Origin of the sequence: Psychrobacter sp. AOP7-C1-14, assembly GCF_052376135.1 — a bacterium.
Taxonomy (GTDB): Bacteria; Pseudomonadota; Gammaproteobacteria; order Pseudomonadales; family Moraxellaceae; genus Psychrobacter.
The window spans coordinates 1-115,343 of record NZ_JBQSVH010000005.1 but is presented as its reverse complement, the minus strand read 5'-3'; the positions used below and the strand labels follow the sequence as shown (position 1 = coordinate 115,343).

At 41.9% G+C, this 115,343-nt stretch carries 100 protein-coding genes and 1 tRNA gene; 53 read left to right on the top strand and 48 right to left on the bottom strand.

Translation table 11 applies throughout. The annotated features are described in order from the left end of the window. The first annotated feature begins 164 nt into the window (after positions 1–164). Positions 165–1,469 (top strand): MFS transporter, encoded by a 1,305-nt coding sequence (locus ACT3QN_RS05855; RefSeq protein ID WP_444521654.1) that lies wholly within the window; start codon positions 165–167, stop codon positions 1,467–1,469. A 131-nt stretch (positions 1,470–1,600) separates the two neighbouring features. Then, positions 1,601–2,584: a tRNA dihydrouridine(20/20a) synthase DusA gene (dusA, locus tag ACT3QN_RS05850; protein WP_444521655.1), complete on the top strand. Its 984-nt coding sequence runs from the start codon at positions 1,601–1,603 to the stop codon at positions 2,582–2,584. 80 nt (positions 2,585–2,664) lie between these two features. On the opposite strand, the gene ACT3QN_RS05845 is transcribed toward dusA, so the two are convergent. The 4 genes from ACT3QN_RS05845 to ACT3QN_RS05830 all read right to left on the bottom strand — a co-directional run bounded on the left by ACT3QN_RS05845 (position 2,665) and on the right by ACT3QN_RS05830 (position 8,889). Then, the gene (locus ACT3QN_RS05845; RefSeq protein WP_444523057.1) at positions 2,665–3,453 is read right to left on the bottom strand and encodes a lysostaphin resistance A-like protein; all 789 of its coding nucleotides are present in this window, start codon (positions 3,451–3,453) and stop codon (positions 2,665–2,667) included. Between the two features lie 68 nt (positions 3,454–3,521). Next, a complete protein-coding gene (locus tag ACT3QN_RS05840) occupies positions 3,522–4,412 on the bottom strand; it encodes an alpha/beta fold hydrolase (protein ID WP_444523058.1) in 891 nt (296 codons plus the stop codon). Between the two features lie 282 nt (positions 4,413–4,694). Continuing rightward, positions 4,695–5,747 (bottom strand): signal peptide peptidase SppA, encoded by a 1,053-nt coding sequence (sppA, locus tag ACT3QN_RS05835; RefSeq protein ID WP_444523059.1) that lies wholly within the window; start codon positions 5,745–5,747, stop codon positions 4,695–4,697. Between the two features lie 208 nt (positions 5,748–5,955). Beyond that, entirely contained in the window at positions 5,956–8,889 is a 2,934-nt protein-coding gene (locus tag ACT3QN_RS05830) for a ComEC/Rec2 family competence protein (RefSeq protein WP_444523060.1), read from the bottom strand. Between the two features lie 245 nt (positions 8,890–9,134). Here ACT3QN_RS05830 and ACT3QN_RS05825 point away from each other — a divergent pair, with 245 nt between their 5' ends. Beyond that, positions 9,135–9,710, top strand: a complete 576-nt coding sequence (locus tag ACT3QN_RS05825; protein WP_444523061.1) for a DUF2062 domain-containing protein — start codon at positions 9,135–9,137, stop codon at positions 9,708–9,710. Positions 9,711–9,763: 53 nt separating this feature from the next. Here ACT3QN_RS05825 and ACT3QN_RS05820 read toward each other — a convergent pair whose 3' ends face one another. The 3 genes from ACT3QN_RS05820 to ACT3QN_RS05810 are packed head-to-tail and all read right to left on the bottom strand — an operon-like array spanning position 9,764 to position 12,062. Then, a complete protein-coding gene (locus ACT3QN_RS05820; RefSeq protein WP_444523062.1) occupies positions 9,764–10,069 on the bottom strand; it encodes a hypothetical protein in 306 nt (101 codons plus the stop codon). A gap of 19 nt (positions 10,070–10,088) precedes the next feature. After that, complete coding sequence (lolD, locus tag ACT3QN_RS05815) at positions 10,089–10,769, bottom strand: lipoprotein-releasing ABC transporter ATP-binding protein LolD (RefSeq protein ID WP_444521662.1); 681 nt, start codon at positions 10,767–10,769, stop codon at positions 10,089–10,091. A gap of 57 nt (positions 10,770–10,826) precedes the next feature. After that, positions 10,827–12,062: a lipoprotein-releasing ABC transporter permease subunit gene (locus ACT3QN_RS05810; protein WP_444521663.1), complete on the bottom strand. Its 1,236-nt coding sequence runs from the start codon at positions 12,060–12,062 to the stop codon at positions 10,827–10,829. Between the two features lie 444 nt (positions 12,063–12,506). On the opposite strand from ACT3QN_RS05810, the gene ACT3QN_RS05805 reads away from it, so the two are divergent. Beyond that, positions 12,507–13,481, top strand: coding sequence for a hypothetical protein (locus tag ACT3QN_RS05805; RefSeq protein WP_444523063.1), 975 nt, complete (start codon positions 12,507–12,509; stop codon positions 13,479–13,481). Between the two features lie 147 nt (positions 13,482–13,628). Here the strand turns inward: ACT3QN_RS05805 and ACT3QN_RS05800 are convergent, their stop codons facing one another. Next, a complete protein-coding gene (locus ACT3QN_RS05800; RefSeq protein WP_444521665.1) occupies positions 13,629–14,018 on the bottom strand; it encodes an SCP-2 sterol transfer family protein in 390 nt (129 codons plus the stop codon). Positions 14,019–14,897: 879 nt separating this feature from the next. On the opposite strand from ACT3QN_RS05800, the gene ccoN reads away from it, so the two are divergent. From ccoN to ACT3QN_RS05770, 6 genes are all read left to right on the top strand, one after another. Further along, positions 14,898–16,379 (top strand): cytochrome-c oxidase, cbb3-type subunit I, encoded by a 1,482-nt coding sequence (ccoN, locus tag ACT3QN_RS05795; RefSeq protein ID WP_058024766.1) that lies wholly within the window; start codon positions 14,898–14,900, stop codon positions 16,377–16,379. A 9-nt stretch (positions 16,380–16,388) separates the two neighbouring features. Further along, positions 16,389–17,027: a cytochrome-c oxidase, cbb3-type subunit II gene (gene ccoO, locus ACT3QN_RS05790; RefSeq protein WP_444521666.1), complete on the top strand. Its 639-nt coding sequence runs from the start codon at positions 16,389–16,391 to the stop codon at positions 17,025–17,027. Next, positions 17,027–17,206 (top strand): CcoQ/FixQ family Cbb3-type cytochrome c oxidase assembly chaperone, encoded by a 180-nt coding sequence (locus tag ACT3QN_RS05785; RefSeq protein ID WP_057760804.1) that lies wholly within the window; start codon positions 17,027–17,029, stop codon positions 17,204–17,206. Before ccoO ends, ACT3QN_RS05785 begins: the two co-directional genes overlap by 1 nt. Beyond that, positions 17,206–18,339, top strand: a complete 1,134-nt coding sequence (gene ccoP / locus ACT3QN_RS05780; protein ID WP_444523081.1) for a cytochrome-c oxidase, cbb3-type subunit III — start codon at positions 17,206–17,208, stop codon at positions 18,337–18,339. Before ACT3QN_RS05785 ends, ccoP begins: the two co-directional genes overlap by 1 nt. A 527-nt stretch (positions 18,340–18,866) precedes the next feature. Further along, positions 18,867–20,276 carry a cytochrome c oxidase accessory protein CcoG gene (gene ccoG / locus ACT3QN_RS05775; protein WP_444523064.1) on the top strand — a complete coding sequence of 470 codons (1,410 nt, stop codon included), beginning with the start codon at positions 18,867–18,869 and terminating at the stop codon, positions 20,274–20,276. 218 nt (positions 20,277–20,494) lie between these two features. Then, positions 20,495–21,076 (top strand): FixH family protein, encoded by a 582-nt coding sequence (locus ACT3QN_RS05770; RefSeq protein WP_444523065.1) that lies wholly within the window; start codon positions 20,495–20,497, stop codon positions 21,074–21,076. A 108-nt stretch (positions 21,077–21,184) separates the two neighbouring features. Here the strand turns inward: ACT3QN_RS05770 and ttcA are convergent, their stop codons facing one another. Then, a complete protein-coding gene (ttcA, locus tag ACT3QN_RS05765; protein WP_444523082.1) occupies positions 21,185–22,207 on the bottom strand; it encodes a tRNA 2-thiocytidine(32) synthetase TtcA in 1,023 nt (340 codons plus the stop codon). 434 nt (positions 22,208–22,641) lie between these two features. On the opposite strand from ttcA, the gene queC reads away from it, so the two are divergent. The 13 genes from queC to ACT3QN_RS05700 all read left to right on the top strand — a co-directional run bounded on the left by queC (position 22,642) and on the right by ACT3QN_RS05700 (position 37,959). After that, entirely contained in the window at positions 22,642–23,418 is a 777-nt protein-coding gene (gene queC / locus ACT3QN_RS05760; RefSeq protein ID WP_444521669.1) for a 7-cyano-7-deazaguanine synthase QueC, read from the top strand. Between the two features lie 341 nt (positions 23,419–23,759). Continuing rightward, complete coding sequence (locus ACT3QN_RS05755) at positions 23,760–24,089, top strand: hypothetical protein (RefSeq protein WP_444521670.1); 330 nt, start codon at positions 23,760–23,762, stop codon at positions 24,087–24,089. A gap of 175 nt (positions 24,090–24,264) precedes the next feature. Beyond that, on the top strand, positions 24,265–24,762 hold the full coding sequence (locus ACT3QN_RS05750) for a peroxiredoxin (RefSeq protein WP_444521336.1): 498 nt from the start codon (positions 24,265–24,267) through the stop codon (positions 24,760–24,762). A gap of 114 nt (positions 24,763–24,876) precedes the next feature. Beyond that, the gene (locus ACT3QN_RS05745; protein ID WP_444523066.1) at positions 24,877–26,397 is read left to right on the top strand and encodes a dihydrolipoyl dehydrogenase; all 1,521 of its coding nucleotides are present in this window, start codon (positions 24,877–24,879) and stop codon (positions 26,395–26,397) included. A 160-nt stretch (positions 26,398–26,557) separates the two neighbouring features. Next, complete coding sequence (locus ACT3QN_RS05740; protein WP_444523067.1) at positions 26,558–27,742, top strand: mechanosensitive ion channel family protein; 1,185 nt, start codon at positions 26,558–26,560, stop codon at positions 27,740–27,742. 150 nt (positions 27,743–27,892) lie between these two features. Then, a complete protein-coding gene (gene rlmKL / locus ACT3QN_RS05735; RefSeq protein WP_444529088.1) occupies positions 27,893–30,199 on the top strand; it encodes a bifunctional 23S rRNA (guanine(2069)-N(7))-methyltransferase RlmK/23S rRNA (guanine(2445)-N(2))-methyltransferase RlmL in 2,307 nt (768 codons plus the stop codon). Positions 30,200–30,464: 265 nt separating this feature from the next. After that, entirely contained in the window at positions 30,465–31,040 is a 576-nt protein-coding gene (locus tag ACT3QN_RS05730) for a TerD family protein (RefSeq protein ID WP_057760825.1), read from the top strand. A 227-nt stretch (positions 31,041–31,267) separates the two neighbouring features. Next, on the top strand, positions 31,268–32,335 hold the full coding sequence (locus ACT3QN_RS05725; RefSeq protein ID WP_444521332.1) for a DUF475 domain-containing protein: 1,068 nt from the start codon (positions 31,268–31,270) through the stop codon (positions 32,333–32,335). A 254-nt stretch (positions 32,336–32,589) separates the two neighbouring features. Then, a complete protein-coding gene (locus tag ACT3QN_RS05720; RefSeq protein WP_444523069.1) occupies positions 32,590–33,510 on the top strand; it encodes a glutaminase in 921 nt (306 codons plus the stop codon). Positions 33,511–33,979: 469 nt separating this feature from the next. Then, positions 33,980–34,555 carry a TerD family protein gene (locus tag ACT3QN_RS05715; RefSeq protein WP_444523070.1) on the top strand — a complete coding sequence of 192 codons (576 nt, stop codon included), beginning with the start codon at positions 33,980–33,982 and terminating at the stop codon, positions 34,553–34,555. Between the two features lie 221 nt (positions 34,556–34,776). Beyond that, positions 34,777–35,529 (top strand): TIGR00266 family protein, encoded by a 753-nt coding sequence (locus ACT3QN_RS05710; RefSeq protein ID WP_444523071.1) that lies wholly within the window; start codon positions 34,777–34,779, stop codon positions 35,527–35,529. A gap of 33 nt (positions 35,530–35,562) precedes the next feature. Then, on the top strand, positions 35,563–36,171 hold the full coding sequence (locus ACT3QN_RS05705) for a TerD family protein (protein ID WP_444523072.1): 609 nt from the start codon (positions 35,563–35,565) through the stop codon (positions 36,169–36,171). A 354-nt stretch (positions 36,172–36,525) separates the two neighbouring features. Next, positions 36,526–37,959 (top strand): YfcC family protein, encoded by a 1,434-nt coding sequence (locus ACT3QN_RS05700; protein ID WP_444523073.1) that lies wholly within the window; start codon positions 36,526–36,528, stop codon positions 37,957–37,959. Positions 37,960–38,024: 65 nt separating this feature from the next. Here the strand turns inward: ACT3QN_RS05700 and ACT3QN_RS05695 are convergent, their stop codons facing one another. The 3 genes from ACT3QN_RS05695 to ACT3QN_RS05685 all read right to left on the bottom strand — a co-directional run bounded on the left by ACT3QN_RS05695 (position 38,025) and on the right by ACT3QN_RS05685 (position 41,903). Further along, on the bottom strand, positions 38,025–38,762 hold the full coding sequence (locus tag ACT3QN_RS05695; protein WP_444529087.1) for a LytR/AlgR family response regulator transcription factor: 738 nt from the start codon (positions 38,760–38,762) through the stop codon (positions 38,025–38,027). Between the two features lie 12 nt (positions 38,763–38,774). Next, entirely contained in the window at positions 38,775–40,523 is a 1,749-nt protein-coding gene (locus tag ACT3QN_RS05690; RefSeq protein ID WP_444529089.1) for a LytS/YhcK type 5TM receptor domain-containing protein, read from the bottom strand. A gap of 123 nt (positions 40,524–40,646) precedes the next feature. Next, positions 40,647–41,903 (bottom strand): TerD family protein, encoded by a 1,257-nt coding sequence (locus tag ACT3QN_RS05685; RefSeq protein WP_444523083.1) that lies wholly within the window; start codon positions 41,901–41,903, stop codon positions 40,647–40,649. 287 nt (positions 41,904–42,190) lie between these two features. On the opposite strand from ACT3QN_RS05685, the gene ACT3QN_RS05680 reads away from it, so the two are divergent. After that, positions 42,191–43,330 carry an ATP-grasp domain-containing protein gene (locus ACT3QN_RS05680; RefSeq protein ID WP_444523077.1) on the top strand — a complete coding sequence of 380 codons (1,140 nt, stop codon included), beginning with the start codon at positions 42,191–42,193 and terminating at the stop codon, positions 43,328–43,330. Between the two features lie 129 nt (positions 43,331–43,459). Here the strand turns inward: ACT3QN_RS05680 and ACT3QN_RS05675 are convergent, their stop codons facing one another. Together ACT3QN_RS05675 and ACT3QN_RS05670 are read right to left on the bottom strand one after the other, a co-directional pair. After that, on the bottom strand, positions 43,460–44,200 hold the full coding sequence (locus tag ACT3QN_RS05675; protein ID WP_444523078.1) for an MHYT domain-containing protein: 741 nt from the start codon (positions 44,198–44,200) through the stop codon (positions 43,460–43,462). Between the two features lie 124 nt (positions 44,201–44,324). Continuing rightward, positions 44,325–45,032 carry a hypothetical protein gene (locus ACT3QN_RS05670; RefSeq protein ID WP_444523079.1) on the bottom strand — a complete coding sequence of 236 codons (708 nt, stop codon included), beginning with the start codon at positions 45,030–45,032 and terminating at the stop codon, positions 44,325–44,327. A gap of 711 nt (positions 45,033–45,743) precedes the next feature. Here ACT3QN_RS05670 and ACT3QN_RS05665 point away from each other — a divergent pair. The 5 genes from ACT3QN_RS05665 (at position 45,744) to ACT3QN_RS05645 (ending at position 51,565) form a co-directional block, all read left to right on the top strand. Further along, on the top strand, positions 45,744–46,970 hold the full coding sequence (locus ACT3QN_RS05665; RefSeq protein ID WP_444523246.1) for a S1 family peptidase: 1,227 nt from the start codon (positions 45,744–45,746) through the stop codon (positions 46,968–46,970). A gap of 42 nt (positions 46,971–47,012) precedes the next feature. Further along, complete coding sequence (locus ACT3QN_RS05660; protein ID WP_444523245.1) at positions 47,013–48,314, top strand: phosphoribosyltransferase domain-containing protein; 1,302 nt, start codon at positions 47,013–47,015, stop codon at positions 48,312–48,314. A 42-nt stretch (positions 48,315–48,356) separates the two neighbouring features. After that, positions 48,357–49,169 carry an HAD hydrolase family protein gene (locus ACT3QN_RS05655; protein ID WP_444521323.1) on the top strand — a complete coding sequence of 271 codons (813 nt, stop codon included), beginning with the start codon at positions 48,357–48,359 and terminating at the stop codon, positions 49,167–49,169. A gap of 98 nt (positions 49,170–49,267) precedes the next feature. After that, on the top strand, positions 49,268–50,434 hold the full coding sequence (locus tag ACT3QN_RS05650; RefSeq protein WP_444523244.1) for a cysteine protease StiP domain-containing protein: 1,167 nt from the start codon (positions 49,268–49,270) through the stop codon (positions 50,432–50,434). Between the two features lie 66 nt (positions 50,435–50,500). Next, positions 50,501–51,565: an HpcH/HpaI aldolase/citrate lyase family protein gene (locus ACT3QN_RS05645; protein ID WP_444523243.1), complete on the top strand. Its 1,065-nt coding sequence runs from the start codon at positions 50,501–50,503 to the stop codon at positions 51,563–51,565. Between the two features lie 153 nt (positions 51,566–51,718). On the opposite strand, the gene ACT3QN_RS05640 is transcribed toward ACT3QN_RS05645, so the two are convergent. Then, positions 51,719–52,531 (bottom strand): alpha/beta fold hydrolase, encoded by an 813-nt coding sequence (locus tag ACT3QN_RS05640; protein ID WP_444523242.1) that lies wholly within the window; start codon positions 52,529–52,531, stop codon positions 51,719–51,721. Between the two features lie 338 nt (positions 52,532–52,869). Here ACT3QN_RS05640 and ACT3QN_RS05635 point away from each other — a divergent pair, with 338 nt between their 5' ends. After that, on the top strand, positions 52,870–53,667 hold the full coding sequence (locus ACT3QN_RS05635; protein WP_444523241.1) for an enoyl-CoA hydratase/isomerase family protein: 798 nt from the start codon (positions 52,870–52,872) through the stop codon (positions 53,665–53,667). 115 nt (positions 53,668–53,782) lie between these two features. Here the strand turns inward: ACT3QN_RS05635 and ACT3QN_RS05630 are convergent, their stop codons facing one another. From ACT3QN_RS05630 to acnB, 3 genes are all read right to left on the bottom strand, one after another. Then, positions 53,783–54,223 (bottom strand): PACE efflux transporter, encoded by a 441-nt coding sequence (locus tag ACT3QN_RS05630; RefSeq protein WP_444523240.1) that lies wholly within the window; start codon positions 54,221–54,223, stop codon positions 53,783–53,785. Positions 54,224–54,417: 194 nt separating this feature from the next. Next, positions 54,418–54,861, bottom strand: a complete 444-nt coding sequence (locus ACT3QN_RS05625) for a DUF805 domain-containing protein (protein WP_444523239.1) — start codon at positions 54,859–54,861, stop codon at positions 54,418–54,420. A gap of 324 nt (positions 54,862–55,185) precedes the next feature. Then, complete coding sequence (gene acnB, locus ACT3QN_RS05620; RefSeq protein WP_444521316.1) at positions 55,186–57,789, bottom strand: bifunctional aconitate hydratase 2/2-methylisocitrate dehydratase; 2,604 nt, start codon at positions 57,787–57,789, stop codon at positions 55,186–55,188. Between the two features lie 387 nt (positions 57,790–58,176). On the opposite strand from acnB, the gene ACT3QN_RS05615 reads away from it, so the two are divergent. Beyond that, entirely contained in the window at positions 58,177–58,587 is a 411-nt protein-coding gene (locus ACT3QN_RS05615; RefSeq protein ID WP_444523238.1) for a carboxymuconolactone decarboxylase family protein, read from the top strand. 165 nt (positions 58,588–58,752) lie between these two features. Beyond that, positions 58,753–59,796 carry a lipoyl synthase gene (lipA, locus tag ACT3QN_RS05610; RefSeq protein ID WP_444523237.1) on the top strand — a complete coding sequence of 348 codons (1,044 nt, stop codon included), beginning with the start codon at positions 58,753–58,755 and terminating at the stop codon, positions 59,794–59,796. 167 nt (positions 59,797–59,963) lie between these two features. On the opposite strand, the gene ACT3QN_RS05605 is transcribed toward lipA, so the two are convergent. From ACT3QN_RS05605 to ACT3QN_RS05595, 3 genes are read right to left on the bottom strand one after another with little or no spacing between them, the layout of a single operon-like run. After that, positions 59,964–62,000, bottom strand: a complete 2,037-nt coding sequence (locus ACT3QN_RS05605) for a TRAP transporter permease (RefSeq protein ID WP_444523236.1) — start codon at positions 61,998–62,000, stop codon at positions 59,964–59,966. After that, positions 61,972–62,535, bottom strand: a complete 564-nt coding sequence (locus ACT3QN_RS05600; protein WP_444521312.1) for a DUF1850 domain-containing protein — start codon at positions 62,533–62,535, stop codon at positions 61,972–61,974. Before ACT3QN_RS05600 ends, ACT3QN_RS05605 begins: the two co-directional genes overlap by 29 nt. After that, the gene (locus ACT3QN_RS05595) at positions 62,513–63,529 is read right to left on the bottom strand and encodes a TAXI family TRAP transporter solute-binding subunit (RefSeq protein ID WP_444523235.1); all 1,017 of its coding nucleotides are present in this window, start codon (positions 63,527–63,529) and stop codon (positions 62,513–62,515) included. The genes ACT3QN_RS05600 and ACT3QN_RS05595 overlap by 23 nt, the downstream gene beginning before the upstream one ends. A 466-nt stretch (positions 63,530–63,995) precedes the next feature. Between ACT3QN_RS05595 and mtnP the strand changes: the two genes are divergently transcribed. Further along, the gene (gene mtnP / locus ACT3QN_RS05590) at positions 63,996–64,889 is read left to right on the top strand and encodes an S-methyl-5'-thioadenosine phosphorylase (protein ID WP_444523234.1); all 894 of its coding nucleotides are present in this window, start codon (positions 63,996–63,998) and stop codon (positions 64,887–64,889) included. Positions 64,890–65,050: 161 nt separating this feature from the next. On the opposite strand, the gene ACT3QN_RS05585 is transcribed toward mtnP, so the two are convergent. The 6 genes from ACT3QN_RS05585 to ACT3QN_RS05560 all read right to left on the bottom strand — a co-directional run bounded on the left by ACT3QN_RS05585 (position 65,051) and on the right by ACT3QN_RS05560 (position 71,015). Continuing rightward, positions 65,051–66,094, bottom strand: coding sequence for a methyltransferase domain-containing protein (locus tag ACT3QN_RS05585; RefSeq protein ID WP_444523233.1), 1,044 nt, complete (start codon positions 66,092–66,094; stop codon positions 65,051–65,053). Positions 66,095–66,195: 101 nt separating this feature from the next. Then, positions 66,196–66,858, bottom strand: coding sequence for a TIGR04282 family arsenosugar biosynthesis glycosyltransferase (locus tag ACT3QN_RS05580; RefSeq protein ID WP_444523232.1), 663 nt, complete (start codon positions 66,856–66,858; stop codon positions 66,196–66,198). An 81-nt stretch (positions 66,859–66,939) separates the two neighbouring features. After that, complete coding sequence (locus ACT3QN_RS05575; RefSeq protein WP_444523231.1) at positions 66,940–67,662, bottom strand: TIGR04283 family arsenosugar biosynthesis glycosyltransferase; 723 nt, start codon at positions 67,660–67,662, stop codon at positions 66,940–66,942. A 31-nt stretch (positions 67,663–67,693) separates the two neighbouring features. Continuing rightward, positions 67,694–68,515: a DUF547 domain-containing protein gene (locus ACT3QN_RS05570; RefSeq protein WP_444523230.1), complete on the bottom strand. Its 822-nt coding sequence runs from the start codon at positions 68,513–68,515 to the stop codon at positions 67,694–67,696. A 78-nt stretch (positions 68,516–68,593) separates the two neighbouring features. Continuing rightward, on the bottom strand, positions 68,594–69,583 hold the full coding sequence (gene arsS, locus ACT3QN_RS05565) for an arsenosugar biosynthesis radical SAM (seleno)protein ArsS (RefSeq protein ID WP_444523229.1): 990 nt from the start codon (positions 69,581–69,583) through the stop codon (positions 68,594–68,596). Positions 69,584–69,815: 232 nt separating this feature from the next. Beyond that, positions 69,816–71,015 carry an FAD-dependent oxidoreductase gene (locus ACT3QN_RS05560; RefSeq protein WP_444523228.1) on the bottom strand — a complete coding sequence of 400 codons (1,200 nt, stop codon included), beginning with the start codon at positions 71,013–71,015 and terminating at the stop codon, positions 69,816–69,818. Positions 71,016–71,377: 362 nt separating this feature from the next. Between ACT3QN_RS05560 and ACT3QN_RS05555 the strand changes: the two genes are divergently transcribed. The 6 genes from ACT3QN_RS05555 to ACT3QN_RS05530 all read left to right on the top strand — a co-directional run bounded on the left by ACT3QN_RS05555 (position 71,378) and on the right by ACT3QN_RS05530 (position 76,028). Beyond that, complete coding sequence (locus ACT3QN_RS05555; protein WP_444523227.1) at positions 71,378–72,334, top strand: alpha/beta fold hydrolase; 957 nt, start codon at positions 71,378–71,380, stop codon at positions 72,332–72,334. A gap of 225 nt (positions 72,335–72,559) precedes the next feature. Next, positions 72,560–73,381 carry a 2,3,4,5-tetrahydropyridine-2,6-dicarboxylate N-succinyltransferase gene (gene dapD, locus ACT3QN_RS05550; RefSeq protein ID WP_444523226.1) on the top strand — a complete coding sequence of 274 codons (822 nt, stop codon included), beginning with the start codon at positions 72,560–72,562 and terminating at the stop codon, positions 73,379–73,381. 226 nt (positions 73,382–73,607) lie between these two features. Then, a complete protein-coding gene (gene queE / locus ACT3QN_RS05545; RefSeq protein WP_444523225.1) occupies positions 73,608–74,339 on the top strand; it encodes a 7-carboxy-7-deazaguanine synthase QueE in 732 nt (243 codons plus the stop codon). Between the two features lie 173 nt (positions 74,340–74,512). Continuing rightward, the gene (locus tag ACT3QN_RS05540) at positions 74,513–74,608 is read left to right on the top strand and encodes a hypothetical protein (RefSeq protein WP_444523224.1); all 96 of its coding nucleotides are present in this window, start codon (positions 74,513–74,515) and stop codon (positions 74,606–74,608) included. Between the two features lie 47 nt (positions 74,609–74,655). Further along, on the top strand, positions 74,656–75,291 hold the full coding sequence (locus tag ACT3QN_RS05535; protein WP_444523223.1) for a trimeric intracellular cation channel family protein: 636 nt from the start codon (positions 74,656–74,658) through the stop codon (positions 75,289–75,291). Between the two features lie 71 nt (positions 75,292–75,362). Next, entirely contained in the window at positions 75,363–76,028 is a 666-nt protein-coding gene (locus ACT3QN_RS05530) for a trimeric intracellular cation channel family protein (protein WP_444523222.1), read from the top strand. Positions 76,029–76,114: 86 nt separating this feature from the next. On the opposite strand, the gene recJ is transcribed toward ACT3QN_RS05530, so the two are convergent. Further along, entirely contained in the window at positions 76,115–77,944 is a 1,830-nt protein-coding gene (gene recJ, locus ACT3QN_RS05525; RefSeq protein ID WP_444523221.1) for a single-stranded-DNA-specific exonuclease RecJ, read from the bottom strand. A 317-nt stretch (positions 77,945–78,261) separates the two neighbouring features. Here recJ and ACT3QN_RS05520 point away from each other — a divergent pair, with 317 nt between their 5' ends. Further along, complete coding sequence (locus tag ACT3QN_RS05520; protein WP_444523220.1) at positions 78,262–78,777, top strand: hypothetical protein; 516 nt, start codon at positions 78,262–78,264, stop codon at positions 78,775–78,777. 184 nt (positions 78,778–78,961) lie between these two features. Further along, positions 78,962–79,351, top strand: coding sequence for a hypothetical protein (locus tag ACT3QN_RS05515; protein WP_444523219.1), 390 nt, complete (start codon positions 78,962–78,964; stop codon positions 79,349–79,351). Between the two features lie 101 nt (positions 79,352–79,452). Here ACT3QN_RS05515 and ACT3QN_RS05510 read toward each other — a convergent pair whose 3' ends face one another. The 3 genes from ACT3QN_RS05510 to uvrB form a co-directional block, all read right to left on the bottom strand. Next, entirely contained in the window at positions 79,453–79,830 is a 378-nt protein-coding gene (locus ACT3QN_RS05510; protein WP_444523218.1) for a hypothetical protein, read from the bottom strand. Between the two features lie 298 nt (positions 79,831–80,128). Then, positions 80,129–81,181, bottom strand: coding sequence for a pyridoxal phosphate-dependent aminotransferase (locus ACT3QN_RS05505; RefSeq protein ID WP_444523217.1), 1,053 nt, complete (start codon positions 81,179–81,181; stop codon positions 80,129–80,131). A 296-nt stretch (positions 81,182–81,477) separates the two neighbouring features. Then, positions 81,478–83,589 (bottom strand): excinuclease ABC subunit UvrB, encoded by a 2,112-nt coding sequence (gene uvrB / locus ACT3QN_RS05500; RefSeq protein WP_444523216.1) that lies wholly within the window; start codon positions 83,587–83,589, stop codon positions 81,478–81,480. Positions 83,590–84,058: 469 nt separating this feature from the next. On the opposite strand from uvrB, the gene dps reads away from it, so the two are divergent. Then, positions 84,059–84,541, top strand: coding sequence for a DNA starvation/stationary phase protection protein Dps (dps, locus tag ACT3QN_RS05495; RefSeq protein ID WP_444521291.1), 483 nt, complete (start codon positions 84,059–84,061; stop codon positions 84,539–84,541). A gap of 127 nt (positions 84,542–84,668) precedes the next feature. Here dps and ACT3QN_RS05490 read toward each other — a convergent pair whose 3' ends face one another. The 5 genes from ACT3QN_RS05490 to ACT3QN_RS05470 all read right to left on the bottom strand — a co-directional run bounded on the left by ACT3QN_RS05490 (position 84,669) and on the right by ACT3QN_RS05470 (position 88,696). Further along, complete coding sequence (locus ACT3QN_RS05490; RefSeq protein WP_444523215.1) at positions 84,669–85,247, bottom strand: DUF2059 domain-containing protein; 579 nt, start codon at positions 85,245–85,247, stop codon at positions 84,669–84,671. A gap of 130 nt (positions 85,248–85,377) precedes the next feature. Further along, positions 85,378–86,478: a cation diffusion facilitator family transporter gene (locus ACT3QN_RS05485; RefSeq protein ID WP_444523214.1), complete on the bottom strand. Its 1,101-nt coding sequence runs from the start codon at positions 86,476–86,478 to the stop codon at positions 85,378–85,380. A gap of 177 nt (positions 86,479–86,655) precedes the next feature. Further along, positions 86,656–87,216 (bottom strand): acyl-CoA thioesterase, encoded by a 561-nt coding sequence (locus ACT3QN_RS05480; protein WP_444523213.1) that lies wholly within the window; start codon positions 87,214–87,216, stop codon positions 86,656–86,658. 139 nt (positions 87,217–87,355) lie between these two features. Next, positions 87,356–87,766, bottom strand: a complete 411-nt coding sequence (locus ACT3QN_RS05475; RefSeq protein ID WP_057760908.1) for a DUF2177 family protein — start codon at positions 87,764–87,766, stop codon at positions 87,356–87,358. A 39-nt stretch (positions 87,767–87,805) separates the two neighbouring features. Next, positions 87,806–88,696 (bottom strand): LysR family transcriptional regulator, encoded by an 891-nt coding sequence (locus ACT3QN_RS05470; protein ID WP_444523212.1) that lies wholly within the window; start codon positions 88,694–88,696, stop codon positions 87,806–87,808. Between the two features lie 105 nt (positions 88,697–88,801). On the opposite strand from ACT3QN_RS05470, the gene ACT3QN_RS05465 reads away from it, so the two are divergent. Continuing rightward, complete coding sequence (locus ACT3QN_RS05465) at positions 88,802–89,974, top strand: MFS transporter (protein ID WP_444523211.1); 1,173 nt, start codon at positions 88,802–88,804, stop codon at positions 89,972–89,974. 119 nt (positions 89,975–90,093) lie between these two features. Here ACT3QN_RS05465 and ACT3QN_RS05460 read toward each other — a convergent pair whose 3' ends face one another. The 4 genes from ACT3QN_RS05460 to ACT3QN_RS05445 all read right to left on the bottom strand — a co-directional run bounded on the left by ACT3QN_RS05460 (position 90,094) and on the right by ACT3QN_RS05445 (position 95,283). Next, positions 90,094–91,548 carry a class I SAM-dependent methyltransferase gene (locus ACT3QN_RS05460; protein WP_444523210.1) on the bottom strand — a complete coding sequence of 485 codons (1,455 nt, stop codon included), beginning with the start codon at positions 91,546–91,548 and terminating at the stop codon, positions 90,094–90,096. Between the two features lie 133 nt (positions 91,549–91,681). Further along, complete coding sequence (locus tag ACT3QN_RS05455) at positions 91,682–92,692, bottom strand: DUF1365 domain-containing protein (RefSeq protein WP_444523209.1); 1,011 nt, start codon at positions 92,690–92,692, stop codon at positions 91,682–91,684. Between the two features lie 84 nt (positions 92,693–92,776). After that, positions 92,777–94,483 carry an NAD(P)/FAD-dependent oxidoreductase gene (locus tag ACT3QN_RS05450; protein ID WP_444523208.1) on the bottom strand — a complete coding sequence of 569 codons (1,707 nt, stop codon included), beginning with the start codon at positions 94,481–94,483 and terminating at the stop codon, positions 92,777–92,779. A 62-nt stretch (positions 94,484–94,545) separates the two neighbouring features. Next, entirely contained in the window at positions 94,546–95,283 is a 738-nt protein-coding gene (locus tag ACT3QN_RS05445) for an SDR family NAD(P)-dependent oxidoreductase (protein WP_444523207.1), read from the bottom strand. 490 nt (positions 95,284–95,773) lie between these two features. Here ACT3QN_RS05445 and ACT3QN_RS05440 point away from each other — a divergent pair, with 490 nt between their 5' ends. Then, on the top strand, positions 95,774–96,976 hold the full coding sequence (locus ACT3QN_RS05440) for a pyridoxal phosphate-dependent aminotransferase (RefSeq protein WP_444523206.1): 1,203 nt from the start codon (positions 95,774–95,776) through the stop codon (positions 96,974–96,976). Between the two features lie 256 nt (positions 96,977–97,232). Further along, positions 97,233–97,308: transfer RNA gene (locus ACT3QN_RS05435), tRNA-Asn, on the top strand. Positions 97,309–97,544: 236 nt separating this feature from the next. Here ACT3QN_RS05435 and ACT3QN_RS05430 read toward each other — a convergent pair. The 5 genes from ACT3QN_RS05430 to ACT3QN_RS05410 form a co-directional block, all read right to left on the bottom strand. Further along, positions 97,545–98,852 carry an arsenic transporter gene (locus ACT3QN_RS05430; RefSeq protein ID WP_444523205.1) on the bottom strand — a complete coding sequence of 436 codons (1,308 nt, stop codon included), beginning with the start codon at positions 98,850–98,852 and terminating at the stop codon, positions 97,545–97,547. 67 nt (positions 98,853–98,919) lie between these two features. Then, on the bottom strand, positions 98,920–99,693 hold the full coding sequence (gene arsH, locus ACT3QN_RS05425; RefSeq protein ID WP_444523204.1) for an arsenical resistance protein ArsH: 774 nt from the start codon (positions 99,691–99,693) through the stop codon (positions 98,920–98,922). Continuing rightward, on the bottom strand, positions 99,680–100,087 hold the full coding sequence (gene arsC / locus ACT3QN_RS05420) for an arsenate reductase (glutaredoxin) (protein ID WP_444523203.1): 408 nt from the start codon (positions 100,085–100,087) through the stop codon (positions 99,680–99,682). The genes arsH and arsC overlap by 14 nt, the downstream gene beginning before the upstream one ends. Positions 100,088–100,131: 44 nt before the next feature. After that, positions 100,132–100,494 carry an ArsR/SmtB family transcription factor gene (locus tag ACT3QN_RS05415; RefSeq protein ID WP_444523202.1) on the bottom strand — a complete coding sequence of 121 codons (363 nt, stop codon included), beginning with the start codon at positions 100,492–100,494 and terminating at the stop codon, positions 100,132–100,134. A gap of 172 nt (positions 100,495–100,666) precedes the next feature. Then, a complete protein-coding gene (locus ACT3QN_RS05410; RefSeq protein ID WP_444523201.1) occupies positions 100,667–101,428 on the bottom strand; it encodes a hypothetical protein in 762 nt (253 codons plus the stop codon). Between the two features lie 380 nt (positions 101,429–101,808). On the opposite strand from ACT3QN_RS05410, the gene ACT3QN_RS05405 reads away from it, so the two are divergent. Next, entirely contained in the window at positions 101,809–103,158 is a 1,350-nt protein-coding gene (locus ACT3QN_RS05405; protein ID WP_444523200.1) for an MBL fold metallo-hydrolase, read from the top strand. 704 nt (positions 103,159–103,862) lie between these two features. Here the strand turns inward: ACT3QN_RS05405 and ACT3QN_RS05400 are convergent. Continuing rightward, positions 103,863–104,123 (bottom strand): hypothetical protein, encoded by a 261-nt coding sequence (locus ACT3QN_RS05400; RefSeq protein WP_444519405.1) that lies wholly within the window; start codon positions 104,121–104,123, stop codon positions 103,863–103,865. Positions 104,124–104,304: 181 nt separating this feature from the next. Between ACT3QN_RS05400 and kdpF the strand changes: the two genes are divergently transcribed. The 7 genes from kdpF to ACT3QN_RS05365 all read left to right on the top strand — a co-directional run bounded on the left by kdpF (position 104,305) and on the right by ACT3QN_RS05365 (position 113,210). Further along, positions 104,305–104,385, top strand: a complete 81-nt coding sequence (gene kdpF / locus ACT3QN_RS05395; RefSeq protein WP_084674193.1) for a K(+)-transporting ATPase subunit F — start codon at positions 104,305–104,307, stop codon at positions 104,383–104,385. Further along, positions 104,385–106,097 carry a potassium-transporting ATPase subunit KdpA gene (gene kdpA, locus ACT3QN_RS05390; RefSeq protein WP_444523199.1) on the top strand — a complete coding sequence of 571 codons (1,713 nt, stop codon included), beginning with the start codon at positions 104,385–104,387 and terminating at the stop codon, positions 106,095–106,097. The genes kdpF and kdpA overlap by 1 nt, the downstream gene beginning before the upstream one ends. Positions 106,098–106,191: 94 nt before the next feature. Further along, positions 106,192–108,330, top strand: coding sequence for a potassium-transporting ATPase subunit KdpB (gene kdpB / locus ACT3QN_RS05385; protein ID WP_444523198.1), 2,139 nt, complete (start codon positions 106,192–106,194; stop codon positions 108,328–108,330). A gap of 21 nt (positions 108,331–108,351) precedes the next feature. Beyond that, positions 108,352–109,026 carry a potassium-transporting ATPase subunit KdpC gene (gene kdpC / locus ACT3QN_RS05380; protein ID WP_198411590.1) on the top strand — a complete coding sequence of 225 codons (675 nt, stop codon included), beginning with the start codon at positions 108,352–108,354 and terminating at the stop codon, positions 109,024–109,026. Positions 109,027–109,110: 84 nt separating this feature from the next. Further along, a complete protein-coding gene (locus ACT3QN_RS05375) occupies positions 109,111–111,861 on the top strand; it encodes a DUF4118 domain-containing protein (RefSeq protein WP_100749149.1) in 2,751 nt (916 codons plus the stop codon). Between the two features lie 43 nt (positions 111,862–111,904). Then, positions 111,905–112,591, top strand: a complete 687-nt coding sequence (locus ACT3QN_RS05370) for a response regulator (protein ID WP_020442997.1) — start codon at positions 111,905–111,907, stop codon at positions 112,589–112,591. A gap of 76 nt (positions 112,592–112,667) precedes the next feature. Then, entirely contained in the window at positions 112,668–113,210 is a 543-nt protein-coding gene (locus tag ACT3QN_RS05365; RefSeq protein ID WP_444523247.1) for a DUF3124 domain-containing protein, read from the top strand. A gap of 230 nt (positions 113,211–113,440) precedes the next feature. Here ACT3QN_RS05365 and ACT3QN_RS05360 read toward each other — a convergent pair whose 3' ends face one another. Both ACT3QN_RS05360 and ACT3QN_RS05355 read right to left on the bottom strand, forming a co-directional pair. After that, positions 113,441–114,088, bottom strand: a complete 648-nt coding sequence (locus ACT3QN_RS05360; RefSeq protein WP_100749151.1) for a hypothetical protein — start codon at positions 114,086–114,088, stop codon at positions 113,441–113,443. A gap of 1 nt (position 114,089) precedes the next feature. Continuing rightward, the coding region (locus ACT3QN_RS05355) for a hypothetical protein (protein WP_444529086.1) at positions 114,090–115,343 on the bottom strand (1,254 nt) is incomplete at its 5' end.

The window sequence follows — 115,343 nt, the reverse complement described above, 5'->3', positions numbered from 1 at the left end:
TTAAGTAAGCAAAGTACCACTCAAAGAACTTTATTTAAAACACACAACCTATTGTTTCGGCAAATCATTTTTTATATATCTTGATTTGCCGTTTTTACCATGGGCGGTTATCCAAATGATGATCGTCCTAATAACCGTTTTACTCTGTGGATATGTGATTTATTATGCCGTCTCGTTCTCAATACGCCTTGATGTCTACTAAAGACAGAAACACAGTGATGTTCATTAGCCTCATCAGCGCTGTGATATTTTTCGATTTTTTGATTTATTTGTACATCTCAGATATTGTGACAGCAGCAATTTTTCCTGCTAATGCTGACCCTAGAGTTGCTAAGCTGCAAGGGATGGGGCTTTTTGTCATTGGTTATTTAGCACGTCCAATTGGAGGCATTCTCTTTGGTCGTTATGGCGACATAAAAGGTAGAAAACCAGTTTTATTGCTAAGTATAATAGTCACCGCATGCAGTCTTCTAGCCATGGCATTTTTACCAACTTATGCACAATGGGGTATCGTTGCCCCTGTTTTGTTCATTTTATTAAGAATAATACAGGGAATGGCATACGGACTCTATGTTCCCTTATCTTGGGTGTTTGTAGCGGAGCATGTGCCCAGGCAGTATCTATCAGTAGCCTGTAGCTATGTTACTGCCAGCTTCTTTGTCGGCGTATTGTTTTCAAATACATTTTTTATGTGGCTCTCTAGTTTTATGACGACAGCTGAGTTAACTGAATATGGATGGCGTTTGCCATTTTTAGTTGCTGCTGTACTAAGTGCTTTGCCATTATTAGTGTGGCGGATGGTTGGAGAGACGCCTTTTTTCTTGGCACTCGTAAAACCGAAGACGGGCAAAAATTCAGGCAAACCGCTGACCCTACTTTTTAAACACTGTAAACATTCAATCTTCATTGGTATGGTTTTGACACTAGTCATCTCTAGCATTTCTACGGTTATCGTTTTACTATTACCAGATTTAATAGAGATCAACTTCTCATTGGACAGCGATATATTCGGATTTTCTCATAGCTTGGCTATCATATTTATAATTTTTGGCTGTATATTTTATGGGATGATTTCTAATCATGAGAATTTTGGTAAAGTGTTGGTAATCGGTTCTATTTTGCTGATTGCCCAAATGCTGGCGTTCTTTTATCATCTGCAAGCAGGTGGTGACTACATCCTGATTATGTATGCAATTTTAGGCTTCTGTGCTGGCGTGATTGGTATGGTTCCTGCTATCTTGATAGAGCTTTTCCCGACCAATGTACGTCTCACCGGCGTCGCTTTTTGCAATAATGTCACACAGGGTATTATTGGCGTTTTGATACCTTTTGGTCTTGGTTACGCTACAACTTTAATAAGCTTCTCGCCAGCACTGTACATTGCCTTCATTGGCTTTATCGGTATTATCATGGGGCTTTATTTTTATAATTTACCTGAATTGAAAAAGATTGATCATGTTATTTTATAGGTAAATGATCAATTACCGCTTCGCATAATGCTTGAAGCGCTTGAAACTCTTGAAAATAAGGTGCAATGGTATGTCTCATCCATTGCACCTTCTCCATCTATTTAAGACACAAATATTAAGGCTTAACCACCATGGTTGATATGACCAACAAACGTCTCTCAGTTGCGCCGATGATCGATTGGACTACCACAGATTATCGCTATTTTGCGCGGCTGTTTAATCCGCACACCTATCTATATACAGAAATGATCAGTACTGGTGCATTGATACATGGCAATCGAGCACGGCATTTGCGCTTTGATACGCTTGAGCATCCTCTTGTATTGCAGCTGGGTGGTGCAGATATCAATGAGATGACGCAGTGCGCGGAGTTTGCTCAGCAGTATGGCTACGACGAAGTCAATATTAATGTCGGTTGCCCTTCAGATCGCGTACAGCACAACAAGATAGGTGCTTGTTTGATGGCTGAGCCTAAAATCGTTGCTGACTTAGTCAAGCATATGCAAGCCGCAGTCGATATTCCAGTGACGGTCAAACATCGTATTGGTATTGATGACTTTGATAGTTACGAGTTTATGGTAGATTTTGTGCAGACAGTCGCAGCGGCAGGCTGTACCCGCTTTATCGTACATGCGCGTACGGCATGGTTGCAAGGGCTCAGCCCTAAGCAGAACCGCGAGATACCACCGCTACGTTATGATGATGTGTACCGTCTAAAGCAGGACTTTCCTGAATTAGATATCGAAATCAATGGCGGTATCGATACAATTGAAGATATAAAAATGCACTTGCAGCACATCGATGGCGTTATGATTGGTCGGGCGTTTTATCACAACCCATATCTATTAGCAGAAGCCAATAGCTTATGGAGAGAGGCAAACCCTGAGACGATACCAAAGCGCTCGGAGATTTTAGCGCAGCTTTACCCATATCTCGAAGAACAAATTGGAAAAGGCGAAGCGTTGCCGACGATGACACGGCATTATTTAGGACTATTCCAAGGCTTGATGGGCGCACGTAAATGGCGCCAAGCATTAAGCGGTAAACCTCATTTGACAATCGATGATATTAAACGAGCTGCTGATGAAGTGTTATCGCTAAATCCTGATGCGTAATTCTGATACATAGCCAAATTTGGTATCTGACTGGCTCGATAGCATTTACATGCCAGCCGTCGTTATGACTAGCATCTCATCTATGCGACTTGCGCAATATACTGCCACATCGCTGCGCCATTATTAACAACGTGTAGCACGATTGGCAGTAATAGCGAGCCTGACTTGATACGGGCATAGCAAAATATCAATGCCAATACCATGATGGTACTAATCTCATAGATACCATACTGCACATGAATAACAGCAAATATCAAACTTGTCACAATGCTGGCGACAATCGCACCATAGTTTTCTGAATATGATGGTGCTGTAAACTGTTCCGCGATAGCAGACCACAGTATACCGCGAAAGACCATCTCTTCATAAATAGGTGCGACGACGACCATTGCAAAGATTAATAGCCAAACCGAACTGACTGACTGATAGAGCGGATCAACGAACACCAACGGCGCCATATCAAGTACATACGTCAGCGATTGACTGGCAATCATAAATATCAGCAGTAACCCAAGCATTCCTATACCCACCGATAGTGAGAACGGCTTTAAGGCTAGATATTGACGCAGACTACCACCTTTCAAACGAATGATAAGTACGCTAATTGCCATCAGCAATACACTTCCGATGAGTATAGACAGGCTCACTACTGTTCCGTCATTACTACCAAAAAAGAATATCCGCCCTATCGATGTTTTTTCATCGGCAGGTAACACCAGCTTGCCAGCGATATGAATACCTATCAACTGACTGATAAAAAATGCAAGTACCATCCCTACGGTTAGCACGAATGTACCCACGCGTGAAAATAGCGGCATAGGCTTAGGTGAAGCGGTTGCCCCAGATGGAGCAATTACGTTTTTTGGCATAAAGGTATCACTTAAAAATGCTCTGGCATCTTATATCTATTACAAACATGACTAATGATATGTTGCGTTTATTTGGACAATTGCTGCTTAATCAATCCTAAAACCTGCGTTGAGACAGACTCTGGATGCTCGAGCGGGAACATATGTCCTCCTTCATGAGTTTCGTAAGGAATACCCAGGCGTGACTTTATCTGCTGCGGAAAACGACGTTTTAAAAAGATACTGTCTTGACCAATGACTAAAGTCACAGGCACTTTAGGGCCACGATTCGGTGCAAGCCAATACCAAGACGGATTGGTACGGAACACAGCGACCTCATTGGCTTTAGGGATAGCTAATGTCACTTTGCCATCCGCACGCTCATGTAAGCCGTGATCGATATATCCTTGAAAGCTACGCTCATCAAAGTTTTTGAAAAACCCTTTATGTCGCATTTTTTCGTACGCGTCGTCGCGACTATCCCACACATCGCGGCGATGTTTAGACACACCAGCTGGTGATAGTTTGTCCATTAGACGATTATTCATCAGCGGTAATCTGTCTGCTGTTTTTGCCAAATGCCATAACAAGCTGACTTTACCATAAATCCAAGGTGGATCCATAAGCACCGCTTGTGCAAATAGCTCAGGCTGACGATACGTGGCCTGCAGCGTACACATAGCCCCAAGCGAATGCCCCACCCCTACTACCTGTGCGACGCCATGCTTTTCACAGGAGTTTTCCACGCTATCAATGATTTGCTGCGTCAGACTACGCCAATGATCATCCACTGGATAATCCGGCGTATCACCCAACATCGCAATATACTCAATCGTAAAAAACTCTGATAAGCCTTCGAAAAATGGCTCATATACAGCGCTTGGCATTCCATTAGCATGAGCAAAATGCAGTACAGGTTTATTGGTTATTTTAGAGACAGGTAGTGCAGTGAAGGACTGCAAATTTATTTCATCACTCATGACAGACTCTCGTGGGATCGTTTATGTTATATATTATTTTTAATGATTGAACCTTTTGCCATTATTAAAATCAATAACATCAAAACTAACCTCTTCAAAACCAACCATGTTTATATGGCAAATTTGACGACTGTGTTTGATGGTTATAGATGTATAGCCAATTTAATCAGACTAACACACAGACCAAGGTTTTTTTATTTGGTATTGCATACAATTAAGGCTGAGCACAATTATATGCTCAGCCTTAACAATCATACACATTATATTTAAAACATAAAACGCTTAACGCATCTGCCCAGTGTTGCTTTCTTGTGGTAATACATCAAGACTAACGCTAGAGCCGATACCTGCACCTAACTTCACTGCAAAACGATCCATAAACATTTGGAACGGATCAGCTGGACTATAGCTAATGATGGTATCAAGGTCTAGTTGTTTACTCAGACTTGTAATACTACCTGTTTCGTCTGCCAAACCTAGTTCAATAGACTGCTCACCTGTCCAGAATAACCCTGAAAACAGTTTGTTTTGCTCAGGATTTTTCAGACGATCGCCGCGACCTTCTTTGACAGCATTGATGAAATGCTTATGCGTATTGGCAAGCACCCCTTCAACGTGCTTTTCTTCGTAGTCAGTCAACGGACGTGACAAGCTTAAGATATCTTTATACTCACCAGCCGTAATTGTACGATCTTCTACGCCAACTTTATCCATCAAGCCTTCAACATTATAGCTTGGCATGATGACCCCAATAGAGCCAACCAAACTTGAAGGATTGACATAAATTTCATCCGCGGCAGACGCAATATAATAAGCACCTGAAGCACCGATATCACCAATGACAGCGTAAAGCTTTTTGTCGGGATACTCTTGGCGTAAGTCCATCATGGTCTGCCAAATCTCATCAGACTGTACTGGTGAACCGCCAGGTGAGTTGATATCTAATGCTACTGCTTTTGAGTTGCTGTTTGCAAAAGCATCTCTCAACGCTTCATTAACATCGTACGCATTCGCCACATCATTATTACTGATGACGCCTTGAAGCTCAACCACTGCCAAATGCGGATCGCTAGTATCGACTGCATCCATACCTGTTGGCGCACTGCTACAACCACGACCAAGGGTCAAAAATATCAATAGGATATAACCAAAGGTCAGTAGTTTAAAAAAGATACTCCAGCGACGGGCGCGGCGCTGCTCAACCACACTCGCTAACAATGTGTTTTCTAGCACCTTCCACTCTTGTCCACTTGGCGGGCTTGGTTGCTGCAGTTGCGTTGGCTGATTTGCCGAGTTATCAGGACGTTTGTTAGGGTCTGGTGGCCAGTTGGGCATATAACTTCCTAAGTTAGAAACAATCTAAAACAATAAAATAAGGTTATCGAGAAATACAGTTATCACAGTGGTGTATACCTGATGCTTTCTCACAGTACCAGTGACCTGTATTAATAGGCTGCTAAGTATGGTGGTATTTCAATAATGGTTCAATAGTATAACTGTGAAATATCACTATATTGTAACGCTGATAATATAAGCCTTACTTTTAAGGGTTAGCAGTTCCGGCATTGCGAATGCTATCAATGTTGTCTAGCAATAATGCCAACCCTAAAGGTTTATTGTCATAGGTTATAACTTCGTCGACTCTCTGACTACTTATAACGTCAGCTGTAATTTGCGAGGTACTATGACCAATCCACCTTGTATTTTTGAATAGTATGTCCTCATGTTTCGATTCGGCTGAACATAGTAATGACCACAGTTGCCAAACGCGTTGATGAGTATCAGTATTTAAAACCAAACGTGACTGGGAGGACTCCAACTGTTTGCCAGTTAACTGATTGGTGGCTATTTGCGCTTGCGAATTAACAGGTAACGAGTTTAGTGGATCTGCTGCATTGTATCTTAGAACTCGTATAGGCAAGTTAGTATCAAGAGCAATCGTACAATCCCAAACGCTGGCATCACCTATCACGCTCCAACCAGTGATGGCCTGTACTGACAACTCATCGTTAGTCGACTGCCATATTTTGCCTTGCTCGCAACGTTGGGCACTGATAGTAGGCGTATCTTCAGATTGTCTGATTGTTTTATGGGCTTGCTGAAATGTAGACCAGCGATCAGAGCGCCCTGCTTGCCAATATTGGCTAATAGGCAATTGCTCGTTTAATTGTGCAACGGTCATCGGCAGTAATTCAGAAGCTTTAGTATCGGTAGCAATATTCTTATTGTTAGGAGTTAACGTATCAGTCAGGCCGACACTGCTACTCTGTACGACAATGCTCTCTAATTCTTTGACAGATAAACTACCCATTTGTTGCTTTAAATTTTCAGATAACTTGTCTGCTGTCAGGCTGCTCGGCATCGTTCGTGTAGAGGCTGGTCTATGATCAGCTAAGAACAACCAATTGGTACTGTCTTCATTGACGGTAGGATATTTTAGCAATGCTGCCGTTATATACGAATCACCTGTCGGTAAAATATATAGAATCGGTACCGTTACGAATGACTGCTGATTGGCGTATACCGTCATCATCAGCAACGTTAATGGTGGCAACGTTAACCAACGACTGAGCAAACCTCGTTGCAACAACCAAGGCAATGCGCTTAGCAAAGCCATCGATAGTATCGCTATATTAACTGGTGTATAGAGCCACGCATCCGATAGCGCTGGCAATGACGTCAGCCAACTCATCAGATCGTGTAGATGACGGACAATCGTACTAATAATAATCCAAAGAATATCAGCGATACTCGGCACCAAAAGGTAACACAGCCCTGCTAATAAATTGAGCGGTACAATCACCCAGCCAAATAGACCAATGGCAAATAAATTGATAAAAAGCCCCCATAGCGATGCCTTGCCAAATAAAAGCAACGTAATAGGGAGTAATGTCAAAAACAGCCAAAACTGTAGTTTAAATACACGTTTGACCATTTGCCAAATACGGCTAGATAGTGCACTACTAATATGAGTATGCGGCTTACCATCGTATATAGTCGTAGCAGCAGTAGTTTGGTGCTCATACGACTTATCGTCATACTTGAGCAGTAGCGCCACTGCGATAAAAGACAGCCAGTATCCCGCCTGCCATAATACATACAGGTCACGCCAAGCCATCAATACAGCCAGTGCCAATAGAACGCGCATCGTACTGATAGGCAGCAATGTTAATCTGACAAATCCAATCGCTAATAACATCCAAGCCGTACGAGCAGCAGGCACGTCAAAACCAGTAAATAACGCATAAACAAAAGCGGCGCCAATCATTACCCACCAGCGCACTTGCCAGCGCGGAATGCGACGATAAATCGCTGAATAGTTACGATCAAATAGCAGTACAACTATACCTGCTAGCACAATCGCTAAAAATAGTACGTGTGTGCCTGAAATAGCGAGCAAGTGCGAAATGCCCGCCAGTTGATATAAGTCTTTCGTATCACGATTAATCAAGCTGCGATCACCCGTGAGCAGACTTAATGTAACGGCTTTTGCTTGTTGCTCTGCTGTCGTATGCGCTGACCAGTCTTGATAGAAATGCTTTCGTAATCGCCAACGCCCTTGATCAATATGAGTACGAAAGCGCTGAAGATACGAATCAGAACCTAGAGACTGCTTGGAATATTTTTTATCGTTGATTTCGTTGCTATTTGCCAATGTAGGGCTAACGGCCAAAATACTTGCAACACCATCAATATGCCGACCTCGTAACCAACGATAACTGTCAAAACCAGTAGGATTGTTTAATGCTTGCTCAGAAGTAGCCAACGGCGCTAGTGCAAGACTCATGAATATTTCATCACCGGGCTGCAAATCGTTTAAGGGTGAAAGCTGGTTATCATTTGTAGACGTTCTTGGATAGGCGCTAAGTAAGATTCGGTGTTCGTTAGCTTTAATACTAACTTCATTGGAACTAACATCGTAATCTCTGCTTAGGCTATTTTTATTCACATCTAAGTAGTCGGATGTTTTAATTGCTAATTCTATCGGCGTTAGCTCAGCGACTAACGGAGCGATATTCGTTATCACCGCTACTTGTCTATAACCGCTATCTGTAGCGGCATCATAAACACTGTCACTCAACCCTTCGATACGCACGAGTGCTTGTACTCGTATCGGTGCAGTTATTTCAGTGGTTTCTGCTTGTTGATGAGTAACCAAAGCTTGCAGTGCGCTGCCTATCACTAATGCAGCCGTTAGCAAAGCTAAGACTAAATATCTAATAATACGGAAAGGAAATTTGTTACAACGAAATGTACCATTAGAGGTATTTTTATCAGCGTTGTGGCGGCCTATCGAGGGTATGCTGAATTGAGTAGACGCAATCAGAATCGTGGCAAAAGCAATAAGTACCAAAGACAGACTGGTCGTACTAACCATACCTAGCAAAGATAGGTCAGTTGGCAAACTCACATTATCTGAGGCTGCCAATACACCCATCATAACTATAATTATGAGGCTACCAATTAACCAGTACACCAGCACTCCTTGCTTGATGACTTACATATTATTCTACCAGATATGGTTACTTACCATAGCAAATGACACGTGATGCAATAGCATTTATATTTATATTACCCTATACTGAAGCAACGTATTAAGTGGTAACTATCTGACACCACCATTCTGTGTGTTCTAACCTTTATCCTACTCACCATATATTACTCTATACCAGTTTCTCAACACTATTGAGTAGACTGTAGTTAACGATTAAAGGCGATCCTGTGCCCCAAAAACGTCTAAAAGACCTACTTCCTACACCAGAGAAAATCTTAGAAAGTCGTACTTTAAAGCTGTTCGCACCGCACTTGGCTGATCCAAGGTTATGGCATTTCAATCGACACAGCCTAAATAAGGCCGTCTATATCGGTGTACTAAGTGCATTTTTTCCGTTGCCAGGACAGATGTTACTGGCACTCATTGGCTCGCTTATTTTTCGCGCTAATGTTCCTATGGCACTCGGTTTAACATGGATTACTAATCCAGTCACTAGCTTGCCCATCTTTTATGCTGGCTACTATATCGGTGCAAAGATTATTGATGCGCCCATGATTAGCTTGCGTTTTATCGGTAGAATGATTGCTGATTTTAGCTTATGGGCATTATCCAACGGTGCCAATCCGTTTATTACTTATCGTGGTACAGTATCGCTTGCTGCATTCTGTATAGGGCTAACCATTTTGGCCGTTGTCACCAGTCTTATTTGTGGCTTGGCATTTAAGGCCATTTGGCGTTACAAGACCGTGACGAGCTGGCAGAAGCGACAGCCAAAGACTTCTGACAAATCTGAGAAATTCTAAATTCAACTAATTTCACTACTCTGCTATAACGCTTACATTTTAGCCAGTACAGCTCATTCTTTTTTACTACTCTCTATAGCATTTAAGACTTTGTCAGTGAAATTGCTATCCATCGGCACGATCTCAATGACTTCATCATTTTTACAGAGTGTATAACGCTTGCCTGCCGCGCTGTCTTGGACTTTCAGGTCATAATCCACCCCAGCCAAAGTGATGGCATCAAACACAGGTGTTAGCAACTCGGTTTGCGCCTGTCTATCAAGCGTTTCAAACAAAGTTGGATCGATGTAAGGCTTTAATGGCTCGTCACCCTCTTCTGCACTGCCAAAAGCCGCAATTGGGTTGTCATCTTCACTCATTTTACGCATCCTTATAAAATCAATACTGTTCCCAATGTCCATTGCGTAGCAACAGCTGACGGTCAGCAAGCGCTGCTAAATTGCGATCATGCGTCACCATAAGTAGCGCCGTTTGCAGGGTGCTTTGTAGCTCTGACAATAGGCCAAAGACGCTTTGGGCATTGTCGTAGTCCAAGTTACCTGTTGGCTCATCCGCCAAGATAAGCGACGGCTTAGTGACTAGCGCGCGTGCAATCGCTACACGTTGACGCTCACCACCTGATAGCTCACCGGGTCTATGCATCAAACGATGCTCGAGGCCAACATTTTCTAAAATCTCAACCGCTTGCTTACGAGCATCGGTCGTTGATACTTTTGGACGCATCAGTAGCGGCATGGCTACGTTTTCTATTGCAGTAAATTCTGCCAATAGATGGTGAAACTGATAAATAAAGCCCAAATGCTTGTTACGCATTGCCCCGCGCTCAGTTTCATTCATGCTATTTAATAACTGACCATGCAACCAAACCTCACCACTGGTTGGCGTATCTAGACCGCCCAGCAAATGTAGCAGCGTACTTTTACCCGAACCACTGGTTCCAACGATAGCGATGCGCTCACCCGCATGAACAGTTAGATCAAGACCAGTCAATACTTGCGTACTGACCGCGCCTTCATCATATATCTTGTTGATATTGGTCGCCTCTAAAATGGCAGACATAGCGCTTCCTTTATTTTATTTATTTCGATATTTATTTCAACATTTAGGCGTTTGGGATTACTCATAGCGTAGTGTTTGAGCAGGCTGAATCTTAGCCGCTCTGCGCGCTGGATAAATCGTTGCCAAAAAGCTCAGTACAAATGAGGCACCTGTGATTAATAGCACGTCTAACAAACGTAACTGCGATGGCAAGTAATTGACAAAATACGCATCAAATAGGTTCAAACCAAAGGCTTGATTAATAAAACCTAAAATATCGCTAACCGTAAGCGCAAATATCACACCCAATATCGTACCGGCGATAGTACCAATCACACCGATGACCACACCCTGTACCATAAAGACTTGAGTAATCAAACGAGGAGACGCACCAAAGGTTTTCAGAATTGCGATGTCCGCTTTTTTATCGGTAACCAACATGACTAGGCTTGAGACAATATTAAAAGCGGCAACCAAGATAATCAAAAATAGTAATAGACCGACCATCGCTTTTTCCATTTGAATTGCACCAAATAGATTGCCGTGAGTCTGTGTCCAATCATTTGGATATAATCTCTCAGGTGCTATAGCAGCCGCTTTTTCCGAAGCTATTGGCGCAGTAAAGATATCATTAAGCTTCATGCGTACGCCCTGCGCTCCTTCTGGCAAACGCAGTAATTTTGCCGCATCTCCCATCGGAATAAACGCCATGAGGCTGTCGACTTCTGGGCTGATCGTAAAAATACCTGTCAAAGTAAAACGCTTAAATCGCGGTATCACACCTGCTGGGGATGGTGACGCCTCTGGCAATACGAGCGTCACTTTATCCCCTATTTGCAGACCCAAAGACTGCACCATCTCTTCGCCCAAGACGATACTGAAGTCACCACTTTGCAGGGTATCAATGCTACCTTCAATCATGTGCTCATTAATGATGGAGACATTTTTTTCGTATTCAGGCTCGACGCCTGTCACCATGATACCTGCAACCTGACCGTTTGAAGTCAGCATCCCTTGCAGTTGGATAAAAGGTGCCACAGCAGCCACTTCTGGGTCTTCTTTAATCTCATCGGCTAGCTGTTCCCAATCACCAATGATTTCTGATGAGACTACCGTAGCCTGCGGTACCATCCCCAAAATACGGGTTTTCAATTCACGGTCAAAACCATTCATGACTGATAGCACCGTAATCAATACGGCAACCCCAAGCGTCAGTCCAATCATCGATATGAGTGATATAAAGGAGATAAAGCCATTACTACGTTCTGCTCGGGTATATCGTAAGCCGATAAATAACGCTAAAGGACGAAACATATTCAAACTCTTTATCTTATCTACGTGCGACTTTATATAGGTTGCATAACGAGCAGCAGTAAATGCATCATACAGTTACCACTACTCACATATAAATCAAACACAAAAACAGGGTGTCAGACGAGCCAATAACAGCTGTCAAAAGGGAGCTAGTTTGACACAAACTAGCTGATATGTGCCAGTCATTAGCAACAACAGAGAGTATTTTTTACCAAAAAACTGGGTTTTGTTATTATTTTTTATAGGGGGCTTGCTATTAACTGTACCAATACCTATATATTATATGCTAAAGACAATTGTCATTAACCCCTCATTGAGGTTTATCCACTATTTACTGATAATATCGCTGACCGTCATAAACCAATCATTTAAAATATTGGATGGCATATAAGCAAATACAGTACTAGATAAAAACCTCACGCTGACTTAATTTTGAGTATTTTCATGACCATAAACTATCAATACAAAAACATTCAATCTCCTACCAAGATCACGTTGACCGATGAGCAGTCTGCAGGTCACGCTGATCACTGGCGTATTCTGACCGATGATATGAGTCACGATGTGCCTGAATGGCTACAAAAGATGATCGAAGTCGCTGCAATGCCCAAAGGCCTGAACAATAACGTTAGCGCAAAAGACAGCTGTTTACTTCTATCAGAAGATCAGCCTTGTCATATCAATCAAGTGCTCGCGATGAAAGATGGCAAGCCTGAATGCTTTATTAATGCCTACCCTTGTGTCGATAGTCCTTATGGATTGAACTGTAAAATTGAGCGTGTCATTGCCAATGACAACTCGCATGATGCTGTTTTACGTTTACGTACCACTGATGGCAGTATCATTTATGCGTTTGATCAACTCTATACAACCAACCGTCATTTGTATCAACGCGATACTTCTTACTATGTGAACTTTAGTGCTTGGGCGCATGAAATTAAGCCAAGCGAACAAAACGAAGTCATCATGGTCGAAGACCAAGAGTCTATCCGTTATCACCGTGCCTTTAACGACATCGTGGCGGCAAATGACGGAAAAATCCCTGATGACCTGCAAGAGCAAATCAGTGAATGGAAACCTGAAACCAAAGAGCAAATGGCACCTGTTGAGATTAACTTAGGCCATATGTGCGCTTATTTGTTTGGCGATACGCTAGGACAAGAAGATGAAGCTTGGTGTCAGGGTCAAGTACTTGGCAAACAAGAAACCGTGTTTAATGGTAAATCTATCATATTGTTTGATGTGGTAACGCTACGTGAACAAGATGCAGATCCTTTCGTAGTGCGTATTGGTGCGCTCAATACTGCTGAAACTAACAGTATTAAAGTACATGACTACGTTCAAGCAAACGTATGGCTACAAGCAGCAATATACAAAGAAAATCAATCAAATACGACGCAGCAATCAAAAGCCAGCTAAATGGTTCGAAAGATTTTCTACAGCTTTTTATGCTAGTTCTGATTTTATCACTCAATAAAAAAGCCCCTAATATGAATTAGGGGCTTTTTTATATCTTATGAACTCTTATAGTTAAAAACGTAACGTAAAAGTCGTATGAATATGCGATTAAGCCATTGTCGTCATTGACTTAATGCGAGTGTATAGCTCTTTTTGCTCTGCGCTTGGACGGGCAGTCTGTACTGCCATTAACTGTGACATATCGCCCTCAACACGGATTTTACCACTCATGAACGCACCCATGATTTGATTGGTATCAAAATCAGTAATGATAGACTGTAGAATATCACGGTCTAATAGCAGTGTCGTCGTTGCATTATCGTTTAAGCCGCGATGCAGTAAACCGTTTGCAAAGTTGGCTTCGATATTTTTATCAGCTTCAGCCACTTTCAGATTAACGACCATATTTGCCAGTACTGGCGGTAAGTTTAATTCACCTGCTTCGCTACCCATTGTTTCTACTTGCTCAAACCATTCGTCTGTCAAAAAAACTGCCATACTATATTATCCTTAATTGATACTCTGTCAGACCAATACTATTCAATATACAATTAGCCTGACGGTTAAAATTATTAAAATGTAGAATTATTAAAATGATTGCTATCAATAGATCTATGCAACACATAGCCATTAATGACGTTCAACCTCATTATAAATGGCGACTTGATAAGAAGTAAAACCTATTTACTAGCCCAGCAATGTTATTGTTACAAAACTTCTTTGCAGGCCTGCGCTTATGTCTAGAGACCTTTTCCCCTATTGAATTAAAGTGAGCATCTAGAATAGTGACAAAATTGTGTATAAAATAGAGGAGTCGCATAGCAATAATAAGTTGCTCGCTAACATTTATACCAAAGAGTTTGTATTTTGGCACACAGTTCTGATGATATTTAATTAGGATTGCGTTACAATACCCTTAAACAGAGTCGGGAGTTTTAACCAAACATTACATAATCGTGTTTTTTGTCAGCCGCCGCTAGCATACATCTATGGTCAATGCGTTTTAATAGCCCTATAGATATGGGTATCTATCTTCATTAGTACAGGTTTTTTTGTAATAATTAAGATACATATTTAGCCTTATAAGATGTTTGATGCTGAAAACGGCGCGTCTTATTTACCTTGATGACCTATTAACAATCCTACTATCGATTGACCTTAAGCAAGGTGCATGAAGTGCCTATTTCTATTTATTAGTATCAACTGATAGATAACAAAGGTTTAAATTGATAATTAATGACATCATTGCGTTAAGTAAGTCAAAAAACAACATGCGTTGGCGCTAGTATAAATATGAATTTGAGAGTATTTATGGTGCAGACAGCATAGATTGTTGGTTAATTCTGTTGATAATTCGGGCTGTAAAGGAATCATCCAATGAGTTTACAAAACACAGCAGTCGCCCCAGTTGACCGTGAGTATGAAATTACTGTCGTAAGATTCTTTACGATCATGGCTGTCGTTTGGGGCATCGTCGGCATGAGTCTTGGTGTGTTCATTGCTTCACAGTTAGCATGGCCAGCACTCAACTTTGACATTCCATGGCTGACCTTTAGTCGTTTAAGACCACTGCATACCAATGCGGTGATTTTTGCGTTCGGTGGCTCTGCCCTGTTCGCAACGTCTTACTACATCGTTCAGCGTACCTGTAAAACGCGTTTATTTGCGCCATACTTAGCTTGGTTTACCTTTTGGGGTTGGCAGGCGGTTATTGTATCCGCCGTTATTACCCTTCCTTTAGGTTTAACCTCAACAAAAGAATACGCTGAGCTTGAGTGGCCTATCGATATCTTAATTGCCTTGGTATGGATCTCTTATGCCATTGTATTTTTTGGTACGCTCATTAAACGTAAAACCTCACATATTTATGTAGCTAACTGGTTCTTTGCCGCCTTCATCATTACGATTGCACTACTACACATCGTAAACAGCATGGCGATTCCTGTTAGTGCGTTCAAATCTTATTCGCTATTTGGCGGTGCAACTGATGCGATGGTGCAGTGGTGGTACGGGCATAACGCGGTAGGTTTTTACTTAACGGCAGCTTTCCTTGGAATGATGTATTACTTCGTTCCTGTACAGATTGGCCGTCCTATCTATTCTTATCGTTTATCTATCGTTCACTTTTGGGCATTAATTGCTTCATACATGTGGGCTGGTGGTCACCATTTGCATTATTCAGCGCTTCCTGATTGGACGCAGTCTCTTGCGATGGTCTTCTCAATCATCCTATTCGCACCATCTTGGGGTGGTATGATTAACGGTGTACTAACGCTATCAGGTAGTTGGGATAAGCTACGTACTGATCCGATCATTCGCTTTATGATTGTGGCATTGTCGTTCTACGCAATGTCAACGTTCGAAGGCCCAATGATGTCTATCAAGACAGTGAATGCGCTATCGCATAACACTGACTGGACAGTTGGTCACGTACACTCAGGCGCACTAGGCTGGGTTGGTATGATTACGATTGGTTCGCTATACGTACTGTTACCACGTATTTACAACAAACCAAAGATGTACTCTATTAGCTTAATCACCACGCATTTCTGGCTAGCGACTGCAGGAACGATTTTCTATATCGTCTCTATGTGGATCTCAGGTATTGGCCAAGGCATGATGTGGCTGGCTACTAACCCAGACGGTACTTTGGTATATAGCTTCGTTGATACTGTTGAATTCTCGCATTTCCCATATATTGGTCGTGCATTTGGTGGCTTCTTATATGTATCGGGTATGTTTGTAATGGCTTATAACTGCTATAAAACACTTAAAATGCCAGAAGGTAAGCCTGTAGATGTCGCTGATCCAACGGATCATGAACCTAGTGTCGAAAAACCTTCGACAGCTAACGTATAAGGAGCGATCATGGCTGGTTCACCGCATGAAATTATTGAAAAAAATACAGGCTTGTTAGTCATTGGTATTGTAATTGCTATTAGTTTTGCAACGCTAGTTGAAATCGTACCATTGATCTATGATAACAAGGGTCCTGAAGAAGGCGGCGTGAATGCGCCCCTTCCTGCCATGGAGCCTTGGACAGCGCTTGAATTTGAAGGACGTGATATTTATATTCGTGAAGGATGTCACGTTTGTCATACTCAAATGGTTCGCCCACTACGTGCAGAAGTTGAACGTTATGGACCATATTCACGTGCCGCTGAGTCAACGTGGGATCATCCATTCTTATGGGGATCGAAACGTACTGGACCAGATTTAGCACGTGTTGGTGGCCGTTATTCTGAAGACTGGCAAAAGCAGCATTTGATTGCGCCACGTTCACTAGTGCCTGAGTCAGTGATGCCAGGTTTCCCTTGGTTGGCTACTAACGAAGTAGATGGCGAAAACGTTCAAACTAAAATGCGTCTATTCCGCGATCGCTTCGGTGTTCCTTATACTGAAGAAGACATTGAAGGTGCTCCTGATGCAGTGCTTGGTGCTACTGAGCTTGACGCTTTGGTCGCCTATCTACAGCAGTTAGGCACCGCAATGGAAGGACAGCGCTAATGGGTATTGGTGAATTACAAACAATTGCGACCGTTTCTGCCTTTATTGCCTTCGTAGGCGTTGCATGGTGGGCGTATTCGCCAAAAAACAAAAAACGCTTCGAAGAAGATGCACAACTTGCGCTTGATGACGAGGATATAAAGTCTCTGTCTGAAGAGCAGCGCAATAAGGATAAATGATGACATTTTTTTGGAGTTCTTGGATCACGCTAATCAGTTTCGGTTGCTGGCTTTTTATTCTTGGCGTTCTGCTGTTTGTACTAAAATACAAACCAGACGTTGAGGAAGACGGTACCACTGGTCATGAATATGATGGTATCCGAGAATACGACAAGCCGCTTCCTAAATGGTGGTTGGTGATATTTTTTGGCTCGATCGTTTGGGGTGTCGCGTACTGGGTATTCTTTCCAGCTATGTTCCCCAAACACTGGGAAGGTATCGCCACCGTAGAAGTTGACGGTGAGACTGTACCGTGGACCTCTAAAAACGAGTTGTTTAGTGAGCTTGAAAGCAATAACAAAGTATTTACAGATAACTTTGAAAAAAGTATTCTGGTAAAAGCAGATGCTGCAGGCGCGACGACGACTTTGGCAACATTAAACGAGTTGCAAGCAACTATGCGTCGTAGCGAAAATCCACCAGCAGATTTGCAGGCTCAAATCGACGAAAAAGTAATAGAACTTGCTCCTTACGTCGAAAAACTGTCTGAAAACCCAAATGCCTTAAAAGTTGGTAGCCGTTTGTTCTTACAGAACTGTTCTGTATGTCATGGCTCTAACGCCAAAGGTGCACCCGGTTACCCTAACCTAACTGATAATGATTGGTTATATGGCGGCGAAGCTGGCAATATTCTGACCACGCTGCACAATGGGCGTATCGGTGGTATGGCAGCATGGCGTGATCAAATTGGTGAAGATGGTGTTCGTGCCGTTGCTGAGTATGTTTTAGCTATATCTGGCAATCAAAATGACTATGAGCTTGATCAAACTAAAGTTGCTCAAGGTAAAGTTATTTTCAATGAACCGACCAACTGTGTTCTTTGTCATGGTCCTGATGCCAAAGGTATGATTTCAGCAGGTGCGCCAAACTTAACTGATAATATTTGGCTGTATGGTGGTGATCGCGAGACTATTCGTGAGACGCTACGTTATGGTCGTGCTGGTGTTATGCCTCAGTGGGAAACTAAGCTAGGTAATGAGCGCATTATGCTGCTTGCCGCTTACATCTACTCACTATCAGATAAAACAAGCGCAACGCCTGTTACTGCTGCAGCTACTCAACCTGTAGTAACTGAAGAAGCAATTGCTAACTAAAACGCTGCTCCTGCACTGAATATGGACGAGATTTAATCAAGGGAGAACTGTTATTGCAGTTCTCCTTTTTGCATATAATGGTATTGATTTTCATTTAGAAATGATAATGATGAGCGGATATAAATAACTAGAAATTGTGCTCATGTATTTATTGCTTTTTAGGATTATCAACCCATTATTAGGAAGGAGAATGTTAAAATAGCTATTTTTTAAAATAGTCTATTGGTCATGGCTTTATATAGCTATAACTCAATCATACAAAGCGATAGTCAATTTCACATAACTTAGATACAGGCGTGTTTAGTCTACTGCTTATAGTACCTTTATGACGTGGCGTTGTATCGAAATTGTGTTGAACCGACTATATTTACAATCGATCATTTGGTAAGCAGATTAGAAGGTTTCCTATCGAATTTTCTATCCGCTATTTACTGACATTGATAACATCACACACTCATATACCTCGACACTAGAGGTGTTTGTTCATCATGCCAGCAGACTGATTCTTTTTTTAAAGAGGCACGTTTATGTCAGCACAAAAACCCAATAAAATCCCTGTACAACAAGTCGATCTTGATGCAACCAAGCATCGTGTGCACCCGAGGTTCGTCACAGGTTTTTATCAAAATATTCGCGTCATCACGATGTATGCTCTTTTGGCGGCTTTTTTACTTCTGCCATGGCTGCGCTATAATGATAGACAAGCAATATGGTTTGATGTGCCATCGCAGCATTATTATATTTTTGGCATGACGTTTTTGACGCAAGACTTTTATTTCATTGCAGCTTTTGCCATTATCGCCGCATTTACGCTGTTCATGGTGACAGTATATGCAGGGCGCGTTTGGTGTGGTTACGCCTGTCCTCAAACGATATGGACGCATCTGTATCAATATGTCGAAAAATGGGTGATTGGTGATCGTAATAAGCGTAACAAGTTTGATAAAGCACCGTTAAGTGCGAGCAAAATATTCAAACGCACACTTATCTATTCAATTTGGTTTTTGCTTTCTGTAATTACAGCGGCGACCTTTGTTAGTTATGTGGCAGGAACAGATTCTCTATATCATAGTTGGCAGTCCATAGGCGTGATTCCTTTCCCTGACTGGCCAACATGGATCTGGGTCTCGATGTTTATCTTTACCTTTGCTACCTATGCCAATGCAGGCTACATGCGTGAGCAGATGTGTGTACAGATTTGTCCTTATGGTCGCTTTCAAAGTGTGATGTTTGATAAAGATACATTGATCGTATCCTATGATTATGAGCGTGGCGAACCGCGTGGTGCACGTAAAAAAGGTACAAATCCAGAACATTTAGGCGACTGCATTGAATGTACGATGTGTGTACAGGTTTGCCCTACTGGTATCGATATTCGAGATGGCCTACAAGTTGCCTGTATTCAATGTGCGGCTTGTATCGATGCCTGTAATGATATAATGGACAAGGTTGGCTATCCGCGTGGCTTGATTCGGTATACGACCGAGCGTCAGCTAGCAGAAAAAGAACCGAGCCGCGTACTGCGTCCACGACTGTTTGCATACTTAACACTATTGGCCGTACTATGTGGCGGCGTCATATATGCGTTGACCGATCGTGTACCATTAGAAATTGATATCCGCCGCGATCGTAATCAGCTGTCTTCTATCAATAATCAAGGTATGATCGAAAACAGCTATATCGTTAAGCTAACCAACAAGACACAAGATGCTCATACCTATAAGATAACGCTTGCACCGCAAGATGGGTTGAGTTTAGAACTTCGTTTTAATGATGTACCATTAGAAGCGGGTGAAAGCTTTGATATGCCAGTTAGTATTTATGGTGATCCTGATGTGATAGAATTTGGCCAAACGCCTATAACGCTAAATGTGAACAGCGAAAATGGTGAGTACAAGGTAAGTAAACAAAATATCTTTACGACTCAAGGTCAGTAAACGACTAAAACACCCGTAATTTAACTTCATGTATGTCATTCGGTAGTCTATAGCTAGTGCCACTAATCAAGTAGCTAATTGCTCTAACTAAAGGCTATCGAATAAATGTTTTACCATTAAACTGGTAGCGTTTAGCCGCCAAATTATCCGTTGATGCCATTTATAGATGTCTAGTTAATAGATATTTATTGAATACGTATCTGATGCATAGGTATTTTATGTCTACTCCAACACCGAACTTTAAACATCAAGATACGCAACCATGGTATAAAAACTACATGGTCGTTATCTTTGTGATTGGCATGCCAGCTGCAGTCGTCATTGCTTGTATTTGGTTTGTTTATTACTCCTACCAGATCCGTGATAGCGTGGTACGTGACGATTGGTATATGGATGGTAAGACGCTCTATCATGATGTGTCTCGTGACAAGCTCACCTATGACTTAGACTTACATGGACAAATGCAATTTGCAGAAAATGGCGATATTGTATTCTATCTTAACTATCCTGAGCAGAGCCTCCAGTCAGGCAAGCTGCTAAATGGCACACCGCTCACCTATCCCGATACGTTAGAGCTTTCTATTTCTCACGCAACAGATATCAAAAAAGACCGCGACGTTGTACTTAAGCATGTTAAGGATAATAAATACAGTGCGCAAGTTGATATTGATCCTGTAAAAGCTAAGTACTATCTACAGGTTAGCAATGATGGTAAAGATGACTGGCGCATGCAAGATGTTGCAAAACTGCCTCGCTCAGAAGTCAGCTTTGACCCACTACCAGTTTTTGCTAAGAGTTAACGCTATCAATAATATGTAGACATAAAAAACCAGCCACTCATAAAAGATTGGCTGGTTTTCTTATGCTATTTAATAAAATTTATTCAACACACCCTAATTCACAAACTACTAAATTACTGGGTTAATCGTTGGGATTTTTTGGTATTTTCGCTCTTTTTGCTCAGTTTCATCCGCCTCTACTGAATAAGACTTGTCACTAGCAAACTTAGGATTAAACGTTTGCGTCTTTGGTGTTACAGGTAAACCAATCTCAGCAAGACTATCCGTCTGCCCAGCTTGGATATTATCACCCTCAAATAAACGCTCATCATTATCACGGTCAAGGCTGAGCGTTTCAAAATCAAACAGCTCGCGATCAGCCAACTGTGATGGCGCTACGTTTTGCATTGCCTTAAAAATAGACGCTAAACGCTGCGGGTGAGCATCATCCCATTCACGCAGCATATCGTTGATGATAGCGCGTTGTAGATTGGTTTGGCTGCCACACAAGTTACAAGGAATAATTGGAAATTCCTTTAATTTAGCGTACTCAATAATGTCTTTTTCTTCAACATACGCCAATGGACGAATCAGCATGTTTTGCTTATCATCGCTCAATAGCTTGGGCGGCATTGATTTGAGCGCACCACCATGAAATAGATTCAAAAAGAACGTCGCAAGCATATCATCACGATGATGACCAAGGGCGATCTTAGTTGCGCCTATTTGTTTAGCAAAGCCATATAGTGAGCCGCGGCGCAGACGTGAGCAAGCCGAGCAGTAAGTTTTACCTTCTGGTACTACGCTTTTGACGATGCTATACGTGTCTTTTTCTAAAATATAGTGCGCGATTCCCTGCTCGTTTAGATACGCAGGTAAGATATCTTCTGGATATCCTGGCTGCTTTTGGTCAAGATTGACCGCAACGATATCAAAATGAATTGGCGCAATGCGTTTTAATAATAATAGAATATCAAGTAAGGTATAGCTGTCTTTACCGCCCGAAACACAAACCATTACCACATCACCATCTTCGATCATATTAAAATCGCGGATTGCCCAAGAAACTTGGCGACGTAGCTTTTTTTGTAGTTTACGAAAGTACGCTGATTCGGTAGGTGACTGCGCATTAGTATCCTGCTCGTCAATCATGTCCTCATCACTGCCATTTTCAGAGACGTCGTCGTACTCTTTACTATTAGTATCGATGTCTAAGGCCTGACTATTAAAGCTCATTGCGTCAGATGCATCATCAGCTCGAGAAGGAGTATTTGGCGTAAATAAGGTTGCTGCGGTCATAAGTTACTCAATATCTTTATAAGGGTGATTTTACTATAAAGCGATTTGCGATAAATATTTAAAGACATTGTCAGCGGTGTTATATGACCAATGCTTTAAAAGCTGCGATTATAACAAATATTGCTAACAGATTGAAAAGATGGCAGTAATACGGACTTTATTTTATGACGGTACTATTTAGATTGGCTTGGGCAGCTTAGTGACGCGTGATTGGTCGCTTCATGGTTCTGTAATAGACGTATTTTTGCTAAAATAGCCGTTTTCGTAAACCAATAATAGACAACACTATGACTAACGTTACTTTGCAAAATACCTCCGATCAAGTATCAGATGCTGACTTAGCAGCTCTTACCAAAAGCCAAAATGCGGTTGTCCTTTTATCAGGCGGTCTCGATTCGGTGACTTGCTTATATTGGGCAAAATCACGCTATGCATCAGTGACAGCCGTTAGCTTTGACTATGGTCAACGTCATAATAGTGAACTTGTCGCCGCAAAGACCATCGCTGATACAGCAGGCGTCAATCATAGAATCATCGATATTGATATCGCACAACTGGGCGGCTCATCACTAACAGATCACAGTATGATCGTGCCAGATGGGGATTCAGATAAATTCCCTAGCAAAAAACGCGATGAAATTGATAACGATGCTATCCCCAATACTTATGTGCCTGCGCGTAATACTATCTTTTTATCGTACGCGTTAGCAGTTGCCGAAGTCGCTGATGCCAATCATATCGTCATCGGTGTCAGCTCAGTTGACTATTCTGGTTATCCTGATTGTCGCCCAGAGTATATAGCTGCCTTTGAACATATGGCCAACCTTGCGACAAAAGCAGGCGTTACTGGCCATCGTTTATCGATTCAAACACCATTACAGCAATTGTCAAAAGCACAAACGATTGAGCTTGGCCTATCATTAGGTGTCGATTACGGGCAGACAATTTCTTGTTATCGCGCAGATGCCGATGGCCTTGCTTGCGGTGTTTGTGACAGCTGCGCATTACGTCGTCAGGGCTTTGCCCAAGCTGGCGTAACCGATCCTACTCACTACCAGTCTTAATTAATTTAGGTCAATCCTATACAAACTGGATACGCTATCAAGCGCGCTTAAACTAGTTACGATACTTTTACTTGCCTTCCTTGTATCCAGATTATATTGAGCAAACTACACACTAACGTTAAATATTGCATTCAGCGATGTTGTCCGTGAACATTTGCGCAACATTCGCTTGCATTAACACAGCATGTCGTTCTTGTATTTTAATCGACATACTTGCTATCGTATGGACGATTGTATCTATCAAACGATGTATATAACAATATTAGTTACTCATATATTAATGAGTTGACTTTGCATTGAACAAAATACACAAAATTGACGCCACCTGTAAGAGGACATCTATGAAGTTGTTGCCAGTATTACCCCTAGCCTTAGCTGCCTTATTTGCCATGCCACAAGCCAACGCCGCCGACATTAAGCAACAAAATATCAACTCATGTGTCGATGGCGCAGTCAAATACAAGGTCGCTGACAAAAGCAACGCGACCAAACTGTGCAACTGTACTATTGACGTACGTAGCAACATGACCATCGGTCAGATGTGGGAAATAGAAAGCTACGCACAAGATAAAAAGGATCCATCTGGTCTGCCTTATGTGAAGGCAATGCAAAAAGATCTGCAACAGTGTACTGTTGGTCTAGATTTAAAGAAGCCACAAAAACCTGCTTAACTTTTAATCGTTTGATATACAAAAGACTGGCCATTGCCAGTCTTTTTTGTTGCCAATGAATGGACAAAGTGTAAAACTGATTATTTATTTCTACTAATCTGCTTATAATAAGAACACTATAAATAGAACCTTGATTAAGCCAATACACACAACTAAAACTAATAAGGATTTTACAATGGCCAAGCCAACGACAGAAACCATTCACCTACCTGATTTCCCAGTAACTATCGTACGCAAGCTTGCGGGTAATTTCATTCATGATGAAATCAATTTAAAAGAAATGGTCGCTAATACCGATAAAGGCCTTATTCTGTATTTTTACCCCAAAGACAACACGCCAGGCTGTACCACACAGGCAACAGAATTTACCTCGCATCTTCATGACTTTGACGAATTAGGCTACGACATTATCGGCGTCTCTCGTGATAGCGTCGAATCTCATGAAAAGTTTATCGACAAATATGACCTGCAAATTCCACTTATCAGTGATACTGATGAAAAGTTATGCCAGTATTTTGACGTTATCAAAGAAAAAAATATGTATGGCAAAGTCACGCTAGGCCTTGTACGTTCAGCATTTGTATTCAATAAAGACAGCGAATTAACTCATGCGCAGCGTAATCTACGTGCCAAAGACTATACCAGTCGTTTACTGACTATATTAGCGCCGTAATTATTGGTTCTATCATTGAATCAGTATCCGTCATAATTATAAAAACTGAATAAAAAATATAAGCTAAAAATTCAGTCTATTACTGAATATAACTTTCCCCTATTAGAGAATAATATGAATAAAAAAACTGGCACTACCACTGACGATATGTCAAAAGAAGTCACGCGCAAAGTATCCGTCGCCATTATTGGCGCTGGTACCGCAGGACAAAATGCTTTTCGCCAAGCAAGTAAAATCAAAGACGACGTGGTCATTATAAACGAAGGGTTTTGGACCACTACCTGTATTGCCGTTGGGTGTATGCCTAGTAAGCTGCTAATTGCAGCTGCTGACCGTGCACACGATACCAATCATTCTGCTGAATTTGGTATTCATGCAACGGCACAAATAGATGGCAAACAAGTAATGAAGCGTGTACGTGATGAACGCAGTCATTTTGCCAGCTATATAAAGAAACAAGTGGACAGCTGGCCTGATCATAAGAAAATTGATGGTCGTGCTCATATCAATGAACAAGGTTTAATCAAGGTCAACGATGAGCTGATTGCCGCTGAGCAAATCATTGTCGCCACAGGTAGCTCGCCGTTTATCCCCGATGGATGGGCAGAAAAGCTTGGTGATACCATGCTTACTTCTGACAGTGTCTTTGAGCTTGAAGACTTGCCAAAAACTATGGCTGTCGTCGGTGCTGGTGCCATTGGTCTAGAGCTTGCGCAAGCGTTTACGCGTTTAGGTGTAGAAGTCACACTGTTAAACCGCGTTAAACAAGTCGCTGGTCTACAAGACGACGATATCAATCATAAGGCGATCGATTGCTTAAGTCGTGAATTGACCATGCATTTGGGAAGTAAAATCACTGATGTTGGTACAAAATCTACTGCAAACGATACCTCTGAAAGTAATGGAAGCAATAAAAATACCACTGCATTTATCGAATATGAAGATAGCACTGGCAAGTCTCAACAATGGCAAGGTGAATACGTATTAGTTGCTACTGGTCGTCGCAACAATATTGAGCAGCTAGGTGTTGAAAACTTAGGCGTTAAGCTAGATGATAAGAACCGTCCGAAGGACTTGAGTAAAAAAACAGGTCAGATTGGCGACTTAAACGTCTATATCGTTGGTGATGCCAATGCCAATATTCCACTATTACATGTAGCCAGTGATGAGGGCTATAGTGCAGGCAGCATGGTTTGTGAAAATACAGAAGGGGCTTATATCCGCCCACCTGCCCCACCTTTTTCTATCGTCTTTTGCTCACCACAAATTGTTAATATCGGTATGTCTCTACCAGAGATTCAAGAAGACTCAGAGTTGGAGTTTGTCATCGGTAGCGTAAGCTTTGACAATCAAGGGCGTAGTCGTGTGATGGGAGTTAATTGTGGTCTGCTACACATCTATGGCTGCAAAAAAACAGATAAGATTCTAGGTGCTAGCATGGTCGGCCCTGATGCCGAGTATATTGGACACATACTTGCTACTGCTATTACTAATGACTTAAGCATCAAAGCCTTGCTAGACACGCCTTTTTACCATCCAACGATATTAGAGGGACTACGCACAGCACTACGCGATGTTCAATATAAAATGGAGATCCCTTTCCAGTCTCAAGACGCACAAGAAGACAACTTTTAACGGTTTATATTTTTTAGCCCAATAAAACTTTTGGAATTTAACTCTCTAGACTGAATCATTGCTTATATCACGTGTGATTGTATGGTCAGCTTGATATAATTTGTAGACAGCTATTTCATGTATAACGTTTTTTATAATCGCAACCTGCATGGACGAAACAATGCCAATTGCTAGTATTACTGACTTCTTCAAAGAAATTGTTCATGACTTACATACTAGTCTTTACCTTGCTCTTGGCGGCTCTATAGATGAGGACTCACTTAATTGGTCCTCACAAGCAGCAGAACTGGTCAGCACTGGCATCAAAATCCTAATACTGCTTGCGGTATTGGGATTTTTTTATTGGTTGGCCAATTATATTCTTAGGCAGAGCCGAGCCAAAATTCGATTGAATGAACGCCGTACTAAGATTGCCCGTTCAGTCTTACGCTATATATGGATTGTCGCAAGCCTAATCGCTATCATGAGTCAGATAAACTTTGAACCAGAAACCATTAAAGCCACCGCGAAGGCAAGCACTTGGGCCGGTATCTATTACGTACTTTGGGCATCATCAGGACAGATCATTCACAGAGTCTTACAGCACTATGGCCTCAACGCTTCAATAGAGCAGTTGCTTAAGAACATCTTATCCGTACTGCTGTTGGTACTTGGACTTGCCAGCGTTATGGCGCAATTTGGCTTTGATATTGTGTCGTTGGTTGCCGGTTTAGGCATTGTTGGTTTGGCAGTGGGTTTCGCCGCTCAGTCTACTCTCGCTAATTTCATCGCTGGTATTACTATTTTACTTGAGCAGTCCTTTCAAGTTGGTGATTGGATTCATATCAATGACACTGAGGGACGCGTGGTACTTATCGCGCTGCGGACTACTCATATCCTTACTCGTGACAATATTACGGTTATCATTCCAAACTCTAACGTTGCCTCCTCTGAAGTGATTAACCTGACTTCTAAAAACTTTATACGTTTTGATATTCGCGTACGTATCGCATTTGAGGACGACATTGAGACAGCTCGCCAAGAAATATTACAGGTGCTGAGCGATACCGATGTAGTGCTCAATCGGCCTGAAACCTCAGCGACTGTCGCAGAAATTGGCGAGTATGGGGTGTTTTTTATCGTACGTTTTTGGGTCAAGCCAGCAGCCGTTGCGCGTATGCCAAAGATTAAAGAGGGCCTAAAAGAAGGTATCAAGGTTGCCTTTGATGCTGCAAATATCTCTACCCCTTATCCTCATATGCGCTTGCTTATGCCAAAAGACATTGACTATCCTATTGCCACTAAGCCTTTTGCAACCACCACTCAAATTCTCCCAGAGAAACTACCACGGACCAAGGATGAGTAGACAATTTATTCTTATGCATATGGCTATCACATCTTCAAATCTTAAACATGACCACTTTGAACTATCCTACCGTGAATTATGGTAAAATTGCTGGTTACACCGATTATCTTATTATTTGCTTTTTTGTCAATTTAGCCCACAGGTACCCGTATGACCGAACAAACCGCGCCCACATCTCTAGCAGCAGCTTCACCAGAGTTGTCGCTTGATCTTATTATTACCTGTGCCGATGGGCTTGAAGCACCACTGCAAACTGAGCTAACCAGTTTTGGCATTGACAGCGAAATCAAAAGTACTGGCCGTCTAACCGTAACTGGCGGCTTACGTGAGCTATATACTATCTGCCTTTGGTCACGAGTAGCCTCACGAGTACTGATGCTGATTAAACGCAAAAATATCAACGCAGAATACGACGTTGCAGAGCAGCTATATGGCTTGGCGAAATCGGTCAATTGGACTGAGCAATTTAGCCTAGAGCAAACCTTTGCTATTCGTCTGTCTGTTGATAAGCGTGTCGCCGTCAGTCAGCAGTTTGCCATGCTACGTATCAAAGATGCGATTGCCGATACGTTCAACGAAGTTTACGACAGCCGTCCTAACGTCGATAGTAAAAACCCAGACTTCTCTGTTTTTGCAACCATCAATGACAAGCAAGCCGAGCTATATTTAGATTTATCAGGTACCAGTTTGCATCGCCGTGGTTACCGTGTGGCTATGACAGAAGCGCCGCTAAAAGAAAATTTAGCAGCAGCCCTACTCTATAGCGCTGGTTGGCATAAGAAAAACGAAGCCGGTGACGCGCCATTCTACAATGCGTTAATTGACCCAATGTGTGGTTCTGGTACATTCCTTATCGAAGCGCTACTCATGCATTGCGACTATGCCGTGGGTATCGACAAAGCTGCCAATCAATTTGGTTTTTATCAATGGCAGCATCATGACGATACGCTATGGCAAGAGATGATCGATGATGCCCAAACGCGTTTCCGCGAAGCATTAGAGATTGCTAATGAGCAGCCTGATACGTTGCCACTTATGTTAGGGTTTGATGCTGATAGTGGTGCGGTTCTTGCGACAGAAAAAAATTTAATTGCAGCAGGTCTACAAGACATTTTACCGCTACTCGATATCGAGCGTCGTGCACTTGACCAGCTCAGCAATGTGCTCAAGCCATTAGTTAATGATGGTCGACTGAGCAATCCTTTGGTCATCACTAACCCACCTTATGGTGAGCGTTTGGGTGATGAAGAAATGATTAAGCCGTTGTACCAAGCGATTGGGCTTATCTTGCAAGACAGCTTTGCTGGTAGCGGTATTGATCCAATGCTTGGTATCTTGGCTGCCAATGTCGAACAAGTGGATATCTTACCGATTAAAGAGCCAAAAACGTTACGCTGTCATAATGGTGCCATCACTGTTTATTTCCGCTATGGAACACTTATCGCGGGACAAACGGGCAATCTTGTCAGTCGTTTCGAAAAGCGTGAGATTGAAGTAGAAGAAGGACAGGACTTTGTCAATCGCTTGCAAAAAAATCTTGCTAAGCTTAAAAAATTGGCTAAAAAAGATAATGTCAGTAATATACGTGTCTATGATGCTGATTTGCCAGACTTCAAAGTCGCGATCGATTTATACGGTGACTATGCTCATGTGCAAGAATATGCGCCACCAAAGACAATACCGCCTGAGACTGCAAAAAAACGCTTTAACTTGGCATTAATGGGTATTCGCGAAGTCTTTGATATTAACCGTGAACAGGTCTTTATCAAAACGCGTGCCCGTCAGTCTGGTAACGATCAATACAGCAAGCAAAACACCACGGAAAAACGCGGCAAGTTTCATGTAGCACGCGAAGATGGTGCGTATACCTATGTCAACTTTACAGATTATTTAGATACTGGCCTGTTTATCGATCACCGTAATATGCGTGCTCGTATCAAAGCCAACAGTCGCGATAAAGCAGTACTTAACCTGTTCGCTTATACTTGTACCGCAAGCTTGCATGCAGCACTCGCTGGTGCGAAAAAAGTGACTAGCGTTGATTTGTCACAGAACTATCTAGACTGGGGCAAGCAAAACTTTGTCTTAAACGGTTTAGACGTTAGTCGCAACAAATACCAATTCGTTGCTGCTGATATTTTTGAATGGATTAAAGACAATACTGAGCAGTTCGATGTTATCTTTATTGATCCACCGACCTTCTCAAACTCTAAGAAATTCCAAGGTACCTTTGATGTGCAACGTGATCATGCTGCACTGATTAACCGTGCAATGAACCGTCTCACCTCTGATGGCGTCCTGTATTTTTCTAATAACTTTACTCGTTTTGAGCTAGATGAGCAGTTGACTCAGCGTTATGACATCGTTGATATTACTCAAAAAACCATTGGTTTTGATTTCAATATCAAGAAGCCAATTCATCAAAGCTTTGAGATTCGTCATCGTCAAAGTCTATAACTCAAGATATGAGACTTAAAGTCCATAAACAGGATTTATATATATAAGACTACATATTTATAGTGGTAGTCTACGTACCTGAAAATTCTGTTTTTTGCCAAATGTATATGAAATACAATAATGACCCAATCAGCTTTGATTGGGTCATTTTTTGTTGTTATGATAGAGCGTTACTAGGCGATGGATTTGCGCAGTTGTTGTGCAAGCATCGCCTTTTTTCGATAATTTTATAAAACCACTAATTTCTAATAAGAAGGATAAAACCATGGCTTTATCACTTAATAAAGGCGGTAATTTATCGCTAACAAAAACTGACCCAAATTTGACCAAGCTACTTATCGGTCTTGGTTGGGATGAGCGTGCCACCTCTGGGGCTGAGTTCGATCTCGATGCCAGCGTGTTCTTACTAAATGGTGCAGGTAAAGTGCGCGGCGATCATGACTTTATCTTCTATAATCAGCTAAAGTCTGACAATGGCGCTGTTGAACATACTGGTGACAACCGTACTGGCGAAGGCGACGGTGATGATGAAGTTATCAAAGTAAACCTAACTCAAGTACCTGCTGACGTGGATAAAGTAGTCGTGACCGTTACTATTCATGACGCTGCTGCTCGTAGTCAGAACTTTGGTCAGGTCGCCAACGCCTTTATCCGCGTTGTTAACGAAGAGACTGGCACCGAAGTCGTACGTTTTGATCTAGCAGAAGATTACTCTGTTGAGACAGCGATGGTGTTTGGCGAAGTATATCGTCACAACGGCGAATGGAAATTCCGTGCTGTTGGTCAAGGCTATTCAGGCGGCTTGCAAGCTATGTGTCAGCAATACGGTGTTGATATCTAACACCATTATTCACTGGTACTTAGTCTATTATTAGTCACCGTAATCATGTCCAAAATAGCAAACCGCCATCGTTGCAAATAGTCACAATTTTTAATGGCCAAATGACTAGTAATGCTTTACGTTTCGTTTAAAATTATGCATAAAAAGTGGTTAGTCATAACCACTTTTTTGCGGTTCATGCCTATACTAGGTAGACCTTAGCTTTACGCAACCAGACAGGATGTGTCATGAGACATTTTTATTTAGACTTTATCTTCACAGCGATTGCTTTGGCAATAGCAGCATGGTGGGGATATTCACATGGCGGTATGGGCGGCTTGATAGCCACTCTTTCTATTACCGCTATTTTGGCCGTTATGGAGATTTCATTATCTTTTGATAATGCGGTGGTCAATGCTTCAGTCCTTAAGGGCTGGGACGAATTTTGGAAAAAGATATTTTTAACCGTTGGTATTCTAATCGCTGTATTCGGTATGCGCTTGGTTTTCCCTATTGTCATCGTCGCCGTTACTGCTGACCTTGGCATGATGCAAGTAATCGATTTAGCATTGAATAACCCTCAAGAGTACTCAGCAAGACTGATGGCTCACCATGCAGAAATTTCAGCATTTGGTGGTATCTTCTTACTCTTAGTATTCTTGAACTTTATTTTTGATGACAAAGACGTACATTGGTTCAGCTGGCTTGAAAGCCGTTTAGCCAAGCTAGGCAAAGTCGATGCTATGAGCGTATTTGTCGCACTTATTGTGTTGATGATTGCGGTGTCATGGGCCAATGATAATCAAGCAAGCGCTGTCTTAATCGCTGGTGTTTGGGGTATCTTAGTTTACCTTGGCGTACAGGTCGTATCTGGCATGCTTGAGGGCGATCTTGAAGAAGACCTAGAAAACGAAGAAAACGGTTCGGGCGCTGCGGCGACCAGTGCCATCATGAAAGGCGGTATCATTGGTTTCTTATACCTAGAAGTTTTAGATGCCTCATTCAGTTTTGATGGTGTGATTGGCGCATTTGCCATTACCAACGACGTGATTGTTATCATGCTAGGTCTTGCGATTGGTGCGATGTTCGTACGTTCTATGACTATCTTCTTAGTAGACAAAGGCACGCTTGACGAGTTCATCTATCTTGAGCATGGCGCACATTATGCAATCGGCGCGTTGGCATTGATTATGCTATTGTCAGTGAAGTTCCATGTACCAGAGATTATCACTGGTCTGATTGGTATTGCCTTTATTGGTTGGGCGCTGCTAGCATCACTTCAGCATCGTAAGGCTGAGAAAGCAAGCCTAAACTAAGGTATGTTCTCAGTATAATACCGTCTGTATCTAGCTATACATCTAAGCAGGCCATACCACAAAGTATGGCCTGCTTTTTTGTCATACTGTTTTTGCCATACGACTAGGGCGCGTTGAGATACTCAAATATCAGAATATTCAATAATTGAGATAATCAATGATTAAAATGGCGCTTATTCCGTTACTATTGTCCTATCTTCAATTAAAATCCTTGACCTTAAACTACCTCATAAAAATAAGACCATACAATCAATATGCAAAAAATTCTTGATGATATTGCCGCAGAAATGGCAAGAGAAACTGACCGTGGAAAAGTGGCAGATTATATTCCGCAATTGGCCCATATCGATCCTAATCAGTTCGGTATTGCCGTAGCGACTCCAGATGGACAAATGTATGCAGCAGGTGATGCAAGCACACTCTTCTCCATCCAAAGTATCTCCAAGGTATTTACTTTGACCATTGGTCTTGGCAAGCTAGGCGACACGCTTTGGACACACGTCGGGCGTGAGCCATCTGGTGATCCTTTTAATTCAATTGTGATGCTCGAACATGAGACTGGCCGACCACGTAACCCATTTATCAATGCCGGTGCCATTGCCGTGGTGGATGCTATTATGATGGGGCATGAACCCAAAGAAACACTGGGTGAGATTCTTCAATTTGTTCATCTCATTGCAGACGACGAAACCATTCGCTTTGATCACAAAGTCGCGGCTTCTGAAATGGCGCACAAAGATCGAAACGCTTCTCTGGCGCACTTTATGAAATCCTTTGGTCGTTTAAAACACGATGTAGATAATGTATTAGGTACGTATTTTCATCAATGTTCAATTGAAATGAATTGCCAACAGTTAGCCAGTGCTGGTCTTTATCTGGTGTCTAACGGAGTTGATAAGCACTCAGGAATACGTGTCATCAATGAAAACCGAGCACGCCGTATTAACTCGCTTATGATGATGTGTGGTCATTACGATGGTTCTGGCGAATTCGCTTATCGCGTGGGCTTACCAGGTAAAAGCGGGGTTGGTGGCGGTATTTTAACCATAGCACCTGGTAAAGGTTCTATCGCTGTTTGGTCACCAGGGCTTGATCATGTAGGCAACTCTAAGCTTGGGCTAAAAGCGCTAGAGCGTTTCGTACAAAAAACAGGCTGGTCAGTTTTTGCAGAATAAGAGCTATATATACATTTGTACAAATAGGCTCTTAATATCATGCCATGCTCATACTCTTTTATACTAGCTACGAAGCATATATAAGCCATAAGTTGATTTAATCTAAGCGCGTATAGCAAGTCGGTACTTTTTTAATCGCTTATTTTATTTAAAGTACCCTCGCGTCAAAACCCTCTTGTATGAAACATTACTTTTCATAACAATATCTTAACGACTATTGCTAAGTTGATTAGAAATTATCAAAGATACAGAAGTATTATGTCCTTTAGTAAGCATATAGTAAGTGCACAAAATACGCCTTGCTTAGTGGGCGAACGCTTAGTATAGTAAAACCTAATGATATACAGTACATGGCACACAGCTAAGTTACTTATACTGTTTCAGCTGATATATCAGTCACTGCACAACTTTTATTTAGTTTCTTTTTTATTATCCAATCCACTTAACTATTAATCCAAAGGATATTTTTATGGCTATTAGCTTAACAAAAGGCGGCAACGTAAACTTATCAAAAGAAGCGCCAGGTTTAACCAATATTACAGTCGGTCTAGGCTGGGATCCACGTGCCACTGACGGCCAAGAGTTTGACTTAGATGCAATCGGTTTTTTGATCAATGAAGCAGGTAAAGTTCGTAACGATCAAGATTTTATCTTTTTTAACAACCTAAAATCAGATAATGGCGCTGTTGAGCATACTGGTGATAACCGTACTGGCGAAGGCGATGGCGATGACGAAAAAATCAAAATCAATCTTGGTAGCATTCCAGCTGACGTTAACAAAGTAGCTATCTGTGCAATCATCTATGAAGGCCAAGCACGTAACCAAAACTTCGGTCAAGTTGGTGATGCTTATATCCGCGTTGTAAACGACAATGGCGAATCTGAAATCGCTCGTTACGACCTATCAGAAGACGGTAGCACTGAAACAGCAATGATCTTTGGCGAATTGTATCGTCATAGCGGTGACTGGAAATTCCGTGCTGTAGGTCAAGGTTTCAGTGGTGGTCTTGGACCATTAGCAGCCTCTTATGGCGTAAATGTTTAACGTTAAAACTAGCGTAAACGTTTAGCAAGCCGATTCTCACAACCAGACGTCTGGTTATGATCTGATAAGCCATCAAGTGTGCCCCTTTAACGCATTTGATGGCTTTAAATTTAATTGGCTTACCATTAAAATTATAGAGCCTATGAAAGCACGCACACATAAAAGCACACGCACATATTAAGAGTATTTAACAAAGATATTAGAATAAGGATTTGCAAGCCATGGCCGCAACATTCAGTTTAATCGGTACTATTGAACCTTTTTTGCATTGTAATCTTAAAAAGGGCGATTCAATTTATTGTGAAGCCAATGCGATGGTGATGATGGAGTCTAACCTTGAGCTGAAAGGTAAGCTACAAGGTGGCCTGATGCAGTCACTGATGCGCCGCTTTGCAAACGATGAGTCGTTGTTTCAACAGCAGATTGAAGCGGTTAATGGTGAAGGTGACTGTTTGCTTGCGCCCACGCTCGATGGTGATATGCAAATCATCGATTGTGGTGCTCAGCAATATACGCTTAGTGATGGTGCTTTTGTGGCTGCACAAACTGGCGTCGATATCAGAGCCAACATTCAGCGTAACCTTGGTGGTGCGGTATTTGGTGATACTGGTGGCTTCATGGTCATGCAGACACAGGGTCAAGGTCAGGTTGTTGTTTCTGGTTTTGGCTCGTTGTTTGAGATTGATGTTACACCAGACAAAGACGTCATCATTGATAACGGTCATGTGGTCTGCTGGGATTCAAATCTTGAATATAAACTGTCAGTTTCGACCAGTAAGAAAAAAGGCATCATGAGCAATATCATCAACTCCGTCACCAGTGGCGAAGGTATGGTTTTAAACTTCTCAGGAAGTGGCAAAGTTATTATTTGCTCGCGTAACCGTGACAGTTATCAAGGTTGGATACAAAGCGTCCTAGGTAGTAGCTCAGGTGGACGTGGTGGCGGCGGTGGCTTTTTAGATAATATTTTATAGCATTTTACTCACAATTATTATAAGGATACTCACATGGCAGTTAGTCTTCAAAAAGGTCAAAAAATCTCCCTAAGCAAAGAAGCTGGCGGCGATCTTACTCAAGTTAAATTGGGGCTAGGCTGGGATGTTGCTCAAGGGCCACAGGACAAAAAAGGTGGCTTCTTAGGAAAATTATTCGGCGGCGGTTCTGGTGGTGATTCTATCGACTTAGATGCTTCATGCATTATGTTTGACGCTAATAAGCAAGCGGTCGATGCTATTTGGTTTAGTCAGCTAAAATCGAAAGACGGCAGTATCGTGCATACTGGTGATAACCGTACTGGCGACGGTGATGGTGATGATGAAGTCATCAATGTCGATCTCTCAAGAGTACCTGCCAATGTGGTTTCATTGGTATTTACGGTAAATAGCTTTACTGGTCAGACGTTCGAAACCGTAGAAAATGCATTTTGTCGTATTGTCAACGCCAACAACAATAGCGAAGTAGCGCGTTATAATCTGTCTGCACAAGGTGGACACACAGCAATGATAATGGCAAAAGTCTATCGTCACAATAATGAATGGAAAATGCATGCTATTGGCGAGACAGCCTCTGGTCGCACCTTCCATGACTTGATGCCTGCTATCACACCGCATGCGTAAATAGATCGCTATTATAGTAGCGCATAAAATGTCAAAAAAACCCAGTTATTTATAATAGCTGGGTTTTCTAATTCAGAAACTATAGATATTGCATCAAAGCCCATTAAAAATTTCTTTCTACCTCTCTTTTCTACCACATTTATCAACTAGCATTTCAATAAGATATTTTATCCCTCTCCTGATAACTTCTATATAGTATAAAAAATGTGTCATTCGTTGTTCATAATGTACAACTCGTTGAACATATGCTCATCTCGTACGTCTCGTAACATTATAAGTTGTTTATATATTACAGTTTAGTTTCTATTGAAAGATACATCATATTCTCTAAAACGATAATTTGGAGTAAGCAGCATGTCAAAGAACAAAATTGATGATACAGATTTAGTGAGTACGCAAAAGAAAAAATTTGAGATGCCGCATATTTATGTCATATTATTTGTATTTAGTGCTATTGCAGCTATTCTTACGCATTTTGTACCTTCTGGAAAATATGACCGAGTACTTGGTCCAGAAGGTAGAACGACCATTGATGCCACATCCTACCATCTTATAGAGCCAACTCCAGTTGGCGTCACCGAATTTCTAACTGCTGTACCTAGAGGTCTTATCGATGCGAGTGAAGTCGTATTTTTCACATTTATTATCGGTGGTATGTTTATGGTGCTTAGAAGAACAGGAATTATCGAAGTTGCTGTTGATAAGCTAGCTCGCAAATTTGCAAATAACGGCTTACTCTTAATAGCGGTACTAACGACAACATTCGCTTTTATTGCCACATTAATTGGTACACCAGAATTATCATTAGTATATATTCCAGTCATTATGCCCTTAATTATCGCGTTAGGATATGACTCAGTAACAGCCGCTGCCATTGCACTATGTGGAACTGGTGCCGGTTTTAGCGCCGGTGTACTCAATCCAATCAATACTGGGCTCGGGCAAAAATTATCTGGATTACCAGTGTTCTCAGGAATGGGTTTACGTTCAATCGTATTCGTTCTAGCAGTCACTACTGTTATTGTATTTACTATAAGATATGCAAAGAAGGTGAAAAGTAATCCATCCAACAGTTATGTATATGAAGAAGACAGTGAAAAGAGAATAGAGTTTAATCAAATTATCGGCGGTACTGCCCTCACTATGTCATTCCGTCAAAAACTTGCGGCATATGCATTGCTCATTCTATCTGCAGTACTAGTATACGGCGTACTTAAGCAAGGTTGGTTCATGATAGAGATGTCTGGACTATTTATTATTATGGGCATTGTGGTTGGAACGATTGCTGGTCTTAAGCTTAGCGAAATATGCGCTGGGTTCAACCAAGGCTTTAAAGATGTATTGATGGGAGCATTCATTGTTGGCTTGGCTCGCGCAGTCGCTGTAGTCTTAGAAGATGGCAATGTCATGGACACACTTGTATATTCTTTAGGAGTATTAGTTGGAGACTTACCTCCTGAGTTAGCAGCTGTCGGCATGTACTTTGTCCAAACAGCAATTAATTTCGTAATCTCTTCTGGCAGTGGACAAGCCCTTGTTACAATGCCAATTATGGCACCTCTCGCTGATCTCGTTGGAGTGACTAGACAGACTGCCGTTTTAGCCTATCAACTTGGTGATGGCTTTACTCATGTCCTTTTCCCAACTAGTGGATATTTTATGGCAGCATTAGTTATCGCTGGTGTTCCTTATCAAAAATGGTTACGCTTCTTCTTACCTATTTTTGCAGTTTGGGCCATGATTGCCATTGGCGCACTAATTATCGCTCAGATTATTGGTTGGTCATGATGAATAATTAAATTATATGATTCTCAAGTAACAGGGATAGAGAACATTTCTCCCTGTTATTCATATTACAATCCAAGCGCTTTTTTAATTGCTTTAACGTATGAGCGACTTACCGAAATTTTAGAGCCATTTTTTAGTACAATTAAATAAGTTCGATTGAACCAAGGCTCTAAAACTGCTATTTGTTTGATATTAACGATATAGCCTCTATGCACTTGAATAAAACTACTTCCAAGTTTCTCCTTCATTTTATAGAGCAAGGTGTTTGTTAGGTATTTTTTTTCTAGGGTTTGAATATAAACTTGACGATTTTCAGTACCAATATATAAAATATCTTTCGTATCGATGACAATGATTCGATCAGTTTCTCTTACCGTAATACTATGTTTTTTCTCTTTATTTACTGAAGATACAAGCTCAACATTATTTTCTAAATGAGACTTACTATTCAATTCTACTAACTTGTCCACCGTTTTTTGGAGCCTGACTTTATCAATGGGCTTAACAATATAATCTATAGCATCAAGCTCAAAGGCGTCTAATGCGTACTCCCCATAAGCAGTTACGAATACAACCATAGGACGTTTTTTCATATTGTTAAATTGCTTTGCAAGATCAAGGCCGTTACCATTTTCAAGCTCTATATCCAAAAACACAGCGTCGGGTTGTTTCTCATTAATATCCCATAATGCCTGATGCATGTCTTCTGCCTCACCGATCACTTTTACCTTTCCTGTATCATGTAGAAGATAAATCAGCTCTTGCTTAGCTAATATCTCATCTTCAATAACATACACATTCATCCGCATTCTTCCCTAGTTTTTAGCTGGCAATATAATTGAAACACAAGTTCCTATACCAATCTCACTATCTACATTAAAGCGGACTTCTTGACTATACAACGCCGTCAGTCGTTCTTTTATATTAAAAAGTGCAGTACCACTCCCATCTCTAGACGAGGTGACAACACGCTCACCCAGGTCCACTATTCGGTTTGATTCAATACCAACGCCATTGTCAGAAACTTTGATTGAAATTAAAACCTCTGATACTTTTTTAATTTCAATACAAACCACACCTTTTGCTTGTATTCTTTTAAATCCACCGTGCTTTATCGCGTTTTCAACTAAGGGTTGAATGATAAATGGAGGAATAAGATAATCCATTAAATCGGAATCTACCTCTACACGCATCGTCACCTTGTCTGGAAAGCGAGCTTGCTCAATGGCTAAATATGCTTGTACATTATCCATTTCTTTACGAACAGGAACCAAAAAATCGCCAATACCTGTCAAACTATTTCGTAGATAAGTTGACAAATGCACTAATAAGTCTCGCGCCAGCATCGGATCAATTCTACATAAAGCGACGATAGTATTAAGAGCATTGAATAAAAAGTGGGGCTGTAGTTGCGATTGCAGTGATTCTATTTTTGCATTCTGTAGTAGTTGGTTATGACGCTCAATCTCACCCAGCTCTAACTGATTTGAGAATAGCTTCCCTAATCCTTCGATCAACTCTTTTTCGACGGAAGTAATGTGTGCTGAGCTTCTATAATAAAAACTAAGAGTACCAATTACCTTATTTTTTACGCAAAATGGCACTACCACAGAAGCTCTACTACTAGGTTTATTGGAAAATAGCCATTTTGACTTTGATTCATTTAATACGGATTTTCCCGTTGCTAAAACTGACTTACGCGAAATCAGCTCTTCTTTATCATTTCTCTTTTGATTGGTTACTTCTCCAGTATAAGCCAGTTCCCGTAGCCCTCTAGTAATCGCTACATGCTCTACAGCAGTTAATTTCTTAATAATTTCTGTGCTTTTTTTAGCCGACTCTTCATTCAAACCTGATCGAAATAAAGAAAAGGTTTGATCAGCAATTGAGAATGTTTTGACCGTTTGATTTGCTCTCGTTCGTTCTTCTTCTTGTATGGCATTATAAAAAATCATCGCACAAATCCATATGCCAATACTATTTATAATAATAATTGGGGGACCTGTAAAACTGATTAATGTAAGAGCAGTCGTATGATCAGCAGTCAAGACTGGAATGACTAAAATTTGAATGGTTAAAATACCAATACTAATAAAAAACATATATTTGGGCTTGATTAAACCTACTCCGCGCCACTTATAACCAAACCATCCTGCAAGGCAACCGCCTAAAATGGTTACCCAAAAAGTAGCGCTACTGATAAAGCCGCCCATTAATAAGCGATGGGCTCCTGCAAGTAGAGAGGCTCCTACCCCAACTATTGGACCTGCAAAAAACCCACCGATGATGATGCCAATATTTCGTGTGTCCACTACTGCATTGTTTGATTGAAGAGTAGGGTTCCATAAATCAGATATAATGGTATGGTTTCCTGGTTCTACAACAAGGGCTGTATAATTACCGATTACTCCAAACATACCAAATATTACTGTTAAGAAAAATAAGTCAAATATTCCAACTCGGTGGTAAATCATTTTTCTAAAGATAGATAATCTAGTTATCAAAAAAGCAATAGTAATAATAAGGGTCATTCTTAATAGCATTTGTATCAGTATTTCCCACATCAAACTCTCTCATTTCTATAGTGGATATAAACCTTTTGACACGTAATAATTAAGCTGATGATGACCATCAGCTTTTTCACTAGAAGACAATCATAATCGGTATGTCACATAAAGCTGAAGCACTTACTTACGTCCACGCTTCCAGCTAAAGCCCCAGTTAAACGCTTTGTCCATTTCTTGATGACCTTTAAAGTATTGGTTGATACGCTCAACATTGATACTACCTTGCTGATTAACCAAACGTGCAATGGCACACATCGGTAGATTACCAGCACCCTCAGTCAAACGTGTCTCAATCGGTGATTGCTCTGGCACGTGGATAGTCACAACTCCATCGGTTTTTTCCCAATTGGGTGCGCCTTCATAAATAAACGCAAAGATAAATACCTCTTCAATCTGCGACCATTGTTGGCCATTAATATCCAGCCATTCACCGCCGCTCACCTGCCCCGTTCTATCATCAGCACGTAGGCAAACATAAGGCGCTGATTGCAAACTGCCAAAGCGATTGCCCAACGCTTGAATAAGGGTTTTTTCACCATTTTTTAGATGGATCATGGCGCCAACATCTAGATCGATACCACTTGATTGATGCTGCTTAAACAAATCTCCTAGTAAGCCCTTTTTGGGTGATTGCTTATCGATATTTGGGCGTTGGTTCCAGTCCAAATTGACTGATATTTTGCCAAAGTCATCACGTTTTTTCAGATTGATGCTAGATTGATTTTTAGTTAAAGTTATTTTACTTAAGTTAATCGAAGGACTGGCTGGAATTGGTGGCGGCGTACTTGTCTGAGGTGCACTACGCGCTTTTTGCGTATCAATTGGTCGCTGGGTGTTGATAGGTTGAGACTGGTTCTGAGGTGGTGTTTCATCAGCAATCTCAACGCCGAAGTGTTCAGATAGTGGCTTCAACCCACCATTAAATCCTTGCGCAATAAATCTAAATTTCCAGCTCCCTTGTCTGCGGTAACATTCAGCCAATATAATCGCTTTTTCATTACGTCCAGCACTATTTAGCTGACAAGTCATCAATACTTGACTGCCTTGTAGTACCTGAATATCGACGTCACCCACTTGTGTAAGCGTTTGCGCACTAGAAAACGCTAATGCAATTTTCTCAATACTTGTAGGCTGTGCAGACAAGTTAACATCAAAAAATCCATCACTGTCATGTCCACGGAAGCTAACGCTACCATCATCACTACGTGTCTGACCATAAAATACCATATCACCATCACCGCGTACTTTGCCGTCAGTAGTCAGACGATAAGCAGCACAATCAATGGCGTTTTGGCTTAAAATACGAATACTAATATTGTCAGTTGGTAAGGGCGCATTGGCACCTGCAATCAATTTCTGAGGTTGGTTTTGACTCATCATACGTCCTTTAGATTATTTATCATGCTGTGGTCATTGTCATGCTGACTATCATCATATAGTAGCATGGATATTATGAATATTTTTGAACCAGACAATTGTGATATAAGCGAGAAAGTCATTCTTACAAGTCTCTACGCCTATTCCATCAGAGACATTTATAACGCCTATCATTCGTATATAATACGTTCTATTGAACCGTACACCTTTTCTAATATTACTACTAGATTGCGAGAGCAACATTAAACTGCCCATTCCCTACACCTGATGATAATGCTGAGAAAACTATGAATAACCTTGCTGACAATAGTAATCCCTCAACACCAGTAGCAGCCTGGTTAGCTGAAGGTCAATCTAGCCAGCGTGATATGTTGGAGAGCGTACAAGCTCTAAAGAGCAAATCAACCACCCCTTTCCAAGTTATTGCTTCACACCGTCATGATAGACCCGAGATTTTTGAATTCGCCGATATGGTTTATCGCGAGCCATCTGAATCAATTACAGATACTGAGACTCAAATGACTAGCGAACCTGCCATACCGCGCTGGCAGTTCGTATTGGAACACGCGCAAAAGCACAATGTAAAAGTACTACTGACTGGGCGCAATGGTATTGATTATGAAGCACATCGTGAGAAATTCGACGCTGCTGGTATTCGCTTATTAACGGGAGCAACCAGCGTAGCAGCACTAGAGTCAATCGATGATAAATTTGCTTTTATGCAGCATTGTCATACTCACAATATCCCAGTGGCAGACGCATGGCGTTTTGACAATGCGGTAGAGCTTGAGGCCTTACTGGCTGAGCATGGTGACCAACCTCTATGCGTTAAACCCGTTGTCGGTATTTTTGCACAAGGGTTTTGGCGATTAGATACGGGTAAAGCAGATAGCACTGCATATGATAGCTTTGAACACTTATACTTCACTGAAGGGAAAAAAATCAACACTGCACAATTTGTTAACGCCTATACCAACAGCCAAATGGTACGTGAGCGCCCTATTCCAATGCTCTTAATGCCTTACTTATCAGGGCAAGAATACTCTATTGATGTCGTCTGTGAATATGGTGAAGTTCTAGCTGCTGTCACTCGTCATAAAACAGGAAAGATACAACACATTGGTTACGATCAGTCTGTCATGGATGTCGTAATCCCATTGATTAGAGCTTTTGGCTGTGATGGCATTGTCAGTGTACAAACCAAAGCTGACAGTAGCGGTCAGCACCGTGTTCTTGAGATTAATAGCCGCCCATCAGGTGGTATTGGTTATACCTCTCATAGTGGAATTGACCTGACACAAGTCGGACTTTCTTATTGGTTGGGATTGTCAGAGAGACCTAACTTGGAGAAGAATGTTCAGCGTATTGAACCATGTCAAATACGCTCTGTTATGATGAGTGTCAAAATCGAAAAAGATGCTGAGTAAATGATTAACTAAGCATATATTTAGTTGGCAAATGATTTCAACAGGCATAAAAAAGGTTTTTAGATTCATATCTAAAAACCTTTTTTATTATCTTCACTTTTAAGCATTATTAAAAATGAGTGCTTTGAACTATTCACCAAACACTAGAGTTGCTTGCTTAGGTGTATTTTTAGAAGCAATGACCCATAGTAAGCTCAATACAACTGCTGAACCAATAAAAATCATAATCGATGAAGAAATGGCACCTGCATGCGTATAGTCCATAGGCATCACATGATCAGTCATTGTCATTTCCATCGCGGCTATTCCAGTATAATGCATACCACATACTGCAAGCCCCATGATGAAAGCGCTACCAAAGCGCTGTGATGTACCGCGTAGATTAAATGCCAACCATAACGCAGCGATAGCAGCTGCAATAGCAATTACAATTGATAAAATGAGTAACGGGATATTGTATGTCATGGTAGCGTCCATTTGCATAGAGGCCATACCTGTGTAGTGCATAGCTGCAATACCAAGTCCAGTAAGGATACCGCCACCAATCAACTTAGCAACGCTGGATTCACCACGGCCTACGATAATGATACCAACAGCAACGAAACAGACCGCGAGCAGCATTGAGACAATTGTTAGACCCAGGTCATACGTCACAGGCATTTTCATATCCACTGCCATCATACCGATATAGTGCATAGACCAAATCGCACCACCAATGGCAATCGAAGATAGCGCCACCCAAAAATATAAATCTGTACCTGGCTTAGCGGAAGGGACTCGGATGGCAAGGTTTAAGCCAACATAAGAACCAAACACTGCAATGGCGTATGAGACCAACACCAAGAGTAAGTTATATTCAACTTCCATCATTTTTTGCCTTTTATCTATCATTAATATTTGAGCCAAATAACCTTGCTTTTAACACAATGCAGTGTGTCATTTGCTCATTGTTTTTGTTTCGCATAGATATAAAATTATCTATGTATTATTTTGTCTACCCAATGGTAAATTCACAAATGTTGGTACTACCTGCGCCGCAATTAGTTTCTTCAACTTGAATTACATCTATAGCAGGATTACTTGCCAAAAATCCCTCTATATAGCCTACGATAAAATGACAACCTGAATGAGTATGGTCTGCTGACTTACAAAATGAACATTTAATTAAATATATAACATTGTTCTTTGCCTTAACTTTGGACAGTTTTTTTAAGGCTGGCACAAGCTCACGCGTGATAGTAGTAGGCATCTTAAGCGGGCTACCAAGTGAATAATCGCGTTGGTAAATACCGCCACCAACCTTACGACCTAACTCCTGTAATGCAGTTACACGTCGCTCAATAGGCAAACTATCCTCATACTGACTGACAATATCTGCTATCTTAGGATAGTAGGCACCAATGGCTGATAAGACACTTTTTTCATCTAAGACTTTTCTTGCAGGCGCGGCTGATGAAACCCCTTCTTCATCTATTTCTAAATTAAAGAGTGTACATCCTTCAATCGAAGACAAGTCATCGATTAAGTCTTCCTGTGTCTTAGACCCCAAACTTCTTGCGATCACATGAATGATATTACCACCATTCTCTGAAGCTTCTTGTCTTTGAGAAACCAGCTGATAACCCGCTTTGATGAGCGGCGAAATAACATTGACCAAACGAATACGTTCAGAAGACGTTTCTAATGCACAAGAGAATTTCACAGAGCACTCCTTTTCTTAAAATACTGCTACACTTTCTTATATCAAGCTATCTAGATAACCAATTAATAAATATAAATAACGTTTTAAAAGTTCGCCCGACTGGCTTTCTCACAATATAAAACATATGCAGACTTCAATCACACAACAATTTTTATATATCTTTTGTATTATAAGAGATGGAATAGAGACAGTAGACAAAACGTTAATTTTATAATTATCAGGCAGACAAGCGCGCTAATTATTAAGAGCTTATCAATTAGAAAATAGCAATAATCTCGAAAATAAAATTGAAATAAACAAGTTTGAACCAAATACTGTTTTTAAACTTTTCAGATAACACTTGCTCACGATAAAGTTACTAAACAGCAATAGATTTTGATTGTATTATCACTGGAATTTTGTTTTGTAGCAATACAATATATTACTTCGTCCGATAAATGGCTACATCAGCCGACAAATGGCTAGACTATTGAGTCATATAGTTATTTATTAAAATTAATAAAAACTTGAAAGATGTTTCTAAACTACTTAAATTTTGATTGTATAATTAGTCTTAATTATTTATTAAGCAATATGTTAATATTTTCTTTTTGCAAAAAATAAGTTTAAAGTAAAATTAAAACCCTTTATGCAGTCAGGTTTTAGTCATGATAATGAACTGATTAAATAATAAAGATAACTATAAGCGCTAGAAGAAGCCAAGGAAATTTAATGTCGAAGCAAGTTGAGTTAATACTAGGTGCTAATACTGTTATCACAAATACAAAATGTTCGATCGCATTTTCTACTGATAATACACTTAAATTTGGCCAACAACTTGGGCTATTATGGTTACCATTAGATGCTAGCCGCAAAGCAGCTTGTAGTCCTGCTTATCTGCATGAGCCCAAAGAATGGGCACAGCTTGATAATAAAGATAATCCAAGCGTATGGCAGTTAGATTTGCCCCAATTATTTGATCAGCAAGGTGTTAATTTTTTGCAACTTATTGCTTACGTTTATCATGATCCACACCTAAACTTGCCAACGGTAGAGTTAAACGACGTAAGCCTCACGCTCAACAACGGCGATATTTACTATAACTTCACAACAAACGAGCGGCATGTCAAAGCAGCGATTATATTAGAGATATATCAGCGTAATGGACAATTTAAGTGTCGGGCGCTTGGTGAGGCATCAACGCAAGGTTTAGCAAGCCTTGAGCGTCACGTACAGGTTAGTTTAGATGTTCGTCCACCTAGTACACATGCACTTATTCAAGACGCTCAACAGCAGCAGCATATTCAGCCAAATAATGACGCTCGCCCACCTCGTCAAGTACAAGTAGGTGAGACTTGGACGGGAACAGCATTTGCTATTGACTCCTATCATCTACTGACCTGCTATCATGTGATTGAGTCAGCGGCAATGGTTGGCGTACGTCAGCAAGGTCAGCCTGATCGCGAAGCACAAGTCGTGCTCAGCGATATCGGGAGCGATTCAGCGATTATTAGAGTTAGCGATCCTTTGCCCAGCTACCTCCCATTGGCGCAGCAATGTGTTGATATATTGGGTGAGACCATTACCACACTGGGGTTTCCGTTATCAGGACTGAGTAGCCAACTACAAGTTACCCAAGGCTGCATCTCAGGATTGACAGGATTCAATAACGATATCCGTCATATACAATTCACTGCGCCTATTCAGCCCGGTTCTAGTGGTAGTCCTTTATTACTACCGACTGGAGAGGTTATCGGTATGGTCACGTCTAGTCTGGTTCATGAGCATGCACAAAACATGAACTATGCGGTAAAATTTCAGTTATTATCTGCCCTACTGGCGAGCGCTGGCATCAGTTTGGAGAGCACGACTGACCTAACAAGCGCTACGCCTCTCACAACACCTCAGTTAAGTAAGCAAAGTCGCAGTGCCTTATGGCTAGTTGGCTGTCAGGGTTAAAAATCTACAACGATATATAAATAAAAGTGCCAAGGAAAATGAATGCTAAATGAGCAACACAGTACGACCATCACCCTACCCCGTGGTACGCTAGATCTGACTTATCAAACCAACTCAGCCACTAATAAAAATGGCGCAGAACAGCGTGACAGTTATCAATTAGAAGACTTGTTAGGGTTTGCCCAACGTATTAATCCAAAACGTGCGTTTTTGTTTGTCTCAAAAGTGCTAGGTCGACATATTCCTGTTGCGCCAAGCACTATGCGAGAGGCATTTACTAATTTGGCGGATTTAGTGCCTAATGACTTACCTCACCCTATTCTAGTCATTGGTATGGCAGAGACTGCTGTTGGTCTATCTGCTGGTGTTCATCAAGCGCTACAAACGCGCTATCCTCAAGCGCTACTATTGAACTCTACTCGTCATGCACAGCACGACGAAAGTAGTGATTCGAACGGTACCGACTCTTTGCTGACGACATTCTGTGAAGACCATAGTCATGCTAGCCAGCATTTGATTTACCAAAGCAAAGATAGCGTTACTCAATCGCAGCTACTGGCCAGTAAAACGCTAATCATGGTCGATGATGAAGCATCAACGGGTAATACCTGCGTTAATGTCGTCACTGCCTTACGTGAAGCAGGACTGACCCAGCTAGAGCAAGTTCATTTAACAACATTAGTCGACTGGTCATTAGATCAAGAAAAAGCTCATCCACAGTCAGATGCTAAGCCTGCACGTATGGCGGATCGTCTCGCTGGTATTGAGTTTCATCGCCACCATTTGCTGTCTGGCGCATGGCAATGGACAGATGCACCCAATCCTGAACCTATTACGATGCCATCAGTTGATACCACCGCTGCTGGCAGTCAAGCGCTTGGTCATACTGGTAATTGGGGCAGGTTTCCAACGCTAGATAGCACGGAAGGGTTTACCAACTATCTTTTGAGCTTCCAAAATGCTTTTACGCACTTCAATAGCCGAAAAAACTTCGATGTTATTCAGCTACCAAAAAGAATTTTATTATTGGGTAGCAATGAATTTGTTTGGTTGCCTTTTTTATTGGCTGAATGGATTGAGACAGAGTCTAAACAGCTCAACTCTGACATGAATCCTATCGTTAACTTTAGCGCATTAACCCGCTCTCCAATTGCCCTTGGTGGCGCAATAAGCACGATGCTTAGATTTAGCGATAATTACGGACTTGGTATGACCAATTTTGTTTACAACGTTGAGCCTATCAATTGGGATTTGATTGTATTGTGCGTGGAGACATCAGCTGATAGTGTGGATGCTATGTGGCAAGGTTTGGATAACGTGCTGGTGGTGAGTCCTAGTCATTAAACTGCTCTATCACTTTCAAACCTATTATTTATGGACAATGTCATGACTACCCCATTTTTCACAGCCAACCCAGATATTATCAAGCCTTATGCCTTAATGGATTTGGACGATACGCTATTCCAAACCCAGCGAAAAATTGACGCATGGGACTTGCCCACTACTGAACCTGAAAGCTTGGTATGTGCGACGGTCAATAAGCAAGACGAGCCGCTAAGCTTTATGAGTCAGCGCCAAGTAACCTTTTTTAACTGGTTACTTGCTAGCACTGAATTAATTGTAGTGACTGCACGGGATCGTAGTGAGATCAAACGTGTCAAGTTGCCTTTTGATAGCTGGCAAGTATTGACCCATGGGGCGATTATTTTAGCGTCTGACGGAAGTCTTCTGAGCAGTTGGCAGCAGTATATGTATAATAAGCTTGCGCCATTGCAGGATAAATTGAATCAACTCAGCCAATTGTTTGCCAGTCATAGTAAAAACGATCAAAGTCATCTGGTATTCACACCGCATATCGATAGCTTTGACAATGGTATTGTTGATGAAGAGTTAACGATTTATCTGGCTATTAAACATGCGCAAAAAGACCATCAAGCGCTTATAGATTTGGCTGAGAAACTACCAAATTTGATACGTGATTTTGATCAAGATTTCTATGTGCATGTGAATGCTAATAACCTAGCGATATTGCCCCATGCGGTACATAAACGCTATGCAGTGGAATTTCTATTAGAGCATCATTTAGACCATCAGCGTCCGAGTTTTGGTTTTGGTGATAGCTTAGCTGATCTGCCTTTCTTACAGTTATTGGACTGGTACGGCATGCCTAACCATGGCCAATTACATGATCAGTACTAGCCTAAATCGTCAGGCTAAACCAGCAGTTTAAACCGCAGCCACGCAAATCCACTGTTATTATCACGAGTGCTATTATTTATACTATGACTTTACCTAATATGCAGACAAAAAGAGCCGATTTAAAAAACTATGGCTCAGGCAGCTATTTTGCAAGCGACGTGACTGTCCTACTCGATATGGTGGATAAGAACGCAGTTGCCGATGTGCCAGTCAGTCAAAAAGAAGCGCTTATCCAAAGCGGGCAACGCCATTACTCTGACATGCTGACCTTAGAGCAAGCACCTACTACAATACATGAGCAGCTATACATACAAGCATTAGAGCAAGGCTCAACAAGAACCGCGACCGATATCGCTCATTTATCTCATACGCTACATCATGTTTTTCAGAAAAACGTGAGTGATGAGCATCCACTGGTTTTGGTCAGTTTGGTACGAGCTGGTCTACCAATCGGCGTATTATTACAACGTGCACTGTCAGATACAGATAGTAGCTATCACCTGCCAAGTACACATTATGGCATCAGTATCATTCGAGACCGTGGTCTTGATCCTGTGGCCCTGCAAATGCTATTGGAAGCCTATCCAAACAGTCCAATTGTATTCGTTGACGGCTGGACAGGTAAAGGCGCTATTTATCAAGAGTTAGCTCGTAGTCTAGAAACGTTTAGCGATTCTACTCATGTTAATTTTGCCAACATCTTCCATCAAGGCGCTGACGTCATTCCGTTACTTACTCTTGCTGATCCTGCTGGCGTTGCTTGGTTGGCAGCAAGTGAAGAAGACTGGCTAATCCCGTCGGGTTTATTAAATAGCACCGTATCGGGGTTGATTTCGCGGAGCTTATATACAGAGCCGTCATCAGGCCTGCATCGTAGTGTTTTCTATGATGACTTAATTGAGGTAGACCACAGCTTGGCATTCATCGACCATATTGATACAGCAAGACGCTCATTAGCTACAAATCCAATATGTTTATCGACCTATCAGAAACCACGCTACCAGACTGCTGCGTTAATAGAAACACTGGCAGTAGACTATGATATCAGCAATCGCAACCGTATTAAGCCGACTATTGCCGAGGCAACACGTGCCATATTGCGCCGTGATCCCGAACGTATATTACTCGCCACGGCTGAGCATCCTGATACCGTACTGCTACGCCATTTATGTGCACAACAAAACATTACTATCAGTGTATTAGGTGATAAAATACTGCCTTATCAAGCCATCACTCTTATCAAACAACGCTCCAAAGATAATTAGTATGCTTAGCAATATTAAATACTTTCTTTTTTATTCTCTTACTACCCTCTACTTATGATGCCAACTATGTCAGATATTCAAAACCGCAAGTCGGACTTTTACAGTGATACCCAATCTTACGCACATCTGATTACTGAGCGTCATGCGATGATCAAACCGTGTACGCACCACCCATACCAGCTAGGGGCAAGCCTATACATGCCTGCAACTCGGCAAGATATCTGGCAAGTAATCAAGCGTGACAAGTTACCAACGATTAATAGTATTATTATTTGTTTAGAGGATGCAGTCAGTCAGCAGGACGTCGAGTTGGCGCTTGAGCGTTTGCGAACCCTACTCGAGACATGGGCAGAACATGTGAATAGCATCAATGCGCCATCTAAATCGGCAAAGATTCATGCTCAGCACCCTACCCGTCCACTAGTCTTTATACGTCCACGTAGCCCAATGATGCTACAGCAATTGGCTGATTATACTCATATCGATCTAATCGATGGTTTTGTTATGCCAAAAGTTGATATGTATAGCCTCTCTAACTGGCGTATGGCTTGTCAGAACCTAAAAGTAGATCAGTTACTTATGCCGACGCTTGAAACTGCAGCACTGTTTAATCCGCATCATAATCAGGAGCTTGCCATCGCTTTTAAAGAAGCATTTAGCCAGCCAGTTTTTGCATTGCGTATCGGTGGTAATGACTTATTTGCAGCATTGCGCTTACGTCGCCCGAAAAACAGCATTGTTTATGATTCACCTATCGGCACGTTAGCATATCAAATGCTGGGCTGTTTTGTGCCGCATGGTTTTTACCTTACCGCGCCAGTATTTGAATACTTGGATCAGCCGACACTGTTTATGCAGGAATTGAACCGAGATGTCAGCTTAGGTATGGTGGGCAAAACTGTCATTCACCCAAGCCAAATCGCCCTAGTACAACAGGCTTACTGTGTGCCATTGAGTACACTTGATGAAGCGCAAGCGATCCTTCACTCTGAGGCCAAGGCGGTGTTTAAATACAATAATACGATGTTAGAACCTGCAACACACCGCGCTTGGGCAACTGAAATTGTCAATCGTGCAGAAGCTTTTGGAACTATTAATGACGGGCATAGCCAGTACAGCTCACGAATGTAACTGTCATTGTTGATAAAGATACCAGTCTATCGTCTAACAACTTTCATCATACAAAAAGCCGCTATCAAACAAAAGGTAGCGGCTTTTTTATATAGATATTTGCTTAGGAGTTTTTATAGGTATGAGCTTTAAAGCGCTCGAGCGATACCTATATTAAGCACAACTTTCTAAAAACTGACGTAGTACTTGATTCACTTGATCAGGCTCTTCTACTGTCGATGTATGACCCGCACCTTTGATAATAGCGAGCTTGGATCCAGCGATAGCAAAATGCATGCGTTCAGATTTGGCATAGGGCGTGGCGGCATCTTCATCACCAACCACGATCAATGTCGGCGTTGTAATATCATCTAATTGCTCATAAGTACCTGTACGCTCAATAACGCCCATTGTTGCTTTGACCACGCCGCCCTTGCGATTACTTTGTAGCATTGTCAGCCACTGCTTACGGTCAGATTTGCGCAGCTTGTCTGCCAAAAACGTACTGCCAAACATGATTGGCATCACTTTATTACTTACACGCTTCATACCTAACCAACGAATGGCTTTGACCAGTTTACGGTACTGTGGCACGTTATTTGGATCTTCAGGATCAGCAGAGGTTTCTAGCAGCGTTAATGACAATAACAACTCAGGGCGCTTGAGCGCGATACGCTGAGCCACGAACCCACCCATAGATAGCCCAACAAAGTGACATTTATCAATACCAAGCGCTGCAAGTAAGCCGATCGTATCCTCAGTCAGCGTCTCCATATCATAGCCAGACTTGGTAATCTGCGACTGACCTTGCCCGCGAAAATCAAAAGCAATACAACGATAGTCTGCATGAAAATGCTCTACTTGCTTGTCGTACATCTGTGAGCTCCACAGTAGACCATGGGCAAATACGATAACGGGCTTTTGTGTGTCGTTCGGTGCACTGTCCTCGTAATAGATATCAGCGTTATTTACAGTAATAGTTGGCATAACCACATCCTTGTTTGATCAATGAAAAATTCGAGCGTACCCTTGTGTCTTTTACGACTCTGTAACGCTCAATCTGGCATGTTAGCATAATCTATTGGCCCTTTAGGTCATAGCCTTTTTACGAGCCAGTCGTTTTGTCCCATTAGACAGCATCAGTTTTTACGATAGAATAGTAAAGTTTACCAGCCTGTAGATGTGTCTTAAGCGCCCACAAAACACGCTTTTATAATTTTAACAAGCTGCTATAGTAATCAGCATTGAATCATTTTATCTTTATTTCATACTATTATCATTGATACAAAATATTAAAACCGTCATTTAAAATAAGGAAATATCGAATGTCACAGTCTCTCGTCGATTATCAAGTTGAAGGTCATATTGCTACCATTACTTTTAATGATCCAAAAAGCTTAAACGCTTTTGGCACACCCCTAAAAAACAACGTACTAACAGCGCTGGATAAAGCAGCTACAGATGATCAAGTACGGGTGATTGTTTTGCAAGGAGCCGGTGGTAACTTCTCAAGCGGTGGTGATATCAAAGAGATGTTGTCTGAAGGATTAGATAAAGATGTTATCTCAAATAAATTAAAAGGTATGGTAGAAGGTGCAGGCGAAGTCAGCTTAAAACTACGTCATATCCATAAACCAATTATTGCCAAACTAGAAGGCGCTGTGGCTGGTGCGGGCATGAACTTAGCCCTTACTTGTGACTTTCGTATTGCCGCAGACAATGCAAAGTTCGTACAAGCGTTTGTTAATATCGGCCTAGTTCCAGATGCGGGCGGAATTTATTTATTAAACCAATTGGTTGGTGCAGCGAAAGCCACTGAGCTTGTGATGCTGGGTGATAAACTCAAAGCAGAAGATATGGCGCGTTTAAATCTAGTGAACAACGTAGTAAGTATTGACGAGCTAGAAGCCACTGTACAAGCATTGGCGCTACGATTGAGTCAACTACCAGGTAAAGCCTTAGCATCTATGAAAGAGAGCTTCAATGTGCATGCTTTTGCTGGTTTAAGCAATGCGCTAGATATGGAAGTTGAACAACAGACGACGATGGCAAAAACTGATGATTTTATCGAAGGGGTTAGCGCCTTTATCGAAAAGCGTAAGCCTGTTTATCAAGGTAAATAACACGTCAGTAAGTTATTCAATCGGACAGCTGAACTTGTTTCGATTAGACAGTCTATAGTGATACCATAAAAAAGGGCTGCCAATATGGTAGCCCTTTTTTAGTCAATATCTTTAATTAATAAGCGGTCGCAGGTTTGGAATGATTAGGCAAAGTGAACACCTTGTCAAAAACCAGAGTAAATGTAAAAGTGTAAACTAAGAAAAACAGCAATAGCGCGACTTCCATCATAAAGGCTTTTACTAGACCAACATCGTACCAAATCATATACAGTGGTAAGCAGATCAATACTAGCCCGCCTTCAAAACCGAGAGCATGAGCACTGCGTATCCATAACGTACGACGTACAATACGCCTGCGACGTTCCCATGCTTCAAAAACAGTATTATATATAAAGTTCCAAATGACGGCTGCCACCGACATCAAGACAGCCACAGGTAGGGACTCTGATGCGTCGCTATGACTGAGTTTCATCAATATTAGGGTAGATAAGATAATCGCGATGATTTCGAAAGCTGTCACATAAACTAAGCGACGTTTAAGCGGTGATAAGGTCATCAACCAAGACTCCAAGGCACATAAGTGCGTACCAAAGTATCGGTCCGTCCCGAGTTAGAAAAGAGAGGTCAAGTGCATAGCCACGGTTTCTGCCTGCCCATACATTATACAGAAATAGGTCAAAAAATCATTGAGCACATTTGTAAACAGACGTAAGCAGCTTTATTAATGTTTAGCACCTGTTTGAGTCCAGACTATTTTGCTGGCAGACCCCATTTATTGGTTTCAGGTTTGGTATTACTCACTAAGAATACCAATAATATAATAGAACCTATCAGTGGCACTACCCCTATCAGAAACCACCATCCTGAGCGGCTAGTATCATGTAAGCGGCGGATAGTCACGGCAAGACCAGGCAAAAACAAACCAAGCACGGCCACTATATAAAACAAACCTGTCTCTGAGCTAAATACTATTGCGTCTAGCAGCATTGCCGCAATCATCACACCCACTTGTACTAGGAAAAAATACCAATACTCTTTACGGCGAGCGCGGCCCGAAAAATTTGTATAATTTCTCATGCCCTTTTTAAACCAGTCAATGATGCCATAGTTCGCTTCAGCACTATGATTGTTAGCCATCGTAGATCTAGGCAGTGGCGGCGGTGTCGATTTATCAAGCTTGATATTATTTTCCATAGGGCTTTTTGTCTCAGTCGTGAAAGGTAGAAATCGTCAATTAGTATGATCAATAATTGGCTTTGATTATAGTTACTCAATAAAAGTTTGTAAATAAATACTATCGTCAATCCTCTATAAAAGAGTGACAGCGTCAACCTCGCTTGAAGTAACACATATACATCTGTACTCGGTTGCTTTATCTCTTTTTTGAATCGAATCAACTATATTTATCTTAGGTTTTTTAACAAAAAACCCCGCATCATGACGATACGGGGTTCTTCTATTTTGAATATGAAGTTTTACATATACAGCTTCTAACCTTAAAAGCTTATATACTCAAGATTAGGTCAACTGAGCAACGTTGATTTTGTCTGCTTCTTCAGTATAGTCTTCCATACGGTCGAAGTTCATGTATTGATAGACTTCATCACCCATGCTGTTTAGCATGCCAGCATACTGCTGATACTCATCGTTAGTCGGCAGTTTACCAAGTACCGCTGCGACTGCTGCAAGCTCTGCAGAAGCTAGGTATACGTTAGCGCCTTGACCTAGACGGTTCGGGAAGTTACGGGTTGAAGTCGATACCGCAGTAGATTTCGGTGCGATACGTGCTTGGTTACCCATACATAGTGAACAACCTGGCATTTCAGTACGAGCGCCAGCTTGAGCGTAAACATTGTAGTAACCTTCTTCCATCAACTGGCGTGCATCCATCTTGGTAGGTGGTGCAATCCATAGACGAGTCTTCAGGCTTCCTGCTGGTACGTCTTGTAGCAATTTACCAGCGGCACGGAAATGACCGATGTTAGTCATACATGAACCAATGAATACTTCATCAATGGTATCGCCAGCGACGTCGGCTAGTGTCTTAGCATCATCTGGATCGTTCGGACAGCAAAGGATAGGCTCTTTAATCTCGCTCATATCGATAGTGATGTCGATAGCGTATTCAGCATCGTCGTCAGCACGCATGAGGCTTGGATTAGCCAACCACTCTTGCATTTGCTCAACGCGGCGGCTAATAGTACGTGCATCGCCATAACCCTCTGAAATCATCCACTTAAGCAGCGTGATGTTTGAGTTTAGGTACTCAGTTACTGAGTCTTCAGACAATGTGATAGTACAGCCAGCAGCACTACGCTCAGCTGAGGCATCAGATAGTTCGAACGCTTGCTCAGCGGTCAAGTCTTCTAGACCTTCGATCTCAAGAATACGGCCGTTGAACTCGTTGATTTTACCTTTCTTATCAACCGTCAAGTAACCTTCTTTGATCGCTTGATAAGGGATCGCATGTACTAGGTCACGTAGAGTGATACCAGCTTGACGCTCACCAACAAAACGAACACGAACAGATTCAGGCATATCAAGTGGCATTACACCAGTTGCAGCTGCGAAAGCAACTAGACCAGAACCCGCTGGGAACGAGATACCCATTGGGAAACGAGTATGTGAATCGCCCCCAGTACCCACGGTATCTGGAAGTAGCATACGGTTCAACCATGAGTGAATGATACCATCACCTGGACGTAAGCTTACACCGCCACGGTTCATGATAAAGTCAGGTAGTGTGTGCTGAGTCTCAACGTCAACTGGCTTTGGATAAGCAGCGGTGTGACAGAATGACTGCATCACTAAGTCTGCTTGGAAACCCAAACATGCTAAGTCTTTTAGCTCATCACGCGTCATCGGACCAGTCGTATCCTGAGAGCCGACCGTTGTCATTTTAGGCTCACAGTACATACCAGGACGTACGCCCTCTAGACCACAAGCTTTACCAACCATTTTCTGTGCTAGCGTGAAGCCTTTACCAGTATCAGCTGGCTCTTCTGGCTTAGCAAAGACGTCTGAGTGACCAAGACCCATGTATTCACGAGCACGGTTAGTCAAACCACGACCAACGATCAATGGAATACGGCCACCAGCACGAACTTCATCGAGCAACGTTGGTGAGTTCAATTCAAACGTTGATAATACTTCGTCAGAATCATGCTTAGTGATTTTGCCTTCGTATGGATAGATGTCAAATACATCGCCCATATTTAAGTTATCGACAGCGACTTTTTCGATTGGCAATGCGCCAGAGTCTTCCATCGTATTGAAGAAGATAGGAGCAATGTTGTTACCCAATACTAGACCGCCACCACGTTTGTTTGGCACGTTAGGGATGTCTTCACCCATCAACCACAATACTGAGTTGGTTGCAGACTTACGGCTAGAACCCGTACCAACGACATCACCAACATACGCCAACTGATGACCTTTTTGCTTCAGCTCTTCGATTTGCTTCATTGGGCCAACAACGCCCTCTTCGTCAGCATTGATGCCGTCGCGAGAGTTTTTGTGCATGGCTAGTGAATGCAATGGGATGTCAGGACGGCTCCATGCGTCTTGCGCAGGTGACAAGTCATCCGTATTGGTCTCGCCAGTGACTTTAAACGTCGTGTAAGTGGTTTTTGCTGGTACTTCAGCGCGGTTCAAGAACCATTCTGCGTCAGCCCAAGACTGGATCACTTCTTTAGCAATAGCGTTGCCAGCTTCTGCTTTTTCAGTCACGTCATTGAACGCGTCAAATACTAGCAAAGTCTTTTTCAATGCTTCAGCAGCGTCTTGAGCAACTTCGCTATCATCTAGTGCAGCAACTAGTGGCTGTACGTTGTAACCACCTTGCATCGTACCTAGGATTTCGACCGCTTTTTTCTTGCTGATAAGAGGTGATGATGTTTCACCTTTCAAAATCGCAGCCAAAAACGCTGCTTTAACGTATGCCGCTTGGTCAACACCAGCAGGGATACGGTTTTCTAGGAGGTTCATCAAGAACGCATCTTCGCCTGCAGGTGGGGTTTTTAGCAATTCAACCAACTCTACCACTTGTTTCTCGTTCAATGGTAGGGGTACAGTTCCTAGCTCAGCACGTTCTTCGACATGTTTACGATAAGCTTCTAACACAATAGTCGTCCTCGTCAGTTGGGTTTAGCACATTACGTGGGTAGTCAGCATGACAGCCTTCGTCTATATACTATAGGTAATAATTATCCGTGCAATCATATCTTAAAACGCTTTAAATGTTAATGGCTCAGCTCTGAAAAGGCGCATAGTAAGGCCATATTGAACATTTATTATAAAAATAGTGGCATCAATAATATGATTGTAGCGCTTATTATAACTGGTATTTGCCTGTTTACGCTTATCAATAAGCACTTGCTTTATGACTAAAAGTCACCATATGACTGTTATACGCTTTTGTAACGAATAACTTCAACAACATTTGGCTTAAAAAAACGTAGCAATATCGATTCATTAGCAGTCGAGTTGACACAATATTAAGGAGACGGTATGAGTGATAGCAATACGGACAATAATACTAATTATGACAAGGGTCTCAAGGTACGTACCGAGGTCATGGGTGCGCAACACGTGAAACGCTCACTTGATGCTGCCACAGGGTTTACCCAGCCGCTACAAGACTGGATTATCGAACATGCTTGGGGCAGTACTTGGCAAGATGACTCAGTATTACCGCGCAAGTATCGCTCATTAATCACCATTGCCTTTTTAATCGCCCAAAAAAGCCCAAGCGAGTTGAAAGGTCATATACGCGGCGCCATTAATAATGGCGCTAGTGTCGCTGAGATTAGAGAGGTGCTGATGCACAGCTTGCCGTATTGCGGTGCACCCGCCACTCAAGAAGCATTTCGCGCCGCCATAGATGTACTGAATGAGATGGAAATTGATATAGATATTTAAAACTATGGTCGTCAAAGCAATCGTAGTAACCTTAACGAAATCGTAATCTTAACAATATTGTTTAAAAGTTGACGACCAAATTTCTGCTATAATATCTACACTCATAAAACATTCTGATAATTCCATAAACCCTTATAATATAAAGGGTTAAGAGATAACTCTATTATGACAACTGCCGTACAAACACATGTACCTACTGCTAGGGCCAAACCAAAAAAAGCCATTCAAGGCGAAAAGCTGCGTGGCTATGACAAAGTTGCACGTATCCCAATTAAGGTCATCCCGACTGTTGAGGCAAAGAAAAAGCCTGATTGGATTCGGGTAAAAATGTCCTCGCCTGCTGAAGTTGCTCGTATCAAAGCAACCTTACGTGAACAAAAGCTCTATACTGTCTGTGAGGAAGCCGCCTGCCCTAACCTGCCGCAGTGCTTCGCTGATGGTACAGCGACCTTTATGATCATGGGTGATATCTGTACTCGTCGCTGCCCATTCTGTGATGTCGGCCATGGTCGTCCAAATGAGCTAGACAAGGATGAGCCGCGTCATACCGCTGAGACTATCGAAGGCCTACAGCTTAAGTATGCAGTAATTACGTCTGTCGATCGTGATGATCTCAAAGACGGCGGTGCTGGGCATTTTGTAGAAGTTCTGAATGAATCAAGAGCACTTAGCCCAAACTGCTTGATTGAAATCCTAGTACCAGATTTCCGTGGCCGTATGGATATTGCATTGGATTTACTGACAGAGACAGCGCCAGATGTATTCAACCACAACATCGAAACTGTACCACGTTTATATAAAGCGTTCCGTCCAGGCTCTGACTATCAGCATTCACTAGATTTGCTTAAGATTTATAAAGAACGCCGTCCTGATATCGCAACCAAGTGCGGCTTTATGGTTGGCTTGGGTGAAACCGAAGAAGAGGTTTATGCACTACTCGATGATCTAAAAGCACATGACGTGGATATGATTACGATTGGTCAGTATCTACAGCCTAGTAAAAACCACGCACCTGTCGATCGTTATGTCCATCCAGACGAGTTCCAACGCTATATGGACTACGGCAAAAAGATTGGCTTCTTTAGCATCTGGGCAGGTCCAATGGTACGCTCAAGCTACTTTGCAGATCGTCAATATTATGGCGAAGATTGCCCAGCACCTATCCGCAGTAAAAAAGCGCTAGAAGCTGAAGGCAAACTTGGCTGCTAACCTTAGAGGCTAATTTAGCAGTACAGTGATGTGAAAGTGCTTGTGAATAACTGTCGCTAAAACATCTACTAAGATAGTTGCTAGCAATATAAAAAGGGTGAATAACAAACTTGTTATTCACCCTTTTTTAGCTTTAATAGCTCTATAAAAGATTTAAACCCAATACTTTACACGGTTAAAGTTGGCGTCGGCTTTCCAGCTGTTTTTATATTAAATAAAGCAATACCAAGAACAATCACCCCACCGATAATACCTGTGACCATCTCAGGATAGATCAATAGTAAAGCACCGACCGTCAAGATAACACGAGTTACCGTATTCATACCGCCTCTAAAGTACCCTTCAAGCGCTGAGCTTAACGCAAGCACCCCAGTTATCGATGTCACTACTACCGTAATGATTTCCACAATTGGCGGCAATGGGAAGTCTTTTGCTGTTACTGCCAAACCTGTTGGGTCTATCATCAGCATCGTTGGATTATAGATAAACATAAACGGCACGATAAAACCAGCGAGGGCAAGTTTGAGAGACAAGAAACCTGTCTTCATCGGATCACCACCGGATATACCCGCACCTGCAAAGGCGGCGAGACACACAGGCGGTGTAATATTGGCAAAGATACCAAAGTAGAAAACAAACATGTGCGCTGACAAGATTGGAATATCAAAACCTGCCAATGCTGGAGCAGCCATCGTTGCCGTAATGATATAGGCAGGAATAGACGGTAATCCCATACCCAATACCATCGACGCTAGCATCGTTAAAATAAGCGTGAAGAATAGTGATCCTGCGCCTAGCGTCACAATAGATGAGGTCATTACTGTACCAAAGCTGGTCAAACTAACAACCCCAATGATAATACCAACGACCGCACAAGCAGCCATGACCGCTAGCGACTGACGCGCCCCATCTTCTAATGCGCCTAAAATGTCAGACAACCCCATGCGAGTCTCAGCACGTAGCATACTGATCAGCACAGTAAAGCCAATGGTATAAGCCGCTGCGTAACCCACAGGCACGTTTCTGATTAATAAGAAAATCAAAAAAACAATCGGTAATAGCATGTGACCGCGTGCTTTCAACACCTCTTTTACTGCTGGTAAGCTGTCTTTGGCAATACCTTTTAGATCGCGACGTCCAGCGCGGAAATGCACCTGAGCAATCACGCCTACATAGTACAGCACAGCTGGCAACAGTGCCGCCAAGGCAATCGTACTATACGGCAAGCCTGTTGTCTCAGCCATAATGAACGCACTAGCACCCATAATCGGTGGCAGAATCTGTCCACCAACCGAAGCACTCGCTTCCACCGCACCTGCAAAATCTTTGTGATAGCCGACTTTTTTCATCAGCGGAATGGTAAAGGCACCCGTACTAACGACATTTGATAAAGCTGAGCCATTGATACTGCCCATAAAGCCACTAGAGATCACCGCTACTTTTGCAGGACCGCCTTTTTTATGACCGGCAATTGCCAATGCCAAATCATTAAATAATTGGCCCATTCCCGAACGCGCTAGAAACGCACCGAAAAGGATGAACAAGAAAATAAAGGTGACCGACGCACCAATCGCAACAGAATACAAACCTTCCGTTTTTAGGAATAACTGACCGAAGATATCACCCATATCATAAGGGCGAGTCAGCAATCGATCAGGCATAAAGTCCATATGACTGACAAATGGATAGGCCAAAAATATGCCTGCTAAGATTGGTAAAATCCAACCTGTAATACGGCGACTGCCTTCTAGCACACATACCACGGTAATCAGTGAAAATATCACATCCATCTGATTTGCCATACCGCCGCGTGAGGTCACAATATCTTGATACTCATAAATGAGGTAACCCATACCAGACAAAGATAGAACAAACCATATCCAGTCATACCATGCGACTCGCTTACGGCTGCTTTTCTTGCTAGCTGGAAAAATTAGGAATATCAATGCAAAACCAACAGCCACGTGTACAGAGCGCTGAAGTAAAGCTGGCATCGGATTAAAGGTGATATATAAGTGAAAGAGTGAGTAAAGGATACAAATACCAGCAATAAAATATTTTACTGGTCCTTGAGTAATATGGCGCGTGATTGACTCTCGGTCATATTTTTCCAATACCGCTCGGTTGACAGCATCAGCATCTTTATCAATGTCAGCATCTGGCGTAGTATTCACACTACCTTGATCCGTCACTTGGGAGTTCATGACAAAAGTCCTTTTTAAATCTATCAATTAAATCATACGTCTTGGGCATGATTACTACTTCAGAATAGTCTGGCACCCATTGGTGAATCAAGAAACGATGGCCACCATAATCTATTTCACCCTTGGTCAGTCTAGATATGACCCAGTTAAGGCGAGGTAGCTTTTCGTTGATTTGATAACCCAGATAGCCAGGCTTTTGTATAGGAGCAAGCATTTCAGTGGAGGGTGTCCCCGCACCGAATGCTTCAAAATAAGTGGTAGTTAGTAACAGCTCAGCATTCTCTGGACTACTGCCGTCTATGCGTTGATACTGCTCTTCCCACCACTGTTTTTCTACTGAATGTATCCAACGTAGCTGAAACTCAGGCTCGACAAAGTAACAAATTTTATCGTCAGCACCATCTACGCCTGCGACTCGCACTTCAACGACAGACTGAAGCGTAAAGCCTGTCCATAGCGTAAAAAAAACCAGCGCGGCAATAAATGCCGCGCCAGTTGATAGCCATAGCGAATTATTTGGCTGCTTGTTCGTCATAGTACTTTTTAGCGCCAGGATGAATTGGAGCGACCATACCGTTATTAGCAGTTTCTAAACTGATATCATTGGCCGCTTGGTGAGCTGTCTTTAGACCGTCCAAGTTTTCAAACAATGCTTTGGTTAATTTATAACCATCATCTTCAGATAAATCAGAGCTAACCAATAGTGCATTCATGATTGCTGCAGTTGGAATCGCTACTTCGTTACCATAAGTATCGGCTGGAATCTCAAAAGTTTTGAAGTAAGGCTTGGTCGCAATAATTTCTTTTAACGTGTCTTGGTTGATAGTGACAATCTGTAAATCCAAGCCCTGCTCTAGCTCCATCAAAGATGAATTTGGTAGACCACTACTAAAGAATGCCGCTTCAATTTTACCTGCTTTCATACCATCAGCGGCTTCAGCAAAGCCCAGATAATCAACAGTAACATCATCATATGTGATACCAAACCCTTCAAGTAAAGTACGAGCATTTACTTCGGTACCAGAGCCTTGATCACCCACAGCAATACGCTTGCCTCGTAGATCTTCAATGTTTTTGATGCCAGAGTCCTTTGAGGTCACGATTTGTACGACGTTAGGGTATAGAACAGCAATCTGTTGAATGTTAGTAATTGGCTGCTCAAAGTTGTTTTTGCCTTCGACAGCATCCGTGACCACGTCACTCAGTGCCAAAACCATATCGACCTTGCCTTGGGTCAATAGATTGACGTTTTCAACTGATGCGCCAGTAGTTTGAGTTTTTGAGTTTACCCCAAAAGTTTTGACATAGACTTCAGATAATGAAGTGCCAATGATGTTGTAGGGACCAGATGCACCACCAGTAGCGATGGTAAGGAATTTTGTATCTAGCTTATCTGCTGCAGTAGCGGCGCTATCGGTTGCAGTACTTTCTGTGGCAGTACTCTCACTGCTTTCTGAACATGCTGCCAGACCTAGCGTGGCACTTAGCATAGCTGACAATAGCAATGGAGACTTTAAAGAGTTAAGCATGGAATTCATCCTTGAAATAATCGATTTTATACGTTTGACAATATTCGTATTTATACATAAATACGTTACAGACGAGTAATAATATAGTAATTCTATCAATAAATAAACCTTGGCTTACTTTCTCTTTTTCTTTCAATATCTTATATTTAAGGCTGTCTGAGAAAATGCTCATTATTTACTGATTTAACTAACGCTCGCCTGTTTTGCTATGCAAAACATTGTTTCAATAATTTAATATTATTACAAGAATCCACGCTATTGTAAACCTTTATCGATATCTAATAAGTACCGCTATGGTGCAGTATTTCTGAGGATATTTTATCTAGGTCAACTCAATAAGAACTTTCAATTTACAACCACAAGGACAAAAGTTCTGCTATATTTTATCTAACCTATTTTTTGGTTCATAGGTATTACATGGCGCTAGTTTGTGCCTCTCTTTTATCAACCCATTTGGATAGTCCTTATGACAATACCTAACACGGAAGTACTGGCACCATTATCTGCTGATATTGCTATCATCGGTGGTAGTGGTCTCTATCAAATGTCGTCACTGACCAACAAACGCAGTGTGACGATACAGACGCCTTACGGCAGCCCCTCTGATGATATTGTCTTGGGTGAATTAGAAGGAATAACTGTCGCGTTTCTGACACGGCATGGTCAGGGCCATAGACTAACCCCATCCGAAGTGCCTTATCGAGCCAATATCTATGCGCTAAAAACTCTAGAGGTGCGTTATATCGTTTCTGTATCAGCAGTTGGCTCATTGCAAGCGCATCTTGAGCCGTTAGATATGGTCGTGCCTGATCAAATGATTGATATGACCAAACACCGAGTGAGTACCTTCTTCGGTGAGGGTGCCGTCGCTCATGTGTCAATGGCAGACCCATTATGTCCAGCTTTAGCAGAACTCTTGACGCGCGCTTATGACCAAGCAGATATTGTAGAAGGCAACATCCATTCTAAAGCAACTTATATCTGTATCGAAGGCCCTCAGTTTTCAACTCGGGCAGAGTCGGAATGCTATCGTCAAATGCAGGCAGATATCATTGGTATGACAAATATGCCAGAAGCCAAATTGGCTCGTGAGGCTAGTATTGCTTATGCTACGTTAGCTCTGGTGACAGACTTTGACTGTTGGCATCCGACTGAAGAAGCCGTCAGTGCCGACTATGCCATAAAGAACCTGATGAAAAATGCGGATAATGCACAAAAAGTGATACAGGAAGCAGTGGCTTTGATTGCCGCTGAACTGCCTGATTCAATCGCTCATAATGCCCTTGCGCAGGCATTAGTCACACCTATAGATACGATGGACGAGCAGACCAAGATCAGATTAGCCGCCTTGCTGCCGTAATCTGGATGCGTATTCTCTGCTTTGAATGACTACTGCTAATCGGTTTAACTTTAATAGGCTGTCTTTAGTCGTATCAAAAAAAGACCATTATCTGAAATAATGGCCTTTTTTGTAATTTATCATATATGTTTGAAATATATACTCAGTACATAACTTTGGTATTAGCAGCAACCGCCCAAGCCAGCTGCCGATATCATAGGTTGATTGAACGGCATTAGCTCACCGCAACCTGCAAAAATCCCGTAGTGACGACTGTCATCACCGATAAAATCAAAATGCGGCGCAAAGCGCGACTCTTGTAGCATTCGGAACGTATTACCACATACTGGAAACACGCGCCCAGCTTCGATAGCATGATGTTTATCGAGATCAAACCGATGCGGAGACTGCTCGATAGTTCCTTTATATACGACCGCTTGTCCATGATCTTCGCAAGCATCCTCAAGCGAGTCAATTTTAAATAAGCGGTAAGTCGCAGAGTAAAACTGAATATCACCAATTTTAGCCGCCAACACAGGGTCTGTAATCTCAAGTGGGCGATCTTCAACTAGGCGAGGATCCAAGAGTCCTGCATCTCGTGACAAACGGTTAAAATCCTTCCAATACAATGCGCCACTCAAACACTCTCCATATAAAACTGGATCTTCAATTAGGTGTTGCGGGATGCGGCGATCGGCATAAACGTCAGAAAAATAAAACTCACCGCCAGGTTTAAGCAGACGCTGCACACTGGCCATGACTGCCGCTTTATCTGGTGATAGATTAATAACGCAGTTTGAGACGATGATATCAAAGCTACCAGCCGCCAGATCTAATTCATCTAGCTTCTCGATATAACCATGCAAAAATGTCACATTATCATAACCGAACTTATCGACATGATAAGCTTGATGCTGTTTGGCAACGGCCAGCTGCTCATCGGTCATATCGACACCAACTACGTACCCACTCTCTCCAACCAGCTGTGCTAATGCATAGACATCTCGACCTGAGCCACTACCCAAGTCCAAAATTCGGCAGCCTTCCAGCAATGCAGGGCATACTAGACCACAGCCATAGTAGCGACTCAGTACCTCATCATGAATATTTGCCAGTAGTGGTTTGAGCCATTCAGGCATATTGCTAATATCACAACAAGCTGAAGTCTTTAAATCATCGGTACTCTGTAACTCTTTACCATAGTAATCCTGTACGACGTCATGCATAACAATATCCTTATTGAATGTGCCATCCGGTTAAAAGACTTATCAAACGATCTTAGAATATACAACTACCTTAGCGAATTTATTAACCTGATTGTCAATTATCAACTGCCATCGACTTTAATATTGACATGAGAATCTAGCCAGCCTGACGGTAAATGTTTTAGATCTTTTGGCTCATCAATATCATGTAAAGGATCAAATAACGCCAGTGTCCAACCTAATGCTGCTATGCGCTGCTTAGTGACAGCGGCTACACTGGCAGTGCTCCAGGTAATATCCGAAAACAGGCTGCTATCAACTTGCTTAAACCCCAACAACACATAACCACCATCAGTCGCTGGAACCATGACCGTATCATGTTGATCTAATTGCCTTACCGCTGTTTGAATACACGATACCGTGAGGCTAGGACAGTCCGTACCAACTAACACAACCTTTTTAAAATGTTGCAGTGCGCGCTGACTGGCCACCAACATACGCAAACCCAAGTCACCATCAGTCTGAGCAGACCAGCGCAGCGAGTTGGGCAAATCAAATGCTTGCCAGCATGAATCTGTTGGTACTGGACTCACACATAACTCAACGGAAAAGCCAGTATCAATAGCCTGATCGATACTATGTAGCAGCAACTGCCTCGCCATACCTGCAGCACCTTCTACCCCTAGCGCTGGCTGCAAACGGGTTTTTGCCTTATTAGGCGCTGGATACTTTGCAAAAATAATGATGCAAGTATCCTGATGTCCTGCAAATGAATCAGTTGTCACTATAACTGTCTCTCAATCGGTCGAATGCATCAGTATGGACGCTTTCTTATCTTACCCACCATATTAATAAAACAAATAACTTTACGACTTGTAGTAGCGTTGCTTTAAAACGTCAGGCGATACGCCGCACCAATAATCAAAGCGCAGCTGCCACATCAAAAAAATCGTCTGCCATGTGCCATGCTGCTGCCAACGCCTCGCTGAGGTCGTAACTTTACTTTTTAGACAAGCTGGTCGAGCAATCTTTATTAGCCGTTTACACAGCTCGATATCTTCCATTAATGACTGATTAGGATAGCCACCAATCTGCTCGAATACAGACTTTTTGATAAATATTGCTTGATCGCCAGTGGCTATCCTCATTAGGCGTGAGCGCTGATTTATCATTAGTCCCACGATTTTTAACAATGGATCACGGCTATCTAAACGCACATCAAAACGTCCCCAGTCATACTGAGCCATTGCTTGTTGAACATTATCTATCGCGTCAGCTGGTAGCTCGGTATCAGCATGTAAGAATAGCAACACATCACCCGTGGCTAATATAGCGCCCATATTCATTTGCTGAGCACGTCCAGCTGTAGAGTCAATAACATACCATTTGATAACTGACTGAGCAGTCTCTGTACGTTTGAGCAAGCTGTTGGCGACCGTAACTGAGTCATCTACCGAACCTCCATCGACCAATATTACTTGCTGCGGTGCCGGATCGAGGCTAGCTATGTGAGCCACGAGCTTAGGCAAGTTATCCGCTTCATTTAATAAAGGAACGATGATAGAGAGATTCAATAGATATACCGTCACATTAGTCAACTAATAAGGATTAGAAACTGGTTTATTTTTTATTCAAATTCCAGTTGTAATCGGTATAGCTTATTTTTATTTTGCCTTGCTTGAGATCTGCTGTTTGAGCCTTACTCAACCCTAATGACGAGCTATAACGACCCAAAAACCCTGCCAAATTTTTTGTGCCGCGCCAATTGGTTGCAAAATCTTCTTTATACCATTTAAAAATTGGCGACACTCTTAGCGTATTACCTTTGAGACTGTTGCGGCTCCTATCGGCCAAAAACTTAGAAGTTGCCTGCTCTAATTGACTGTCTAAACGCTTGCCGGTAAAGGCATCATCTTGCAGAGCAGGACAACCAATACTGGCACAATTGACCGCAAAGTGAATGCGCGGATCGTTATAGCGTTTAGAACCACGAATCAGATTGTGCTCGATATCATCAAGTGAGCGCGTCTTGCCGAGTACCGAAACAAAATCTTGCTTCCATGGCGACCCTAATAATCCGCCAATATCTTTGATAGATTTGACGTTTGGATATTTCGTCAACACCAAATCAACCGTACCAGCGTTATAAACATTGATTAAAAATGCCAACTGCTCGTTTTTACTCCAACGATTGAACTCTGATTTAGATACCTTGCTTGTTGCCTCCAGATAGCTTGTCAGCTTACTTTTATCTGCCTTCATGCCAGCATAATTGACCACTGAAGCTTTACCACCATTGGTCATGGTCACGTGCTTATTTAATAAGCTATCCCAGCTCTGATGGTTAAAGTCAGCATGAGCGGCCACGCTTGCTAATAAAATAGTCGTGGCAATCACTGGTTGTGCGAACAACGTCTTCGCTGAAAGATTAAATACTGACATAAGGCTTACTCCGTTTACACTGATTGTTTTTGTCTAGGTTGTTTTTTGTCTACTTTAAAAGTACTTATATTAAAACTGCTAAGGTGTGTCTATTAGCGCGGGCTCTACTGCTTCTTCTAATGCACCACCACAGCTACTTCCCTGTCCTGCTGTACAACCATAGCAATGATCCGCAATGGCAATGTCATCACCAGAAGGATTTTGCGTTAACAAATCACTTAGATGTCGCCGTGACTTGTTTGGTACAGGAATTTCTAACTGCTGATTGAAATCACAATCAAATAGCTCACCCAACCAATTAACACTAATGGTCGAGCGACACATAACCTCGGCCAAATTAGCAGCCATATAGTTGGCTTTGAGCAAATCCATATACGGATGGAATTGTTTCTTTGCCAATAGCACCGCGCCAAAACGCTGAATAGGCATATTGGTTAGGGCAAATAGATGATTAAACTCAATAGCAAAGTGCGCTTTTAGCTCATGCTTATAATCCGCTTCAAGCTGCTCTTGATTGGGTGGCAATGTCGCACCTTGTGGGTTGTAGACTAAGTTTAACGTTAAATCCGAATCAGGCTTGCCATAGCCCAACTGATTGAGCTTTTGTAATCCCAATATACTGTCGTCAAATGCGCCTTTACCGCGCTGCTTATCTACATTTTCTAGGGAATAACAAGGCAAAGAGGCCACCACTTCAACTTGGTTATCTGCTAAAAACTGCGCCATATCCTCATAACCCTCCTCCATGAGGATTGTCAGATTACAACGGTCTATCACTTTGACACCCAATGCTCGAGCAGCCTTAACCAAATACTTAAAATCCTCGTGCATCTCAGGCGCACCACCCGTCAAATCAAGCGTATCGATGTCTTGTGCTTGCAATACCTTTGGTATCAACTCAACCAATTCACGTGACATCATCTCGGTACGATAAGGGCTGGCGGCTACATGACAATGTACGCAGGACATGTTACATAAGTAGCCCATGTTGACTTGCAATATCGTTAGTTGACGTCGTTTTATCGCTGGAAAATCAGTATGCTCAAGTAAATCGATAGTTGATTTCATAGTGGTCTAAAATCCTGTTAGCAGTACAACTAAAAAAGGATAGCAATATAAATTTAGTTTTATGAATAAAGAAGGTAGCGCATTGCTTTTACTGTTTATTTTGAAAATTTACAGCTTAAAAATTATTTACCTACTTTATGGTTTATCTAATCAATCATACCTGATTATCAATAACTATTGACAACTAAACATATGGATTTTGTCTTTTATTCCAAATAAGCATTAAACTTCATTAGTCTTTATCAGCTTCGATAAAACGCTTATCAATATACTTCTTAAGATGCCATACCCAGCGACCTTGTAGGTTGACGTTACCCCAACTACCAATAGCGTATTTATCACCGCAAGATAGCAGGTATAGCGTGCGAGTCTTTGGCTGATAGCCTTTCATCACGCTATCTTTTAGATAGGCCAATAAGTTATCAGCTTCGACGGCACCACCATGTACTGAGTGTACCCCTGAATGCGCCACGTATTTATCGACTCGTGTCGCCACATCCCCGACAGCAAACACATTAGGATGAGAGACGCTCTGCTGTTTATTGTTTACCGCGATAAACCCATTTCCCTTGATTTCTAAATCCGTAGAGTCAGTCCAGGCCGACCCTATGACGCCAGTCGCAGCAATGACAGCATTGATAGGCAATGATTTATGAGTGGTCGACAGTTTGCCATCACAATAATCGGTTGCTCGTTCTCGAATTATCGTAATACCATGGCGATGTAACTGCTTGACCACCCGCTGACGAAAGCCCGAGTTAAACCCTGATAAAAGACTCTCACCGCATACTAATGTCACTTGATGATTACGATTGATTTTCTGTAGCGCAACTTGGGCAGCCATGACCAGTTCTATTGCCGCCGCGCCTGCTCCGATAATAGCCAATTGATACTTTTCAGATTGTTGAGCATTCTTTAGAATCTGCTGCCATTGCGTGATAAAGGTCGATAAGGGTCGTATGGCAATCACGTCAGTATTAGCATCGCTACCTACAGTACCAGCATCAACATCTCTATCGACACTATTGTTTCTGTGATCATTTTGATCATACAGCCAACGCATGTCCGTATCTGCGCCCGTATTTAGAGACAACACATCATAGGCAAAATCCGTTTGTTCATCGCCAGTCGTCACCACTTTATTAGAGGCTGCGTTTACTTGTACAAGCGACTGCTGAACGAAGCGCACACCTGCTCGCGCACAAAGCGATTTGATATCGATACTGATATCATGCAGCTGATAATGCCCTGCCATCCAACCAGGCAACATGCCAGAATAGATTGTTTGTGGTTGCTCACTAATCAAATGAATATCTGCATCTGTAGTATCGGTTTGCTTTAAGCGCTCTGCGCTAAGTCGGCGCAGCATGCCAATATGGGCATGACCTGCCCCTGCCAATAGTAGTATTTTTTTCGATGAAAATTTTGTCATAGATGATTTTATCAAAGCGTTTGGTTAGTGTTTAATAGAACGATTATTAATATAAATGACTTTAAAAACTCATTTAAAAGTATCATATGAATAAGACAAGTCTGTTGCGGGTACACAGCAAGAGCGTAAATGACTTATGTGGCTTATACAGATTCAGCCATATTCACTGCGTTGTTTGTTATTGCGAGAACGATATTTTGTATCACTGAATTAAAATCATAAAATAAGGTGAAATTATTTATCATCGCCCAGTACAATAGGACACTATAAGAGCCGCATAATAAATTGCGCTGCTTGACCCATTATTTGAGAAACATTGTCAAAACCATTAATGAAAATTATAAGTAATCAAGGAACCTTACATGAGTACCAACACCGATACCAGTAACGATCATATTTTGTCTTCTGATAATATTCACTACTTGCATCATGATTTTTTTGAACCAAGTAACAAAGACGTCGACATTAGCGCAACTTTACTAATTGTGCATGGCATGGCAGAGCACAGCGGTCGCTATAGTGATTTTGCACAGTTTTTGGCAGACAATGGTATTGCTGTGGCAACTTACGATCATTTAGGTCATGGACAAACTATCAAGACCGAGGCCGACCTCGGGTTTTTTGGTGAAGAACATCCGGTGCAGTCGTTATTAAAGGATGTGATTGTGATGGCAGATAGCCTAAAAGACCGTCATCCAGATGTGCCGCATTTTGTAATGGGTCACTCGATGGGGTCGTTTATCGTGCGTAATGTACTCAAACATCATGCACACAATTTTACAGGCGCCATCTTAATGGGTTCAGCAAATGCTAACCCACTGGCCAAGGTTTTATTACCCATTAATAAACTACTGGCCAAAGTCGCACCAAGACAGCCGAATACAATATTTGCTAAGGTAATGAACAAAGTCCTCAACAGCCAACTACCTGACCGCAACTCATCCTCACAGTTTGCGTGGCTCAGTGAAAATACTGCAAACATTGAAGCCTATGAAGCCGATCCTCAGACTGGTTTTGACTTTACCAATAATGGTTTTATGACGTTGTTTACGCTCATGGATACTGGATTGAATAAAAGCTGGGCTACTACTATTGCCAAAAACTTCCCGATGCTGTTTATCAGCGGTGAAGATGATCCAATCGGTGAAATGGGTCGCGGTATACGTAGGGTTGTCACGCGTTTGGACAAGCTTAATTTCAGTCATGTCGATATCCAGCTATACCCTAATATGCGCCATGAAGTATTGCATGAAAAAGACAAACAAACTGTCTATCAAGATATTTTAGAATGGATAGAGACCAATACGACTGGCGATTAAATCATGATAAATGAGTTGTTCTAAGAAGACATCTAAAAACAACTCATTCAATATTGTCACAATAAGGTCTTCAACGCGTTTGCTAAAAGCGGCCAAATTGGCGACAATACAGCGAGCAAGTTTTTGGACCGAGCCATACCTTAAGTTTTACTTCAGGCTGGGTCATATAAGTCAGTAACCATAACATTAAGATTAATCTCCCTTTCATTTATTTTAGGATTTTTTATGTCATTACAACAAACCATCGAACAAGCCTTTGAAAATCGTAACGAGTATAGCCCAAGCACTATGCCACAAGACGTTCGTGATGCGGTTGAGCAAGTGCTTGAGCAACTAGATAATGGCAGCCTGCGCGTTGCAGAAAAGAAAGATGGCGAATGGGTTGTCAACCAATGGGCGAAAAAAGCGGTATTACTGTCTTTCCGTCTAAACGACAACTACGTTCAAGCTGCTGGCGAGCATGTGCAGTTCTATGACAAAGTACCGACTAAGTTTGCTGATTGGACAGAGACACAGTTCAAAGAAGCTGGCGTACGTGTTGTACCACCAGCAATCGCTCGCAAAGGCTCTTTCATCGCAGCTGGTGCAGTACTGATGCCATCGTATGTCAATATCGGTGCTTATGTTGACCAAGGCGCCATGGTAGATACATGGGCAACTGTTGGTTCATGTGCTCAAATCGGTAAAAACGTCCATCTATCAGGCGGCGTTGGCATTGGTGGCGTATTAGAGCCATTGCAAGCAAACCCTACGATCATCGAAGACAACTGCTTCATCGGTGCACGTTCTGAAATCGTTGAAGGCGTAATCGTCGAAGAAGGCGCAGTCATCTCTATGGGTGTCTACATCGGTCAATCGACGCGCATTTATGATCGCGAAACTGGCGAGATTCATCGTGGCCGTGTACCAGCAGGCTCTGTTGTTGTACCAGGTAGCTTACCGTCAGAAGATGGCACGCACAGCTTATACGCTGCAATTATCGTGAAAAAAGTTGATGCGCAAACTCGTGCAAAAACATCAGTAAATGAGCTATTACGCTTAGCCTAAATATTTAGCACGTACCGTTGTTTGTTGAATAATATTGTTTTATATGAAGATGCTGGAGAATGACTCCAGCATCTTTTTTACAGCTTAATATAACGTGTTACGTTATAATCCTCTTTTAGTTTTGCTTTATGCAAACACAAAACCATCCGTACTATCCCCTGCCTTTTTTATTACGATTGATAAATGCTTTAGCACCTTATCGACCTTTAACTGTATTTGAAATATTATGAGTGAATCATTATTACGCACCGCCGCTATTCCTGTCACTGACCCTGAAGCAGGATTGCGTCTGACTGAGATTTTTTATTCCTTACAAGGTGAAGCAATCACCTCAGGCTTGCCGACGATATTTGTGCGTCTAACGGGCTGTCCGCTGCGCTGCGTCTATTGTGATACCGAGTATGCTTTTACTGGCGGCGAACGCCAATCATTAGAAACAATCATAGAAACCATTGCAAGCTATCCATGTAAGCGCATCTGTCTGACTGGTGGTGAACCATTGGCACAGCCGAATGCTATTGAGCTGATGACACGTTTGCTGAGTGATGGCTATGAGATATCTCTTGAGACAGCAGGCGCACTCACAGTAGAACACGTGCCGCCAGCAGTCAGCAAGGTGATGGATCTCAAAACGCCAAGCTCAGGCGAAGTCGATAAAAACTTATGGTCAAATCTCAACTATCTCACCGAGCATGACCAAATCAAGTTCGTCATTATGAATCGTAAGGATTATGACTGGGCAAAAACTAAATTGACCGAGCACAAGCTAAACAAATTGGTCGGTACGGTGTGGTTCTCTCCAATGTTTAATGTCGCAGATGATGGCGATGAACAGCTCAGCCCTGAAGTACCTGTACTAGCGCGAGAACTGGCGGAATGGATGTTAGCTGATGCCTTGCCAGTACGTTTTCAGCTGCAACTACACAAAATCATTTGGGCAGACGCCAAAGGCAAGTAACTATCAGCAAGTAACAAACAAAAAGTGTGAACACGTTGAGTGCCATGGATTAGCTACCCTATTGGCAATCAGTGGTCTGCTATCAGGCGTGGCTGCGACCAATCTGTTCTTATATGCACGTGAGCACGCAGTAACCTCAAGCAAGTGAGATCATCTTTGCTTTAGTCGATGATGTGATTCTGCTGGGTAATCCACTTCCCTCAGCCTTGGGTTTAGACGGTATCGTGCTGATTATTGTCGGACTGATACTGTTTGCAAAAGATGGCTAAAACAACAACCTCTACCATTTTAATAATCACGATTTGGCAATATAACCATGGTTAATGCTTTGATTTTTCCTGATATTCTATTATATTTGTTGGACATGGTTGGCGTTATTGCGTGCGCGATTGCAGGAACATTGCTGGCGCAGCATAAAGGTTTTGATATCGCTGGTTGTATCTTGGTGGCGATGGTCAATGCTATCGGCGGTGGCACATTACGTGATATGGCTCTAGACCGTCACCCTCTATTTTGGATGACCGACCTTAATTACGTGATCGTTATCACGGTGACCTCTCTTGTCTTACAAATCTTCTTCCATCTTTATCATAAGATTGACAATGCATTAAAACTTTTCGATGCCATTGGACTGGCAGCTTTTAGTGTGATTGGTTTTAAGGTGGCCCTAACCCTAGACATGGCACCTCTCATTGCTATTATGATGGGGGTCTGGACCGCCATTATTGGTGGTCTACTACGTGATATCATCTGTAATGAGATACCTTTAGTGCTACAGCGTGAGATTTATATTACTGCCAGTATCGCAGGGTCCGTGACTTATTTGTGCTTACAATATTTTGGGGTAAGTGCCAGTATCAACGAATTTATTATGTTATTTGTCATATTTGCGGTACGTATGCTAGCGCTTAGGTTCGACTGGCATCTGCCCTCTATACGACTTGTAGATTGATTAATTGAGCAAAGCTCTGCTTAGGTAGCTTTTGTTTGACTAACGATAATTAAAAATAGTGAGAACTGCCTATGTTGGCTATCGTATTGGATCCTACCGTACTGATCACTACTTTTGACCCAGGCTCTTTGATATATTTATTTGATATGATCGGTATTATCGCCTGTAGTATCTCAGGCACGATACTTGCCAAACACAAAAACTTCGATGTCTTCGGCTGTCTGCTTGTGTCTATTGTCACCGCTATCGGTGGCGGCACAGTACGCGATGTGATTCTAGATCGCCATCCATTATTCTGGATGGTAGATATGAGCTACCTGACCCTTATTACGATTTCTTCGCTAGCGATGCAGATATTTTTTCATCCAAACTCAAGGCGCGTGGATAAATTTCTCAAACTTTCCGATACCATTGGTTTGTCAGCCTTTACACTAATAGGTATCAAGATTGCTGATGACATGGGCGCCAATGTGCCAGTGGCACTATTACTGGGTGTGATTACCATCGTGGTTGGTGGTATCATTCGCGATATGATTTGCAACGAGATTCCGTTGGTACTACAGCAAGAGATTTACATCACTGCGGCGTTAACAGGTGGTGTTTTGTACTTTGCTCTAAGGCAATTAGGCGTTACAAATTGGGTAGCTGACATTTCTACGATGAGTACGATTTTTACCTTGCGTATGCTGGCTATTCGTTACGATTGGCAGTTTCCAACAATAGAATGGAAATACTGACACTAGCCTAAATAGGTGTGAAGAATGAGAGTGCCAACGCGCCCATATTTGAGCGCGTCTAGTATTGTCGTTTTAGCATTGTTGACTTAGCCTTGCTCTACCACAGCCAAGTCTTTGACCATCAGCTGTAAACTTTGCTTGCTATTCCATTCATTGATATCTAGCTGAAATAACAAATGGACTTGCTTAGCACGGTAATCCCAAGCTTCATTGTCAAAATTAAAGCAAATTGCTTCTATCGGATATTGAACGTCTGGATAGCGCAGTGATAGCTTAAGATGTTTGTCTTTTAAAACCTTAAAGCTCAGAACTTCAAACACACCGTCAAATATAGGTGGCGCAAATCCATGACCCCAAATACTGGCATCAGCTAAATGCTCAGCAAACCATAAGCTAAAGTCGCTCGCTTGCAAAGGTCCATCGGTGAATTTTTGCTCTGCAAAGACCTCATCATCCATTTGAGCCATTACTTCGTTAAAGGCTGTGACAAATGCCTCAAAGTTACGGCGCTTTAAGGTCAGACCTGCTGCCATCGCGTGCCCGCCGAAATGACTGATTAAGTCAGGGTGGCGCTCAGCAACTTGTTCAATCGCATCACGAATGTGTATACCTGGGATAGACCGTGCTGAACCTTTGATGACGCTGTCTTCATCTGTATGCTCAGTGTCTGCTGGCGCAAAAACGATACTGGGTAGATAGTGACTCTCTTTCAATCGACCAGCGACAATACCGATGACTCCTTGATGCCAGTCGTCTTTATATAGAATAATACTACGCGCGCCTCTATTGCTCGCTTTAGCAGTAGAGACAACTTGAACGATTGTCTCATCGTTACTGGCATTATCATTGCTGGCACTACTCGTACTATCGTCTTCAGTAGCCAATGCTTGTACGATACTATCAGCTTGCGCACGCATCTCGCCCTCTACATGACGACGTGTGCGATTCAACTGCTCAAGCTCTTGTGCCAAACGTTGTGCCGTACTCCAGTCTTCTGTTAATAAGCACTCGATACCGATACGCATATTATCCATGCGCCCAGCGGCATTGATACGTGGGCCCAACACAAAACCAAAATCCTGTGCATGAAGCTGTTTAGGATCACGGCCAGCTTGCTCAAGCAATGCCAATATCCCCATACAGCAGCGGCCTTGACGAATGGCTGATAATCCGTGATGTACCAAGATACGATTATTTTTATCCAATACCCCAACATCTGCAATCGTGCCAAGGGCGACCAAATCCAAATATTGGCTAACCTGTACCGTAGACTTGCCAGCTTCACGGCGTAGCTTTGCTAACCGTCCGAGCACATAAAATGCGACTCCGACTCCGACCAGTGCCTTACTAGCAAAATCACAATATAACTGATTGGGATTGACCACCGCTTCCGCAGGTGGCGTCTCTTTGGTCGTGAGATGATGATCAGTGATAATCACTGTGATACCATCAGCTTGGGCACGCGCTACCCCTTCATGACTTGAGATGCCATTATCAACTGTTACTATCACGTCTGGTTGGAAAGTCTCAATACCTAACTCGACAATCTCTGGCGTCAGACCATAACCGTACTTAAAGCGATCTGGCACTAGGAAATCAACGACTGCACCCATCTTCGTGAGCGCGCGCATCATTAGTGCTGTACTGGTTGCACCATCACAGTCAAAATCACCAACGATTAGAATACGCTGACGCTCGTCAATCGCCAGGTCTAATAAACACACAGCTTCAGTGACACCGTGCAGGGCCTCAGCAGGCAATAGACCAGCTAAACTGGTCGTCAGCTCATCAGGCGTTGTGATACCTCGCCCTGCATACAAACGAGCAAGCGTGAATGATTCAGCGGCAAGTGGTTGCAGCGCGGCGGGCAACTCGTCGATGCGAGTGCTGGTATAGCGGGGGGTTAAATTTAGCATGAACGTATTCTACTGGCTTTAGTGGAGGGTCACAATGACAATTTATACTACCTTTGTATATCATTAAGCATTGTACAATCTATTAGGCAATGCCCGTAAATTAGCGATAATTGATACGGCCATTTCTATAGCTTATACAAACCAACTTCATTTCATTACTTACAAAAAAGGTGCACAGTGTGAGTAATTTCATTCATTTTGCTACAAAGCAATGATTGTAAGCCACGCATAAATCCATAAAATAGTAAGCAACTGAAGAATTTGTTATTTATTGAACTTTTTATCATTTATATTTTAATTATTTATAAGGACGCTTTATGAAAACCACACCAGTTGCCGAAAAACTTCCAAATACTATCGACCCTAACCTAGATCTTGATAAAGTTAAAAAAGAATGTCAGGGAATGGTAAAAAAACGCGCTAGAGTTTCTGCTGGTGTAGCTATTGTTCCAGTACCATTTTTCGATGTTGCAGTCGATGCGGGTATGTTGACCCAATTGATTCCAGAGATTAGTGAGCGTTTTGGTCTCATTGAAGACCGTCAGTCAGCCATCAACCTAGAGTCACGTGAAGTGCATTGGAGCGCAGTAAAAGACCGCACCGTAGATTTCGCTGGTCTAATGGCGACACGCGGTATCGTCAAAAAAACCATTCAAGGTTTCGGTGGTCGTATCGCCGCCAAACAAGTGACCAAATTTATCCCACTTGGTGGTCAACTGGTCGCTGCGACTATGGGCTACACGATTTTTAAGAAAATCGCTAATGACCATATCAACGAATGCTATAAGTTGGCAAAAGACATTCAACAAAAAGAACACGGCAAAAACGTATAAACGAGCCGAATAGATTAGTCTATATTAGGCCAGTTAAGTGATTACTTAGCTGGCTTTTTTATCGCTTACACCTATAGGTCGTAGGCGTCTGAAATAATATGCGACTGTGGTTAATGATGTCATTGCTAGGTTTTACTGATAATATACAGCTTTATCTATTACAGACATCTTAAAGGACTAACTTATGAAAAAAATCGTGGCTTCAACGATTATGCTGGCAACTTTTGCTTTGGCTGGATGTACAACTACTGGTGGCGTGAACAATACCACTGGCAACGCAATCGGTACTGCGAACGAGATTGGTATGAATGTCTTTAAAGCGGCAATTGACAACCAATGCCGTAGTGAAATCGAAAAACAAAATGCATGGCGTGTAGCAAGTGTTGCTATGACTGAAGCACAACAAGAATCTGTTAAAACAAACGTTTGTGGGTGTGTGAGTGAGCAAGCGCCGCAGCAAGTCACTATCGTTGAATTGGGCAATGCCGCTGTTGATTCTCAGTACCGCACGCAGCTAGTGGCACAAGTGGTCGCAAAATCTATTCAAAGCTGCTATACAAGCTTTGTACAATAGAAGATAAATCGCATTATTCATAAGAACAAGAAGTAATAAAAAGGGTGCGTTATACATAGCGCACCCTTTTTATTACTGATATTTTAATTCTACTGATTGGCCTAAAACTTATCTGTCTCAGACGGTTGAGACGTTATAGAAGCAGTGAGAGGCAACGATTGGCTGCGGCGGAAGTATTTCGAAGAGCTCTCGATAATTTTGTCTACTTCCTTAATTAAATCGTTGATAACATCATCATAAATACCGTGATATAGCTCTTTTTCAAATGCGGTAAACGGATGCTTACGTGAAGCGGAACTAACCTCAGTGACGCCATCTTTACTATAAAAAATATCTACGCGCCCATCACTGTTTAACACACAGTTCAATGAACCGCCTTCAATTTCCATCTCTACGCGTTCTGGCATAAAAATGTAATCATCTACATCAATGAGTTTTTTTTCTACTTCTCGTTTAAAAAATGATTTGATATCAAACATAGGTAAATCCCTGACTTTATAATTATAAGATACGTGAGCATGTCGAGCACTGTGGCTGCTACCCAATATTCATCTGTGTGATTAACGGGTCATGCTTTACTCAGTTATCCTATAAGATAGCGTCAGGTTATTTAAGGGGCGATATGTAAAACTGCGTTTGATGTTGGTAAAAATGTGTGGTTAATCTTAGCTTCAATATATGATCAGCAAAATAGGTCTATAAAAATACACCTAAAAAAAGGGCGCTGCCAGTTAGCAACTCCCCTTTCATATTATCGAACTGCATTGATTGACTGAATTAGACCCAACCCTTTTCACGAAATGATTTGAGTACCTCTACAAATACTGCCATCTCATCAGGTCTACCAAGCGTTAAACGATTAAAACCAGCAATAGGCGCAAATTCACGTCCAACCGCAATCCCATGTTCGCGCATTCTATCGATATAGGTTTGTACATCGCCTTTTATCTCATGAAATACAAAGCTCGCCTGCGAGGGCAAGTAACGTAAACCAAGCTCATCCAATGTTTGCTCAACCATCTGACGTGATTGATTGGTCGTTCGCAAGCTCAATGCTAGAAACTCGTCATCATCCAAAGTCGCTAACGCAGCGACAGCGCCTGACAAATTGGTATTATCAATCGAGATAAAAGCCTCGAGTCTGGCTATCATTTTCGAGCTAGCAACTGCATAGCCGACACGCATGCCAGCAAGTGCACATAATTTTGAAAAAGTACGTACGATAATAAGATTCTCTGAGCGCTGTTGTCTTACCCACTCAATACCACTTTCAAAACTTGGATCAGTCACATACTCTGAATAAGCCTCATCTAGTAAAAAATAATGGTTGTCTGGCGCACTTTCTATCCATTCTTTGAGCTTTACTGTGTCCGTAATAGTCGAAGTTGGATTATTTGGATTGCACAGATAAAACAAGCTAATCCCATCAAAGTCATCAGCGACTTTTTGCATGCTTTGTAAGTCAAAATCATAATTTTCAGTAATCAGTGGTACTTTTACCACAGGCACGTCGATAGAGATCGCATACAGCTCAGCATAAGCAAAGGTTGGATGCGGTACGATAACTTGGAATTTTTTGCCTTCTACTAATGCTTGATGTTGTAGCATTTGGACGACGGTACGGATATTTTCGCTAGAGCCACTGCCCAGTGAGATTTGGCTCTCCGACACACCATTTATCTCAGCAACCTTAGTAATCAGGGCCGCACGCTGGTCATCAGGATAACGAAAGCCGATGTCTAAAGAGTCGATAACGGCTTGTTTGGCAGCATCTGACATGCCGAGTGAGTTTTCGTTAGAATTTAATTCTATTAAGTTGTTGGTAAGCACAGTGAATAATACGCCTAGATTATGTCCATTCCAAAAATTTAGTCTGTGTTGACAATGTGATCTATGAGAACAACAAGCATCACTAGCGCCTTACTCGCGCTCAGATTTTTCGCTTGCGACTTAAATTTTTGGAATATTGTATGGATGGTGAGTTTTATGCAGATATGTTAAGTGGCAATGCGCTGTATTACAAGCATTCTGCGCATTCCAATATTCAATAAACCATAAAAAAAGTGAGGTACTCAAAAAGCACCTCACCTTCGCTACTGTTTCATCCAAACATTTAACCCAAGCTATTAGATTAAATGTGCTTTTAACTCCAGCACTTTATCACGCGTTTTTGCTGCTTCTTCAAATTTCAAATCACGCGACATTTGCTGCATCTGCTTCTCTAATCGCTTGATTTCTTTCGCAAGTAAATCAGGACTACGTAAGATATTGATATCGACATCTGGCAAGTTACTCTTAACTGGGATAGCTTGATTGTCGTTGGTATCCACGCTTTCGCCCGTATCAATCTTGTCCGTGATACTACGGCGAGCACCTTTTGGCGTGATGTTATGCTCAAGGTTAAAGGCAATCTGCTTATCACGGCGACGATCCGTCTCATCTATCGCCTTTTGCATACTTGGCGTAATACGATCAGCGTAGAGAATAGCTTTACCATTCAAATGACGTGCGGCACGACCAATGGTCTGAATAAGCGAACGCTCAGAACGTAAGAAGCCTTCTTTATCGGCATCAAATATTGCTACCAGTGATACTTCAGGCATATCCAAGCCTTCGCGCAGTAAGTTAATGCCGACCAATACATCATGCACACCTGTACGGAGCTCATGAATAATCTGCATACGCTCAACAGTGTCGATGTCCGAATGTAGATAAGCCACTTTTACATCATATTCTTTCAGATAGCTAGTCAAATCCTCCGACATACGCTTGGTCAACGTAGTAATCAGTACACGCTCGTCTTTTTCACGGCGTTTGGTAATCTCTGATAGCACATCATCGACTTGAGTCAAAACAGGACGTATCTCTATCTCAGGGTCAATCAGACCAGTCGGACGAACGACCTGTTCAACCACTTGTTCGCTATTCTCTAGCTCGTATAGGGCGGGCGTAGCACTGACATAAATGGTTTTGGGCTTAATACGCTCCCACTCTTCAAACTTCATTGGGCGGTTATTCATCGCACTTGGTAATCTAAAACCATAATTGACCAAGTTTTCTTTGCGTGATCTATCGCCTTTATACATTGCACCAATCTGGGAAACAGTCACGTGTGATTCATCAAGGAACAGCAAAGCATCTTCTGGAATATAATCAAACAACGTCGGCGGTGCTTCCCCAGATGGACGACCAGAGAGATGCTGTGAATAGTTTTCGATCCCGTTACAGTAACCAAGCTGCTGAATCATCTCAAGATCATACTGAGTACGTTCTTTAAGGCGCTGCGCTTCAATCAGCTTATTGTTTTCGCGGAAGTACTCTAATCGTGGTTCTAGCTCTTCACGAATCGTATGACTGGCAGCTTCTAGTTTATTGCGCGGCGTCACATAATGCGATTTCGGGTAAATAGTAATACGTGGCAAACTGCGTACCGTCTTACCCGTTAAGGGATCAAACCACGTAATTTTTTCGACTTCATTATCAAATAAATGCACGCGCACCGCTAACTGCTCAGACTCAGCAGGATAAATATCTAATAGCTCTCCACGCAAGCGATACGTACCACGGCCAAAGTCTAGCTCATTACGTGTGTATTGCATCTCAACCAAACGCTTAATAGTCGCCGTACGGTCGATGTTATCGCCCACAACGACATGTAGTAGCATTTTTAAGTAGCTCTCTGGATCACCCAAACCATAGATACACGATACCGAAGCGACAATAATCGCATCACGACGCTCTAACAAAGCACGCGTGGCGGACAGACGCATCTGGTCAATATGATCGTTAATAGCGCTGTCTTTTTCGATAAAGGTGTCACTGGCAGCGACATAAGCTTCTGGCTGATAATAATCATAGTAGCTGACGAAGTATTCAACAGCATTATTAGGGAAGAACGATTTGAACTCACCATATAGCTGCGCGGCAAGTGTTTTGTTATGTGCCATGATAATAGTTGGACGCTGAGTTTCAGCGATGACTTTCGCCATAGTATAGGTCTTACCAGAACCAGTGACACCCAACAGTAACTGCTCGTCCATGTCCGAATTGACACCGTTGACTAGTTTTTTGATGGCTTGCGGCTGGTCGCCTGCTGGCTCAAAGTCAGTAACCATCTCAAAGGCACGACTCGATATTTGCGTCCCTGACGCATTAACACCACTAATTTCAGCTTCACCTTGGAGCTGAGTGGCCAACTGATTTAACTGACGCGATGAGCGTGGTTCAGGCATTCGCATAATGGCTTTCTTCTTATTGAGGTTTATAACAATATGGGGTCTGAGCAGCGGTTTTTAAAGGAGAATAAGGAGTCTCACCTTATGTTCAAAACGCTGTCTCGCTACCCAAAACATGAGTATATATATGTACCATTTATTAAAAGGTAAGGCTTAATATTAGCGGATAAAACTTACGTCGTTGTAAAAAACGCACACAGTATTCGATAAATTTACAAAGATTTTCATGGTTAACAAACTCGTTACACGACCACCTAACAAAGCCTAACACTCAAGGGTTCCAACATTGATTTAAGCTGCTATTATCGTTCTTGAATTAACAAGTTGATGACTTTTCAATGCAAGTGAATTGATAGCTATATAGCAATTCATATGATTAGTTTTATACTGACTGTCATCAAATAGAAGACCAATAAAAACACATTGAACTTTTATTCAATATAATAATTTTAAATAAATGACGGAGTAAATTATGAGAGAACGTTACGCAAGTGGTATTTCAGACGAAACTGCGAAAAAAATGATTGATTTGTTAAACGCTAACCTAGCAAACGTTATCGATTTAACGTTAGATGGCAAACAATGCCATTGGAACCTGCAAGGTAAAGGTTTCATTGGTGTACATCAATTGCTAGATGAAACGTCAGAGCGTATTCTTGAAGTATCGGATACTATCGCAGAACGTATTGTGATCCTAGGTGGTCAGCCTAATGGTTTGGCGAGTCGAGTAGTAAAAGAGTCTATCCTAAACGACTACCCAACTGACATCACTGAAGTAGATCAGCATGTTCGTGAGCTAACTAGCCGCTATAAGAAAGTCGCAGAAACATTGCGTGAAGCGATTGCTACTGCTGGCGATGCAGGTGATGAAGACACCGCTGATTTATTTACAGAAGCAAGTCGTATCATCGATAAAGATGCATGGTTCATTGGAGCAAACTCACCAAAGAACTAATAGCAGTTGAACTGAATACTTATTAAAGTTATAAAAAAGCCGTCATAATTGACGGCTTTTTCGTACTTATAGTTTTTGTGATTTACAAAATTTTGAACAAGCAAAATTCCTTATTAACAAGTCTAAGCTACTCTTCAAGTTTAAGGGCTTTAATATCTGCAGCCATTCTTGGCATAACATCTCGTACCTTTTTCATAGTAGATTCCATAACGATAGGCATTACTTGTGCCATATAGTCTTTCATCATATCTGGCTGTTTATCAATGATATTTTGACCCGTTTTGCTACTATAAAATGCGATCTGTGCATCTACCTCTTCTTGATTAAAATGCTGCTTAGCAGTTTGAACATATACGTCGACGATTTGTTGATTCATAGCGGCTCTATTACTACCATCTATCATTTCCTGAGTATATTTACTGACAATATCTTCTAAACGTTGACGCTGCTCCGTACTCAAATTATCAGTAGATAGCGAAGATAACACGGACTGCGTCACTTGATCTGTAATGCCACTTTCACCAGACATGTCATTCATCATCTCAACGACCTTAGTGACCTCAATGAGTTTTAGTAGAGAGGCATCCGTCGGCACTGTCGCTTGTACTGATAATGTTGGCACCGCCATCAAGCTGACAGCACTGATACTTAGCGATATAGCGAATACGGTGTTCTTCAGTATAGTGCTCTTAAATAGAGTTCTCATATCATTATCGCCTTATGGTTTATTAGCTATTTTTTAGTGGACTATAGTCGATTAAATTCAAAGGTAGTATAAGGTAACCGAGGGTAGATGTATATTGAATACTTTAAGCGAGGTTAACACTATCACACCTCTATAGTGGAGTGATTATATCAGGTAAAGTCAAAGTATCTGCGTTAGGTTCTGACAGTGTCAAGATAGCCTCTTGAAACACTGGATTACTTCTAAATAGATTTTCAATCTCTTCAAACTTCTGAGCGATATACTCTTCTTTTTGATTACCTGCGATGTCTACTGCCGCCACCATAAATATCTTTTTTGGGCCGACCCACTCTAAGTGCAGATAGGACACACTATCGATATCTGGATGATTGAGCAGCTCACTTAAAACATATTCATGCATACGGTCAGTGACTCTATGTCCAACTAAAAAATCTCGGTTACGACTGATCAAAAATATGGCGACGATGCCCAGTAGTAGACCAACGATGATAGACCCTAAGGCATCCCAATATGGTTCACCTGTATACGCATGCATACCCATGGCAGCAGCGGCAATCACCAAACCGATAACCGCTGCTAAATCTTCAAAGAACACACCGCGCAATGTTGGATTAGAAGTGTCTACGACATAGCCAAGTGCACTGATATCAAGTGCCTCGCCATGCTTTTTGCTTTGTCTGTACGCCTGAACCAATGAGATTCCTTCGAGCACAAACGCCACTGCCAATACAATAAAGCCAATCGTATAGTTAGTCTCAGACTCAGTAGCATTCCATTCCTTGATACCTGTATAAATAGAGACAATTGAGCCTGCCGTAAACACACCAAAGGCAGCAATCATCGACCAAACATAAGACTCTTTGCCATAGCCTAACGGATGACTTTTATCAGCAGGTTTGATGGACTTTTTTTCTGCGACGATGAGCAGTGTACCATTACCAGCATCCGCCCATGAGTGAGCTGCTTCTGCAATCATAGACGCTGAACCTGTCATAAAGGCAGCAACTGTTTTTGCGATTGCAATAACCAGATTGGCCCCAACCGCAATCAACACAGTAACGAGTGAGCCTGAATGCTCATCATTGGTTTCAGGGCTTTGATTGAGTGTGTTTTTTAGTTCAGGGTCATTTGGGACTTTATGATTGCCCGCCCCACGCGAGCGAGGTACTTGTGCTTTAGAAGAGGCTGATAAATGGCGCTGGGGATTAGCAATAGATGGCTTTAGACTCATGCTAGACTCACTGAGATAACATATTGATGGTAGCGTTTTTGCCATAGATGAATGGCTTAAAACATACATTAGCTTAAGGTGGCTGCTCTACAATATCAGTGTCTTTTTAGTGAGTCGTTGTATAAGTTATTAGTTCAATAAGGCTGGATAGCGTTAAATAATCTCAGATAAGTTAGGCTACTTTTTTACTTTGTCGTGCTCTTCATGTTCACCAACCTGCTCATTAACTTCTTCGAAATCGCAACTTGGTCGATTTGAGCTTTGCATACGCAAATTCTTACGCTCCAACGCAGCATCAGCACGGCATTGCTGCAGGTTGTTTTTAATCTCAAGTGGTGGCACTGCGGTTGGCTTACCTTTATCATCGATAGCCACCATCGTAAAGTAACAGCTGTTGGTATGACGGACGGTACGACCACGTACATCTTCTGCTTCGACGCGGATACCTACTTCCATTGAAGTCTTGCCCACATAGTTAACGCTAGCTGCAAAAGTGACCAACTCACCCACATATATTGGCTCACGGAACATCACCTGATCGACAGACAGTGTCACCACATAGTTACCACTATAGCGACTGGCACAAGCATAAGCGACCTGATCAAGCATCTTGAGTAAATCACCACCATGTACATTACCAATAAAATTCGCCATATCAGGCGTCATCAGTACTGACATGTATAGCTCATGGTTTAAAGGCGCTTTTTTGGCAGTTGAGCTGGTATTGTATTGCGGCATAATATTCCTTAATGGCTTGAGATTTATTTATTATGTCTACCATTTATACAGCAGGTCGCCTTATAGCACAAACAGACCTCTATCATTAGACAGTCTAAATTGTGTAAATTGCAGCTATTTGAACAGCGTTATATAAGCACTAGCTTAACCAGTGGAAGCGATACGCAAGCCATGCCACTATGGCGCTCACTGAGCCAGTCAAAATACCACCCCACACAAAGTCAACCAACGCCGTATCTAATGTGAAACCCTTATACAGTGCCAAATTGGTAAAGTCGTATGTACCATAAGCCATCAAGCCAATCAGCCCGCCGAGCAAGAAGATATGACCAACAGATGCGCCTGCTTTGATTTGCGGATACAGAACCAAAATACAGAGTGCCAATATATAAAACATATAGAACACGCCAGCAGCCATCATGTTTGGCTCATCCGCCAATAGATGCCCGATACGCGACTCGTAAAAGGCCCCTTTCATAGTCGTTAGCCATACAGCATCGACACCCAAAAAGATAACCACAGCAGCGAGATAGATAAAAACGTAACCCATGATATTACCTCTTATAAAATGAATAAAAACGGATAAAATTTATAGTGTTAGTCTTGGTTGAATAAAGTCTAAAAATGCCAGAATACGCGAAGATACGGCGCTGTTTTTGTAATATACCGCCTGTATGACTTCGCGGTTGTTCGGTCTGACTATCGCCTTAGGCAATACCTCAACCAATCGTCCAGAGTCCAAATCCTCACCAATCATAAAATGTGACAACAAAGCGATACCCTGATGATTTAAACATAGCTGACGCAAGGTCTCACCACTACTGCCAGTCATATGAAAATTCAGTTTAACTGGTGTTCTTAACGGCCAACTATTTAGCTTGGAGGCATCGTTAAAGCCAATCAACTTATGAGTGCTCAAATCATCAATATGAGCTACTTCATTATACTGATTCAAATATTCAGGACTGGCTACCAGTCGTAGCTTACTTTTACCTAGTAGGCGTGCATGCAGATTTGAGTCTTTTAAATCACCAATTCTGATAGCCAGATCCGTCTTGTACTCAAGCAAATCAATAATATTGTCATGCGAGGTGAGGTCGAGAGTGATATGTGGATACTGCGCCACAAAATCACCAACCAAAGACGTTAATTGATGAAAGACAAACGGGCTGGCAGCGTCAATTCGTAGATGCCCACTCGGCGATTGTTTTAACAGCTTAATCGCTTCTTCACCGGTATATAACGTATTTAAACTCTCACGCGCATATCTTATAAAGACATGCCCTTCTTCCGTCAGCTCCAAGCGCCGTGTCGTTCTATTTAGCAGCGTGCACTGCAGCGTATCTTCGAGTCTGGACACAGCACGAGATACTTTGGCAACTTGCTGATTCAGCAAATTGGCAGCGCCAGTAAAGCTACCCGTGTCTACTACCGTCAAAAATATCTCTATGTCTTCTGTTTTAGCATGTTCCATCATCATGATTACCTTTACAAAATTGACAAAGGTATTTTGTCATTTATGCTGTTTTTTGCAAACTATAAATCGATCAAACTACGCGCATCATTTAATTATTAGGATGTCGTTATGCCACTCGCTTTATGGGCGCTTACTCTAAGCGCATTTGCAATTGGGACAACCGAATTTGTCATCGTTGGATTGGTACCAACTATTGCCGCCGATTTGGGCGTAAGCTTACCTTCAGCAGGATTGCTCGTTAGCCTATATGCTGTCGGTGTTGCCATCGGTGCCCCTATACTTACCGCACTCACTGGCCGCTGGAATCGTAAAATTGTACTGATGAGCCTTATGGGTCTGTTTGTCATGGGTAACTTACTGGCTTGGCAAGCGCCCAGTTATGAAACTTTAATACTTGCCCGTATCTTGACCGGTCTGGCACATGGTGTGTTTTTCTCTATTGGTTCTATGATTGCTACTAGCCTTGTCAGTAAAGAAAAAGAAGCCAGCGCAATTGCTATTATGTTTACAGGACTTACCGTGGCGCTCGTCACTGGCGTACCGCTTGGCACATGGATTGGACAGCATTTCGGTTGGCGCGCTACGTTTCTGGTCGTCTCAGTACTGGGTTTAATCGCTTTAATTGGTAGTGCCATATTAGTACCAAAAAACCTAAAAAAATCTATCCCTGCAACGTTCAAAGAGCAATTACAAGTCATTGTAAAACCACAATTACTACTGGTTTATCTCATGACTATCCTTGGCTATGGTGGTACGTTTACGGCATTTACCTACCTAGCACCTATCTTAGAGCAGCAGACCAAATTTGCGCCATCAGCCATTGGTCTTATCATGCTCGTATATGGCGTGTCCGTTGCGATCGGTAATATCTGGGGCGGAAAACTTGCAGATAAACGTGGTCCTATTAGCGCGCTTAGCATTATATTTAGTGCTTTGAGTGTTATTCTTTTATTGTTCACCTTTACTATGCAATCCAAGATTGCCGCGGTGCTGACTATCTTAGTATGGGGTGCTTTTGCCTTTGGTAATGTACCGGGCCTACAAATCTACGTGGTCAAGCAAGCTGGAAAGTATACGCCGAACGCCGTCGATGTCGCTTCTGGATTGAATATTGCTGCATTCAATATCGGTATAGCACTGGGCTCAATCATCGGTGGTAGCGTGGTTGAAAATATGTCACTACAAGACACGGCTTGGATCGGTGCTGTCATCTCTTTAATGGCATTAGCGGTAACACGCTATTCAGGTCTACGTGATAAGCGTGCCCTGCAACCATCGTAGAAACTTTTTTCGATGTAGAACTTTTCAATATATAACCTTGCAACACATGGGTCTCAAACTGTTTATACAGTATGAGACCATATGGATGCTATGAACAAACCATATCTACGTCACCATACTTATACCGACGCTATGGCTGACGTATCTGCATCGTTGAAAGTAGTCTCATCGTTCAAAACCGTTTCGTGATTTAAGACGGCAGATGGTAAGTCAGAAAAATGCAGCGTATCAATGTTATTAGGCTTCACCGCAGTGACTTGCACCACACCAATCGTGCGCTCCAAAAAGCCACCTTCGCAATAGCAAAAGTAAAACTCCCATAGGCGGATAAAGGCATCGTCATAGCCAAGCGCTTGAATCTCTGCACGCTGCGCCATAAATGCAGCACGCCAGTCACGCAGCGTATACGCATAATCAAAGCCATAATCATGTAATTGTTTGACAACCATATCTGTCTGTTCAGTAAATTGAGTAGTTAGCTCTTGGTTTGAAAGCAGACAACCACCTGGGAAGATATGCGTTTGGATAAAATCAACTGAATCGATATACTCTTGATAATTTTGATCATTAAAAGTGATGGCCTGCAATACCATGAGTCCTGTTGGCTTGAGTAAACTATTGCACTTGGCAAAGAAAGTCGGTAAATACTCATGCCCCACCGCTTCAATCATCTCGATACTGACTAGCTTGTCATATTGACCTGTCAGCTCGCGGTAGTCTTGTTTGAGCAGTGTAATCTTGTCCGATAGTCCTGCCGCTTCGACTCGTCGCTGTGCCTCATCATACTGAGCATCAGAGATAGTCGTAGTGGTCACATGACAGCCGTAATGCTTAGCAGCAAAGATAGCAAAACCGCCCCACCCTGTACCGATTTCAATCACATTATCATCAGCACTAAGCTGTAAACGTTGGCAAATAAGCGACAGCTTGTGCTGCTGGGCATCGCTAAGCGTTACGTCAGACGTAGGGTAGACTGCTGATGAGTACATCATCGTATCGTCCAAAAACCGCTCGTACATATCGTTGCCCAAATCATAATGCGCTAGGATATTAGATTTGGAGCCAGATTTGTCATTACTACGTAGTTGATGCTTCGCTTTTTCAAATGCTTTACTAACGCCTGCAAAACGATTCTCTAATTTATTGAGCATTGCTAAGTTACGAGCTGCCAAACGAATCAAACCTGTTAGATCATCTGTATCCCACTCACCATCGATATAGCTGTCCGCTAGTGCGATAGAGCCGCCAAGTAATAGCTGGCGATAGACAGCAGAATCATGAATCTGTAATGTTACATGTAGCGAATGGCGACCAACCGCCGAGCTACTAGCGTCATTAGTAGCGACTCTACCAAAACTACTGGTCTTATGTTCCTGCTCATCGAATGTTTCAATCAGCGTGAGACTACCAAACTGAACATGCTGTAACGCGCGAAAAATGAGCTTTCTAGCTAAGTGGTTCACACTATTGCTGACTGGCTTTAGTACAGCACTTTCATTAACTACTTTACTCACACGAGCAGTTAATTTCTCTAGTTTTGTGACTGGTGCTCGGTCGGTCGGTCGTGCTGGCATCGTGTGTTTATCCTTGTTTAAGTGCTTTATTTTTTGGTGGTACCTTTTCAATACTACATTGACGATATTTTTGGATTGTTAATGTTAAAAATTGCTGAAACTATAAGACATCTTTTTGACTATTACTTCGCTACTATTTATTTTTCTGCTGGCTGTCAGCTAATTTTTCATCGTAGTTGATATATGGCACCTTTTTAATCGCATAGAGCTTGAACGCATGCCAATAGATACGTGTTAAAGACGTCATATTCATTAAGGGATTTTTCTGCAGACTATGACGAACAGCATCTTCCGTCATTGGTACGCCTGACATTTTTATACCAGTTTTTAAAACTTCACCGCGCTCATCACTGATATTGATAGCGATACGCACTTGTAGTCCACTGTCAGGTTGCTCGTCTGTTTGTGTACTTTTTACCGTGACCTGCCAGCGGTACAGCTGATCGATAGGGTTAAAAGGTGATACATGAAAGTCCTTGTCATGACAGAACTCAGTGTCCTCTCCTTCTAACAAAAACCCGTAGTAATGGCGCTTGTCCCATGGCGTATTGGACACTTCAGCCAACAGATGAGTGGGCGTTTGCTGCGCATCAAACCCTAAGTAAAAATTAACGGGGCTAAAGTACATGCCAGCATTACGGCAGACGAGTAATCCCAACATATTGCCTTCAGGTGCGCTACCTGCATATTTTTCAAATGCTTGGCTTAAACGTTTTTCTAGTGCTTGAACAGACTGTACATTGCTATCAAGATCTTTATCGTTGCTTAGGCTATTAGCACTCTGTATATTAGTATGCTGTAAATAATCATCAGGACAGAAACGTTGCAGCGCCTTTTTCTTTGCTGAAAATAGAGGCAGACTTTGCGCTAGTAGCTTTTTCGGTAATATTGTCCGTAGTGGTAATTTCCCTAGAAGCCTACCCTCATCAAATGCTGATGTGCTAATTTCAGGAAGTTCCTGTCCTGCTGCCAGCGCGCTAATATTGATGCCCCAGTAGCGATAAGGGTAAACAAATTTATTCACACTAGGTAGCAGCCGAATGTGCCATGTCGTGCCCTCAAACAGTTGATGTGGCAATGCTTTTGTATCATAAGAAGACTCATGATTTGGCGTAGCATTGGTATTTTGAGCGGACGTGGTCATAAATAATCTCTTGTGTAACGGCATGCGGTTTGTATAGCCTGCTTTCCAAAATACTTAGTATACATAACGACATTAGACGTCATATTATTTGGCTTTACGACGACCGAATAAGCCACGTTTCCTATGTTGGCTCATATCAGCAGTAGCATTCTGCAAACGATCAGCATACTCAACTAGCTCCTGATTGGTTGTCGCTATGGTGACTTCGCGCTTATTCAGCCTACGTAACTTGGTATCCGCTTTTACAGGTAAGTCTTTATAACGAAACGGCGTATGCGCGCTATCAGCGTCAGGTAAATGAGCTGGATCAACCTCGTCTTTTATATCAATATCAAAACCAAGCGCCTGACAGACACGTAGACCACTGCGTACGCCATCTTCATGAAAGCCATTAAACCAATAAGCCCCACAGAAATGCGTGTGTGAGCCGTTACCAGAGATATCCGACCATTTGGTCTGCGCATCAATCATCGCAAGATCAAACACTGGATGACTATAATCGATGCTCTTAACTATCTGTTTATCATCAACGTTTTTATTATCAACAGCTGGGTTTAGGGTAACCAAATAATTGTGTTTTTTGGTCAAGCGTTGCAGGATATTCATGTGATAAGTCAGCACTGGCTTTATAGGTATCTGTGCGTTTCCAGCCGTTTGCTCGCCTGAGACCGATTCATCTATTAAGTAATTCCAGCTTGCCCATGCCAATGGCTTCTTAGGCAAGACACTGGTATCGGTATGTAATACCGCTGTGTTCTTCGTAAAGCGGAAATGACCTAACACGTCAGATTCATCAGTGCTGGCATCTTTTAAAATCTTTAATGCAGTATCGGTATGACAAGCAAAGATGACTTCGTCAAATACAAGGTTTTCGACTTGGCTGTCAGTGTTATTTTTATCCTGCACTGTTAAAGTTACTTGCTCGCCATTACGAACCACAGACTGTACTGGGCTATTGACTCGTATTTTACCGCCTGCTTTTATAAAGCGTGGAATCAGTTTATTGACGTACTGTTTTGAGCCGCCTTTTATCGTAAACCACTGCGGACGATTGACCACATCGAGCAAACCGTGATTATCGAAGAACTGTGCAAAAAATACCAACGGAAACTCTTGTACTTCATCTAAACTGGTTGACCAAATAGCCGAAACCATTGGCAGTAGATAATTATCGGTAAATAGCTGACCATATTTTTTTTGTGCTAAGTAACCGCCAAGCGTTTGTTCTGCATAGCTACTGACATCTTGTCCTTGAGCGCGCGCAATATCATAATCTTGGCGTAGCTGTTTGATATGCTGATTAAACTGTAAGATATCTTTGATGAACTGCCAAAATTTTGGATTAAGTACATTTTTGCGCTGTGATAATAAAGTGTTGAGCGTATGACCGTTGTATTCAAAATGACGCATGGTGTTTTTGACAGAAAAGCTCATATCCGTCGCTTGAAACGGCACTTGCAACTCATGAAGCAAACGGAAGAAGTTAGGGTATGTGCGCTCATTAAAAACAATAAACCCTGTATCTATCGCACTACTCTCTACGTTACTGCTCTTTGCTTTTTTACCGTCTTGTAGTGCCACATTAATCGTATTTACATGCCCGCCGATATAATCATTGGCTTCAAATACCGTTACATCATGTTGCGTACCTAAATAATGAGCGCATGTCAGTCCTGATACACCTGAGCCGATAATAGCGATACGTTTTTGAGCGGTCTGATGGTCAGAAACTGTTGCAGCCTTGGTAGCAATTTTTTGGTTACTTGCACGCTTGAAACGAGTAAACGGCATAAAAGCATTCCCTTCTATATTTTTCTATCGGTATGATAGTTAACAGCTCTATCAATGGTGGATTATTTTTTATTAAGCTTTTCACTAACTTGCTGCCAGACCAGATCAGGCAACGTACCTAATGCTTTTAATGGCATAGTCAGTTTTTTGGGGAATTCGATCACCTCATGTCCATCCTCAATACCATCGCGTATGGCTTGACTTGCCTGCGCTGGCGTCTGGATAAACGGCATCGGAAAATCATTATGTTTGGTCATAGGCGTTTCGACAAAACCAGGTACAACCAAGCTGACTGACACATCATGTGGAGCAAGGCTAATCTGCAAAGTCTTCATTAAATAGTGAATAGCCGCTTTTGAACTACCATAAGCTTCAGCGCGCGCAAAAGGCACATAGGCAGATGCTGAACCAAGACCGACTAAGCGACCTTTCGAAGCGATTAGCTTTGGTAATACCCCTTCTATCGCATGGGACAACGTACCCATGTTTACCGACATGACTTTCATAAAAGCACTGCTATCAAAGTTCGGCATATCTAAGTACTCACACATACCAGCGCCGCAAATCGCTAGATCAACATTGTCGATTTTTTCAAAAGCTTCAATGACCTTTTCTCGATCCATAAGATCCAAATCGATCGTGTCTGCGCCTAACGCCTTAAGCTCCGCCAATGCTTCGTCGTCACGGCCGACGGCATATACATAATGATCTTCTAGCAAGTAATCTTTTGCTAACTGCTTACCAATGCCCGACGTCGCCCCAGTAATGAGAATATGTAATTTTTCAGTAGAACCTGTCATTGTAGATATCCTTTTTGAGCATTCTTATAATATAGAATCGATAGTCTTTATCATTAGTTGAATTTTATTAAGCTATAAGCCATTTTATTTAACAAATCTAAATAATTATAGTGGTCGGCTACAGGTTTATTGTTGTGTCTTCGCAATCGTCTGAGTTTAAACTTAACATAAGCGTATATTTTGTCACTTTCATAATTTTGTCACCTTCATAAATTTGGCATCTTCATAAAGATTTTCTATCACAAGCAATGACACAATATTGTGTTACTAGCGTCATACGACAGCTCAATATCAGCATGCTACAATGCAAAAACTGGCAATTGCGTTGTTTGCCGAGGCATCGCTAATAATTGAGTGATTGCCGTAGTACGGTAAGGTGACGCCATCTTTTTTCAAACTATCTGATATCTTGCCCTGATAGTAAGAAAAACGTTAGATAATTAATATCAGATTTCCACCAACCCCACCCTCATATAAAAAAGGATCTCTCATGAGCGAGTTGCAACTGTCTGACCGCGTCAACAACATCCAACCATCACCTACGCTAGCGATTACCAATAAAGCCAAAGAGCTAAAAGCAGCTGGTAAAGATATTATCGGTTTGGGGGCTGGTGAACCTGATTTTGATACCCCTGAACACATTAAAAAAGCAGCAATCGATGCAATCAACGATGGCTTCACTAAATATACGGCTGTCGATGGTACGCCAGAGCTAAAAACAGCCGTCATCGAGAAATTCAAGCGCGACAACGACATTAGCTATGAGCCAAACGAAATCCTAGTATCGGTCGGTGGTAAACAGTCATTCTTTAACCTTGCCCAAGCCTTTATCAATCCTGGCGACGAAGTCATCATCCCAGCACCATACTGGGTCAGCTATCCTGATATGGTTATCATCGCGGAAGGCGTGCCAGTCATCGTCAAATGCCCAGCCGAACAAGATTTCAAAATTACTCCTGAGCAACTAGAAGAAGCGATTACTGACAAAACTAAATTGTTGGTATTAAATAGCCCATCTAACCCAACAGGTATGATTTATACATTAGATGAGCTAAAGGCCATCGCTGAAGTATTGAAAAAGCATCCGCAAGTCTATGTAGCTTCAGACGATATGTACGAGCATATCCGCTGGACAGGCGATAAGTTCTACAATATTTTAAACGCAGCACCTGAGCTGAAAGATCGTGCCATCATCTTGAACGGTGTGTCTAAAGCGTATGCAATGACAGGCTGGCGTATTGGCTATGCGGGTGGCCCTGCTAAGCTAATCGACGCCATGAAAAAGGTACAGTCACAGTCTACCTCATGCCCAACGTCAATCAGTCAAGTGGCTGCCGAAGTCGCTATCAGTGGTGATCAGAGTGTCCTAGAGCCAATGGTAGCCGCCTTTGAGAAGCGCTGTGACTTAGTCGTAGACGGTTTAAATGCTATTAAAGGCATTACATGCCTGCGTCCTGATGGCGCATTTTATGTCTATCCAAATATCGTACCGCTAATCAAAGCGGCTGGCCTGTCGTCATGTACTGAATTCTCAGCATGGTTATTGGACAAAGTAGGCGTGGCAGTTGTACCTGGCGATGCATTCGGTCTTGGCGGCTATATGCGTATCTCGTACGCTACTGATGAAGCAACATTGAAAGATGCGCTATCACGTATCGAAAAAGCAGTGGCTGATTTAGACGTTGCTGAATAAATCGTAAAGAGCAACGAGTCTTATCGCTGTTCATAAAAAAGACGCCCTATATGCTCTATAGGGCGTCTTTTTTTGCGAAATTTTTAGATATAAATAGGAAAAACACGCTATCTCATCATTAAAATGACAATTTTTACTAATTATGCAAAAAAAGGCTTGACGTATTTTTTAACTTTGCTAGAATACGCCCCACTTAGCAAGAACTCGTTAGAGACTTCTAAGGCTCGTTGTAAGCGATTAAACACTTACAGCCTATTCTCCAATAGCTCAGTTGGTAGAGCAACGGACTGTTAATCCGTGTGTCCCTGGTTCGAGCCCAGGTTGGAGAGCCACATTTTAGTAGTAAATTTCTTGAGTCAACTTTGATTCAATTATGGCATTTGCCAAAACCCTCATCAATTTGATGAGGGTTTTTTTATGTGTATCATTTAATATTGGTTATCTATTTTGCCGTTTTGATAAACGATAATGACTACTTTATCTCATACTTGATTATGACAATGATATTTAAAAGCAAATATTATTATCACGATAGGATATTACTTTAGCAAGTTTTCTATTGGCTAGCTTAGCTTGGCAACACTGGTAACCAAAATACTAATGCTAACAGTGTCACTAACAACACAGGCGGCGTGATCAGTAAACCAATCTTTATGTACTGTCCCCAGCTAATTTTGTAGTCCTTCTCTGCCAATACATGTAACCATAGTAAAGTAGCCAGACTACCAATCGGCGTAAATTTAGGGCCCAAATCATTGCCGATGACATTGGCATAAATCATTAGCTCTCGTGTTGCTGCAGGCACTTGTGCTTGATCAATCGCAAGCGCGCCGACTAAGGTGGCTGGCATATTATTCATAATAGAAGCGACTATAGCGGACAAGAACCCAGTTCCAATAGTAGCAATGACTGCGCCTTGTTGACCTAACCAGTTAAGTACTTGTGCCCCATAGGCGGTCAGTCCTGCATTACCCAGTCCATACACCACCAAGTACATACCGATTGAGAATAGTACGATCTGCCAAGGTGCTTTACGTACTACATCGCTCACCGAGACCACCGCACCACGCCCGCCTTGCCATAAACGGCCAGCGATTGCCATTAGCGCAGCAGCAGCAATACCTGTGACCAGTGAAATAGGTAGTCCTAACGACTCAGTCGCAAAATAGGCGACCAGCAGCAACCCTAATAGTGGAAAAGCTGCTCGAAATACCAATGGATCGGTAATAGCAGACTCTGGAGCGCTTAGCTCGCTAGTCGAATAAGTTTTTGGAATATGACGTGCGTAGACAATCCACAACACTAATAGCGTCGCTAATACAGACACCATATTGACCGGCACCATTACCGCCGCATAACGACCAAAGCCAATATCAAAATAATTGGCACTGACGATATTGACTAAATTTGAGGTGACCAATGGCAGGCTTGCCGTATCAGCGATAAAACCAGTCGCTATGATAAATGCCAGAGCTGATGGTGGTGAAAAATTCAGACGCAGTAAGATAGCAATGACAATCGGGGTCAGCAGTAGCGCAGCACCATCATTGGCAAAAAATGCAGAAATAAAGGCGCCTAGTATGACAATCATCGGAAACAACAAGCGCCCTTGCCCATTCCCAAGGCGTGCCACATGTAATGCGGCCCACCCAAAAAACCCTGCCCGATCTAAGATAAGCGAGATGATAATCAGCGCTACAAAAGTAAAGGTCGCATCCCAGACAATATCCCAGACAATACCCACATCTGATAACTGCACGACACCAAGCGCTAACGCAACTAAAGCACCACCCATGGCGCTCCAGCCGATGCCCAATCCTTTAGGTTGCCAGATAACTAAGACTAAAGTGACCACAAAAGTAGCAAATGCAAGCATTGTACAACCTTACTTAAGCTGATTTTATTCAGCCGATTTAATATAGGGAATTAGATCGATTGGGAGGTTAGATCGATTTTTGATTGACGCGGCTCGATACTTCTTCAGCACTCTCAACGCGTTCTGAATAGCGATCAGTGAGATAATCTGAACGTCCACGTGTGAGCCAAGTAAACTTCACTAGCTCCTCACAGACATCCACAAGGCGCAGATATAATGGAGACATATCCATGCGATTGTCGTCGTTAAACTCTAAGAACGCTTTGGGTATCGAAGATTGATTAGGGATAGTAATCATCCGCATCCAGCGCCCGAGAATACGCATTTGATTGACCGTATTAAAGCTCTGACTACCGCCGCTAACTTGCATCAGTGCTAGGGTTTTACCTTGAGTTGGACGCACACCACCTAGAGAAAGCGGTATCCAGTCGATTTGCGCTTTCATGATACTGGTGATACTGCCGTGACGCTCTGGACTCACCCATAGCATGCCTTCTGACCACTGCGCCAGTTCTCGCAATTCTTGTACTTTGGGATGGTCTGAATCTACGTCATCAGGTAATGGTAAGCCTGAGGGATCAAACATTTTTACTTCACAACCATACCACCGTAGCAACCGGCTCGACTCTTCAGCAGCCAACCTAGAAAACGAGCGCGCACGGACAGAACCGTATAGCACTAGTATTCTTGGTGGATGACGTGAGTCATTTGACGCAACCAAAGACTCAATGTCGATAGGCTGAAGATTATCTATATCAATATTGGGCAGATCATCGAAGTCAGTTTTCGGCGAAGCCGTAGACTCGACTGCCAATGCTTGGTCAACCTTAGTGTTTGTCATGAGTAATAACCTCACCGTCTTCTTTTGTAAAGCTACTTACTGGATTGGCTAGCAATTCAAACACACGTTCTGACGGACGACATAGAGCAGCGCCTTTATCAGTCAATACGATAGGACGATTGATTAAAATGGGATGCGCAATCATGGCATCGATAATTTGATCGTCAGACAACTCAGGATTATCTAGACCAAGCTCATCATTAATAGCTTCTTTGCTTCTTAATAGCCCTCTAGGTGAAATCTGCATTTGTGCCAACAACTCAACTAAACGGTCGCGTGTTGGTGTATCTTTTAGGTATTCCACCACCTCTGGCTCTTCACCTGATGCTTTAATAATGGCAAGCGTATTACGAGATGTACCGCATTTAGGATTATGAAAGATTAATGGCTTCATAGTGCTTACACCTATTTTATGTATTTATTGAATTGACAATTGGTTTAACCATTAGTTTGCTCAGCAGACTTATTTACTCTACATCCGCTCAGACTATCCATGAGCGACGCACACAATTCTGGATGCCCTGCACAGCAATCTTGCAGCAGGAACTGAATGACATTATCCATATGTGATAGCGAAGCACGATAGATAATCTGTCGGCTATGACGCTGTGAGACCACCCATCCTGCCCTTGCCAGCACCGATAGATGGGCTGACATCGTGTTATGAGGGACAGAGAGCTGACGGGCGATTTCACCCGCAGGTAGGCCTTCAGGCTCATGGCTGACTAGCAGTTTGAAAGCCTTTAAACGAGTATCTTGAGAGAGCGCAGCAAAGCTTGCGGTAGCATTAGTTATTTCCATATGTCCAATAATACAGACATATGGAAATAATTCAATGTTTTTTGAACGATTTTGTCGCTTATTTTAAGTGTCAAAACTTAGTAGAAATGCGACGATAAATACATTTTCTAAGTAATTAATGCTAATACTTACCAACATAAGATTGATTACTACGTATGCTCAAGTAGCTATATTACATGTTTGCGTGAAGACAACGCTTAACAATTTCGAACCTGATATTTTCTGACGGTTTAAGCTTACCATTTATCCAAAAATCATTATCTAATTTATCTGTGTGCTTTTGAGATCCTCCCCAGCGTGCTTCTTTAGAACCAAAATCCTTTAATTCAATTAACATAAAGCCTTGCTTTTCCTCTTTGCTGAGTAGTGTTTCAGGAACCCAACCGTTAACCATAGTTGTATGACCTTGCTCAAAATCGATATCGAAATTTAACCAATATTGAGTTTCGTCGCCTGAATCTGATAATTTTTTTAATATAAAATCATGCTTGCACAAAGAAACAAAGCTATCTGTCGATTTTAAAAAATACCAAGTCAAATCCAGCAACTCCTGACAACGCTCAATGTTAGGCGGTGGAGCATCATTATGTTCAATGTCATTTCTGATAAGCATTAACTGCTTTAACATATAAGGTCGAACTAAGCCCAAAAACTCTAAGTATTCTAGATATCCTTTTGGTGAATCAGATAAAGCAATTTTTTTGAGCGAATATACGTGCTCTATAAACTTTAGTCTTTGATTGAGACAGCGCTTTAAATTAGAAACAACATCTACTCGATCAAACTCATTTGCATTCCCTGTCAAAATTAAGTCAGCATGACTCCAAAGATCGTACGCTCTCAGATGATCCGCTTCGTTCGTATAACTATAGCTCTCTATTGTTGCAGACCAATCTAATACTGAATCGCATAGCCAAATATATTCTTTCTTCATATTTTATTACTCAATTTTTCTAACTGATTAACATCATTATATAGAAACTTAGAACAGACCAACCTTAAAAAACAATCTTTGTAAAGTTGCCTCACCTAGCCTTTCAATTAAATGCGTAAAGATAAAAAAACCAAAAAATCTAATGGTAAAAGTGAGCATTTCTTAACCTTCTCAACCTAAAGCCTTCTACGTTTGACCTTATGTAAACAACAAGTTTAATATATGTTATTGTATATTGATGATACTTAGAAGTTCATGCTAGATTGAATACAAGCTTATGCAAAAGTAAAACTGGATTTGGCTGGTAGCTCTCGCTCTGTACTGCCAATAAACCTGATTAAAATAACTATTATGATTAAAACAACAATAAGGAAATGACCATGCTACTAGAGAAAATTAAGACACCTGGGCTTTCGCATCTATCCTATTTGGTAGGGTCTGATGGTCAAGCAGCGGTGATTGATCCGCGTCGTGACTGTGCGATATATGTAAAAAAGGCACGTGCAGCAGGGCTTGAGATTACTCATATTTTTGAGACACATCGTAATGAGGATTTGGTTTCTGGTGCACCTATCTTGGCCGCAATGACAGGAGCAACAGTTTTACATGTTCCTAATCCAGAACGACCTGTTGTCTACGCTGAGACAGTACATAATGATGACTGCTTTTCAATTGGCCAATTAGAAATTCGTGTCTTAGAAACGCCTGGTCATACTGATGATCATCTTGCTTATGCGCTGTTTGACACTGCATATCCAGACAAGGCGGTTGGCGTTTTTACTGGGGATGCGCTCTTTGTAGGTGATGTCGGTCGTACTGACTTCTATCCTGATCGTCGCAGAGAAGTTGCAGGTCTACTTTATGATTCGTTACAAGACATTCTAGCGCTCGGTGATCAGGCGATTATTTATCCAGCTCATGGCGCAGGCTCGGTCTGTGGATCAGGTATGGCGGAGCGTGAGTTTTCTACTGTCGGTCACGAAAGAATGAACAACCCACGTTTACAGATTACTGATCGTGAGGCATTTATTGACTTTAAGACTAGCGAAAATCATTATCAGCCGCCCTACTTTAGATTAATGGAGCGCCTCAACATGGAAGGTGGTGAAGCGCCTCCAGTCGTTATGCGTCCGCGTAACCTTTCGCTCAAACAGCTGCATGACTGCGATGCTGATCATCTCATCGATATTCGTGAACCCATGGCATATGCGTCAGGACATTTGCCCGGTTCTATGAGTTTATCTGTCAACATGTTACCTGCGTTTGCTGGATGGTTTATCGAGGAAGGACAAAGCTTGGCACTGATTGCCTCTGACGAAGATCAACTTGCGACTGCGATGGAGCATTTGGTACGTATTGCCTTTGATAATGTCATAGGTGGTTATGTGGGTGTCGTCCCTGCTGCTGCTAAAGGTGAGCAGATGCAGCAAACCCCTATGATCGATACGTCCGAAGTGGAAAATCGTCTTAATAATACTCAAAATTGGACATTGCTTGATGTACGCGATATCGATGAGAGGAATACCAGCGCGATTGAAGGCTCACAGCATATCTATGTTGGTCACCTAAACGAGCGTTGGCATGAGCTGGACCAAAGTCGCCACTATACCTTGATGTGTGCCAGTGGTGCTCGGGCAACGATAGCAGCAGGGTGGCTCGCTAGTCGAGGCTTTGAGCACATTGATATCTATCTAGGGTCAATGGGTGCATGGCAAGCAACGCATGACTAGCCCTTTGCCTTTAGCAAAAATCTACAATGATCTCAAACGTGTCATAAATTATAGATAATGCGCTTTAAGCAAAGGCATTTTAAAGTGCTGTACCTAAGATAAATACGACGACCCTTCTTTTATTCAATATAAGACTGATGTAAAAAAAGGGTTGTAGTTTTAGCTGACTTCTAAGTGATATGACTTAAATACATATAAATCATAGCTCTAGATTCTAACTCTTACTGTACTTCCTTACCTGACTTATCACTCATAGAACATAGATACATAAAAAACAGACATAAAAAAACCTCAAACAATCTAATGCTTGAGGCGAAACTTGCTTAAACCCAAAGGTTTAAATTCGTTTTAAATATGGCGCAGCGGACGGGACTCGAACCCGCGACCCCCGGCGTGACAGGCTAGAACCACTAAACTTTATAAATCGTTATTAAGTTATATTAACCTATAAAAATATACATATCAATATCTTAAGTCAATAAATAGCTATGACATTTAGCGCAATTCAAGACATTTTACGTGAGCTATATTCCATATTTTGGTCACTTAAAATGTGTAATTATTGCACATTAGTATTTAAAAAACGTATAATAATTATACATATTTTTTTTGCGTTTATTATTTGTATTACCGTTTTTAGATTATTATCTATTAGATATATCTGGAAAATTAGCTTCTAAAGTTTAAGGAATGGTCTATCCAGTTCAACCAACAAGCCACCCTTTATCCAAACCATAATCTATCCATTTTACTTTTATCTGATCGGTAATATTCGCGTTAGGATAAGTAAATACAGTACCGCCAAGATAAAGCTCATCTCCGATTTTATACGGTTTTTCTTCAAAGGTCAGAATCTCTGTATCCGCATCCCAAGAAAAAGAAGTGTCTTCCAGTGCCAGTAAATAAGTGTTGTCTTTAGTCGTTACCTCTTCATTGTCCCTAGCTAAAGCAAGACAGTTATCCACACTTAATATCTGCCTATCTACTAGCTAACTCTCATCTTTATACTTTCTTTATATCCTGCCTATTTATCTTAATAACACTTTTATACTTCTCTCAGCATACTAATGACATTATCCAATGAGCAGCAAGGTCTTAGTAATCTTGCGGCAATTAATTGACTGATCTTGGTGTTAGGAGAGTGCTATGGAAGTATTTTCAGGGCTTATCGCCCTAGGTTTATTTGTCTATTTGCTATACGTACTGATTAAACCGGAGGCGTTCTAATGACCATCCAGGCCTTATCTCAGTTGATTATTTATCTTCTCATCTTATTTACTTTGGGCTATTTTTTATCCGGTTACATCATGCAGCGTATGCAGGCACCGATATCCCGTCTTGAATCACGCAGTTTTACTACACTCGGTATGCTTGGACGAGATAGCAAAGGTAATGTTGCGTCGGGGATGAACTGGAAACAGTATGCACTCGCTATTGTCTTATTTAACATCATTGGCTTTTTGGCGCTATTTATATTGCAACTGGTGCAAGGCAATCTACCGCTCAATCCGCAAGCGATGACCGGAGTTACTTGGGACTTGGCCATGAATACGGCCATCAGTTTTATGACCAATACCAACTGGCAGGCTTATGGTGGCGAAAGCACCATGAGTTATCTCACCCAAATGATGGGTATGTCGCTACAAAACTTTTTGTCAGCAGCAACAGGTATTGCCGTCGCTTTTGCCTTGATGCGTGGCTTGATATTTAAGAAAAGCGCTCACCTTGGTAATGCGTGGGTCGATTTATGGCGCTGTAATATCTACATCCTATTGCCGATAGCGACCATCATCGCACTGTTATTAATGAGCCAAGGTGTTGTACAAACCTTGTCAACCTATATGGACGTGCAAACTCTACAAGGTGACACACAAACCATCGCGCTAGGTCCAGTCGCTTCACAAGAAGCGATTAAAATGTTAGGCACTAACGGTGGTGGTTTCTTTAATGTTAACTCTGCCCATCCTTTTGAAAATCCAACGCCTTTTTCTAATTTAATTCAGATGCTCGCTATTTTTCTTATTCCTACTTCGCTATGTTTTTGTCTTGGTAAGATGAGCGGAAACCTGAAGCAAGGTGTAGCGGTATTAGCAGCCATGACTGTATTGTTTGTCGGTATGTATTCATTAACGGTGAGTAGTGAACTTGCTGGTAATCCTTGGTTAACATCACAAGTTTCAGGGCTAACCGCTGCTGATGTCAGTGGCAATATGGAAGGCAAAGAAGTACGCTTCGGTATTGTGGCTTCGTCGTTATTTGCCACCATCACTACTGCAGCATCATGTGGTGCGGTAAATGCGATGCATGACTCATTTACGCCGATGGGCGGCTTTGGTTTAATGTTGCAGATGCAGTTAGGTGAAGTGGTATTTGGCGGTGTTGGAGCCGGACTGTACGGCATGTTGCTATTTGCAATATTGGCGGTATTTGTATCAGGACTCATGATTGGACGGACACCAGAATATCTCGGTAAAAAGATTGAACCATTTGAGATGAAAATGGTGGTATTGGCTTTACTTGCAGCGCCTACTATGGTGCTAATGGGAACGGCGATTAGTGTTATGACAAGCAGCGGTCAAGCAGGGATTTTCAATCCTAGCGCTCATGGTTTTAGTGAAGTGCTGTATGCCTTTAGCTCAGCGGCCAATAATAATGGTTCTGCTTTTGCAGGATTGGGCGCTAATTCGGTGTTTTATAACGCTATGCTTGGGCTTGCGATGGTGGTCGGGCGCTTTGGGGTCATCATTCCAGTGCTGGCTTTGGCAGGATCATTGGCGAAAAAACCAAGACTTGAAGTCAATAGCGGTACTTTACCGACGACCACGCCATTATTTGTGGGTCTATTAGTTGGAACCGTGCTGATGATTGGCGCATTGACTTTCATTCCTGCTTTAGCGCTTGGACCTATTGTAGAGCATATATGGATGATGAAAGGTTAGCGACTGCCTATTTGTCTAAACTTTGGCAAATAGGCCCTTACCTTTTTAGTGGTGAATTGCCCCCTTTTTTATGATTATGTTAGGAATAAAAACCATGAATGTTTCAGTAGATTCTAATAATAAAGACTTAGATGTGCCGCCTCAACAAGAGCCTGATAACTCTGATTTGCCCGAAAAACCTTCACAAGGTCTGTTAGATCCGGCACTGATTAAACCGGCGCTAAAAGATGCGCTACTCAAGCTTGATCCTCGCGTTCAGTGGCGTAATCCCGTGATGTTCGTCGTTTATATCGGTTCATGGTTGACGACCATATTAGCCATTAACATGTTAATTCAGAGTCAAACTGGACTGATCTTTACCTTGTTAATCACGTTTTGGCTATGGTTTACCTTATTATTTGCCAACTTTGCTGAAGCGTTAGCAGAAGGTCGCAGTAAAGCGCAAGCATCGAGTCTTAAGCAGGCACGTCAAGATGTGCAAGCGCGTAAGCTTGCTAGTAGCGACCGATTATCCGCCGCTACTATGGTACAGGCGACGGAGCTCAATCAAGACGATATTGTATTAGTGCAAATGGGAGAAATCATTCCGGCGGATGGTGAGGTGATAGAAGGTCTTGCTTCAGTCGATGAATCAGCCATTACTGGTGAATCCGCTCCTGTAATCCGTGAAAGTGGCGGTGATTTTAACGCAGTCACTGGCGGTACTAAGGTCTTGTCTGACTGGCTGATTATTCGTATCACCCAAGCGCCGGGGCAAGGATTTTTGGATCGTATGATTGCCTTGGTAGAAGGTGCCAAACGTACTAAAACGCCTAATGAGATTGCACTGACTATTTTGCTTATTGCATTAACCCTGATATTTCTAATGGTTTGCGTCACCCTGTTGCCATTCTCTCAGTTTGCAGTGCTCGCATCAGGTCAAGGCGAACCCATCTCTATTGTTATTTTAGTCGCATTACTGGTCTGCCTGATCCCGACAACGATTGGCGGTTTATTATCGGCTATTGGGGTAGCAGGTATGAGCCGTATGATGCAAGCCAATGTGATTGCAACTTCTGGGCGTGCGGTAGAAGCTGCAGGTGACGTCGATGTGCTAATGCTCGATAAGACCGGTACCATTACTTATGGTAACCGCCAAGCTTCGTTATTTCTGCCTTCTAACGGTATTAACGAGAACTTGCTGGCTGAAGTGGCATTGATTAGCTCGCTAACCGATGAGACACCAGAAGGTCGCAGTATCGTCAAACTGGCCCAAAGCCGTTTTGATATCGATGAGAATGTCTGGAAATCAAAGCCATTTGAAACTATCGAATTTACCGCACAAACTCGCATGAGTGGTACCGATATTGAGCAACGCCGCATCCGTAAGGGCGCTTATGATGCCATAGTAAATTGGGTGACAGAACAAGGTGGCACACTACCGAGTAATTTGGATCAACAAGTAGAAGAAGTGGCTCGCCGCGGTAGTACCCCCCTGTTAGTTGCAGATGGTCAGCAGATATTAGGCATCATTGAACTTAAAGACGTGGTCAAATCTGGTATCAAAGAGCGCTTTGCGGAACTGCGCAAAATTGGTATTACTACCGTGATGATTACTGGTGATAATCCTTTAACCGCTGCTGCTATCGCTGCTGAAGCTGGGGTTGATGACTTTATGGCGGAGGCCACACCAGAACAAAAACTTGAATTGATTCGTAGTTATCAGCGCCAAGGTAAGTTAGTGGCAATGACTGGTGACGGTACTAATGACGCGCCAGCACTTGCTCAAGCTGATGTGGCAGTTGCTATGAATAGTGGTACTCAAGCGGCAAAAGAAGCAGCAAACATGGTGGATTTGGACTCAAATCCGACCAAGCTTATTGAAGTGGTGCAAACCGGTAAGCAAATGTTGATGACCCGTGGGGCGCTGACGACTTTTAGCTTGGCTAATGACGTCGCTAAATACTTTGCGATTATTCCAGCAGCTTTTGCTGGTACTTATCCCGCCTTAAACGTTTTAAATATTATGCATTTGGGCAGCCCAAAGAGCGCTATTTTATCAGCGGTTATTTTTAATGCTTTAATCATTGTATTTCTAATTCCACTAGCGCTGCGAGGCGTCAAGTATCGTCCAAACTCTGCTATTAACCTATTGCGCCGGAACCTCTTGATATATGGATTGGGCGGACTACTGCTACCGTTTGTGGGAATAAAGGTTATCGATATGCTCATTAACGTATTGCAATTGGTCTAATCATTCATAAGGAATATTACTATGTACACTCATTCTCATCCAGATACTGACTCCAAGCCATCACTACAAGATGCAACAGGTAGCAGCAACACACTAGATAACGCTGCTACTTATATGCCAATGCTCAAACCTGCTGTATTACTATTTATACTATTAGGTATCATTTTAGGGTTATGCTACCCATTATTGATGACTGGCGTCGGGCAAGTGACTATGCCCAATCAGGCAAATGGTAGCTTAATAGAAAAAGAGGGGCAGCTGGTTGGCTCTGCGCTTATCGGTCAACAGTTTGACCAACCACAATATATATGGACACGACCTTCTGCTGCGGGTGAAGGTTATGATGCCACCCAATCTTCAGGTAGTAATTTGGGACCTTTAAATCTTGAACTTGCCAGCAATGTTGAGGCGCAAGTGCAAAAGCTTAAGGCGGCTGATCCACAGAATAAAGCGCCGATTCCGATTGATTTGGTGACCATGTCGGGAAGTGGCTTGGATCCACATATCTCACCTGCGGCGGCACAGTGGCAAGCCAATAGAGTGGCAAGTATACGCGGGATAAGTATCGAACAAGTACAAAAAGCGATCAATGATAATACCGATAGTAAGCAGTTTAATGTCTTTGGCGAGCCGCGTGTCAATGTGCTGGCAGTTAACTTAACTTTAGACGAGATATCTACTCTCCCAGTTAAATAGTAAGACAGTATTAAACAACACTACCGGATTAACCAAAAGCCGCCACTTTAATTTACTTTTATTTAAGAGCTATCGAGGGTCATAATGAATATTAACCGCCCTAGCCCAGATGCGTTATTGCAGCAAATCAAGCAGCAAGAGTATACGGTCAATAGAGGTAAATTAAAGATATTTTTTGGAGCGTCGGCCGGGGTTGGTAAAACGTATGACATGCTGACCTCTGCCCACCAAGCACAAGCGCATGGACGTAATGTATTGGTTGGTATTGTAGAAACGCATGGCCGCAGTGAGACAGCAGCACTGGTACAAGGGCTATCAGTATTGCCGCTACGCGAGATTGAATATCGTGGACAGATGCTACAAGAGTTTGACATTGATGCCGCTCTCGCCAGTCATCCAGATATTTTGCTGGTTGATGAGTTGGCACATAGTAATATTCCAGGATCTCGCCATCCTAAACGTTGGCACGATGTTGAAGAGTTACTAAAAGCAGGTATCAGTGTTTACACGACCCTAAACGTTCAGCATTTAGAAAGCTTAAATGATGTTGTCAATCAAATTACTGGAGTCGTGGTTCAAGAAACCTTGCCCGACTGGTTTTTTGATCAGGCAAATGAAGTGGTATTGGTTGATTTACCGCCAGATGAATTATTGGCGCGTCTTCACGAAGGTAAAGTATACATTCCAAGCCAAGCCAAGCACGCTATTAATAACTTCTTTCGTAAAGGTAATTTGATCGCGCTGCGAGAGCTGGCATTACGCCGAACCGCAGACTTGGTCGATGCCGATATGCAAGATTATCGTAACCAAGCTCGAATTTCACCTATTTGGAATACCGCAGATCAGCTATTGGTAGGAATCAGTACGGGGGCAAACAGTGAACGCCTCATTCGTCATGCTGCTAGGCTGGCCAGTAGTCTACATTCACAGTGGTATGTGGTACATGTCGATACGCCACGCGGTTTAAATCGTTCAGTTAATAATAAGCAGAAAGTTTTGGAGGCATTGCGTTTAGCGGATGATTTGGGTGCAAAAACTGAAGTGATTAGTGCCATTACTGTGGCAGAGGGTTTGGCCAGCTATGCCCATCAATTCAATATTGGCCGTATTATTATTGGACAAAACCATGCTAACCGCTCTAGACCGTATCACTGGGGTCAGTCGCTGGTCAAGCTCATCTCACAGCAAGACGTTAATTTAGATTTGATATTGGTTAATCAAACTAAGCAGTTAAGCAAAACTATTAATGAGCGTCAATTACCGTCTTGGAACGTGGCAGAATTATCATCGGTAGATAACCGTAATGGTTATCTCATGGCAATTTTGGGATGCGGATTAGTAACCGTTACCTTAGTGGCTCTCACGCGCTGGTTTGATTTAGCCAACGTAGTCATGCTGTACTTGTTAGTGATTGTTTTTATCTCAGTACGCTTTGGACGCGCGCCTGGTATATTGGCTGCTTTTTTAAGTGTGTTAAGTTTTGATTTATTTTTTGTTGAACCTAAGCTGTCATTTAATGTCAGTGATGTCCAATACTTAGTCACCTTTGCCGTTATGCTTATCGTCTCTTTAATCATTAACAACCTAGCAGTTGGCCTGCGATTTCAGGCACAAGCTGCCCGTAAACGTGAACAACAGGCCATATCCATGAGCTATCTTGCTCAAAGCCTAAGTGCTGCTCGTAAAAACAATGACATCATCAGCCAAGCTGCAGCATGGCTAACACAGCATATTGCTAGCACTGCAATTATAGTGATGCCAGACGTGGAAAATAAACTGGTCGTTATGACTGACTGTACGATACCTGCAGAATTCAACTGGGTTGTCACCCGATGGGTATTTGATCATAACGAAAGCGCGGGACTAGGAACTAATACACTCACCGCCAATACGATGCACTATCGGGCACTCGCTACATCAAATCAGGTGCTCGGTGTTTTAGCACTGATGCCTACAGATAGTGAGAGTTTCAATCAACCCGAACAACAAAGAACCCTTGATATGGCCATTGCCCAAATAACGCTAGCCTTAGAGCGGGTATATTACGCAAAAGTGGCTCAAACCGCGCTCATAAAGGTAGAATCAGAGCGGCTGCGTGGGACTTTATTATCGGCCCTGTCTCATGATATCCGAACGCCAATAACGGTATTATCTGGTTTAGCATCTTCTCTTGCTATCCAGAGTTTAACGGCAAGTGAGCAGAAGCAACTGGCAGTCGATATTGAGCAGCAAGCAAACGTCATTCAGCGTTTAGTCATTAATATTTTAGATTACGTCTCGCTACAGTCTGGCGGCATGAAACTAAACAAGCAATGGGTGAGCTTAGAAGAAATCGTTGGTAGTAATATCCGTCAGCTTGAGCACTATTTAAAAGAGCGCCAGATAGAAATAGACATTCCCCATAATATTGACTTTATTTATACCGACGAATTGATTTTGTCGCGTATTTTAAACAACTTAATAACCAATGCAATCAATTATACCCTAGACAATGCCTGTATTTGCATCAAAGCAATGCTTGATAATAATCGGCAATACCTGATAACGGTGACAGACACAGGAGAAGGTCTACCTGTAGGTATGGAGACGCAAATATTTGAGCGCTTTACTCGAGGGAATTCGGAAGGTACTACAACGGGATTGGGTTTAGGCTTAGCTTTGAGCAGAGATTTAGTTGAGCATCTGGGTGGCACGTTAAGCGCTAATAATATACAACCTCACGGTGCACAATTTATTATAACGCTACCTTGGCAACCTTTGCCTGAACAAGATTTATTGAGTGACGACTTTATAGCAAGCAGCCCAAACATTGATTCAGCAAACTTAGCACGATAAGTGCTATATCATAAGGTTAATACTAATAGCGAAAAACACACTAATGAAGACCATACTAATTATCGAAGATGAAGCCCATATTGCGCGATTTATTAAAACAGCGATGGAGCAAGAAGGCTATCAAGTTTATATCGCTGATAGCTCGCACAGGGGCTTAATAGAAGCTGCGACGCGCCGTCCTGATTTACTTATATTAGATCTTGGCTTACCTGACGGTGATGGCTGTGACGTCATTGCAGATATTAGGACGTGGTCCTCATTACCTATTTTAGTATTATCAGCTCGCAGTGATGAACAGGATAAAATAAAAGCGCTCAATTTAGGTGCAGATGATTATTTAGTGAAACCTTTTAGTATGGGCGAATTGGTTGCGCGTGTTAATGCACATATGCGCCGCTGGCAGGTTGGCTACGAAGCACCTAGTCAGATAGAGCTTGGCAATGTCAGCATCGATCTCACGCAGAGACAAGTCAAGAAAAATGGTAAAGACGTCCATTTAACACCTATTGAGTATCGCTTGCTGACTGTCCTGATCCGTTATGCGGAAAAAGTACTGACCCATAAACAACTGCTTAATGAAGTTTGGGGTAAAGGTCATAACCATCAAGAACATTATGTTCGCATATTTATGTCAAATTTACGCCAGAAACTAGAAGATAATCCTTCTCGACCAAATTTCTTCTTAACCGAAATCGGTGTCGGCTACAAGCTACATATACCTAAAGACTGACAATACATGAATGTATTTAGTCTCCTAACTAGAATATTAAGCTGATGGTAAGATGCAAAAAAAAGAGGGAAATATCATGAACAAGCTCAGTATGTCCGCCATAGCCATTGCTATATTGGTGCTGTTATCAGGTTGTGATAAATCAATAAAAGATCCCAATATAGTATTTTCAGAAAATAATAAAGATCCTATGAAAGAGCTTGAAATAACCTCAGCCGTCGATCCCCGTCAATTAAGTTATAAACAAACCTTTTATGTGCCCATTTATTCAGACATTTATATTGATAGGTACAATGAAAAAGTATTGCTATCGGCGACTTTGAGCATTCGTAATACCACATTAGAAAAATCACTATATATCAATAAAATTGATTACTACGGTACTAACGGAGAGCTAATAAAGTCCTATATCAAGAACTCAATTAAGCTGCCACCTATGGCAACCCTCAACTATATCGTTGAAAAAGAAGAAAATAAAGGGGGTCCTGGTGCAGACTTTATCATTGAGGTTGAAGCTTTAGATGATACGGTTAAACCAGTGATTGAGGCGGTAATGATTGGTAATTTTAATAATAAAGCTTTTGCTTTTAACACGCAAGGGACACCAGTTATGCACTGATAAAAAATCATTTTATATTCAATGTATATCGTTCGTTAACTCATAAAGTGGAACACAAAAATACATTTTAAAAGTGACCTTCTTTATCTTTAAATTGTCCATTTGATCAATAACGATTCATCTGATAGCTCTGTTCTAACCTGAACTTAGGCATGTTCAAAAGACTTCTTTATTTGAATATTACTAAAGATTGTAGCAATGTATCCATTAATAATACATCTGGCAGTAATTCAGGAATCCTTTGCTTGGTATGTGAAACCTTTAAGTTTGTTATGATTATTCACAGTACCTCGAGTCTTATCGATAAGCATTGAAAAATCTTTCTGACTAAGATAGTTTATTGGAGATTCATCTTCATTACCAAATATTTCGTTCCAAATAGCGCTACTATATTTGCCTTTAGCCTGTGATAACTCTCTAATTTCGGAATACATGACACCTGGTTTTGAAAGTGAAAGAATAGAAATCGCCCTAATATAATCCATATATATAAAGTCTATTACGTCTTGGTCAAACTTATCTTGAATTCTTTTTTTTACTCTGTTTATCTGTTCATCAGTTTTATTCTTTGTATCATGACCTTGAGATGTTGTATAACTTAGAATCACAGTATTTTCATTAGAAATATCATTTAGATCAAATATAGGAGAAAAACAGCCCCCGATGATTTCGTATAAACCGTCTTTAAATATGACAGAAATATTATGAATAGGTATGTCAACTCTGCTGCCAAAATAGTTAGGTACGTTTTTGAGATAGGTACTCTTATCACTACTAATATAGGCTTTGATCAGTACTTGATGAAGCCTACTGGCTAAAGGATGGAGTTTTACGATTGAGTTGCTATTTAAACTAATCGTTTTAGCAGATAGTTTCATATTACGCTACTTCCTTATTAATTCTGTCACCCATCATAATGAATACATAGTGACAAAATATTTGTATTGTCCTCACATTCCACTGCTTTATAGGTATAACAGAGTTTGCCCTATTTTGAATTCTTGTAACTTCAGTCTGACTAGCGAGTGAGAGCTCTACTCGGATCTGCCTTCGATTTTGGCAAAAATTCTCTTCTTGCTCATTATCCATATTTATTCTCTGTGAAATAGGTATATCTTTTAAAGCGTCGTTCCAATTATTCTGATCTTTTTCGGCAGCTTGTGCATAGTTGTAGTAGCTCAGTCGAATATCTTTTTTATAGACTAGTTTACGAATAACTTGAAGGTAGTTATAGAGGTCTACTGCGCAGTTAAATATAATAAAATTTTTATTATATTGAGAGTGAGTAAGTGTATGATATATAAATTGATGGATATGTTTTTTGTCCTCACTCTCTAAGTAAAGGCTACGAAATTTTTCCGTCATTTGCATCATGATTCTTCTATCATCATCATATCTATCCTTAACAGGTAATAAGCCTCCTTTATTATTGATATCAAACAACCTAGGGTTGCCTTTCCTAGTTTGAAACTCTAAATCGTCTCTTAGTCGCTTTGCATTACGATGCCATGTTTCAACAGTTTCTTGACTGACATCATAGATATGCATGAGGTTCTCATAATCACCTTTCTGAGTATAAGCTTCAAGAACTTGATGTACTTCATCGAAAGAATATTTCTTAACTTTTACAATTTTTTCATCAAAATCATCATTCAGTATTTTACTGTGCATAGGTTTCGGAAAATAAGGCAGTTTAAGCTTATCAATGAGATATTCATTTAGTCTTAAATGCATATTTTCAGTTTCAAATTTTTGTCTTCTCGGTATTTTTAGTATCTGATTGTGCTTCATAGCTAGTTTAAAATTGGTCTGCCATAATAATAATCCCACCTGAATGTCCGTAAAATGTACATATGATGAAAATGTTGTACTAGGGGTAGCGTGGCCTGCTATTCCTGCCAAAGCATATATTTTCTTGTACGCAAGATTCGTTTCGAAATGATTGATGATGCTAGCAGCTTGAGCTGATTCGTAGGGTAGCAAGCCTTTTAAAAACGTTGCACCTGGATGGCCATTAAATTGATAGTCTTTATCGTATAAAAATGACATTAACTGAAAATTAGTTAGACAACTATGACGTAGATGATGTGTAGTAAGATAGCTTAAGCCAGTAACCTCTTTTATAAGATGTGT

Excerpts from the sequence above, each read along its gene's own strand:
- ACT3QN_RS05855 (WP_444521654.1), top strand. The coding sequence starts at position 165 with ATGCCGTCTCGTTCTCAATACGCCTTGATGTCTACTAAAGACAGAAAC.
- dusA (WP_444521655.1), top strand. The coding sequence starts at position 1,601 with ATGGTTGATATGACCAACAAACGTCTCTCAGTTGCGCCGATGATCGAT.
- ACT3QN_RS05845 (WP_444523057.1), bottom strand. The coding sequence starts at position 3,453 with ATGCCAAAAAACGTAATTGCTCCATCTGGGGCAACCGCTTCACCTAAG.
- ACT3QN_RS05840 (WP_444523058.1), bottom strand. The coding sequence starts at position 4,412 with ATGAGTGATGAAATAAATTTGCAGTCCTTCACTGCACTACCTGTCTCT.
- sppA (WP_444523059.1), bottom strand. The coding sequence starts at position 5,747 with ATGCCCAACTGGCCACCAGACCCTAACAAACGTCCTGATAACTCGGCA.
- ACT3QN_RS05820 (WP_444523062.1), bottom strand. The coding sequence starts at position 10,069 with ATGAGTGAAGATGACAACCCAATTGCGGCTTTTGGCAGTGCAGAAGAG.
- lolD (WP_444521662.1), bottom strand. The coding sequence starts at position 10,769 with ATGTCTGCCATTTTAGAGGCGACCAATATCAACAAGATATATGATGAA.
- ACT3QN_RS05810 (WP_444521663.1), bottom strand. The coding sequence starts at position 12,062 with ATGTTTCGTCCTTTAGCGTTATTTATCGGCTTACGATATACCCGAGCA.
- ACT3QN_RS05805 (WP_444523063.1), top strand. The coding sequence starts at position 12,507 with ATGACCATAAACTATCAATACAAAAACATTCAATCTCCTACCAAGATC.
- ACT3QN_RS05800 (WP_444521665.1), bottom strand. The coding sequence starts at position 14,018 with ATGGCAGTTTTTTTGACAGACGAATGGTTTGAGCAAGTAGAAACAATG.
- ccoN (WP_058024766.1), top strand. The coding sequence starts at position 14,898 with ATGAGTTTACAAAACACAGCAGTCGCCCCAGTTGACCGTGAGTATGAA.
- ccoO (WP_444521666.1), top strand. The coding sequence starts at position 16,389 with ATGGCTGGTTCACCGCATGAAATTATTGAAAAAAATACAGGCTTGTTA.
- ACT3QN_RS05785 (WP_057760804.1), top strand. The coding sequence starts at position 17,027 with ATGGGTATTGGTGAATTACAAACAATTGCGACCGTTTCTGCCTTTATT.
- ccoP (WP_444523081.1), top strand. The coding sequence starts at position 17,206 with ATGACATTTTTTTGGAGTTCTTGGATCACGCTAATCAGTTTCGGTTGC.
- ccoG (WP_444523064.1), top strand. The coding sequence starts at position 18,867 with ATGTCAGCACAAAAACCCAATAAAATCCCTGTACAACAAGTCGATCTT.
- ACT3QN_RS05770 (WP_444523065.1), top strand. The coding sequence starts at position 20,495 with ATGTCTACTCCAACACCGAACTTTAAACATCAAGATACGCAACCATGG.
- ttcA (WP_444523082.1), bottom strand. The coding sequence starts at position 22,207 with ATGATTGACGAGCAGGATACTAATGCGCAGTCACCTACCGAATCAGCG.
- queC (WP_444521669.1), top strand. The coding sequence starts at position 22,642 with ATGACTAACGTTACTTTGCAAAATACCTCCGATCAAGTATCAGATGCT.
- ACT3QN_RS05755 (WP_444521670.1), top strand. The coding sequence starts at position 23,760 with ATGAAGTTGTTGCCAGTATTACCCCTAGCCTTAGCTGCCTTATTTGCC.
- ACT3QN_RS05750 (WP_444521336.1), top strand. The coding sequence starts at position 24,265 with ATGGCCAAGCCAACGACAGAAACCATTCACCTACCTGATTTCCCAGTA.
- ACT3QN_RS05745 (WP_444523066.1), top strand. The coding sequence starts at position 24,877 with ATGAATAAAAAAACTGGCACTACCACTGACGATATGTCAAAAGAAGTC.
- ACT3QN_RS05740 (WP_444523067.1), top strand. The coding sequence starts at position 26,558 with ATGCCAATTGCTAGTATTACTGACTTCTTCAAAGAAATTGTTCATGAC.
- rlmKL (WP_444529088.1), top strand. The coding sequence starts at position 27,893 with ATGACCGAACAAACCGCGCCCACATCTCTAGCAGCAGCTTCACCAGAG.
- ACT3QN_RS05730 (WP_057760825.1), top strand. The coding sequence starts at position 30,465 with ATGGCTTTATCACTTAATAAAGGCGGTAATTTATCGCTAACAAAAACT.
- ACT3QN_RS05725 (WP_444521332.1), top strand. The coding sequence starts at position 31,268 with ATGAGACATTTTTATTTAGACTTTATCTTCACAGCGATTGCTTTGGCA.
- ACT3QN_RS05720 (WP_444523069.1), top strand. The coding sequence starts at position 32,590 with ATGCAAAAAATTCTTGATGATATTGCCGCAGAAATGGCAAGAGAAACT.
- ACT3QN_RS05715 (WP_444523070.1), top strand. The coding sequence starts at position 33,980 with ATGGCTATTAGCTTAACAAAAGGCGGCAACGTAAACTTATCAAAAGAA.
- ACT3QN_RS05710 (WP_444523071.1), top strand. The coding sequence starts at position 34,777 with ATGGCCGCAACATTCAGTTTAATCGGTACTATTGAACCTTTTTTGCAT.
- ACT3QN_RS05705 (WP_444523072.1), top strand. The coding sequence starts at position 35,563 with ATGGCAGTTAGTCTTCAAAAAGGTCAAAAAATCTCCCTAAGCAAAGAA.
- ACT3QN_RS05700 (WP_444523073.1), top strand. The coding sequence starts at position 36,526 with ATGTCAAAGAACAAAATTGATGATACAGATTTAGTGAGTACGCAAAAG.
- ACT3QN_RS05695 (WP_444529087.1), bottom strand. The coding sequence starts at position 38,762 with ATGAATGTGTATGTTATTGAAGATGAGATATTAGCTAAGCAAGAGCTG.
- ACT3QN_RS05690 (WP_444529089.1), bottom strand. The coding sequence starts at position 40,523 with ATGTGGGAAATACTGATACAAATGCTATTAAGAATGACCCTTATTATT.
- ACT3QN_RS05685 (WP_444523083.1), bottom strand. The coding sequence starts at position 41,903 with ATGAGTCAAAACCAACCTCAGAAATTGATTGCAGGTGCCAATGCGCCC.
- ACT3QN_RS05680 (WP_444523077.1), top strand. The coding sequence starts at position 42,191 with ATGAATAACCTTGCTGACAATAGTAATCCCTCAACACCAGTAGCAGCC.
- ACT3QN_RS05675 (WP_444523078.1), bottom strand. The coding sequence starts at position 44,200 with ATGATGGAAGTTGAATATAACTTACTCTTGGTGTTGGTCTCATACGCC.
- ACT3QN_RS05665 (WP_444523246.1), top strand. The coding sequence starts at position 45,744 with ATGTCGAAGCAAGTTGAGTTAATACTAGGTGCTAATACTGTTATCACA.
- ACT3QN_RS05660 (WP_444523245.1), top strand. The coding sequence starts at position 47,013 with ATGCTAAATGAGCAACACAGTACGACCATCACCCTACCCCGTGGTACG.
- ACT3QN_RS05655 (WP_444521323.1), top strand. The coding sequence starts at position 48,357 with ATGACTACCCCATTTTTCACAGCCAACCCAGATATTATCAAGCCTTAT.
- ACT3QN_RS05650 (WP_444523244.1), top strand. The coding sequence starts at position 49,268 with ATGCAGACAAAAAGAGCCGATTTAAAAAACTATGGCTCAGGCAGCTAT.
- ACT3QN_RS05645 (WP_444523243.1), top strand. The coding sequence starts at position 50,501 with ATGTCAGATATTCAAAACCGCAAGTCGGACTTTTACAGTGATACCCAA.
- ACT3QN_RS05640 (WP_444523242.1), bottom strand. The coding sequence starts at position 52,531 with ATGCCAACTATTACTGTAAATAACGCTGATATCTATTACGAGGACAGT.
- ACT3QN_RS05635 (WP_444523241.1), top strand. The coding sequence starts at position 52,870 with ATGTCACAGTCTCTCGTCGATTATCAAGTTGAAGGTCATATTGCTACC.
- ACT3QN_RS05630 (WP_444523240.1), bottom strand. The coding sequence starts at position 54,223 with ATGACCTTATCACCGCTTAAACGTCGCTTAGTTTATGTGACAGCTTTC.
- ACT3QN_RS05625 (WP_444523239.1), bottom strand. The coding sequence starts at position 54,861 with ATGGAAAATAATATCAAGCTTGATAAATCGACACCGCCGCCACTGCCT.
- ACT3QN_RS05615 (WP_444523238.1), top strand. The coding sequence starts at position 58,177 with ATGAGTGATAGCAATACGGACAATAATACTAATTATGACAAGGGTCTC.
- lipA (WP_444523237.1), top strand. The coding sequence starts at position 58,753 with ATGACAACTGCCGTACAAACACATGTACCTACTGCTAGGGCCAAACCA.
- ACT3QN_RS05605 (WP_444523236.1), bottom strand. The coding sequence starts at position 62,000 with ATGAACTCCCAAGTGACGGATCAAGGTAGTGTGAATACTACGCCAGAT.
- ACT3QN_RS05600 (WP_444521312.1), bottom strand. The coding sequence starts at position 62,535 with ATGACGAACAAGCAGCCAAATAATTCGCTATGGCTATCAACTGGCGCG.
- ACT3QN_RS05595 (WP_444523235.1), bottom strand. The coding sequence starts at position 63,529 with ATGCTTAACTCTTTAAAGTCTCCATTGCTATTGTCAGCTATGCTAAGT.
- mtnP (WP_444523234.1), top strand. The coding sequence starts at position 63,996 with ATGACAATACCTAACACGGAAGTACTGGCACCATTATCTGCTGATATT.
- ACT3QN_RS05585 (WP_444523233.1), bottom strand. The coding sequence starts at position 66,094 with ATGCATGACGTCGTACAGGATTACTATGGTAAAGAGTTACAGAGTACC.
- ACT3QN_RS05570 (WP_444523230.1), bottom strand. The coding sequence starts at position 68,515 with ATGTCAGTATTTAATCTTTCAGCGAAGACGTTGTTCGCACAACCAGTG.
- arsS (WP_444523229.1), bottom strand. The coding sequence starts at position 69,583 with ATGAAATCAACTATCGATTTACTTGAGCATACTGATTTTCCAGCGATA.
- ACT3QN_RS05560 (WP_444523228.1), bottom strand. The coding sequence starts at position 71,015 with ATGACAAAATTTTCATCGAAAAAAATACTACTATTGGCAGGGGCAGGT.
- ACT3QN_RS05555 (WP_444523227.1), top strand. The coding sequence starts at position 71,378 with ATGAGTACCAACACCGATACCAGTAACGATCATATTTTGTCTTCTGAT.
- dapD (WP_444523226.1), top strand. The coding sequence starts at position 72,560 with ATGTCATTACAACAAACCATCGAACAAGCCTTTGAAAATCGTAACGAG.
- queE (WP_444523225.1), top strand. The coding sequence starts at position 73,608 with ATGAGTGAATCATTATTACGCACCGCCGCTATTCCTGTCACTGACCCT.
- ACT3QN_RS05535 (WP_444523223.1), top strand. The coding sequence starts at position 74,656 with ATGGTTAATGCTTTGATTTTTCCTGATATTCTATTATATTTGTTGGAC.
- ACT3QN_RS05530 (WP_444523222.1), top strand. The coding sequence starts at position 75,363 with ATGTTGGCTATCGTATTGGATCCTACCGTACTGATCACTACTTTTGAC.
- recJ (WP_444523221.1), bottom strand. The coding sequence starts at position 77,944 with ATGCTAAATTTAACCCCCCGCTATACCAGCACTCGCATCGACGAGTTG.
- ACT3QN_RS05520 (WP_444523220.1), top strand. The coding sequence starts at position 78,262 with ATGAAAACCACACCAGTTGCCGAAAAACTTCCAAATACTATCGACCCT.
- ACT3QN_RS05515 (WP_444523219.1), top strand. The coding sequence starts at position 78,962 with ATGAAAAAAATCGTGGCTTCAACGATTATGCTGGCAACTTTTGCTTTG.
- ACT3QN_RS05510 (WP_444523218.1), bottom strand. The coding sequence starts at position 79,830 with ATGTTTGATATCAAATCATTTTTTAAACGAGAAGTAGAAAAAAAACTC.
- uvrB (WP_444523216.1), bottom strand. The coding sequence starts at position 83,589 with ATGCGAATGCCTGAACCACGCTCATCGCGTCAGTTAAATCAGTTGGCC.
- dps (WP_444521291.1), top strand. The coding sequence starts at position 84,059 with ATGAGAGAACGTTACGCAAGTGGTATTTCAGACGAAACTGCGAAAAAA.
- ACT3QN_RS05490 (WP_444523215.1), bottom strand. The coding sequence starts at position 85,247 with ATGAGAACTCTATTTAAGAGCACTATACTGAAGAACACCGTATTCGCT.
- ACT3QN_RS05485 (WP_444523214.1), bottom strand. The coding sequence starts at position 86,478 with ATGAGTCTAAAGCCATCTATTGCTAATCCCCAGCGCCATTTATCAGCC.
- ACT3QN_RS05480 (WP_444523213.1), bottom strand. The coding sequence starts at position 87,216 with ATGCCGCAATACAATACCAGCTCAACTGCCAAAAAAGCGCCTTTAAAC.
- ACT3QN_RS05475 (WP_057760908.1), bottom strand. The coding sequence starts at position 87,766 with ATGGGTTACGTTTTTATCTATCTCGCTGCTGTGGTTATCTTTTTGGGT.
- ACT3QN_RS05470 (WP_444523212.1), bottom strand. The coding sequence starts at position 88,696 with ATGATGATGGAACATGCTAAAACAGAAGACATAGAGATATTTTTGACG.
- ACT3QN_RS05465 (WP_444523211.1), top strand. The coding sequence starts at position 88,802 with ATGCCACTCGCTTTATGGGCGCTTACTCTAAGCGCATTTGCAATTGGG.
- ACT3QN_RS05460 (WP_444523210.1), bottom strand. The coding sequence starts at position 91,548 with ATGCCAGCACGACCGACCGACCGAGCACCAGTCACAAAACTAGAGAAA.
- ACT3QN_RS05455 (WP_444523209.1), bottom strand. The coding sequence starts at position 92,692 with ATGACCACGTCCGCTCAAAATACCAATGCTACGCCAAATCATGAGTCT.
- ACT3QN_RS05450 (WP_444523208.1), bottom strand. The coding sequence starts at position 94,483 with ATGCCGTTTACTCGTTTCAAGCGTGCAAGTAACCAAAAAATTGCTACC.
- ACT3QN_RS05445 (WP_444523207.1), bottom strand. The coding sequence starts at position 95,283 with ATGACAGGTTCTACTGAAAAATTACATATTCTCATTACTGGGGCGACG.
- ACT3QN_RS05440 (WP_444523206.1), top strand. The coding sequence starts at position 95,774 with ATGAGCGAGTTGCAACTGTCTGACCGCGTCAACAACATCCAACCATCA.
- ACT3QN_RS05430 (WP_444523205.1), bottom strand. The coding sequence starts at position 98,852 with ATGCTTGCATTTGCTACTTTTGTGGTCACTTTAGTCTTAGTTATCTGG.
- arsH (WP_444523204.1), bottom strand. The coding sequence starts at position 99,693 with ATGACAAACACTAAGGTTGACCAAGCATTGGCAGTCGAGTCTACGGCT.
- arsC (WP_444523203.1), bottom strand. The coding sequence starts at position 100,087 with ATGAAGCCATTAATCTTTCATAATCCTAAATGCGGTACATCTCGTAAT.
- ACT3QN_RS05415 (WP_444523202.1), bottom strand. The coding sequence starts at position 100,494 with ATGGAAATAACTAATGCTACCGCAAGCTTTGCTGCGCTCTCTCAAGAT.
- ACT3QN_RS05410 (WP_444523201.1), bottom strand. The coding sequence starts at position 101,428 with ATGAAGAAAGAATATATTTGGCTATGCGATTCAGTATTAGATTGGTCT.
- ACT3QN_RS05405 (WP_444523200.1), top strand. The coding sequence starts at position 101,809 with ATGCTACTAGAGAAAATTAAGACACCTGGGCTTTCGCATCTATCCTAT.
- kdpF (WP_084674193.1), top strand. The coding sequence starts at position 104,305 with ATGGAAGTATTTTCAGGGCTTATCGCCCTAGGTTTATTTGTCTATTTG.
- kdpA (WP_444523199.1), top strand. The coding sequence starts at position 104,385 with ATGACCATCCAGGCCTTATCTCAGTTGATTATTTATCTTCTCATCTTA.
- kdpB (WP_444523198.1), top strand. The coding sequence starts at position 106,192 with ATGAATGTTTCAGTAGATTCTAATAATAAAGACTTAGATGTGCCGCCT.
- kdpC (WP_198411590.1), top strand. The coding sequence starts at position 108,352 with ATGTACACTCATTCTCATCCAGATACTGACTCCAAGCCATCACTACAA.
- ACT3QN_RS05375 (WP_100749149.1), top strand. The coding sequence starts at position 109,111 with ATGAATATTAACCGCCCTAGCCCAGATGCGTTATTGCAGCAAATCAAG.
- ACT3QN_RS05370 (WP_020442997.1), top strand. The coding sequence starts at position 111,905 with ATGAAGACCATACTAATTATCGAAGATGAAGCCCATATTGCGCGATTT.
- ACT3QN_RS05365 (WP_444523247.1), top strand. The coding sequence starts at position 112,668 with ATGAACAAGCTCAGTATGTCCGCCATAGCCATTGCTATATTGGTGCTG.
- ACT3QN_RS05360 (WP_100749151.1), bottom strand. The coding sequence starts at position 114,088 with ATGAAACTATCTGCTAAAACGATTAGTTTAAATAGCAACTCAATCGTA.